Source organism: Cupriavidus alkaliphilus (assembly GCF_014191175.1).
GTDB classification, from domain to species: domain Bacteria; phylum Pseudomonadota; class Gammaproteobacteria; order Burkholderiales; family Burkholderiaceae; genus Cupriavidus; species Cupriavidus alkaliphilus.
Window position 1 is genome coordinate 337853 of sequence record NZ_JACHWE010000002.1, and the last position, 112666, is coordinate 450518.

Genomic DNA, 112666 nt, shown 5'->3' on the forward strand with positions numbered 1-112666 from the left:
CGACGGCATCAGCGTGACGGGTTTGACGTAGTGGATCTGCGCCAGGTACGACACCGGCACGTCGTTGCGCACCAGCGTGTAGTTGAACTGATACAGGCCCGTGGGCATGTCGAAGGCCTTGTCGGTGAAGGTCCGTACCTCGGGTCCCAGCGCGGCGATCTGCACGCCGTCACGCAGCACGCGCGTGACGCCGTAAGCCGGGCTCGGGTTCTGCCAGGTCAGCGTGATGGCGTCGTTGTACTGGCCGATGCTGGCGCCGATGGCGCGCACGCCGGCGGTGGCGGTGGTCAGCGCGGAGCCGTCCAGGCGCGTTGCCGCGGGGTCAAGCGCGACGCCGGCGTGGGCCAGCACGGTCGGGACGATATCGGCCTCGGTCGGCAGCGCGGACAGGTCCGCCGGAGTGTCGGGCGCCGCGGCGCCGGGCCGGGCCAGCGCGCCGTTCAGGGTCTTGTTGGTGGCGAGGAACGCGGTACGGTTCTCCACCGTCGGCACCGTGGTGGTGGCGCCGGTGGCATCCAGGCCGTGGCTGGTGGTGACCAGCACCAGCCAGTCCTCGCCCGGCTGCGCCTGGCGGCGCGCGGCCACGGCGGCCAGCAGTTCGCCCAGCGCCTGGTCGGTCTCGCCGAGCGCGGCGGCATAGGCGCCGTTGCCGAAGCCGCCGGCTTGCGCGGCCTGCGCCGGGGCGCTGTACTGCGCGAACACCACGCCATAGCCGGACTGCACCTGGCGCACGGCATTCTGCGTGACGCAGCGGTCGACGCCCGCGCAATCGACCAGCGTATCGAGCACGCCTGCATCCTGGTCCGTCTTGAGCAGCACCGGCAGTGCCGGCGCACTGACCACGGCACCTTGCTGCCCGCCGGGTTTGCCGGCTGCGCGCAGGTAGTGGAACACGGTCGGCGCGCGCAGCGCGGTGCTGCCGGTGTCGTCGTCGATGCCATGGCGGTTGGCCCAGGCGCCGGTCAGCACCGTGGCCCAGCTGGGTGTGTCGAGCGGGGGCTGGGCGGTGATGGTGCCGGGCATGCCGCCGGTGGCGGTCGGCACCAGGTTCAGGCTGGACAGGTTGGGCAGTTCGCGCCGCAGCACCGCGCCTTGCACCTGTGCATAGGTGGCGCCGTCGACGCCGACCAGCAGCACGCGCGGGCCGCTGGCGCGGTCAGGCTCCGGCGCGGGCTTGCTGGTGTCGGTATCGTTGGGCGCGCCGGATGGCGCGCCGTCGCCGCCGCCGCAGCCTGCCAGCGTCGCGGCCAGCATGATTGCGACGGTGCCGGCCAGCGCGCGCACGCGCCCCATCCCCGCCAGCCAGCCCGGTGCAAGGTTCCCTGCCATCGTTCATTCCCCTGTTCATCTGCGTTGTTGTGCGCCGGCGGCAAGGGCCGCGCGGCGGATTGCGTGTGCCGCAATGCGCTCGCAGAGTAAGAAGCGGGGTTGTCACCGTGGTGACAGCGGGGCAAAGAATGCTGATGGGGCTATTCGGATTCTTGAGGCGGACCTGGCGAGAGCGGGCTAGGCCTGCGGCGTGCCGCCGGCTTCGCCGCCAACGCCCGCCTGCATCAACAGCACGGCGTCGCGCTTGTCCAGCAGGTGCTGGCGCAGGATCTCGGCCATGCGCTTGCCGTCGCGGGCTTCGAGTGCCGCCAGCATCTCCTCATGGTCGTGGATGGCGCTGTCCCATTTGGGCTTGCGGTAGTTGGAGCGAAAGCGCAGCGCCTGCAGCCGCCGGTTCACCGCCAGGTAGGTCTGGCGCAGCGCGGCATTGCGGGCCGCCAGGTTGATGCGGTCATGGATCTGGTGGTTCAGGCGGTAGTAGCCCGGCAGGTCTTCGTGGGCGCGGCACGCCAGCATCGCGTAGTGCAGGGCCTTGAGCTCGGCCAGCTCCACGACGGTGATGCGCTCGCATGCCAGTTCGCCGGAAAACGCCTCCAGGTTGCTCAACAGCTCGAAGGTATCGCGGATTTCCGTCGCGGACAGGCGCGCGACGCTGGCGCCGCGGTTGGGCGAGATCTCGATCAGCCCTTCCGCCGCCAGCACCTTCAGCGCTTCGCGCAGCGGCGTGCGGGAGATGCCCAGGGTCTCGGACAGCTCGCGCTCGTTGAGCTTGCGCCCGGGCTCCAGCGCGCCCTCGATGATCAGGGTGCGCAGATGCGTGACCACGGTGTCGTGCAGGCGCTGACGTTCCACCGGAGGCAGCTGGCGCGGCAGGTCAGGGTTGGAATCGGTCTGGATTTGCATTCAATTCGTCCGGTGGACAGATTGAATGCAAGTTTAGCAGCCGCTTAACAGGAACGCCAGATTGATCGTAAACCCCGATGTGACGGTCGTTTGCCGGGTAAACGCTAGCTAAAAAGGCTCGAGTTGCCCCTGTTTTTTTGCCGCTCCTTTGATAGAGTATTTTGCATTCAAAACTCAAACGGAGGAGTTCCATGCTGAATCTCAACTTTCACCCCGCCGGCCGCCACTTCCTGCAAATCCCCGGTCCCAGCCCGGTGCCGGACCGCATCCTGCGCGCCATCAGCTATCCGACCATCGACCATCGCGGCCCGGAATTCGGCGCGCTGGGCCTGAAGGTGCTGGACGGGATCAAGAAAATCTTCAAGACCGAACACCCGGTGGTGATCTATCCGGCCTCGGGCACCGGCGCGTGGGAAGCCGCTCTGTCGAACACCCTGAGCCCCGGCGACACCGTGCTGATGTTTGAAACCGGCCACTTCGCCACGCTATGGAAGAAGATGGCCGAGAACCTGGGCATCCGCCCTGAGTTCCTCGGCCTGCCGGGCGTCGAAGGCTGGCGCAACGGGGTGCAGGCCGACATGATCGAGGCCCGCCTGCGCGCCGATGCCACGCATGCCATCAAGGCCGTATGCGTGGTGCATAACGAAACCTCGACCGGCGTGACCTCCGATATCGCCGCGGTGCGCCGGGCCATCGATGCGGCCGGGCACCCGGCGCTGCTGCTGGTCGACACCATCTCCGGGCTGGCCTCCGCCGACTATCGCCACGACGAGTGGGGCGTAGACGTGACCGTGTCGGGCTCGCAGAAGGGCCTGATGCTGCCGCCGGGCATCAGCTTCAACGCGGTGTCGCCCAAGGCCATCGAAGCCTCGCGTTCGGCCCGGCTGCCGCGCAGTTTCTGGGGCTGGAACGAGATCATCGAGATGAACCAGACTGGCTACTGGCCCTACACCCCCAGCACCAACCTGCTGTACGGGCTGTCGGAAGCGCTCGACATGATCCTGGAGGAAGGGCTGGACAACGTCTTTGCCCGCCACCAGCGCCTGGCCGAGGCCTGCCGCCGCGCGGTCAGGGCCTGGGGCCTGGAAATCCAGTGCGCGGATCCGGCGGTGTACAGCCCGGTGCTGACTGGCGTGATGATGCCCGACGGCGTGGACGCGGACGTGGTGCGCCGGCATATCTACGAGCGCTTCAACATGTCGCTGGGCGCCGGCCTGGGCAAGGTCAGGGGCCGCATGTTCCGCATCGGCCATCTGGGCGACTGCAACGATCTCACGCTGATGGCCACGCTGGCGGGCTGCGAGATGGGGCTGAAGATCTCGGGCGTGCCGGTCGCCGCCAGCGGCACCGTTGCCGCCATGGACTATCTCGCCGCGCATACCGTGCCGCTGTCGCTCAAGGCTGCCGCCTGACGCAGCCCTTTCCATCCGGCACCGGGGCAGACGCGTGCGCCGCCCCGGCCGGAAACTGATCGCAACGGATCAGCGCAGCACTGCCGTACCTGACAAAAATACAGAGGAGACGCTGTGGATACGACCCTGCAGGCGGGAACAAAGATCAGGACGTTCGAGGATGCGACCTATCGCAAGGTGAGCTGGAGGCTGGTGCCATTCCTGATGGTCTGCTTCCTGATCGCCTATCTCGACCGCGTCAACGTAGGTTTTGCCAAGCTACAGATGTCGCAGCAACTGGGCTTCAGCGAAACCGTCTATGGGCTGGGCGCCGGGATTTTCTTTATCGGCTACTTCCTGTTCGAAGTGCCGAGCAACCTGGCATTGCACAAGTTCGGCGCCAAGGTATGGATCGGCCGGATCATGATCACGTGGGGGATACTGTCCGCCTGCTTTGCCTTCGTGGAGACGCCAGCCCAGTTCTACACGCTGCGCTTCCTGCTGGGCCTGGCGGAGGCGGGCTTTACGCCCGGCATCGTGTATTACCTGTCGTGCTGGTATCCGTCGCACCGCCGCGCCAAGATCATGGCCATCTATTGCATGGGCTCGCCGCTGTCCGGCATCATCGGCAACCCGCTGTCCGGCTTCCTGATGGGCAGCATGGCCGGCGTCGGAGGGTGGGGCGGCTGGCAATGGATGTTCATCATCGAGGCGGTGCCGGCGGTGCTGCTGGGGGCCTTCTGCTTCTACTACCTCGACAACTCCATCGCCAAGGCCAAGTGGCTCACCAGCGACGAGAAGCGCGTGCTCGAGCAGGCCAAGGCGGAGGACGTCAAGGCGGCGGACCCGCAGGCCCGCGTCGGCAAGGTGTTCACCGATCCGCGCGTCTGGCTGATCAGCCTGATCTGCTTCTGCTATGTCACGGGCCAGTACGGCATCACGCTGTGGCTGCCGACCTTCATCAAGTCGACCGGCGTCAGCGACCCGCTCAATATCGGCCTGCTGAGCGCGATCCCATACATGGCCGCCATTGTCGCGATGTATTTCTTCGGACGTAGCGCCGACAAGCACCGCGAACGGCGCTGGCACCTGATCATCCCTTGCATGATGGGCGCGATCGGCTTCCTGGCGCTGCCATGGGTGATGCACAACACCGCGCTGTCGCTGGTGTTCCTGTCGATCGCCGCCGCCGGCATCCTGACCTGCACTCCGCTGTTCTGGTCCCTGCCGACGGCGTTCCTCAGCGGCGCGGCGGCGGCCACGGCCATCGCCATGAGCAATTCGATCGGCAACCTGGCCGGCTTCACCAGCGGCTACATGATCGGCTACCTGCGCGACGTGACCCAGAGCGGCAACAGCGCCTACTACATGATCGCCGGCATGCTGGTCCTCGGCGCCTTCGCGATCTGGACCATTCCCGCCAGGCTGGTCAACCGATAGCCGGGCAAGCCGGGGCCGCGGCCACTTGCCGCGGCCCCGCCGCACTCCCACCAACCCTACGCGCCCGTGCCGGCGCATGGAAATCCCGTCATGAAAACCTCGTACCAACCGGTGCCGCACGGCCCGGGCCAGCACGCGCCGTTCAGCGTGGTGGAAGCCACCGTTGCCGGCGCGCATGCCGCGATGCGCGACGGCTCGCTGACGGCGCGCCAGCTGGCCAGCCGCTGCCTGGACCGCATCGCCGCCTATGACCAGCGCGGCCCAGCGCTGCGCAGCATCCTTCAGGTCCATCCGCAGGCGCTGGAAGAAGCGGACCGCATCGACGCCATCGCTGCGCGCAATCCCTCGCAGGCGCTGGCGCCGCTGCAGGGCATCCCGGTGCTGGTCAAGGACAACATCGAATGCGCCGGCATGGCCACCACGGCGGGCGCCGAATGCCTGCGCGGCAACCAGTCCAGCAACGATGCCTTCGTCATCCGCAGGCTGCGCGAGGCGGGCGCGGTGGTGCTGGCCAAGACCAACCTGCACGAGCTTGCGTCCGGTGGCGAGACCGTCAGCACGCTGGGCGGCCAGACGCTGAATCCCTATGACCTGGCGCGCACGCCGGGCGGGTCCAGCGGCGGCACCGCCGTTGGCATCGCCGCGAGCTTCGGCGTGCTCGGCATGGGCACCGACGGCGTCAATTCGATCCGCTCTCCGGCCTCGGCCAACAGCCTGGTCGGACTGCGGCCGACCATGGGGCTGATCAGCCGGGCCGGACTGGTCCCGTGCGGGCTGACGCAGGACACCATCGGCCCGATCACGCGCACCGTTGCCGATACCGCGCTGATGCTCGATGTCATCGCCGGTTACGACCCGGCCGATCCGGTCACCAGCGAAGCCGCCGGCCAGGTCCCGGCGAGCTATGCGGCGAGCCTCGACCGCGACGGACTCAGGGGCGCGCGCATCGGCGTGCTGCGCAGTTTCTTCGGGGGCCAGGACGTGCATCGACCGGTCAACGCCGTGATGCAGCAGGCGCTGGCCGTCATCGCCGCGCAGGGCGCCGGGCTGGTCGACATCGAGGACGCGATCAGCCCCGACGAGCTGCTGGCTTCCACGCTGGTGCACCACTACGAGATGGCGCGCGATCTCGACGCCTACCTGTCGCAGTTGCCGCCCGGCGTGCCGGTGCGGTCGATGCAGGACATCATCGCCGCGGGCGGCGTGCATCCCAGCGTGGCCGGAACGCTGGCCACCGCGATCACGCTGAACGACCAGCAGGCCGACTACCGCGAGCGCATGCAGCGCCAGCACACCCTGCGCCAATGGCTGCGGGACCTGATGGCGCGGCATCGCCTTGACGCGCTGGTGTTTCCGCACCAGCGGCGGCTGGTGGTTCCGGTCGGCGAGACCCAGGCCGAGCGCAACGGCGTGCTCGCGTCGGCCACCGGCTTCCCCGCCATCGTCATCCCGGCCGGGTTTTCCGCGCCGGAGCGCAATGCGCCGCAAGGCGTGCCGGTGGGGCTGGAATTCTTCGGCCTGCCCTTCACGGAGCCGGTGCTGTTGCGCCTGGCGTTCGCGGCCGAGCAGGCCTTGCTCGCCCGCCGGCCGCCGCACTCGACGCCGGCCCTGGAGTAACGGCGCGCCGGAACGAAGTTTTATCGCTGCTCGACAAATGCCCGCCGCTCACGGCGGCACCCCGCTCGCGGACACACCGCGGCGACCTCTAGACGAGGAGGAGACAAAGATGGGCGCAGAAACTGTAGTTCAATCGCCGAATTCCCCCCAGCAGCAGGAGCTGGACCGGGCCATGGACGGCATCGGGGTGACCGCCTCGCACAAGAAGATCATCTTCATGATCATGCTGGGCGTGATGTTCGATGTGTTCGAGCAGAACGCCGTCGGCCTGATCGGTCCCATGCTGCGCGAGCAGTGGGGAATTTCGGTGGCGGAAATCGGCTTTCTCAACACGCTGACGTTCAGCGCCGCCGCGCTCGGGCGCATCGGCTCGGGCTATATCGCCGACCGCTACGGCCGGCGCGCGATGCTGAGCGCCAACCTGCTGCTGTTCACGCTGGGCGCCATCATCTGCGCGCTGGCGCCGAATTACTGGGTGCTGGCGGCGGGCCGCTTTATCGTCGGCATCGGCCTGGGCGGCGAGATCTCGATCGCCGTGACCATGCTGGCGGAACTGTGCTCGACCCGCTTCCGCGGCACGGCGGTGGGCCTGGTCAGCGTCGGCAGCGGCGGCCTCGGCAATATGCTGGCGCCGGCGTTCGGCCTGGCGGTCTTCGCCATGTTCCCGGGACCGGACAGCTGGCGCTGGCTCTTTGCCTGCCTGGTGCTGCCGGCGTTCTTCGTCATCTTCTATCGGCGCTTTATCCCGGAGACGCCGCGCTTCCTGCTGTCCAAGGGCCGCGTGGACGAGGCCAACCGCGTGCTGTCGGTGCTGGCATCGGGGCGGCTGGGCAAGCTCGAGGGCGAGCCCACGCCTTATATCAAGGGGGCGCTGCAGGACGAGGCACCGCGCGCCAAAGTGCGGCTGAGCGATATCTTCAAGGGCCGGCTGGGACGGCGCACCATCGCGCTGGGCATTGCGGTGTCGATGACGTACGGGGCGCAGATCTCGGTGCTGACGCTGATGCCGACCATCCTGATGGCGCAGGGCTATACCATCTCCAAGAGCTTTCTCTTCACCATGGTGATGCAGAGCGGCAGCCTGTTCGGCGCGCTGGCCGCGTCGTACTGCGGTTATCACATCCCGCGCAAGCGGGTGCTGACCGTCGGCGCGGGCCTGGCCTGCGCAGCGGGGCTGTGCTTCGGGTTCCTGACGTATAACGTTGCGCTGGTGCTGCTGTTCGGCGCGGCCTTTACGTTCTGCGTGGTGTTGCTGAATACCTCGATCTGGATCTTCGCGCCGGAACAGTATCCTACCCATGTACGCGCCTTCGGCACCTCGCTGATCCTGGCGCTTGGCACGCTGGCGGGGGCGCTGACGCCGCTGGTCAGCGGGCGCGTGTTCGAGACCTACGGCGTCGGCGGCATGTTCAGCATGCTGGCGGCCATGTATGGCGTCTTTGCGCTGGCCGTGCAGTTTGCGCCCGAGACCTTCGGCCGCGCCATGGGCGAGACCGACGATGACGCCGAAGGCGAGCGCGAGGTCCGCGGCGAAACGGCCAACGCCAGCGCTTCCTGAAGCCTGGGTGCGCCCGCCAGCGTGCGGGCGCGGCTTGCCAGGCAATATTCTTGATCCACAAGGAATCACCCGAGTCATGACAACCACCGATATCGACCGCGTCGCCCAGGCCCTGCTCAGCGCGCGGCGCGAACACCGCTGCGCCGATGCGCAAGCATTCGCCACGGCGCTCGACAACGCCGAGCAGGCCTACGCGGTGCAAGGCATCGTCGCGCAGTCACTGGGCTGGCAAGAGCCCGGCGCCGCGTACTGGAAATCCGGCGGTCCCTCGCGCGACGCCACGCTGACCCATGCGCGTCTGCCGGCGGCCGGGGTCTGGAACAGCCCTGCGCATGCCGGCGACTGGCCTTTTACGTGGCGCGGCATCGAGGCGGAGATCGCGCTGCGGCTGGGGCAGGGCGTGGACGCGGCGCAAGCGGCCAGCCTTGACTATGCCGACGCAGCGGCACTGGTCGAGGCGATGGCGGTGTCCATCGAGATCGTCGATTCGCGCTGGCAGCAGTACGTGCAGGCACCCGCCTTGCTGAAGCTGGCGGATCTGCAGGCGCATGGCGCATTGGTATTGGGGGCGTGGCGCGACTATGCTGCGCGCGACTGGGCCAGTCAACGCTGCGTGGTGCAGATCGGCGCGCAGACTTTCGAGCGCCGCGGCACCCACGCGCTGGGCGATCCGGCCTATGGACTGGTTGCGTGGCTGCGCCATGCCACGCGCGACGGGGTATGCGTCGAGGCCGGCACGGTGGTCACCACCGGCACCTGGGTCGGCATCCTCGATGCGTCAGCGGGCGACCTGGTGACGGTGGCATTCGATGGCATCGGCGAGGCCTCGGTCCAGCTCTGAGGCCCACGCACCGGTGCGCGGGGCGTCAGCTGTGGAAGCCCACGCCCCGCATGATCAGCCGCAGCACCCACGCGGCCACACCCAGTGCCGCCACGCTCGCGGCCCAGATCAGCACCAGCCAGCCGACGCGGCGCAGCCAGGTGCCGGTGCGGGAGCCGCTTTCCGTATGCGGCGCGCCCATCAGTGATAGCCCTCGCCGTGGCGGACCTTGCCGCGGAACACGTAGTAGGCCCACACCGTGTACATCAGGATGAAGGGGACGATGAAGAGCGCGCCCACCAGCGCAAAGCCCTGGCTTTGCGGCGGCCCCGCGGCTTCCCAGATGGAGATCCCGGGCGGGATGATATTGGGCCAGACGCTGATCGCCAGCCCGCTGTAGCCCAGGAACACCAGCCCCAGCGCATACAGGAAGGGCGAGATATCGGGCTCGCGGCGCAGCGCGCGCATCAGCATGAACATGCACAGCGCCACCAGGATAGGCACCGGCGAGAACCAGAACAGGTTGGGCAGGCTGAACCAGCGATCCGCGATCTCGGGATGGGTCAGCGGCGTCCACAGGCTGATCACGGCGATCACCGCCAGCAGCAGCCATGCCAGCGTGCCGGTCAGGCGGATCATGCGCTGCTGCAGGTCGCCCTCGGTCTTCATGATCAGCCAGGTGCTGCCCAGCACGGCGTAGGCCACGATCAGACCCACGCCGCAGAACAGCGGGAACGGCGCCAGCCAGTCGAGCGGGCCGCCGGCAAAACGGTGGCCTTCGAGCTTGATGCCGTCGATATAGGCGCCGAGCGCCACGCCCTGGAAGAAGGTGGCCGTGGCCGAGCCGAGGATGAAGGCGGCGTCCCACACCGGGCGTTCGCGGTCATTGGCCTTGAAGCGGAACTCGAACGCCACGCCGCGGAAGATCAGGCCCAGCAGCATCAGCATCAGCGGCAGGTAGAGCGCGCTCAGCACCACCGAATACGCCAGCGGGAATGCCGCCAGCAGCCCGGCGCCGCCCAGCACCAGCCAGGTCTCGTTGCCGTCCCAGACCGGTGCGACGGTATTCATCATCACGTCGCGGTCATGCCGGTCGGGCACGAACGGGTACAGCATGCCGATGCCCAGGTCGAAGCCGTCCATCACCACGTACATCATCACGCCGAAGAAGATGATGACGATCCAGAGAAGCGAGAGATCGATGCCCATGGTGTCAGCTCCGGGTGCGTGCGGTGGGGGTGGGGGCGAGCACTTCATCGTCGTCCACGGCCGACAGGGGCCGCGCCGGCGTGTGCTCGCGGCCCGGGCCGCCATGCGGCTTGGGCTCTTCCAGCAGCGGGCCCTTGCGCACCAGCCGCATCATGTAGGCGATGCCGACGCCGAACACGAAGCAATACGCCACCACGAAGATCGCCAGCGTCGTCGCCAGTTCCGGCACGCCGTGCGGCGACACCGCGTCCGCGGTGCGCTGCAGCCCGTACACCACCCACGGCTGGCGGCCGATCTCGGTGGTGTACCAGCCGGCCAGGATCGCAATCACGCCTGCGGGTCCCATCCACAAGGCCATATGCAGGAACGGACGGACGCGATAGATCCGGTCGCGGCGCCGCAATATCAGGCTCCACACGCCCAGCAGGATCATCAGCAGCCCCAGGCCCACCATCACCCGGAACGACCAGAACAGGATCGTCGCATTGGGCCGGTCCTCCGGCGCAAACTCCTTCAGGCCCTGGATCTGCCCGTCCCAGCTGTGGGTCAGGATCAGGCTGCCCAGGTGCGGCACTTCGACCGCGAAGCGGGTCTCCTCGCGCTCCATGTCGGGCCAGCCGAACAGCAGCAGCGGCAGGGCCTCGTTGCCCTTGTTTTCCCAATGCCCCTCCAGCGCGGCGATCTTGGCGGGCTGGTGCTTGAGTGTATTGAGGCCATGGAAGTCGCCGATCACCGCCTGGATCGGCGCGACGATCAACAGCATCCACATCGCCATCGACAGCATCTTGCGGATGGCGGGATTGTCCCGTCCGCGCAGCAGGTGCCAGGCCGCGGACGCGCCGACAAACAGCGCCGTAGCCAGGAACGCCGCCACGCTCATATGCGCCAGGCGGTACGGGAACGACGGATTGAAGATGACCTCGAACCAGTTGGTGGGCACCACGCGGCCATCGATGATCTCGAAGCCCGCCGGCGTCTGCATCCAGCTGTTCGAGGCCAGGATCCACGTCGCGGAGATCAACGTGCCCAGCGCGACCATCACCGTGGAAAAGAAATGCAGCCCCGGGCCGACGCGGTTCCAGCCGAACAGCATCACGCCCAGGAAGCCCGCTTCCAGGAAGAAGGCGGTCAGCACCTCGTAGGTCAGCAGCGGCCCGGTGATGCTGCCGGCAAACTCCGAGAAGAAGCTCCAGTTGGTGCCGAACTGGTAGGCCATCACCAGCCCCGACACCACCCCCATGCCGAAGTTGACGGCAAAGATCTTGGACCAGAAGTGGTAGAGGTCGCGGTACAGCGGCCGTTGCGTGCGCAGCCAGCAGCCTTCCAGCACCGCCAGGTAGGCGGCCAGGCCAATGGTGATGGCGGGAAAGACGATGTGGAAGGAAATGGTGAAGCCAAACTGGATGCGGGCGAGGTCGAGCGCGGTCAAACCAAACATGTCGTGTTCTCCGTGGCGCTGGCCTGGCGCGTGCCCTGGTCGGGTGCGGACTGCCCGGGAAGCCGGGACAGGTTCGACACACAGGCAGAAGCGCGCCGGGGGCGCGGGGGCGCAGGCGCGTGCGGTAAGCGTAGTGTACGCCGCGCGGGCCGCCAAGGGCAGCGTCGCCCCCGCTGGTGGCCCGGCGACAAATCGCCGCACCTGCAGGCGCGCGCAGCGCTGGTCGCGCCGCGCAGGCCATTGCTGATGGGCAAATCGTAGCGGAGCCTCGCGCGGCCGAACAGAATCAACGCCGCGGAAAAACACCGTATCAGCTTGGCGCATTGCAGCAGGGATGAAGGCTGACAACAGGGGCAGGGAAGTGCATAGTTATGCGCCCTGCATCGTCCGCCTCTCGCGTCCTTCCCGTGTCCTTCGATTCCACCTTGCTGATCGTCATTGCCGGTGCCGCCGTGGCCGGCTTCGTCCAGGGCCTGTCCGGATTTGCCTTCGGCATGGTGGCAATGTCGTTCTGGGCCTGGGCCATCGAACCGCGGCTGGCCGCGGCGATGACGGTGTTCGGCGCGCTCACCGGCCAGTTGCTGGCCGCCGCGTCGGTGCGTCGCGGGCTGTCGTGGCGGCGCCTGTGGCCCTTCGTCGCCGGCGGCGTGGCTGGCATCCCGCTGGGAGTGGCGGTGCTGCCGCTGCTCGATGCGCAGTGGTTCAAGGCGGTGCTGGGCGCGTTCCTGACGCTGTGGTGTCCGGTGATGCTGATGGTGCGCCGGCTGCCGCATATCGGCGTGGGCGGGCGCGTGGCTGACGGCGTGGCCGGCGCCGCCGGCGGCGTGATGGGCGGCATCGGCGGCTTTACCGGCGTGATCCCCACGCTGTGGTGCACGCTGCGCGGATTCGACAAGGAGGAGCAGCGCGCCGTGATCCAGAACTTCAACCTCGCCACCCTGGCCATGACCATGGCCGCCTATGTCGGCAAGGGCATTGTCACGCGCGAGATGCTGCCCATGTTCCTGGTGGTGGCGCCGGCGATGCTGGTGCCCACGCTGCTGGGCACCCGGCTTTACCTCGGCATCAGCGAGGCCGCCTTCCGCAAGATCGTGCTGACGCTGCTGACGGTGTCAGGGGTGGCGCTGCTCGCCACTTCCGTGCCGGTGCTGGTGGCGCGCGGCGCGGGCTAGGGCCGCGCCAGCGCTTCTTCCACGAACAAGAGACGGTCGTTGCCCCAGAACAGCTCGTCGCCGACGATAAAGCTGGGCGCACCGAACACGCCGCGCGTGACCGCGTGCTCGGTGTCGCGCTTGAGCGCCTGCTTGACTTCCGGGTCATCCACCAGCGTCAGCGCGGCCCGAGGATCGAAGCCCGCGGCCGCCAGCACCGCGCCGATCTCGGCAGGGTCGTTGAGGTTACGGCCCTGTTCCCACATAGCGCTGAACATGGCGTCGGCATAGCGCACGAAGGTGGCTTCGTCCTGGCGCAGGTAGCCGGTGGCGCCGCGCATCAGCATCAGCGTATTCACCGGGAAATGCGGGTTCTGCCGGAACGGCACGCCATAGCGCCCGGCCCAGCGCGCGGTGTCGGCGTGCAGCCAGCCCAGCTTGGCGGGCACCTCGGCGGGACTGTGGTTGCCGGTGGCCTTGAACACGCCACCGAGCAGAATCGGACGCCAGACGATGGTGGCGCCGGTGCGCTGGGCCACGCGCGGCAATTCCTTCCATGCCAGGTATGAGTACGGGCTGCCGAAATCAAAGAAGAATTCCACTTGCCTGGTCACGGCCGGTCTCCTGTCGTGGTGGTCTGTATGCGCTGCGTGTTGTGCGCTGGCGGCGCGCTTTGCCTACCAGCGTTCCATCCAGGGACGCAGGTCCAGCTCATGCGTCCACGCGTCGCGCGGCTGCTGGTGCAGCATCCAGTAGGTATCGGCGATATGGTCGGGATTGACGATGCCGTCCTCGGCCTTGGCCGCGTAGCGCTCCGGGAAGTTTTCGCGAATCCACTCGGTGTCGATGGCGGCATCGATCACCAGGTGCGCGACGTGGATGTTCTTTGGCCCCAGTTCGCGCGCCATGCTTTGCGCCAGCGCCCGCAGCGCGTGCTTGGCGCCGGCAAACGCGGCCATGTTCTCGCGCCCGCGCAGGCTGGCGGTGGCGCCGGTAAAGAAGATCGAGCCCCGCTGGCGCGGCAGCATCGCGCGCGCGGCCTCGCGGCCCATCAGGAAGCCGCCGAAGCACGCCATCTCCCAGACCTTGTAGTACACGCGCGCGCTGGTCTCGGTGATGGGAAACTGCACGTTGGCGCCGATATTGAAGACCGCCACCTCCAGCGGCGCGATCTCGCGCTCGATGCGCGCGATCAGCTCGACGGTCTGGTCTTCCTTGCGCGCATCGCAGCCAAAGGCATGGGCTTCGCCGCCATCGGCGCGGATCTGCTGCACCAGCGGCTGCAGCTTGTCGGCATGGCGGCGCGTCACGCAGGCAATGTAGCCCTCGCGGGCAAAGCGCCGTGCAATGGCGCCGCCGGTGGCGTCGCCAGCCCCGACGACGAGGACGGCCTTCTTTTCGGGCATGGGTGTCTCCTGGCTTGGTGCCCCGCCTGGCGGGCGCGGGGGTCCCGGAGCATGATCCTAACAGCGATGGCGCAAGCGCGCCGGACCCGGCCGCGCGACCTATTCCCGTGCCGCCGCTTCTTGCCGCAAGCACGCCACCAGCTGGTCGGTGCCGATCGACGGCGCGCGTTCCCGCAGCGTGATGATGCCTACCGGCGGCAGCTCGACCGGGACCTCCATCTTCAGCACTTGCAGGCGGCCTTCCTGCTGCAGCGACAGTGCGACCGATTCCGCCATGAAGGCCGCCGCCCCGCGCTGGCCGACGAAGGTGGCCTGCGCCAGGTACGAGGAGGTCTCGATCACGTCCTGCGGCGGGTGCAGGCCGTAGCGGAAGAAGGCCTGTTCGATCTTCACGCGCAGCGAAGCCCACGGCGGCGGCAGCACGCACGGCATCGCGGCCAGGTCGGCCCAGCCCGGCCGCGCCTTGCGCGCCAGCTTGTGGCCGCGCCGCACCACCACCACCATCGGCTCTTCATAGAGCGCTTCGGTCAGCAGGTCGGGGGCGGCATAGCCAGGCTCGAGCCGGCCCACGATCAGGTCGAGTTCGCGCAGGCGCAGCTTGGGCAGCAGGTGGGTCAGGTCGCCTTCCTCCACCAGTACGGTGGCGTGCGCGTGGCGCTGCTTGAGCGTGCCGACGGCCTGCGCCAGCAGCACCGGCAAGGCCGCGCCCATCGAGCCCACGCGGATGCGCCCGGACGCGCCGCTCTGCACCGCGGCAATCTCGTCGCGGGTCTGTTCGTACTGTGCCAGCACCGAGCGCGCAAAGCGCACCAGCGACTCGCCCGCGGGAGTCGGCTCGGTGCCGCGGGTAGAGCGCGTGAACAGCGTCAGTCCCATCATTTTCTCGACTTCGGTCAGCACCTTGGACACCGCCGGCTGGCTCACCGACAGGAACTCCGCGGTGCGGCCGAGATGGCGGAACTCGTCCAGCGCCACCAGCAGTTGCAGGTGGCGCAGCTTGATATTGGAGCGCAGGGCGCGGTCGATCTGTACCATGCTGGCAGTCTATCTAACCTGAAGGTTATGAAGCAATGCCAATTTTCGATTGGATTGTTATGGAGGGAGACAACAGAATGCGGTCATGACGAGGCTGGCAGCGCCGGTCCCGCCGATAATCAAAACATCGGAGACACCCGCAAATGACTCAATCGTTTCCCATCGATGCCAAGCGCCGCCGCCTGCTCATCGGAGCCGCGGCGGGTGCCGCCGGCGTGCTGTTGCCGGCTGCGCGGTCGCTGGCCGCCGACTATCCCGAGCGTCCCATCACCTTTATCTGCCCGTGGCCGGTCGGCGGCACCGCCGATCAGTCGATGCGCGCGCTGTGCCAGGTGGCCGGCGGCATCCTCAAGCAGTCGATCGTGGTGGAGAACCGTGCCGGCGCGTCCGGCATGATCGGCACCAAGGCGCTGGCGCGCGCCAATCCCGACGGCTACACCATCGGCCAGATCCCGATCTCGGTCACGCGCTTCGCGCAACTCGGCATGCTGCAGCTGGACCCGCGCACCGAGCTGACCTACCTGGCCCGCACCTCGGGGCAGACCTTCGGCATCGCGGTGCCGGCCAACTCGCGCTACAAGACGCTGCAGGACGTGGTCGCCGCCGCCAAGGCCAGCCCGGGCAAGGTCACCTATGCGCACGCCGGCATCGGCGGCGCCACCCATGTCGGCATGGAACAGTTCGCGCTTGCAGCGGGCATCCAGTTCAATGCCATCGCCTACAAGGGCGGTGCCGCCGCGCTGCAGGACGTGCTGGCCGGACAGGTGGAGCTGCTGGCCGATTCGAGCTCATGGGCGCCGCACGTCGAAGCCGGCAAGCTGCGGCTGCTGGCGACGTGGGGCGAACAGCGCGCGACCCGCTTCAAGGACACGCCCACGCTCAAGGAGGTGGGCTACAACGTGGTGGTGGAAGCGCCCAACGGCATCGGCGCGCCCAAGGGCCTGCCGCCTGCCGTGGAAAAGAAGCTGCGCGATGCTTTCCGCGCCGCGGTCGCCAGCAACGAGTTCAGGCAGGTCGCCGCGCGGCTGGACGCGCCGGTGATGTACCTGGACGGGCCCGACTACAAGAAGTACGTCGCCAGCGTCTATGACCAGGAAACCCAGCTGATCCAGCGCCTCAAGCTGAAAGAACTGCTGCAGCAAAGCTGATGGCACGCGAAGGCCAAGACCCAGTGAACTCCAATCCCGTCATCCGGCTGCACCCCAATGACAACGTGCTGGTCGCGCGCAGCGACCTCGGCCTGGGCCAGCAGCTGGCCGATCCCGCCATGCGCGTGCGCGCGCAGGTGCCGGCCGGCCACAAGATCGCGGCCTGCGCCATCGCGGCCGGCACGCCGGTGCGCAAGTTCGACACCGTCATCGGCGTGGCCGCGCGCGATATCGCGCCGGGCGACCACGTGCATTCGCACAACCTGACGCTGGTCGATTTTTACCGTGATCCGGCCTTCTGTCAGGACGTGCGTCCGGTCGACTACGTGCCGCAGGCGCAGCGCGCCACCTTCAACGGCTTTGTGCGCGCGGATGGGCGCGTGGGCACGCGCAACTTTATCGGCATCCTGTCGTCGGTCAATTGCTCGTCCACCGTGATCCGCCAGATTGCGGCGCATTTCACGCCGCAGCGGCTCGCCGGGTATCCGAATGTCGACGGCGTGGTCGCCTTTGCGCAGACCAGCGGCTGCGGCATGTCATCGCCGAGCGAGCATTTCGACGTGCTGCGGCGCACGCTGGCCGGCTATGCGCGCCATCCCAACCTGGCCGGCGTGCTGATCGTGGGGCTGGGCTGCGAGCGCAACCAGGTCGCGTCGCTGGTGGCATCGCAAGGCCTGGAGCCGGGGCCCGCGGTGCATACGCTGGTGATGCAGGATGCCGGGGGCACACGCGCCACCATTGCGGCCGGCATCCGAGCCATCGAGTCGATGCTGCCGGCGGCCAACGCCGCGGTGCGCCAGCCGGTGCCCGCCAGCCACCTGAAGATCGGCCTTGAGTGCGGCGGCTCTGACGGTTTTTCCGGGATCAGCGCCAACCCCGCGCTGGGTGCCGCGATGGATATCCTGGTGCGCCATGGCGGCACCGCGATCCTGTCCGAGACCCCGGAGATCCACGGCGTGGAGTTCATGCTGACGCGCCGCGCGGTAACGCCGGAAGTCGGGCAGAAGCTGCTGGACCGCCTCGCCTGGTGGGAGCGCTACACCGCGGGCCACAACGCGCAGTTCAACGGTGTGGTCGGCCACGGCAACCAGCAGGGCGGCCTTGCCAACATCTTCGAGAAGTCGCTGGGCTCGGCCATGAAGGGCGGCACTACGCCGCTGCAGGCGGTCTATGAGTATGCCGAGCCGATCGACCGGGCCGGCTTTGTGTTCATGGACTCGCCCGGCTATGACCCGGTGGCAGTCACCGGCCAGATTGCCAGCGGTGCCAACCTGATCTGCTTTACCACGGGGCGTGGCTCGATGTTCGGCTCGAAGCCGGCGCCGACGATCAAGCTGGCTTCAAATTCGGCGATGTACCACCGCCTGGAAGAAGACATGGATATCAACTGCGGCCTGGTGCTCGATGGCGAGCTGAGCGTGCCGCAGATGGGCCAGCGGATCTTCGAACACATCCTGCGCGCGGCCTCGGGCGAGCCCACCAAGAGCGAATTGCTTGGCCTGGGCGACAACGAGTTCGTGCCGTGGCACCTCGGCATTGTCAGCTGAGCCGCGTTCAACCAATCTCTCTCCCCACTCATCGATGCCGACGCTTTCCGAGCCAACACTGCTGCGCAGCCAGAACCTGATTGACGGCCAATGGCGCGATGCCGGACTGGGTGCGCGCTTCCCCGTCACCGATCCGGCCAACGCGGAGGCGTTCGCCAACGTGGCCGACAGCGATGCCGGCGATGCGCGCCTGGCCGTCGACGCCGCCGCCGCGGCATTCCCGGCATGGAGCCGCCGGCCCGCGCGCGAACGCGCGCAGCTGCTCAAGCGCTGGCATGCGCTGATCCTTGACCACCAGGAAGACCTGGCGCGCATCATCTCGACCGAACAGGGCAAGCCGCTGAAGGAAGCGCGCGGCGAGGTGCAGTACGGCGCGTCCTACGTAGAGTGGTTTGCCGAGGAAGCCACGCGCATCTGCGGCGACATCGTTGCGGAAGCGGTGCCGGGCCGCAAGCTGCTGGTGCTGAAGGAGCCGGCAGGCGTCGTCGCCGCCATTACGCCCTGGAATTTCCCGCTGGCGATGATCGCCCGCAAGATCGCACCCGCGCTGGCTGCCGGCTGCACGGTAGTGGCCAAGCCCGCCGAAGACACGCCGCTCACGGCGCTGGCACTGGCCTGGCTGGCGCAACAGGCCGGCATGCCGGCGGGCGTCGTCAACATCGTTACGGCCTCGCGCGAGCGCACGCCCGGCGTGGTCGATGCCTGGCTGGCAGACAGCCGCGTGCGCAAGGTCACGTTTACCGGCTCCACGCCGGTCGGCAAGCACCTGGCGCGCGAATCCGCTGCCACGCTGAAAAAGCTCTCGCTGGAGCTGGGCGGCAACGCGCCCTTCATCGTCTTCGACGATGCCGATCTCGATGCCGCGGTCGATGGCCTGATGGCATCCAAGTTCCGCAACGGCGGGCAGACCTGCGTGTGCCCGAACCGGGTTTATGTGCATGACGCTGTGCACGATGCGTTTGTCGAGCGCCTGGCGCAGCGCGTGGGCGCGCTCCATGTCGGCCCCGCAACCGAAGACGCCGCACAGATCGGCCCCATGATCAATGCCCGCGCCGTCGACAAGATCGCGCGCCATGTCGAAGACGCGGTCGCCAGGGGCGCGCGCGTGGTCACCGGCGGCAAGCGCGTGCGCAGCGCCGACGGCCCGCACTATTACGCGCCGACGGTGCTGGTCGATGCCACGCCGGCGATGGAACTGTCGTGCGAAGAGACCTTCGGCCCGGTCGCACCGATCTTCCGCTTCCGCGACGAAGCCGAGGTGATCCGCGACGCCAACGACACGCCGTTCGGCCTGGCCGCGTACTTCTACTCCAACGACATCCGCCGCATCTGGCGCGTGGCGCAGGCGCTGGAGACCGGCATGGTCGGCATCAACGAAGGCGCGATCGCGGCCGAGGCGGCGCCGTTCGGCGGCGTCAAGGAGTCCGGCTACGGGCGCGAAGGCTCGCGCCACGGGCTGGACGACTACATGCATACCAAGTACCTTTGCCAGGGCCAGCTCGGCTGAAGCGCCAGGCGCAGCCCGTTCGCACCAGGAATTCCCCATGCCCGCAAACAATCCCTTCAAGACCGCACTGGCCGCGCGCCAGGCGCAGATCGGCCTGTGGCTGTCGATGGCGACGCCGTACCTGGCCGAAGTCTCGGCCACCGCCGGCTTTGACTGGCTGCTGATCGACGGCGAGCACGCGCCCAACGACCTGCGCTCGACGCTGCACGCGCTGCAGGCCGTGGCGCCGTATCCGGTCCAGCCCGTGGTGCGCGCCGTGGCCGGCGAAGTGCCACTGATCAAGCAGCTGCTGGATATCGGCGCGCGCAGCCTGCTGGTGCCGATGGTGGATACCGCCGAGCAGGCGCGCGCGCTGGTCAGCGCCACGCGCTACCCGCCGAACGGCATCCGCGGCGTGGGCAGCGCCATTGCGCGCGCATCGCAGTGGAGCGCGCGCACCGATTACCTCGATGTGGCCGACGACGAGATCTGCCTGCTGGTGCAGGCCGAAACCGTCACCGCGCTGCAGAACCTGGAAGCGATCTGCGCGGTGGACGGCGTCGACGGCGTCTTCATCGGACCGGCCGACCTGGCCGCCTCGATGGGCTACCGCGGCCGCCCCGGCCATCCGGACGTCCAAGCCGCCATCGAAGGCGCAATGCGCACCATCATCGCCAGCGGCAAGGCCGCCGGCACGCTGACATCGGACCCCGCGCTCGCGCGACGCTACCTCGACCTGGGCTGCACCTTCGTCGCCACGGGTGTGGACGTGATGTTGTATGCCAATGCCGCACGCAAGCTTGCCGCCTCGTTCCGTGAGCCGCAGGCGGACGCCGCTGCCGGCAAGCCTTCCGCCGCGTACTGACCCGAGTTCTCTTCGCCTTATCGCCATGACCGTCGAGCTACCCACCCCGGAAACCACCTTGCGCGCGATGCAGGCCATTGTCGGCGCCAACGCCTGCCGCAGCGGCGAGGCCGACACGCAGGCCTACGTCACCGACTATCGCGGCATCTATCGCGGCCAGGCGCAAGTGGTGGTGCTGCCATCGTCGACGGAAGAAGTCAGCCGCGTGCTGGCGTGGTGCCATGCGCAACGGGTGCCGGTGGTGCCGCAGGGCGGCAATACCTCTTTGATGGGCGGCGCCGTGCCGGACGACAGCGGCACCGCTGTCGTCGTCAACCTGAGCCGCATGAACCGCGTGCTGGGCATCGACCCGGTCAACGACACCATGACCGTGCAGGCCGGCGTCACGCTGAGCGCGGCTCGCAGCGCCGCCGAAGCGGAGCAGCGCCTGTTTCCGCTGCGTATCGGCTCGGAAGGCTCATGCCAGATCGGCGGCAACCTGTCGACCAATGCCGGCGGCACCGCGGTGCTGCGCTACGGCAATATGCGCGACCTGGTGCTGGGCCTCGAAGTGGTGCTGCCCGACGGCCGCATCTATTCGTCTCTGCGCGGCCTGCGCAAGGACAATACCGGCTACGACCTCAAGCAGCTGTTCGTCGGTGCGGAAGGCACGCTGGGCATCATCACCGCCGCGGTGCTCAAGCTGATGCCCCAGCCGCGCAGCAGCGCCGTGGCGTTCGTCGCGGTGCGGGACCCAGCTGCGGCCGTAGCCCTGCTTGGCGAAGCCAAGCGACTGTCCGGCCAGGCCGTGACCGCGTTCGAGCTGATCTCGCGGCCGGCGCTGGAGCTCGTGCTGGAATACCTAGGCAATGTCGCATCGCCGCTACAGGAGCGGCACGACTGGATGGTGCTAATCGAGCTGACCTCCGGCACCGACGCCGAAAGCCTCAATGCCACGCTGATGGAGATCCTCGAATCCGGCTTCAGCCAGGGCCTGGTGCAGGACGCAGCCGTGGCCGCGAGCCTGGCGGGCGCGCAGACTTTCTGGCGCATCCGCGAAGAGATCTCCGACGCCCAGACCCGCACTGGCGGCAGCATCAAGTGCGATGTCTCGGTGCCGCTGTCGCGCATCGCAGCGTTCGTGGAAGAGGCGTCGGCCCGGGTGCTGGAACGGGTGCCAGACGCGCGCATGGTGATCTATGGCCATATGGGCGATGGCAATGTCCACTTCAACCCGCTGCGGCCCAGGGACCAGTCTGCCAGGGATTTCCTGGCGCAATGGTATGAGCCCGTCTCCGCGCTGGTTGACGGCATGGCGCACGCGGAGAATGGCTCGATCTCCGCCGAGCATGGCATCGGCGTGGCCAAGCGCGATGACCTGACGCGCTACAAGTCGCAGGTGGAACTGGAACTGATGTGGCAGGTGAAGCAGGCGCTGGATCCGCTGAACCTGCTCAATCCGGGCAAAGTCCTGCCGGCACCGACGCGCTAGCCGGCGATCGTTTCAGGGGCAGGAACGCGGGTGGGGCGCGCGTGGCACGAATCGCCCACCTGGGCTAAGGTATCAGCTATCCAAAACGCGCCGGACCGGGCCATCGCTGCCCCCGGGCCACGGCGCACAGCACGGCCGGCCCACCGGCCCAGACACCGATGACCGCCCAATCCCCCGACATCGCGCTTGCTGCTGCCCCCATCTCCCTCCAAAAGCCCGAACTCGACTACCCCTGCGGCGACGCCCCCGAACCCGGCCACGCCCGGGAAGTCGCACCCGGCGTCCTGTGGCTGCGCATGCCGATGCCGCTTGGCCTGAACCATATCAACCTGTGGGCCATCCGCGACGGCAGCGGCTGGGCCGCGGTCGATGCCGGCCTGCAGACCCCGGAAACCGCGCAGGCCTGGCGCGCGCTGTTCGCCGCGGGCGGCGCGCTCGACGGCGGGCTGACCCGGCTGTTCGTGACCCATATGCATCCCGACCACATCGGCATGGCTGGCTGGCTGACCGGCAAGTTCGACTGCCAGCTGTGGATGACGCGGCTTGAATACCTGATGTGCCGCGTGCTCGCCGCCGATACCGGACGCGCCGCGCCGGACGACGCCATCGCGTTCTATCGCAAGGCCGGGTGGGATGACGAAGCGATCGAGGTGTACCGCACCCGCTTCGGCGGCTTCGGCAAATATGTCCACGCCTTGCCCGAAAGCTTCCACCGGCTCTCCGACGGCGATACCGTCCGCATCGGCGCGCACGACTGGCAGGTCATCGTCGGCACCGGCCATTCCCCCGAACATGCCTGCCTGTACTGCCCGGCGCTGAAGCTGCTGGTATCGGGCGACCAGGTGCTGCCGCGCATCTCGTCCAACGTATCCGTGTTCCCGACCGAGCCCGACGCCGACCCGATGGCCGACTGGCTGGCCTCGCTCGACAAGGTCCGCGCCGCCGTGCCGGACGATGTGCTGGTGCTGCCGGCGCACAACGAACCGTTCCGCGGGCTGCACGCCCGGATCGATTATCTGCGGGCCAGCCAGATGCAGGCGCTGGACCGGCTGCGCGGCGCCCTGGCTGAACCCAGGCGCGCGGTCGACGTGTTCGGGGAATTGTTCTCGCGGCCGATTACGGGGAGTGGCGGGCTGCTGGGGATGGCAACGGGGGAGAGTATTGCGCATTTGAACTACTTGCTGGCGCGTGGGGAGGTGGTGCGGGAGGTTGGGATGGGGCAGTGCTACTGGTACCGCGTGACTTGACCGAGGGCGGTCTGGTTGATGCGGAGTGCCATCCGCGTGCCGTTCCTCTGCCCGCAGTGTTGGCGACGCGCAACGCGTCGCGACAATACATGGGGAGACGTCTTCGTTGCCGAGGGCCCAATTGCGCTGAAGCGGCGCCAACGTGTCGATGTGAATCGCATTGTAATGCCGTACCAGTTTCATTCCCGTCAACAATAGCGATGTTCTGCGGCATTGCTGGTGCGGTGCTGGCGCGTGGGCATAAGGAACCAACGGTGCCTCCACTTATGGGCACCCGCTCTACATCTCTTCCCCATCGAAGGACTCCTCCGTTCCGGCCACGCCGGTTTCGTTCCTGAGAAGAATCTTGATGATTTTATTTCTATGGAAACAAGTGCAGCCGAAGGATTCCTCTCCTGTCAACGCACATTTTCCAAATAGCGTAGCTTTGTAATATTTTGGATTATCTCTTTGAATAATGATTGTATTTTCTAAATGACATGAACAAATTTGCGTGGGCGAAATTTGATCTATCGCAAAGTTAATGCTTTCTCTGAAAAATAAGTGATTAACTAAGTTTTGTTACATTGTCCTTGGAACCCTTCTCCGTCGCGGGTTCCAGGGTGAACGATAGGCCGCACGTGGCGCTGAAAATAGTCGACCAAAGGCCACAAAATCATTGTTCAAGCGGCGTCATCCCCCTTGTGGGGGAGAAGTCGTATTTTGTTACCAGATGTTGCGTAACGCGCTTCGGACGCTTATTATTGCGCCCTGCAAAAAGTAAGTGGCCACAGAAAAGTGGCCAGGGTCAGCAAAAAAACAGAAGCGGATAATGAGCGCAGCGGTTCGGGAAAGCGTTGGGCGCGCAGCGGCAGGAGGCTTGGGGGGAGGCATGTGTCTACACCGGGCCGGCGCCATGGCGGGAATACTTCATCAGGTCATGCCGGGGGCGGTACAAGTCACCTTCAGGCAGCAAACGGTTGCCGTGGGCAGCCACGTCCACTTTTGCGTCGACATCTCAGATAGTCGCCACCGCCCGCAATGAGCCGGACTTCGGTCCGGTCGGACGTCTCCATCGCAGTTTCCGTATGGCGAGCACTGTTCCTGCGCGAGGCCAGTGCTCGCCTGGCCGGCGCGCGCGCGGCCTGGATCTGGATCCTGCTCGAGCCGGTCGCGCACCTTGTTTTCCTGATGGTGGTGTTCGGCGTGATCAGGCATCAGGTCAGGCAGGATGCCAACATCGAAGTGTTCATCCTCGTCGGGGTGTGGGGATTCTTCCTCGTGCGCAATATCGCGCAACGGGGCATGGAAGCTATCAACGCCAACCAGGCCTTGTTCTCGTACCGCCAGGTACAGCCGGTCGACACGGTGCTGGTGCGCGCCACGGTAGAGGCCTTCCTGTATGTCATCGTCGGCGCCGTGCTGCTAGCCGCGCTGGCGCTGCTCGACATCGATGTGCGGCCCGCTGATCCGCTGCTCGTCATGTGGTCGGCTTTTTTGCTGTGGGCGTTCGGGCTGGGCCTGGGCCTGATGTTCTCCGTCATCGGCACGCTGTTGCCCGGCCTGGGCAAGCTCATTCGCATCGTCTTCACGCCGCTCTACTTTCTTTCGGCGGTCATGTATTCGGTCTCGAGCATGCCGCGGGCCATGCGCGAGGTGGTGCTGGTCAACCCGATCACCCACGGCCTGGAAGCGATGCGCAGCGGCTGGTTTGCCGCTTACCACGGCGAAGCGCATATCAGCCTTGGCTATCTCGCTTTTTGCGCACTGGCCACGGTGTTCCTTGGCTTGGCCATGCACATGCGGTACGCAACCCGGCTGACCGCGCAATGATCGAGATCACCGACGTCCATAAGCGCTACCGCACCACGCATGGCTCGAAGTGGGTGCTGCAGGGCGTGACGCTCCAGATTCCGCAGAAAAGCCGGGTGGCGCTGATCGGGGCAAACGGCGCGGGCAAGTCGACCCTGCTGCGGCTGGTAGGCGGCATCGACCAGCCCAACCGCGGCAGCATCGTCCGCAATTGCCGCGTGTCGTGGCCCCTGGGCCTGAGCGGCGGGTTCCAGGGCTCGCTGAGCGGGCGCCAGAACACCAAGTTCGTCTGCCGCATCCACGGCATCCACGGTGCGCTGGCCGAGAAGCTCGAGTTTGTGCGCGAGTTCTCGGAGCTTCACGACGCCTTCGAGGATCCGGTCAAGACCTATTCGTCGGGCATGCGCTCGCGACTGGCGTTCGCCATGTCGCTTGCCTTCGATTTCGATACTTACCTGGTGGATGAGCTGACGGCCGTCGGCGACGCCGCGTTCAAGCGCAAGTCGCAGAAGGCCTTCGAAGACCTGGCCGGCCGTGCGGGCCTGGTGATGGTCTCCCACAGCGAATCCACCCTCAAAAATTTCTGCCAGTCGGCAGTCTGGCTGCATCAGGGCCAGGCGCACTGGTTCGATTCCGTTGAAGAGGCCCTGCGCGCGTACAGGGACAGCATTCCAGCATGATGAAGACGATTACGTCGGGCGCCGCAGGGCAGATCGGGCGACTGACACGAGTGAATACCCTGAACCGCATCTGGCAAGTGGCCGTGGCCGCGTGCGTGCTTGCCGTTGTGTACTGGAGCGTGATCGCGTCCGACCTGTATGTGTCGGAAGCACGCGTGGTGGTGGAGCGCAGCGACGGCGTGGGCGCCAGCGCGGCGGATTTCACTTCGTTGCTGGTCGGCAATACCGCCCCGCAGGACTTGCTGCTGCTGCGCGAGTACCTGCTGTCGGCGGACATGCTCAAAAAGCTCGACGCCAAGCTCGGGCTGCGCAAGCACTACGCCGACAGCGGCCGGGACCCGCTGTCGCGCTTGTGGTTCGAGGATGCTTCGCTCGAGCGTTTCCATGACTACTACCTGAAACGCGTCAACGTCGAGTACGACGACTTTGCACGCGTTCTCGTGATCCGGGTCCAGGGCTACACCTCGGAGATGGCGCATGCCATCGCGCAGGAACTGGTCGCCGACGGTGAACGCTTCATGAACGAGATGACGCACCGGATCGCCAGCGAGCAGGTCGTCTACATCGAGAAACAGGTACACGACCAGGGCGAACGCCTGAAGGCGGCGCGCCAGGCGCTGGTTGCCTACCAGAATGCCAATGGACTGGTGTCCCCGCGCGGCGAGGTAGAGAGCCTGTCCACCGTGGTCGCCAATGCCGAGGCCACGCTGGCCGAACTGCACGTCAAGCGCAACTCGCTCAAGGACGTGTTCACGCCGCAGTCGCCGGCGATCCAGCAGATCGACGCGCAGATTGCCGCGGTCGAGCGCCAGATGGCGGAGCAGCGCGGCCGCATGGTCTCGACCAAGGGCCGCGGCCTGAACCGCGTGGTGGAAGAACACGACCGCCTGCAGGCTGCCGCCGAGTTTGCCTTCGACATCTACAAGACCGCCATCGGCGCGCTGGAGAAGGCCCGCATCGAGGCCACGCGCAAGCTCAAGAACGTAGCGGTCGTGCAGAGTCCGACCCGGCCGGAGTACCCGCTCCAGCCCCGGCGAATCTACAACATCGTGGTGTTCGTCCTGATGACGCTGATGCTGGCAGGCGTCGTGCAACTGCTCAGCGCCATCATCCGCGACCACCGAGACTAGTCCATGCTTCAAAGAATCCTTGCTATCGCGGTCGCCGCGGCCAGCCTGGCCGGCGCCCACGGCGCGCATGCCCAGAGCGGCACGCGACTGCCGCAATCGGCCGCCGTCGGCCAGATGGAATACGCCGCGCTGGCGGCACAGGGCGCTACCACTCCCGGTGGCGCAGTGGTCGGCAATCCCGCTGCGATGGGCGCCGTTGCCACCATCCCTGCACGTGCCGACACGCCGCTGCCCGACAGCGCGCCGCAGAACAACGACTACACCGCCAACATGGCCAGCGACGCCTTCGGCGCGCAGCTGTTCACGGGCGCCTTCAGCCGCGACAGTGCTTCCGTCTTCAATCCCAGCCATGTCATCTCCGTCGGTGATCGCATCCAGCTGCGCATCTGGAACGGATACAACGTCGACACCGTGCTGACCGTTGACGCCGGAGGCAACATCGTTTTGCCGGAAGTAGGGCCGTTCCGCGTGCAGGGCATCACCAACGGCAATCTCCAGACCGCCGTCGGCAACGCACTGCGACGCGTATTTGCCAGCAAGGTGTCGATCTACGCCAGCCTGCTTGCGGCGCAGCCCGTGCGGGTCTACGTCACCGGCGCAGTGCGCCGCCCCGGCATGTACGACGGCACCTCCAGCGACAGCGTGCTGCGCTACCTCGACCAGGCCGGCGGCATCGACCCGGACCGCGGCTCCTTCCTGGATGTCGCGATCAAGCGTGGCAACCAGACGCTGGAAGTCGTCAATCTCTATGACTTCCTGCTCAAGGGTGACCTGACCTCGAAGCAGCTGAACAACGGCGACGTCATCTTCGTCCAATCCCGCAAAAAAACCGTCAAGGTCAGTGGCCTGGCCGAAAACGCCAAGCGCTTCGAGTTCCTCGGCGAACAGGCCCGGCTCGACCAGATCGTGCGCCTCGCCAAGCCGCTGCCCGAAGCCACCAACGTCCGCGTGGTGCGCAATACCGGCACGGTCCGCAACGTCGAATACTTCCCGATCTCGCAGGGCAATCAGATCGACCTGCGCAACGGCGACGAAATCGAATTCACCGCCGACAAGCGGCCGGGCACCATCACCGTACGCGTCGAAGGCGAGCACACCGGCCCGCAGGAATACGTGCTGCCGTATGGGAGCCGCATGGGTCAGCTGCTCAGCCAGGTGCATTACACGCAGGAGTCCGATACCGAAAGCATCCAGCTTTTCCGCCAGAGCGTGAAGACGCGCCAGAAGACGCTGCTGGGTACCACGCTCAAGAGCCTGGAATCGAGCGTGCTGACCGCGCGTTCAGGGACGGCGGAAGAGGCACAGTTGCGCAAGGAAGAAGCCGCGCTGGTGCTGCAGTGGGTGGAGCGCGCGAAGAAGATCGAGCCTTCAGGGCAGACGCTGATCGCGAAGTCGAGCACCCGTAATGACTTGCTGCTGGAGAACGGCGACATCTTGCGGGTGCCGGTCAAGGACGGGCTAGTGCTGGTCAGCGGCGAAGTGTTGTTCCCCAATGCCGTGGCGTATGACAAGAGCCTGGACTTGGATGACTTTATCCAGCAGGCGGGCGGTTTCTCGCAGAACGCGGATACATCGCGAATCATCATTGCGCACCGGGATGGGAGTTTCTCGGATGGCAAGAAGGATGATGCGGTGAAGGCGGGCGACGAGATCATGGTGTTGCCGAAGGTGGACTTCAAGACCCGTCAGTTTGCCAAGGATGTGTTTCAAATTCTTTACCAGATTGCGATTAGCGCGAAGGTGGTACTGGGACTCTGATATGGCAACGCTATCAAAGCACTCGCCAGATTCGAAGCTTGCCATCGTGATTCCCGTCGACCTACCGCGTCGGCCCGGGGATCTTATTAGCAAGCTCGAGCGATTTGTGCGTGCTCCTGGCATGGCAGGTATGGAAATTGTGATAGCCCACAACGACCGAGGCACCAAGCAAGATCTAGCACTTCGTCGAACGCTGGGGGTGCTGCCACATGTTCGATTGTTTTCCGCGCGCTTCTACACTGGATCTGTCAACAGCGGATTTCTGCGAAACCGCGCGGTTGAGTTTGCAGAGGCGCCGATAATTCTTTTACTCGATGCCGATATTGTTTCAAATCCGGAGCTGTTCTCAGAATGTTCTAACAGGGTAAGTTCGGGTGAGGCCCCATTCATCATGCTGCCTTGTCTTTACCTAACCAAATGGGCTAGTAAACGGCTGATAACGGACAAGATAAGCGCCGATGAAATTCTTGATGCATATTTTTCATTTCGTCGCCGGCATTTTCAACACATGGCTAGCCCCTCATCGATTCTGTTTCTCAGGAAGGATGAGTATTGGGAGATCGGTGGGTTCGATGAGGCTTTTGTTGGGCATGGCTACGAAGACTTCGATTTCGCGCTGCGTCTAGCATTGCATCACGGAATGATTCCGATATGTGAAGATCTCTTGGAAAATCGAAGCTACCGGGCGCCATTGCTGGCGGAAGGGTTTCGAAAGTACTTGGGGCATATCAGCTTGCCGTACATTCTGGAAAAGAAAATCGCGTTCCATCTTTTTCATAAGAAGCCAGTAGGCGACTCATACTATCAAGCAAGAGCGGCCAATGCGGAGCGTTTCGGACGTAAAGTCAGAGATATTATGTCGCGTTCTTCCTACGACGCAACCGCTCCCTCGTCGCTAATCGATGCATTTTTTTCGCTATGCCGAGAGGTTGGCGTAGAGGCGCGAGACTACTTCGTACTTTTCGATACGCGGCCCGGCTATATTGATCGTTTGTCCACGTGGACGGAGCGATTTCGATTTCTCATTGGGCAACATTAACAACGGCTTCAAAATTTTTCGGTCGATCCATAAAAATTGGAATTTCTTATGTTGGCCGGATAAAGAAAATTGTAGGGACAATTATGACAAAGGAAAATAAAAAGAAAGGCGACACTTCCGGCGGGGGCTCCTCCAGCACTAAACGAAAGTTACGCAAGTTGGTTCGCTCGCCCAGGCTCTTTTTTCGCGACTATGCAGCTAAGCGGGCTGCGAAGCTGCGCGGCATAATCAGCCGCCCGATGAATCGTCCAAGACCCGGTTCCATCAGTGCCGAGCGTCGCTACTCCGTTGTTTCGGCTGTATATAACGTTGAAGAGTATTTGGACGAATATTTCAAAAGCCTCATTAATCAGACGCTAGATTTTGTGAGTGGCATTGAGTTGATTATAGTCGACGACGGCTCAACAGATCGCTCATCGCAAATTATTCGTCGTTGGCAAAGCCGATATCCAAAAAATATTAAATACATTCGAAAGGATAATGGTGGTCAAGCTAGCGCGCGAAATCTCGGCATCGAACATGCGACCGGGGCATGGATTACTTTTATGGACCCGGATGATTTCGTCTCGCGGAACTATTTTGCGGAGGTTGATTCTTGGCTTTCAGCTTCAAAATTGAAGCCTGCAATGGTTTCGTGTAATTTCGTTTTCTATCATGAATCCAGAAGGGAAGCCTCTGATACGCATCCTTTAAAATACCGCTTTGCTAAAGGGAATGTCACGGTAGATTTCGATAAACCCACAAAGCACATGCAACTGTCAGCTGCATCTGCGTTCTTTGAGACGGCACTTCTCCATGCAGATCCAACGCTGCGGCTGGACGAACGGATTCGACCAAATTTTGAGGACGCTCATTTTGTAAATTGTTATCTGGCCGCAAGTAAAAACAAGTATGTGGCGTTTCTGTCATCCGCAACATATTTCTATAGAAAAAGGTCGGCAGGTACGTCGACATTAGATGGCGCATGGTCTGACTTCGGCACGTATGGGGATGTTCTCGAATATGGCGTGCTTGATATGTTGCGGCGTCATACCGAAGGTAACTGCACGGCTGTTTACGCGCAACGTGTCGCGCTGTATCACTTGATATGGTACTTCAAGAGAATTATACCGGCCCCCAATGCCGTTTCTTTTTTAGATATTCCTCAAAAAGAACGGTTTTGGGAATTGCTCGATCGCATCTTTTATCTCATTGATCGTCAGACTATCCTCGATTTCGAGCTTGGAGGTACGTGGCTTCTCCATAGAGTGGGCTTGCTTTCCTGCTTTGGTAAGGAGGCGGCCGAGTACCAGAACGTATACTTAGAAGAACTCGACATCGCACAGGGGATGCTTCAAATAAGATATTTTACGGCGAAGGTTGGCTTTGAAGCTTTCCTCGTTGGTGGCCGAGACGCGGTCCCGATTGCCACAACTATCCGCGAACATACCTTTGTAGATCGATCGTTTGTTTTGGAGCGAATCGTCTGGATTCCGCTGCCAAAGCGTGGTTCATTAAAGGTGGTTTTAGACAAACTTAAGGTACATCTCGTTCTTGGTGGGAAACGCCAAGAGAATGTTGATGCAGGGGATTTGTATCTTCATTTTCACCGCAAGAAGAATAAGGTGGCTGCACCATTTTCACTGGGTGTAAAGCTCATTCGGCAGCTTGCTCGCACTCACCTTGTCAAAAAGCATTATGATGGGGCGTGGGCATTAATGGATCGTGATGTTAATGCTGACGACAATGCCGAGCATCTTTATAGATATTTGCGTGCACGCACTGATGTTAAGGCCTATTTCATATTGCGTCGTGGTTCCCATGATTGGAAGAGGTTGAGAGAAAGTGGGTTTAAGTTGGTGCCGTTTGGCAGCATCCGGCATCGGCTACTAATGCTGAATTGCGCGAATTACGTTTCGTCTCATGTCGATGCATATGTGACAAACTTCATGGATCCTTGTTACTACGGGGATATGTTGAATTACCGTTACACATTTTTGCAGCATGGAGTTATTAAGGACGATCTTTCGAATTGGCTTAATTCAAAGCGGATAGACTGTTTTATCACCGCTGCACGTCGAGAGGCGGAGTCGATCTGCGGTTTTTCGCGTTATAAATTTTCCAGTCGCGAAGTTGCATTGACGGGCCTGCCTCGTCATGATGGTTTGCTCCAAAATGATGCATCCTCTGAGCCGGTGTTGCTTGTTATGCCAACGTGGCGGCAAAACCTCGCTGGTCCACCGGTGGGTAGAGGCAATCGGCGCAGGCTTAATCCGGATTTTTGCGCGACCGAATATTTCAAGCAGTGGAATGGCTTTCTGTCTAGCGATGAATTGGCGGAGCTTGTACTCGGCGCCGGATACCGCGTGGTTTTTATGCCTCATCCAAACATCGCGCCGTATCTCAATCTTTTCCGCTTGCCCGATCATGTTGAGGTTTATGAGCAAGAGTCGGGAGAAAGCATGCAAACACTATTTCGAAGGTCGCGAATTCTTATTACCGACTATTCGTCGGTGGCTTTTGAGATGGCATGGCTCAATAAGCCTGTCGTGTATTTCCAATTCGATGCTCAAAGCGTCTTTGGGGGTGGGCACATCTACGAACCTGGGTACTACAGTTACCTAGAAGACGGATTTGGCCCTGTCTGTGAAGATAGGGCTAGCGTGCTTACTGGCATCCGGGAGATCTTCAATAATGATGGTTGCATGGCGGATAAATATGCTATACGCGCGTCGAAGTTCTTCGCCTATCATGATGGCGACAACAGCAAGCGAGTATTTGAGGCGATTAATGACATTAATCGTCCAGCACATCAGCGCCCTTTTGACTTGCAAAACTTGGCCTCCCAAGCACGCCTCGCCACTGACGGCGGTCACTGGTCGATCGCCGAATCCAGATGGCAAAAGCTCGCAGGCTCGGAATCCGAGGCAACGCTTTTTCTTGCGCAAGCTAAACGAAAACTCGGCAAGTTGGAGGAAGCTCTTGCCTTAGTCGGTCAACAGGCGGCCTACGGTGGTGTCGCGTGGAAGGCTGAGCATGGCGAGATTCTTTTCGCCATGAAAGCTTGGTCGGAAGCTGCTTCAGTTTGGCTGAAATTGTCGATGAGCATGGAGGAAGAGCATTCCGTTGGCGTGCATGCGCTTTTGCGTTGCATCGCGTGCTACTTGCAGCTTGGTGAGGTCCGAGCCGCTGCAGGCCTATTGGCGCGTCTTCCAGAAAATGAGCAGAACCTCCCATTGTGTTTTGAGGCACGCGCATGTGCTGCAGCGGCCGTTTCCGACTGGAAAGCCGCAGCGGTTCATTGGGCGGCCATATCTGACGCTGATATTCAGCGCATGCCGGCGCACAGCAGGCTCTTGGCTGGCTGGACCTACTATCACACCGGGCACGCTCTCCTTGTACTAAAGCTAATTCCCGCATTGCTGGTTGAACACCACAGGCAGGAAGAGGTGAATTACTTGGCTGGACTAGCAGCACTAGATTTAAGCGATAACAAACGGTTGATGGCCTATTGGGAATTGCCGACCCACACAACCGTTGGCAATGTGGAATTCAGCCTGTACCCATGGCTTCAGGTGCAAGACTACATCGCATTGGCAGCGGCGTGGCGTAGCGTTAGCAATCATGATGTGGCCCTCGAGATTCTCGCTCTAGCGGAACGAAGCGGACGTTCGCCGGAAGTCTTCATGGCGAGGGCCGAATGCCTCAATGAAGCCGGACGTTGGATGGACCTTGTTGAGCTAAGCGAGAAGCTTTCCGATCAAAAACTTGAGCCCGCTGTTCTTATTGAATTCCTAAAGTTGAAGGGAAATGCAATGGCGCAGTTGGGCAATATTCAGAGCGCGATGGCCGCCTATGGATTGGCACTGGAGATTGAGCCCAACTCAGCGGCCCTGCATGGAAAGCTATCAGATCTGGCGTACCAGGAGATGGATTTTGAACGAGCGATCCAGCACGGGATGAAAGCGTACGATTTGCATCGTCTGGTGTTGTCAAAAGCGGGGATGGGCATGCGGTTACCGCCCGCGCTGCTGGTTAACACGATCAACGCACTCCAAGCTCGTGGTCGGACAGCAGAGGCGGCAGCACTTCTTTACCGAGAGGCGGCCCACCTAAAGTTAACGGAAACACTGGCTCAACCTGAAGTGGACGCCGAGGCGCTGTTTCAGTGTGCGCAATGGATGTCACGCGTGAGTATTGACTATATGTCGTTTGAGGCGCAGTCAGAGCACCTTACACAAACAACGGACATGCTGGGATCATCATTCTCCATGGCACAGGCTCACTAATGACACTCGGCATCTCATCCCGTGGAATTCTGCGCATCCCGCATCTCGAGGCGTTGGTTGGCGACAGCGTTCGCTACGTAAAGCGCTGGGACTTTGCATTGCCAGCCGAGATAAGTTCGATTGCGGGATGGGGTAGTAAAGCCAGCGCGCTAAGGGCGCGCCGGCTTGCTTTAAAGAATGGCAAGCCATATGTGGCGTTGGAGGACGGGTTCCTACGATCAATGGGTCTCGGTGTCGACGGCGCCGCGCCGATATCGTTGGTTCGCGACGAAGTCGGCATTTACTATGACGCGACAAGGCCTTCGGCGCTTGAGCGCCTTGTCGCGGCAGCAACAAGCAATGCGACGGAACTAGCGGATGCTCGTCGCGCTATTGAGTTGATCACCCGTTATCGGCTTTCAAAGTACAACCATGCACCAATCTTCAAACTCCCCCCGCGGAATCTGAGGCTCCGAGTATTAATTGTTGATCAGACCTGGGGCGATATGTCTCTGGTTCTTGGTGGGGCGAGCCCGAAGACTTTTGAGATCATGCTGGAATCGGCCAAGGCCGATTTCCCTGACGCAGAGCTTTGGATAAAAACGCATCCAGACGTACTCAGCGGAAAGAAGCGCGGTCACTTGGACCAACGACAAGCCAATGAGCGGACTCATTTTCTCGCTGAAGACTCTTGTCCGCTTTCCCTTATAGAGCAGTTCGACCACGTGTATGTAGCTACCTCGCAGATGGGTTTTGAGGCCCTGCTGCTAGGGAAATCTGTAACATGCTTTGGGCAGCCTTGGTACTCAGGCTGGGGCCTAACCGATGACCGGCACCCAGAAATGGCGGCACTTCAGGCTCGGCGACCGGGTCCGCGGACGTTAGAGCAGCTTTTCGGTGCTGCCTATTTTCAATATGCGCGTTATGTGAAACCTACTACGGGGAAGCCAGCGACGTTGTTTGACGTCATTGAATGGCTCGCTCGAAATAAGTCGATTAACGAAGAGAGTAGAGGAGTTCTCTATTGCGTCGGCATGAGTCGGTGGAAAAGGGCTGTAGCAACCCCGTTTCTTCGTACGCCCTCAAGCCGTATCCACTTTGTGCCCAGGTTGAATCCCAAAGAACTAAACATGCTCCCGGGCGGCGCTAGGCTAGTAGTGTGGGGTAGCCGTGAAGTGGCTTTGTGCGAGGCTGCCGTGGCGCGCGGCATATCGGTATTGCGCCTAGAGGACGGATTTGTCAGATCGGCAGGGCTGGGCTCGGACTTGCATGCACCGTTGTCGCTAGTCGTAGATGATGGAGGGATTTATTATGATCCGAAGTCGGACAGCAAACTGGAGCGCCTGTTAGCAAACTGCAACTTAGATGACAAGGATCGGAAGCGCGCTGCGCGAATTCGAGAGACCTTGATTCGTTTAAAGGTCAGTAAGTACAACGTTGGAATTTCTTTTACCCTTAGCAAGTCGGCGAATGGCCGTAAGATCCTGCTCGTGCCGGGGCAGGTCGAAGACGATGCGTCAATCCGTAAGGGCTCGCCATCAACTTTCAGAAACCTTGATCTACTCGCAGCGGTGAGGGTCGCGAACCCGAACGCTTGGATCCTATACAAGCCGCACCCTGACGTCGTGGCGGGAAATCGTCCCGGTCGCATTACGGAAGTTGATATGGACGCTCTCGCGGACGAGATCGTTGGGGAAGCTAGCATTGCTGACTGCATAGCTGCAGCGGACGAAGTTCATACAATGACTTCACAAGCAGGTTTTGAAGCTCTCCTTGCGGGCAAGACCGTACACTGTTACGGCGCGCCGTTCTATGCTGGTTGGGGATTGACGATTGACCATTTACCGATAATTCACCGAAACCGTCGTCTTTCGATCGACGAACTCGTTTTCGTTACGCTATGCCAATACCCTCGATACCGGTTACCGGGTATAGATGGGTTTTGTGCCGTCGAAGACGTTGTTCAATATCTGGTTTCAAGGAGGCAGTCCAGAGATCGGAAGGTAGGAAGTAACTGGTTTGGTCGCCAGTGGCGTAAGGCAAAACAACTGATTAGAGTCTTCGCGATGGGACGGTAGCGATTGAACGTTGTTATATTCAATCGCACAAAGGCATAAAACCACGGATTCTTCACTGCATGCCAGTCTACGTGCGCGTGGAACAGGGACGCCGCTTCGGCCTGTACGGCATTCCAAAAATAGAATTCGGATATTGGGGAGAGGAAAAACGGGTATGTTGCAATACAGGGTCGGCCATGTGCCCGTCAACGGTGCTGGCTTTGCATGGCCAGATCAGAATAATACGGCTCCAGAAGGAGCTGGGCTCCATGAGGCGGGCTTCGCTCAGCTATCAATGCACCGCCGCATTCTGCTTCTTCAAGGGCCCAATGGTCCCTTCTTCTCGCGCCTTCGCGACCTGCTGGTTGCCAACGGTAGTCAAGTCACTAAAGTAAATTTCAATGGCGGCGACGACCTGTTCCACCGTACGGGCGACGTCATTCAATTCACGCAGCCGATGGCTCTCTGGGAGGCGTTTCTTCGAGAAATTCTCACGCAACGCCGCATCGACGCCATCGTGGTATTCGGCTCCAGCCGTCGCCACCACCGCATTGCCGCGCGCGTGGCGGAAGCCTTGGGGATTGCGTTCTGGGCGTTCGAAGAGGGTTACGTGCGCCCGGACTACATCACGCTGGAGTGTGGCGGCGTGAATGCGGACTCGCCACTGGCCCCACTTGCCATCGCCGATATTCCGAAGGTCAGGGTGCCGGCGAAGCCCCGCAAGTTCCGGCATTCGTTCCGGAAGATGGCGCTGTATTCGTTCTGGTACTTCGCCGGCGGCATGGCCGGTGCGCGTCGCTATCCACACTACCAGCATCACAAGCCGTTCGGCATGCACGAGCTGGGGCAATGGATTCGGGCGGCATACCGCAAGCAGCTTTATCGCTGGCAGGAACGGCCGCTGCGCGAGCAACTGCTGGCGAACGACCATCCACACTTCTTCCTGGCGCCGCTACAGGTCTACAACGACAGCCAGATTCGCGTGCACAGCCCGTGGCGCCGGATCGAGGATTTCATCGAATGGACCGCGCATTCGTTCGCAGAGCATGCGCCCGCCGACAGCGTGCTGGTGTTCAAGCACCATCCGATGGATCGGGGCCATACCGATTACGCAGCGTTTATTGAGGCATGCGCCGCGCGCTTTGGTGCGAGCGGCCGCATCGTCTATATTCACGACGCCCATCTGCCGTCGCTGCTGCACCGATGCATGGGGTTGGTGACGGTGAACTCGACGACCGGTTTGCAGGCCTTGTTTCACCGTGTTCCCGTCATTGCGCTCGGCCGTTGCTTCTACGCCAAGCCGGGCCTGACTTACCAGGGATCGCTGGATGCGTTCTGGAATGATCCCGGCACTGTCGACATGCGGGTCTATTCGCGCTTTCGCAACTATCTGGTGCGGGTGTCGCAAATCAACTCGTCGTTCTATGCCGACGACATGCTGGTGCCCGTTCCGGAGCAGCGTCGCAAGGATCTGCAACGGCGAAAACTGGCGCGGCTGCTGTTTGTCGCCGGACTCGTGACCGCGGATGCGTATAGCGGCCGGGTCTGGGATATCACCGCAACGGTTAACCTGCTCGCGGCGCTGCTGGTCGGATAGGTGATACGGCCGTCCGGTCGGCTGAGGCCTTGCATGGCGATGTCATTGTCCTGCCTCCGTCATACGTGTTCGTCGCGCCAGTCTTGCGCAGCGGATGCCATCACGAAGGCGGCAAGGCCAACCATTGCAAGTAGAACAAGGCTGAGGATCAGCATGCAGTCCTTTCTCGAGCGTCCCGCTCTGTGTTCTATTCAACGGCTGGCGCATGCCGGTCACAAATTGGAGGAAACCCGTATGCCAGGCAAGCTTAGGCATAAGTGAATCCGAGCCTGTTCGTGCCGGGAACGTCAGCGTTGGCGTCTGCGTACGAGCCCCATCGGGATCTTGTTTCAAAACTACAACAGTCGAGACGGTGACGTTCCCGCGCTGGTGGGATCGGCCGGATAACCGGCTGTCCCTGGTTTGATCTGTCGCTATACTGTCGGGCGCCCTGGCGCCGCTAGCGCCGGCAGATAGCAGTTCCACCGCATTACCCGCTGCGCCCCCAGCCCCCATTCTTCGCCCCCGCTCATCGCCATGAGAGAACGCATCGCCGGCTTCCTGCTGATGGTCTTTATCGTCCCATTGGCAGTCCTCGGATACCTCCTGATTGTCTATATCGGCTTTTTCGGCAAGACCGAACGCGGCCGGGCAGGGGTGCGGGCGCTCGATCATTTCGTCAATGCGACGCTGTTTAATGGCTACGCCTGGGAGTCGGTGTCGTCGCATGCCTGGCGCGAACAGCATCGATGGTGGGCGCGGTCGATTATCTGGTTTACCGACAAGTTCCAGCAGGATCACTGCCGCCGCGCCAACAAGCGCGAGCAGCCGATCGTGGATCTGGTACTGAAGAAGAAGCTGCACCACCGGACGCAATGATGAGCACAGCGTTTCAGGAGAAACCTGCGCAGTCCGCTGCGGATCGCGTAGGGCGTCGCAAGGTCTATTACGTCAGCGGCTTCGATCCGCGTGGCGCGGCGTTTTATCACCGCCTGTATCGCGAGGAATCGGCAAAGCAGGCGATCCATCATGGTGGTTCGGTCACCGTAGGCGGGCGCTCGCGGCTGGGTGAGCATGTGAGCGCCTGGAACGTTGACGGGGACTGGGAAGGCCATACTGTTCGCACTGAATACCAGTTCCTGCATTGGGATGACCTGGTGCGCCGGCACTGGCAGCCCAGCTTGCCGCGGCTGGTGTTGGCGACGCTTGCCAGCTATGCGCGCTATATCGGTTGCGGTGCGTTCGGCCGCCTCAGCAAGACCTTCCGCGGGCCTTTCTTCAGTGCGTTGTATCCGCTGGCTTACCTGGCGCTGCTGCTGGTGCTTGCGGTGGGGGGCGGGGTTGGCGCCTGGGCGGCGCTGTCCGCCGTGGGTGCGCAGGGATGGCTGGCGGGAGCGGGCGGGCTTGCCGCCGGCGCCGTGCTATTAGGCGGCGGGGTGGCGTTGGCAAACCGTCTGGCGGTGTTCTGGCTGCTGCGGATCTACCGCTTCGTACAGGCGTGGGGCGAGCGTGAGCCCGAGGATGTCCGGCGGCGCATCGATGCGTTTGCCGACTGGATCCGCCGTGACCTGGAAGCATCTCCCTGCGACGAGGCGCTGGTGGTGGGCCATAGCGTGGGTTCGATCGTCGGCGTGTCGCTGGCGGCCCGGCTCGCGGATCTGCTGACGCCGGAGCAGCGGCGCGGCCTGACGCTGGTAACGCTTGGACAGTGCATTCCGCTGCTGAGCCTGATGCCGTCGGCCACCGCGTTCCGCAAAGACCTGCAGCGCTTGTCCGCAGAGCGGGACATGCAATGGCTCGACATGAACGCGCGTGCCGATTCGCTGTGTTTCTCGCAGGCCAATCCGCTCGATATTTCGGGCATTGCCGGCGCTGCCGCGGGCCGACCGACCGCTCAGGTAGTGCGGCCGTTCCGCATGTTCGGCCAGCAGGAATACGCGCGCATGAAGCGCAGCAAGCAGCGCCTGCATTTCCAGTACCTGATGGCAAGCGCCTTGCCTAACGAGTACGACTATTTCCGGATGACGGCGGGACCGCGCCGCATCCAGCCTTTCTGATATCCGCGCTTCGCCCCATGAATTTCCAGCCCCCGTATCCCAAGCCGCATGTGCGCAAGAGCTCGTTCCTGTTGCGCTTTTTGCGTGGCTGGAATTCCTGGATCGATGTCCTGTTCGAGCGCAGCTATTCGATGAAGATGGGCAAGATCTCCCAGCCCGGCATGGACATCTTCATGGTGAACGATGCCGACTGGGTGCGCCGGATCCTGGGGGACGCGCATGCGTATCCCAAGCACAAGCTGATGCACCGGATGCTGGAGCCGCTGCTGGGAACCAGCATCTTCACCACCAACGGAGAGCTGTGGGAGCGGCAGCGCCGCCTGGTGGAGCCGGCGTTCGCACAGGCGCGGCTCAAGCTGGTGTTCGCGCTGATGGCCGATTCGGTGGCGGGCATGACCGGGCGCATGGATGCCGTGGCGGATGGGCGCTCCTACGAGGTCGACGGTGAGATGACCTACGTGACGGCCGACATCATTTTCCGCACCATCCTGTCGGAAAACCTCGAGGAGTCGGCGGCCAAGGAGATCTACGACGCGTTCCTTGAATTCCAGCATCACGCGCAACGGGCGATGATCCTGATGATCTACCGGCTGCCGCCGGTGTTCTCGGCGTGGGCGAGCAAGCGCGCGGCGAAGAAGATCCGGACGATTCTATCCGGGATCATCGCGCGGCGGATGGCAGAGCGCGACAGCGGGCGGGGCAGCGCAAGACAGGACATCCTGGCCGCCATGATGGATGCTGTCGATCCGGTCAGCGGCGATCGTTTCACCTATGAAGAGTTGGTGGACCAGGTCTGCATGCTGTTCCTGGCTGGTCACGAGACTTCTGCCAGCGCGCTGACGTGGGCGCTTTACCTGATCTCGCAATGCCCGCACCTGCAGGACCAGATGCTGGCGGAGATCCAGGCCGCGGTGGGCGACCGGGATTTCGAACTGAGCGATATCAAGAGCCTCCCGACCGTGGGCAACGTGTTCCGTGAAACGCTGCGCCTGTACCCGCCCGTAGGGTTCTTCGTGCGCGAGGCCGCGCAGTCGCAGTGCATCCGCGACAAGTCCGTGAAGGAAGGCTCGCCGATCCTGATTTCGCCGTGGCTGCTGCATCGGCACCGCACGCTGTGGGAGCGGCCGGACGAGTTCGATCCGGATCGTTTCGACACGCCTGCGGGCAAGGAGTCGTCGAAGTGTGCGTATATCCCGTTCAGCAAGGGGCCGCGCGTTTGCATCGGCGCTGCCTATGCGACGCAGGAAGCGGTGCTCATCCTCGCCAGCATCGTGCGTCGATATCGCGTCGAAGCGGATCCGGGGCACGTGCCGAAAGTGGTGGGGCGCGTGACGATCCGTTCGGGCAACGGGGTACGCGTCAGGCTGCGGCGCCGCTGACCGGCGTGCCCGCTGCGGCTAGAACCCGCTGATCCGCAGCCCGAGCGAAAACAGCCCGTAGGTCCGGTCGAGCCGGCTTGCGGTAACGGGGTTGTACAGCAACGGCACATAGCCCATCAGGCTGTTCTGCGCGCCTTGTCCGCGCACGAAGACGTCGACATGCCGGTTGATCGCGTACGACGCCTGCAGCAGCACGGTCTGGTTGAACTGGGTCCTGGCCGAGCCATAGGCCATGTAGCGATTGTCCAGTTCGCGGAAGAAGTACTGGACGTGGTAGCCCGCGGTCAGGCTCCAGGCGCCATGGCCCCAGCGCCATGAGCCGCCCGCGCCGATGAACGCGCCGCTGTCATTGAAACTGTTGCCGGCGTCGACACCGAGATCGGCGGCATTGAGGCGAAAGCCGCCGCTCGGGACGGTAGCGCGCCCCATGCGGCAGGGCGCCGCAAGCGTACCGGTTGCCATGTTGTCGGCACTGACCCTGACGTTGTACAGGCAAGAGCCTTGCTTGAGCGTGCCCTGGATATCGCCGGCCCGGACCCAGCTATAGCCGCCGCTGATAAAGCCGGTCAGTGCCTGGCCGGGCCAGGCGCGGCCGGTGTAGATCAGGTCGGCCTGCACCTGCGTGTCGTTCGGGTGGGCGATGCTGTAGTCGGCAAGCTTGTTGCCCGGCATCGCGCCCGATTTGCGCAGGCTGCCGGTGTAATTGCCCCAGGCCGACAGGCGCAACGTCAGTTTGCGGCCGGCATCGGGCGTCGAGATCAGGCCGTAGCTGGTCGACGCCAGCCAGCTGTCGATCCCGGCGGAGTCGTCGCCGTGGCTGACATGGCGGCGCCAGTAGCCCGCCTCGAGCGACCAGGCCGGCGAGAGCTTGTAGCCAAGCCGCAGATGTCCGCCCTGGTAATGGCTGCCCACGTCATACGCCGGTTCAGCGTAATAGCCCTGCGCCGCCGGTCCTACCGGTTCCGCGCTGAGCAACGCGTCTTCCATCGCACCGAACGCTGCTCCCATTGGCGCCAGCATCATGGCGCCCATGCAGGCCCTCAGCCTGCGCTGAATCCTGGCGTCCATCGCGTCCCCCCGGTTGGCCTTGTTGTTGTTCACTGTCGTGCCGGCCGTGGCACCGTCTGTCGCGATGCTTGGCGTTAAATGAATGTTGGAAAGCGGCGCGGCGATAGACAACCCGGCTTGGTACGCCAGCGCACGGAGTGCATGGCGGGCGCCGCGGCGGCCACGGCGAGATGCAGACTTGACTTTAGATCGTACGATATATATCGTAAGATATGTCTGGCGATATATAGGAGAGGCTCATGCTGCACCACCACTCGCATCCCTTCGGCGCTGGCCCGCATCCGGACCTTTTTGGCCGGGCCCGCCATCTCATGACGCGCTTCGCCCCGCACCTGGTTCATCACGCCATGGGCCGTGGCCACGGCGGCGGCTTCTGGGGCGGCCGCGACGATGACGGTTTCGGACCCGGCGGCCCGGGCGGCTTCGACGAAGAAGGCTGGCGCCGCGGTCGCAAGTTCAGCGCCGACGACCTGCAATTGCTGCTGCTGTCGTTGCTGGAGGAAAAGCCCAGCCATGGCTACGAACTGATCAAGGCGCTGGAGACGCGCACCAACGGCTTCTACAAGCCGAGCCCCGGCGTGGTCTATCCCGCGCTGACGTATCTGGAAGAAGTCGGCTATGCCACCGTCGACACCGAAGGCAACAAGAAGCGCTACCAGTTGTCGGAGACCGGCAAGGCGCACCTGACGGCCAACCGCGAGCGGGTCGATGTCATGGTGGCGCGGCTGCGCCACGTGGCGCGCAAGATGGAGTGGATGCGCCGGGCCATGCGTGGCGAGCAGCAGCCTGAGCCGGAGCAGGGCGGCTGGCTGCCCGAGCTGATGCAGGCGCGGGCCGCGCTGAAGCAGGCGCTGGTAATGCGCAGCGAAGCGAGTGCCGACGAGCAGCGCCGCATTGCCGCGATCCTGGCGCGCGCGGCTGCAGAGATCGAAGCAGGCCCGCAGGCCTGAACCATGGCGCTGACCCTGGCATCGGCCTTCGGCAATCGTGCCGCGCAGGCGCAGCGCATGCATACAAGGAATCCCGATATGACCCAAGACACGACTGAGCCCGCACGCAACCTGACCGTCGAGCGCGTGCGCCATCCGCTGAAGATGCGCCTGCTGCAGGTGGTGCGCACCACGCAGGTTTCGCCGCAGCTGCTGCGCGTGACGCTGGGCGGCGCCGACCTGCAGGACTTCGTCTCGGCGTCGTTCGACGATCACGTGAAGGTGTTCTTCCCGCCTGGCGGCGATGACAAGCCGGTGTTGCCGCAGGTCACCGCAGACGGCATTGCATTCCCCGAGGGCCAGCCGCGGCCGGCCGCACGCGACTACACGCCGCGCCGCTTCGATGCGGCAAAGCAGGAGCTGGACCTCGAATTCGTGCTGCACGGTGACGGCCCCGCGTCCACATGGGCCGCGCAGGCCCGGACGGGCCAGTACCTCGGCGTGGGCGGGCCGCGCGGCTCGTTCGTGGTGCCGACGGGGTTCGACTGGCACCTGCTGGTCGGTGACGATACGGCGCTGCCGGCCATCGGGCGCAGGCTGGAAGAGCTTGGCGCCGGCACCCATGCCATCGTGGTGGCGGAGGTGGGCGATGCCGGCGCGCAGATCCCGCTGCCGAGCGCCGCGCAGGTGGACCTGCACTGGCTGCATCGCGGCGATGCGCCGGAAGGCAGCCTGCTGGAAGGCGCGCTGCGCCAGCTGGCGCTGCCGCGTGGCGAGGGCTATGTGTGGGCTGCTGGCGAGGGCGCCGCGATGAAGGCAGTGCGCCAGTACCTGGTCACGGAACGCGGCATCGACAAGAAGCGCATCCGGGCGTCCGCCTATTGGAAGCGCGGGGCGTCGGCGGTCCACGAGACCCTGGATGACTGAGCGCGGCAGCGCGGTGTACGCGCGCGCGCTCATGCCATAAGATGGCGGCATCGCCATTGCCAGGAGCAGCGCCGTGCCGTTTGCCATCAAGCCATTGCGCCTCGCCGCCGCGGCGGTATCCGCGGCCATGCTGGCCGCCTGCGCACCGGATTCCGTGCGCAATCTCGAGGCCAGGGGCTTCAACGCCTATCTCGATTCGTTGCAGGCCGCATGCCCCGATATGGTGGTCGGCTCCAGCAATATCAGCGAATGGCTGCGCACCAGTGGCAGCCGGGACGACGACAACTACGTCTACTGGCTGGACCAGACTTCGCGGCTGTATTACCGCCGCATATCGCCGGCCCAGTATCGCGCTTCGGTCAGCGCGGCGCTTGGCGGCAAGTCCGATGCGCGCGCGCTCGACTGCATCGTGCGCAACCTGCCGGCGGATCGGCCCACGCATCCGCCGGGCGGCAAGCTGCTCTGATCGGTCGCGGGCGGCCACATATGGCCGTTGTGCAATCGCCGCATCCCCGCTAACATGAGTCCCCGGCAGCCGAGACAAAAGCTGCCGACGTCGCTCGGACGGTTCCGGGCGCTTACGTAAAGGACCTCTTCATGACTGCCGCTTCCTCCGGCAAGCGCCGCTTCGCGCGCATCGATCGCCTTCCCCCGTACGTTTTCAATATCACCGCCGAGCTGAAGATGGCTGCCCGCCGCCGTGGCGAGGACATCATCGACATGAGCATGGGCAATCCCGATGGCGCCACGCCGGCGCATATCGTGGCCAAGCTCACCGAGGCGGCGCAGCGCCCCGATACGCACGGCTATTCGGCATCCAAGGGCATTCCGCGGCTGCGCCGCGCGATCTCTCACTGGTACCGCGAACGGTATGACGTCGAGATCGATCCGGATACCGAGGCCATCGTCACCATCGGTTCGAAAGAGGGCCTGGCGCACCTGATGCTGGCCACGCTGGATCGCGGCGACACCGTGCTGGTGCCCGATCCCAGCTATCCGATCCACATCTACGGCGCGGTCATTGCCGGGGCCGACATCCGTTCGGTGCCGCTGGTGCCGGGCATCGACTTCTTTGCCGAGCTGGAGCGCGCCATTCGCGGCAGCTATCCCAAGCCCAAGATGATCGTGCTGGGATTTCCGTCGAACCCGACCGCGCAATGCGTGGAGCTGGACTTCTTCGAGCGCGTGATCGCGCTGGCGCGCAAGCACGATATCTTCGTGGTGCACGACCTGGCTTACGCGGATATCGTCTTCGACGGCTGGAAGGCGCCGTCGATCATGCAGGTGCCGGGTGCCAAGGATATCGCGGTGGAATTTTTCACGCTGTCCAAGAGCTACAACATGGCGGGCTGGCGCGTGGGCTTTATGGTCGGCAACCCGGACCTGGTGGCGGCCCTGACGCGCATCAAGAGCTATCACGACTACGGCACCTTCACGCCGCTGCAGATCGCCGCCATTGCCGCGCTCGAAGGCGACCAGCAATGCGTCAGCGAGATCGCCGCGCAATACCAGTCGCGCCGCGACGTGCTGGCGCGCGGGCTGATCGAAGCGGGCTGGCCGGTGGAAATCCCCAAGGCCTCGATGTATATCTGGGCGCGGATTCCCGAACCCTACCGCGCGCTGGGCTCGCTGGAATTCTCAAAGCAATTGCTGGCCAAGGCCAAGGTCTCGGTTTCGCCGGGCATCGGCTTCGGCGACTATGGCGACGAGTACGTGCGCTTTGCGCTGATCGAGAACGAATCCCGCATCCGGCAGGCGGTGCGCGGCATCAAGGCGATGTTCCGGGCGGACGGGCTGGTAAAGCCGTCGTCATCGCCGGTGCAAGCGTGAACGTGCGCCGCATTCAGTAGCGGCGCAGCGCCTCCAGGTCGAGCACATGCACGGCGCCGTGCTCGACCGCCAGCAAGCCTTCGCTTTCCAGCACCTTGAGCGCCGCGTTGGCCCGCTGGCGCGAAATCCCCGCCAGCAGGCCAACTTCTTCCTGCGTCAGATGCAGTGCCGGACCCAGGCCAGGGCATAGCACCGGATTGAACAGCGTCGCCAGCGCCCGCGCCACGCGGCCCTCGATGCCATGCAGCCGCTCATGCTCGACGGTGGCGATGAACAGGCCGAGCCGTTCGTTGAGCTGGTCGAGCAGGTAGCGGTTGAAGGGCAGGCTGGTTTCCTGCAGCCAGCGGAAGGTGGCACCCGGCATGCAGGCGATGCGTGAGTCGCGCAGCGCCACCACGTCATAGCGCAGCGCCTCGCGCTTGAGCAGGGAACCTTCGCCGAGCCAGCCTCCGGCCGGCACGCCGGTAAGCGTGGCGCGCTTGCCGGAGGGCGAGGCGCAATGCACCTTGACCAGGCCCTCGGCAACGCCCAGCCAGCTGTCGGCCCGGTCGCCCTTGCGGATGACATAGGCGCCTTGCGGCACCGCGCGCTCGCGCAGTTCGGCGCGGACGCGGTCGCGTTGCGCCGGCGTCAGTGCCGCGGCCCAGGGGCTGCGCGCCAGCAGCGCGTCGAGGCTCACGGCCGTGCATCCGCTCAGCCGAGCGGGATCGGAGGCAGGGGCAGTGGCTGCTCGCCCGGCGCCCACCACGGCCGGAACAGCGCGTGGATGTCGGCTTCGTCCACCGCGTCGTAGCCGGTGACGCGCCAGCGCGGAGCGTTGTCCTTGTCGACGATCAGCGCGCGCACGCCCTCGACGAAATCGCCTTGCGCGAAGGTGTTGACCACCACCGCCAGTTCCATGCGGAAGCAGTCGGCCAGGTCCAACCTGCGCCCGCGCAGCAGCAGCTCGCGCGTGGCGCATGCGGACAGCGGCGAGCGGGTGCGCAGGACGTCGATGGTCCGGCTGGCCCACGCGGTGTAGGCGGGATCGCCCTCGCCAGCCAGGCTGGCCAGGATTTCCGGCAGCGTCGCATGCGCCGGGAAATGCTCCAGCAGGGCCGGCAGCACTTGCAGCAGCGGCGCTTCGGCGGCGCTGGCAACGGGCTCGCGCACCAGCGCGTGGCGCAAGTCCGCGAGCGTGTCGTGGCCCCAGTCGATGCCGGCGAGGGTTTGTTCCAGCCCGGCCAGCGTGGCGCTGTCCACCGCCGCATCGGCCAGTCCGCACAGCAGGGCGTCCGCCGCGCCGATGCTCACGCCGGTCAGCCCCAGGTAGAGCGCCAGCGGCACCGGCAGCTTCGACAGGAAGTGGCTGGCACCCACATCCGGCACCAGGCCGATGCCGGTCTCGGGCATGGCCACGCGCGAGCGTTCGGTGACCAGGCGCAGGTGCGCGGCCTGTGCCAGGCCCATGCCGCCGCCCATGACGATGCCGTCCATCAGCGCCACCAGCGGCTTGGGATAGCGGTGCAGGCAGTAGTCCAGCGTGTATTCGTCGATAAAGAAGCGCCGGTGCAGCGGCGTGCCGTCGCGGTAGCTGTCGGTCAGCGCGCGGATATCGCCGCCGGCGCAGAAGGCCTTGGGACCCGCGCCGCGCAGCACTACCGCGCGGATGGCATCGTCGCGCGCCCAGGCTTCCACCTGAGCGCCCAGCGCGACGATCATGGGATACGACAGGGCATTGAGCTGGCGCGGCCGGTTCAGCGTGGCAATGCCGACGCCGTTGACCACCTGGAACAGCACCTCCGGCTCGGCCACATCCAGGTTGGCGGCCTTGGTCGCTTCAGTCAGGCGCATGGCGGGCTCCTAGGCGTTGCGCCATTGCGGCGCGCGTTTCTCGAGGAAGGCGTTGACGCCCTCGCGCTGGTCGGCATCGTCGAACAGGTCGACAAAGCGCTCGCGCTCCAGCGCCAGCGCCGCCTGGCGCGGCACGCCCTGGCGCGCCAGGTGCACCAGCCGCTTGCTGTGCGCGGCGGCCCGCGGGCTGACCTTGCAGGCGCGTTCGGCCATCGCCATCGCCGTGGCAAGGGCCTGGCCGCGCGGCACCACGTCTTCCACCAGTCCGATGCGCAGCGCGGTGGCCGCATCGACGCGCTCGTTGGTCAGGATCATGCGCTTGGCCCAGCCTTCGCCCACCAGCCAGGGCAGCGTCTGCGTGCCGCAGCCGCAGGGCAGCAGGCCCACGGCGGCTTCGGGCAGCGCCATCTGCGCCTGTTCCTCGGCGATGCGGATATCGCAGGCCAGCGCGCATTCCAGCCCGCCGCCCATGGCATAGCCGTTGATCGCGGCAATCACCACCGGCCGCGCATTCTGCAGGGCCTCGAAGGCGCTGCCGAACTGCTGCGCCATCACGCGCGCATGCGCGCGGTCGCCCTCGGCAAAGCCGTTCAGGTCGGCACCGGCGCTGAAGAACTTCTCGCCGGCTCCGGTAACGACCACGGCGCGCACTTCCGGGTTGGCGTCGATCCTGGCAACCAGCTCGCGCAGCTGCTGCAGGCCTGCGGCGGTGAACGCGTTGGCGGGCGGGCGGCTCAGCGTCAGCGTGGCGACGTGGCCCTGCAGGGCGAATTCGATCATTGCTTGCTCCCCTTGTCCGCGGCGGGCAGGTACTGGCGGATGACGCCGGAGAAGTCGAGATGGCCATCGCCGGCATGGCTCACGGCCTGGTAGACCTGTTGCGCCAGCGCGCCCAGGAACAGCGGCTGCTTCACGCTGCGCGCGGCGTCCGCGGCCAGGCCCAGGTCCTTGAGCATCAGGTCGGCGCCGAAGCCGCCGCTGTAGCCACGGCCGGCCGGCGCGGTCTCGATCACGCCGGGCCACGGATTGCAGGTATCGGAAGCCCAGCAGCGGCCGGTGGAGGTATTGACGATGCCCGCCAGCACGTTGGCATCGATGCCGAGCTTGACGCCCAGCGCCATGGCCTCGGAGACGCCGATCATGGAGATGCCCAGGATCAGGTTGTTGCAGATCTTGGCGACCTGGCCGGTGCCCGTGCCGCCGCAGTGGACCAGGTTGCGGCCCATGCCGGCCAGCACCGGTCGCACCTGCGCGAACAGCGCCTCGCTGGCGCCGACCATGAAGGTCAGCGTGCCGGCCTGCGCGCCAACGGTGCCGCCCGACACCGGCGCATCGGCCAGCGCATTGCCGCGCGCCTCGGCCGCGGCGGCCAGTTCACGTACGGTGGCGGGATCGATGGTGCTGGAGTCGACCAGCGGCACGCCGGGCCGCACACCGGCCAGCACGCCATCGTCGCCGAGGTAGGCGCTGCGCACGTGGGCGGCCGCCGGCAGCATGGTGATGACGAAATCCGCTTCGGCCACGGCCTTGCGCGCCGAGTCGGCGCTGGCGGCGCCCTCGGCGCACAGCGATGCCACCGCGGCGGCGTTCAGGTCGAATACGGTCAGCGTGTGACCGGCCTTGAGCAGGTTGCGCGCCATGGGTGCGCCCATGTTGCCCAGGCCGATGAAGGCGATATGCATGGGGTGTCTCCTTCGATGAGGCGTTTCGCATCCCGCTGTTTTTCTCCCCTCTCCCGCTCGCGGGAGAGGGGCGGGGGAGAGGGCGGGAGTATCAATTGGCTACCGTGCAGTCCCATGGCACCTGGCATTTCCCATGCCGGTGGCTTGGGGTGCGATTGCAGTACTGCCAGCGCCGGCCCTCTCCCCCAACCCCTCTCCCGCAAGCGGGCGAGGGGAGCAAACCGGCGGGACGGGAAGCGCTGCGGCGATGAGTCTTTACTTCAGGCTGATCGTCGTATTCACCCCATCATTGACCGTCGCATCATCAAACCAGCGCGCCGTCACCGTCTTGGTCTGCGTGTAGAACTGCACCACCTGCTTGCCGTACGGCCCCAGGTCGCCCAGCTTGGAGCCGCGCGAGCCGGTGAAGCTGAAGTAGGGCACCGGTACCGGGATGGGGATGTTGATGCCGACCTGGCCGACATCGATCTCGCTCTGGAACTTGCGCGCCGCGGCGCCGCTCTGCGTGAACACGCCGGTGCCGTTGCCGAACGGGTTGCGGTTGACCAGCGCGATGGCGTCGTCCAGCGTGTCCACGCCGATCACCACCAGCACCGGTCCGAAGATCTCTTCGGTGTAGATCGACATGTCGGTCTTCACGTCGGTGAAGATGGTCGGGCCGATGAAGTTGCCCTGCGGATATCCCGGGACGTCCACGCCGCGCCCGTCCAGCACCAGCGTGGCGCCTTCGCGCTCGCCGGCGCCGATCAGGCCGAGGATGCGTTCCTTTGCCGCGACCGAAACCACCGGGCCGACATCGGTGCCGGGCTCGGCGCCGGCGCCGACCTTGAGCGTCTTGGCGCGCGCCACCAGGTCGGGCACCCAGTCACGCGCCGCGCCCACCAGCACCACCACCGAAGTGGCCATGCAGCGCTGCCCGGCCGCGCCGAAGCCGGCGCCCGCCAGCGCATTCAGGGTTTGCTCCTTGTGCGCGTCGGGCAGTACCACCGCGTGGTTCTTGGCGCCCATCATCGACTGCACGCGCTTGCCGTGCGCGCCGGCCAGGTTGTAGACATGGGTGCCGACGGCGGTCGAGCCCACGAACGACACCGCCTTGATGTCCGGGTGCGTGCACAGCGCATCGACCACGTCCTTGGCGCCGTGCACCACGTTCAGCACGCCCGGCGGCACGCCGGCTTCCAGCGCCAGCTTGACCAGTTCCATGGTCGACAGCGGATCCTGCTCGGACGGCTTGAGCACGAAGGTATTGCCGCAGACGATCGCCATCGGGAACATCCACAGCGGGATCATCGCCGGGAAGTTGAACGGGGTGATGCCGGCGCAGACGCCGATCGGCTGCTGCAGCGTGTAGGTGTCGACGGTGGCGGCCACGTTCTCGGCAAAGCCGCCTTGCTGCAGCGTGCCGATCGAGCAGGCGTGCTCGACCACCTCCAGCCCGCGGAAGATGTCGCCTTCGGCATCGGCCAGGGTCTTGCCCTGCTCGGCGGTCAGGATCGCGGCGATACGCTTGCTGTGCTCGCGGATCAGCGCCTGGAAGCGCAGCATGACGCGCAGCCGCGCGCCGATCGGCGTGTGGCGCCAGGTGGCAAAGGCGCGGTGCGCGGCGCCCACGGCTGCCGCCAATTCGCTGGCGGTGGCGAGCGGCACGCGCGCCAGCACTTCCTGCGTCGCGGGATTGACCACGTTGCGGAATTCGGTGGCGGACGAATCCACCCATTCGCCGTTGATCAGCAGCGGTACGGTGGGCACGGCAGTGGCGGTGTTGGGCACGGCAGTCATGGTTGTCTCCGGAGGGTGTTGTTCTGCAGGGGAAGCGGGGTCAGAGGCTGCGCGCGATCAGCATGCGCTGGATCTCGCTGGTGCCTTCGTAGATCTGGGTAATGCGGGCGTCGCGGTAATGGCGCTCGACCGGGTAGTCTTCGAGGTAGCCGTAGCCGCCGTGGATCTGCAGCGCCTTGGAGCACACGCGCTCGGCCAGCTCCGACGCATACAGCTTGGCCTGCGAGGCTTCGGACAGGCACGGCACGCCGTCGCTGCGCATGCGCGCGGCGCGATGCACCAGCAGCCGCGCGGCATTCAGTTCGGTGGCCATGTCGGCCAGCATGTTGGCGATGGGAGGATGCTCGCGCAGCGCGCGGCCGAACTGGATGCGCTCGGACGCGTAGCGGCATGCGGCCTCGAATGCCGAGCGGGCGATGCCGATCGCCTGCGCGGCGATGCCGATGCGTCCGCCCTCCAGGTTGGACAGCGCGATGCGCAGGCCTTCGCCGGGCTCGCCCAGCAACGCGTCGTGCGGGACCACGCAGTCTTCCAGCGTGATGGCGCAGGTGTCCGAGGCGCGGATGCCCAGCTTCTTTTCGGGGGCGTGGACGATAAAACCGGGCGTGTCGGTGGGCACCAGGAACGCCGAGATGCCCTTCTTGCCGCGTTCCGGTTCGGTGGCGGCAAACACCACCGCCACGCCCGCGCGCTGGCCGTTGGTGACGAACTGCTTGCTGCCGTTGAGCACCCAGCCGTTGTCGGTAAAGCGGGCGCGGGTGCGCAGGTTATGCGCCTCGGAGCCGGCCTGCGGTTCGGTCAGGCAGAACGCGCCGATCAGCTCGCCGCTGGCCAGCCGGGCGAGGTAGCGTTCTTTCTGCGCGTCGGTGCCGTAGTGCAGGATCGGCCCGCAGCCGACGGAGTTGTGCACGCTCATCATGGTCGCGCAGGCGGCGCAGCCGGCGGCGATCTCTTCGATGGCCAGCGCGTAGGCGACATAGTCGGTATAGGTGCCGCCCCATTCCTCGGGCACGATCATGCCCAGCAGCCCGAGCGCGCCCATTTCGGCGACGACCTCGTCGGGCAGGCGGCCGTCGCGGTCCCATTGGGCGGCGCCGCCGGCCAGCCGTTCGGTGGCAAAGGCGCGCGCGCTGTCGCGGATCATGGTTTGCTCTTCGGTGTAGTCGCTGTGCATGGCAGATTGGGGGGCGTTTGGAGCGGCGCTGCAACTCAGGCAGAATGCGCGCTCGGCGTTTGACCTGCGGGCAGTGTAGGAACGCCCGGGGCCGGCTCCTATGCCAAAATCCGCCAATCTTCGTGAACTCGTTTGCCACCATCGCTTGCCACCCTCAGCACCATGGAAAAAGGCAGTGTCGCCATCTGTTTCGTCCACCACGCCATCGCGGGGCTGCGCGCGCGCGGCATCGACCCGGAGCCGGTGCTGCGCGGCGCCGGCATTGCGCCGGCGCTGCTGGCGGTGCCGCAGGCGCGGGTCTCGACCGCCAGCTACAGCGAACTGTGGCTGGCAGTGGCCGCGGCGCTGGACGACGAGTTCTTTGGCCAGGATTCGCGCAGCATGAAGTGCGGCAGCTTTGCCATGCTGTGCCATGCGGTGGCGGGCAGCCGCACGCTGGCGCAGGCTCTGGAGCGCATCACGCGGTACTTCCGGCTGCTGCTCGACGATATCGGTGTGCGCTTGGAGCGCCATGGCGACGAGGCCGCGCTGGTGCTGACGGCGCCGAGCGCGCACCTCGGGCGGCAGCCTGGCGTGTTTGCGCAGGAAACCATGCTGATCATGCTGCATGGCCTGATGAGCTGGCTGCTGCGGCGGCGCGTGCCGGTGCGGCTGGCGGCATTCGCCTATGCCGAACCGCCGTACAGCGCTGAGTATCGCGTCATGTATTCGCGCCAGCTGGCGTTCGCGCAGCCGGCCACGGCGCTGGTGTTCGACGCGGCGCTGCTGGAGCAGCCGGTGCGCCACGATGAGCGCAGCCTGAAGGCGTTCCTGCGCGACGCGCCGCACAACGTGGTGGTCAAGTATTCGGACCGCAGCAGCATGGGTGCGCGCGTGCGCCGGCTGCTGCGCAACCAGAGGCCGGACCTGTGGCCAACGTTCGAAGACCTGGCCGTCGGACTGAACCTGTCGGCATCGTCATTGCGGCGCCGGCTGATGGAGGAGGGCGTGAGCTACCAGGATCTTAAGGATGCGCTGCGGCGCGACCTGGCGATCGAGGCGCTCAGCCATTCCGGGCGCCCGGTCGCCGATATCGCGGCCGAGCTCGGCTTTGCCGAGCCCGGTGCGTTCCACCGGGCGTTCCGGCGCTGGACCGGATCGCGCCCCGGGGCGTACCGCCGCCTGGCAGACGGCTGAGCGCGTGGCTACAGCTGCGTTGCGTGGTGCCGGATGTGGTCGGCGATAAAGCTGGTGATGAAGTAGTAGCCGTGGTCGTAGCCGCTGTGCCGGCGCAGCGTCAGCGGCTGGCCGACGGCCTGGCAGGCCGCGGCGAATGCGTCCGGATGCAGCTGGCTCTGCAGGAACTGGTCGTCCAGGCCCTGGTCGACCAGGATGCCGGCCGGGAACGGCGCCCCCTGCTGGCGCGCCATCAGCTCGCTCGCGTCATACTGCGCCCAGGCGGCGCGGTCGCTGCCGAGGTAGCCGGTAAAGGCTTTCTCGCCCCACGGGCAGCGCGACGGCGCGGCGATCGGCGCGAATGCCGATACCGAGCGGAAGCGCTGCGGATGGCGCTGCGCCAGCACCAGGGCACCATGCCCGCCCATCGAATGCCCGAAGATGCCGACGCGCGCGGCATCGCCCGGCAATGCGCTGGTCACGAGTTCGAACAGTTCTTCGGCGACGTAGCTTTCCATGCGCCAGTGCTTCTGCCACGGCGCTTCGGTGGCATCGACATAAAACCCCGCGCCCACGCCGAAGTCCCACGCATCCGCTTCGCCGGGCAGGCCCGCGCCGCGCGGGCTGGTGTCCGGTGCCACCAGCATCAGGCCGTGCTCGGCGGCAAAACGCTGCGCGCCGGCCTTGATCATGAAAGTCTCTTCGGTGCAGGTCAGGCCGGCCAGGTAGAACAGCACCGGCACCCGTGCGCCAGCCTGCGCCTGCGGCGGCAGGTAGACCGAGAAACGCATCGGCAGCCCGATCGCCACCGAGTCATGTCGATAGAAGCGCTGCACGCCGCCGTGGCAGCCATGTTGAGAGATCAGTTCCATGTCGGCGCCGTCCTCAGTACAACACCACGGAACGGATCGACTCGCCGCGCTTCATCAGGTCGAAGCCCTCGTTGATGCGCTCCAGCGGCAGCGTGTGCGTGATCAGGTCGTCGATATTGAGCTTGCCTTCCATGTACCAGTCGACGATCCTCGGCACGTCGGTGCGGCCGCGCGCGCCGCCGAAGGCGGAGCCTTTCCACTCGCGCCCGGTCACCAGCTGGAACGGACGCGTCGAGATCTCCGCGCCGGCCTCGGCCACGCCGATGATGATCGACTTGCCCCAGCCCTTGTGGCAGCACTCCAGCGCCTGGCGCATGACCTGCGTATTGCCGATGCATTCGAACGAGTAGTCCGCGCCGCCGTCGGTGAGCTGGATGATGTGGTCGACCACGTTGTCGACCTCCTTCGGGTTGATGAAGTGGGTCATGCCGAACTTGCGCGCCATCGCTTCGCGCGCCGGGTTCAGGTCGACGCCGATGATCTTGTCGGCGCCCACCATCTTCGCGGCCTGGATCACGTTCAGGCCGATGCCGCCCAGGCCGAACACGACCACATTGGCGCCGGCCTCGACCTTGGCGGTGAACAGCACCGCGCCCACGCCGGTGGTGACGCCGCAGCCGATGTAGCAGACCTTGTCGAACGGCGCATCCGGGCGGATCTTCGCCAGCGCGATCTCCGGCACCACGATGTGGTTGGCGAAGGTCGAGGTGCCCATGTAGTGGAAGATCGGCTTGCCGTCGAGCGAGAAGCGCGAGGTGCCGTCCGGCATCAGGCCCTTGCCCTGGGTGGCGCGGATGGCCTGGCACAGGTTGGTCTTGCGCGACAGGCAGAACTTGCACTGGCGGCATTCCGGCGTGTACAGCGGGATCACGTGGTCGCCGGGCTTCAGCGAGGTCACGCCCGGGCCGACGTCGGTAACGATGCCCGCGCCCTCATGGCCCAGGATCGCCGGGAAGATGCCTTCCGGGTCGGCGCCGGACAGCGTGTAGTAGTCGGTGTGGCAGATGCCGGTGGCCTTCACTTCCACCAGCACTTCGCCGGCGCGCGGGCCGTCGAGGTCGACGTCTTCGATCGTCAGCGGGGCGCCGGCTTTCCAGGCGATGGCGGCTTTGGTTTTCATGGGGTCCTCCGGGATCAGGAATATGGGGCGGCTTGCGGGGTGGCGCGGCGGCTAACGCCGCGCGAGCCGGCAAGCCCGGTCCGAGGACATGACTATACGATCTTCCAGTGGTGGCGGGCCAGCTTTGGCCGATCAGCGGTCAGCGAAACCCGCCGGGCGGTGCCCGGCGGCGGTTTCAAGGCTGGAGCGCCTTCGCATCCAGGCTCCACAGCTTGCGGTCGCTGGTCGACACCGCGACGGCGCCATGCGCCAGCGCGTCGCGGATATCGTCGCGGTTGCAGACAAAGCCCGAGGTCACGATCGGCGGCAGCGCCTTGCGGTCCGCTTCCGGCAGGTGCGACAGCATCGGTGCCGGCATCAGCTGCACCAGGTTCGGGTCGCTCTGCTCGAGCGCCTTGACGCTGCGCGGCCAGGTGGAGCGGTCGGTGACGAAGACCTTCTGCATCGTCACCATGCCGGCGCGATTGGCGCGCTGGATCGTTGCCACCCGCGTGGAAACCAGACTGGTCACCCCGATGTCGGCCAGGTACTCCACCCCGCCCTTGTCCTGCGACAAGCCCTCGCAGCTGTCGATATTGACGATGAGGTACTTGCCGGCGCTGGCCAGCGCGGCGATGACTGGCTGCAGCTTGCGCAGTTCCACGTTGGCGACAATGCAGACTTCGGCCACGCTTTCAACGATGGAGCCGATCTGGTCAACACCGTAGAGTGTGCCGATGACGGGGTGTCGCGTCAGGCGCGCACCGAGGGACCTGTCCATGCTGGTTACTTCGGTTCGTTGGTGAGCACGTCACTGAGACCCAGCTTGCCCGGGTTCAGGATATTCTGCGGGTCGAGTGCCTGCTTGACTGCAGCCAGCAGCGGGAATGCCGTGTCCAGCGACGAGGCCATGTATGGGGCGCGCAGCAGGCCGATTCCGTGGTGGTGGCTCAGTGCCGCATTGTATTGGATCAGCACCGCATTGGCAGCATCCCATGCCTGGCGATACCACTTCTGGCGGTCTTCCACCGCGACCTCGCCGCGCAGCGAAAAGTACAGGCAGGCGCCGTCCACATAGGCGTGCGACTGGTGCGCGGAGCCGGCGAGGGTGCCTGGCACGGCATTGATGGCCTTGACCACGTCCGCGTAGATGGCCGCCAGGTCGCGCCACGGTCCCGACATTTCGAGCGTGTCGGCGACAAAGCCGGGACTGCGCTTGAAGCCCTCGGCGCTCTTGCCGGTCAGGTAGCGCGTGTCGAGCCAGCGCTCGAAGATCGCGGCGCCGTCGAGTTCCTCGCCGAGTTCCCGGCACACGCGCTCGCTGATCGTCATCACCGCATCGACCATCTCGCGCGCGCCCTCGTCGGCAACCAGCAAGACGTTGGTGTCGGGCAGCCCGAACTGCACGCCGCTCTCGAGTTCGTCATAGAGCCGCAGCGCGGCCGGGTTGGCCCCGCGCTGCATGATCTCGCGGCAGGCCTCCAGGCCGATGGCAAAGGTCTTGAAGCCATAGGCGATGGCGCGCCCGTAGTCGGGCAGGCGGTGCAGCTTGAGGCGCACGCGCACGATGACGCCCAGCATGCCCTCGGACCCGATGAACAGTTGCTGCAGATCCGGGCCCAATGCCGCGCGCGAGTAGCCGCCCACAGTGACCAGGCTGCCGTCGGCCAGCACCACGTCCATGCCGAACACCATGTCTTCGATCTTGCCATAGCGCGTGGACAACTGGCCGGCGCCGCGGCAGGCTACCCATCCGCCGACCGTGCTGATCGCGTACGACGATGGCCAGTGGCCCATCGTCATGCCGAATTCCTTCTGCACGGTCTCCTCGAAGATGTCGCCGAACATGCCGGCTTCCACGTCGACGATCTGGCTGGCCTTGTCGAATCCGACCAGCTTGTTCAGGCCGCACACGTCCAGCACGATGCCGCCGCGCACGGGCAGGGCGGCGCCCGTCACGTTGCTGCGGCCGGCCGATACGGTGACCGGAATGGCACTGGCGCTGGCAATGCGCATGACTGCCTGCACCTGTGCCACGGTGGAAGCGCGTACGATGACCCCGCGCGGCGTGGCGGGCCTGCCGGCGGTCTCCGTGATCATCGATCCGGCCCACCAGTCGCGCGTCCATGCCACGACGTCGGCGGTATCGGTCAGGACCTCGTCGGCCACCTTGCGCAAGGCCGCGATATCGGCCGCGCAGACGGCAATGGTGTCACGTTGCAGGCCGGGCGCATCCGGGGTGCCCTGGATGTTCGCCGCATAGCCCGGCGGCGTGTGGGCGCCGACGACGTAGTTGCCGCGGTTGTAGCCGCGCTTGATGGCTTCCTTGCTGATCATGCTGAGTCTCCCATGAGGACGGATTTTTCGAGGGCGACGGCGGCCAGGTATTCGCTGACCTGCCGCGCTACGGCCGCTTCGGACAATCCGAGTTCGGCCTGGAGGATCTGGCCCACCCGCGCTGCGGCGCGGGCAGAGGCATCGCGCGCCATCAGGCGGGCGCGGATGCGTCGTGACAAGACATCGTCGACGGTGCCAGCCAGTTCATGACGCACCGCGTAGACGATCTCGGCTTCGGTATACGGCAGGCCTTCCACGATCGGCCTGGCCAGGGTGGCGTCTGCCTGCAGGATGTCGCTGACGAAGCGCGCCTCCGTGCCATAGCGCTCGCCCAGGTGCGCCGACATGCCGCCGGATGCGACGATGGCCTGTGCGTCATAGCCAGCCGCGCCCAGCAGATAGGCCGACCTGGTCAGGCACTTGCTGCGCTTGCCGATGACTTTCTGCGCCGCATCGACGGTTTGCTCTGCCATATGCCGCGAGGTCGTGAGCTTGCCGCCGACGATGGTCACAAGGCCGTCATCCGCGGTATGAATCTCGTGATTGCGCTTGATTTCCAGGGTCTTGCCGCCGGGCGGCGCCACCAGCGGACGGCACCCCGCGATGCTGCCCACCACGTCCTCCGGCGTCAGGTCGGTCTTTAGCGCCGAGCGCGCGCCCTCCAGCAGGAAGTCGAGCTCCTGCCGGGTGCACATGACATTGTCGAGGTCGCCCTCATAGTCTTCGTCAGTGGTGCCAAGGTAGGACACATTGCCCCACCGCGTGATGGTTGCCCGGCGGCTGCGCCCGGGCACCGGGATCGTCACCGTGCAGTCATTGCGGATCTTCAGCCACGGGATGGCAATGTGGACGCCCTTGGCGGGGCGAATGTGCAGGGTCCTGGCCTCGCCCTTGCGGCGGCCGGTCCAGTCGCGCAGCCAGACGCCGGTTGCCATGATGACCACGCCTGCCCGCACGCGGATCTCGCGCTCGCCGGCGTGGACAATGGCGCCATCCACCTTGCCGTGTCCGTCGCGCGTGATCTCGGCGACAGTCGCGTGATTGACCACGGCCGCGCCATGGAACGCTGCCGTGCGCGCGATGTTCAGTGTCAGGCGGGCATCGTCGACGCGCGCGTCGAAGTACAGGTAGCCGCCGGTCAGATGTTCCTCATTGAAGGTCGGGCAGTGGGACAGCACCTCGGCCTTGGTCAGCTTCTGGTGGAGGATTCCCTCGCGCCAGCCGCCGGCGAGGTCGTAGGTCCAGAGCAGGCTCTCGAAGGCCTTGGCCAGGCGCTTGTCGAACACGCCGTTGCGCTCCATCACCGGGAACAGGAACGGCAGCCGCTGTACCAGGTGGCGCGCGTTGCGGCGCAGGCGCTGGCGCTCCAGCAGTGAATGGCGAACCAGGCCGAGATTGCCCTGCTCGATATAGCGCAGGCCGCCGTGCACCATCTTTGATGACTTGGACGAGGTCCCCGCGGCGAAGTCGCTTTTTTCGACCAGCGCCACGCGATAGCCGCGCAGGCTGGCATCCAGCGCGGCGTAGGCGCCCGTCACGCCGCCGCCGACCACCAGGATGTCGAACGAATCCGCCTCGATGCGGTCGAGCATGTCCCGGCGCACCAGCCGCAACGGCTCGGTGCTGGTCATGGCGGCGCGCTCGCGGCTGGCGCTGCGGGATGGAAAAATCACCATGTCTTTGGTTGCTCCTGGTTAATGGACCGCAAGCGCGTCCGCATGGTTGAGCTCGGATGCCACCCGCGCATTCCAGAGCGCGCGCCGCTGGGCGCGCTCATCGGCGCTGATTGCCGGTTCGAATACCGCGTCCGGGATGGTGGTGGTGCGCGCCTGCTGCATGGAATCCCAAAGCAGGCCTGACGAGCCCGCAAGGTAAGCGATGCCGCGCAGACTGGCGCGGTCGGTCTCCTGCATGCGGTGGATGGAAATGCCGCTGAGATCCGCCTGCATCTGCAGCAGCGCATCGCTGCCAGACAAGCCGCCGCCAACCACGAGCTCCGACACCGGCACGCCCGCGATCTCCCGGTTGGCCTCGATGCAGGAAGTCACCGAATGCGCGATGCCTTCAAGGATGGCAAAGGCTATCTCGGCCTGCGTCGTTGCCATCGAGATACCGGTCAATGCTGCGCGCGCTTCAGGCTGCATGCGTGGGACCCGCAGCCCGGTCAGCGCGGGAATAAAGGTCACGCCTCGTGACGAGGCAACGGTGCTGGCCAGCGCACTGATTTGCCGGGCATTCTCGAACCAGCCGAGCTTGTTGCAGACCCAATTGAGGGCGGAGCCGGTGGTGGCGACAAAGGTTTCGACGGAGAAATGCGACACGCCCAACTGCCGGCGTGCGGTCATGGTCAGGGTGCTGTCCGACTTGCCGCTGCGCGCAGGAAGGTTCGGGCCGACTACCAGGTCGACAAAGCTGCCGGTGCCATGCAGGCACATCGCCTGGCCGGCATCGAGGCATCCCAGCCCGATCGCGCCGGCGAGCTGGTCCCCGGCACAAGCGAGGATCGGCACATCAATCCCCAGCACCTCCGGACGCGTGCGCCCGAAGTCGTCCGCATCCTGGCGCAACTCAGGCAGCAGTTCGCGCGGAAAGCCGAGCGCGTCGATCCACTCGAGCTGGTAGCGATGGCCGGTCAGCACGTAGGCGTTGCAGGAGGTGGCGTTGGTCGGCGTGGTGATGCACGTGCGTGCCGTCGACAGGTGCCAGAGCAGCCAGCTGTCGATGGTGCCGAAGGCGAGCCGGCGCGCGCGGAAGGCGTCAGCCACAGCCGGCGTGTCGCGCAGGTGACGCGCTGCCCACAGGTAAGGCGAGCGCACACCGGTGGGGCGGCCGACTGCTTCGCGCAGCGTCGCATCCCATGCCGGCGCAAGCTGGTCGAGATCGGCTGCGTAGCGCGTGTCCTGCCACACCATGGCGGGTACCAGCGCACGTCCGGTCTGCGTGTCCCACAGTACCGCGGTGGCGCGCTGGGTGGCGATGGCGAGGGCGGTGACGGTCAGGTTCTCGCGATCAGCCTGGGCCAGGGTGGCGCGGCAAACTGCCAGGGTCTTGTCGAGCAGGACGTCGGCGTCCTGTTCGACCACGCCAGGGCAGGGGGAACGGACCTCAAGCGTGGTGTACTCGAGGCACCTGACATGACCGTCGCCGGCGACCACCGCGGCCCGTGTGCCCGAGGTGCCCTCATCGATCGCAAGGATGACATTTCTGCGCTGGGTCATGGGCGGGCCTTCTCGATCGCGGGGTTCATGAAGCCCGGAGCGTCCGGCACATCGCCCTTGAACTGCGGGGCATCGGCTTCATTGTCGGGGTTGATGGTGGTGCGGGTAGGGTCCCAGCGGATCGCAAAGCAGATGATGCTGGCCAGCAGCGGCACTACGGACAGGATCAGGAAGGTGGTTTCAAGCCCATACTGTGCGCGGAACAGCGGGAAGACCAGCAGGCCCAGTGCAGCGCCGATGGCACCGAGCGCGCCGATGATGCCGTTGGCGCCCGCGCGCAGTTCACTGCGGAAAGACAGTGACGACAGGCTTTTGCCATTTGCGCCGGGCCCGCACGAGTGGAACAGGATGAACAGCGACGGAACGACCACTGCCATCCACATCGGCATCTTGCCGTTGAACAGGCCCAGGATCAGCAGCATGGCGAATACCGCTGCAAAGCCGAACGCCGAGGCGCGGCGCAGGCCCAGCTTGCGGCCAATCAAGGGCGAGAGGAAGCCGCCAAAGATGCCGAAGACGTTGAAGACCAGCGCACCGATCGTCGCGTAGGCAAAGTCCTTGCCGAACATGGCCGCACTGATCAGCGGCAGGTACCACCCGATCGCGAAGTACTGGATCGACTGCCCGATCTGCACAGTGGCCGCCAGCACGGTGCGCGGCAGGTAGACGCCGCGGAAGATCAGCAGCACGTTGGCGATGCCGCGGCGCGCCTGGTTGAGGACGGGAATGCGTTCCGCGGGTGATGCGGCAACGAACTCACGGCCGTAGATGCGCGTCATGGCATGTGCGGCGGCATCGAGCAATTCCTTGCGCGCCAGCCAGATCGGGCTTTCCACCAGAAACAAGCCCTGCAGCAGCAGGATGATCACGCCGAAGACCGCGGTAGCTGCCACCGAGTAGCGCCAGATCGCATCGCCAACGTCCCAGGAGTAGAACAGCAGTGCCAGCAGCAGGTTAGAGCAGACAGCCGTGTACCACATGCCTTGCCACGTGTTCAGCCGACTCTTGAGTTTCACCGGCGTGAACTCCGCCAGCACCGCCATGGCGATGGCAAAGTCGATGCCGTAGGCCGCACCGACAAAGAAGCGCCCGGCCAGAATCACCTCGAAGCCGGGGGCAAACACCACCAGCAATGCGCCGGCCACAGCCAGGACCTTGGCGAGAATCAGCGGACGGACGCGGCCCCAGCGGTCGGCCATCCAGCCGCCGATAGGGTTGAAGGCAATGGCCACCCAGGAAGCAAACGAGGTCAACAGGGCGACTTTTGCCGGCGCGAGTTGAAGGTTGCGCGTCATCGGCCCGAGGCCGGCGCTCAGTGCAGAATTGGAAAATGCGTCGAGGAATAGCCCGCCGAGTGCGAGCCACCAGATGACACCGGCTCTGCCGCGAATGCCCGGGCAGGAATCTATGTAGGCAATGACATCATCGATGCCACGAATTTTGATGGCAGAGTGTTGCACGGCGGTCTCCTCTTAATTGTTCTGTAAGAGGCCGCAGCAACAGCAAGGCGCGAAGAGACCATCTTACAGATGGTCTCTTATCTAGATCTGCGGGGCCAATGTATGGCTTCGCAGGCGCAGCGTCAACCGGGAAAACCCTGTCCCGGGCATTGGCGTGCAGCGGTATTTCCTACTGCGCGGCGCAGACTGGCATCCGAGCGGGCGAAGTTGTCCGTCATGCCGCCGCCCGGGCCGCCAACGCGATCCCGCCGACCTCGGTCTGGCATCTGGTGGTCCACCGCCAGTCAAAGTGCCGGGACCAATTACCCAAAAGGAGGTATTCGATCCTGTCAGCCTTTGCCGTAAGATCCGCCGGTTGCGCCGCGCGGCCGCGGGCAGTCGCCATGGGGTAGCAATTGCCGCCTGGTCCCGCGGCGCATTGCCTTAGCCTTGCCCCCGATCCCAGAACCAGAGCATGACAGACAATACGTCCCGTACCCGCTTGCTTGCCGGCATCATCGCCATCCAACTGTCTGTGTGCGCGTCCGCAGTACTGGCGAAGCCGGATCCCGCCCCAGCGCCGGGCTTTCTCGCCGACGCCGGCCCTGCGGTGGACCCGTCGTCGCAGAGTGTCATCGCGGAACTGCAGCAGCGCGTCGCGGACGGCTCGGTCAGGGAGTTGCGCGCCAGTGTCGACGGCGACTACGGCACGGCGCTGCTGCTGGCCGACGACAAAGTGCTCTGCTATGTAGCCCTGCTTTACCAGAACAAGATGTGGCGCGTTCTGCGGTTCGATAACCTTGGCGCAGCCGATGCAGCCTATCGCAACGCCAGCAAGCAGAATGGCGCCATTGCCGGCGACGCTATCCGGCGGCAAGTGCTGGCCACCCAGCTACGCCAGTATGAGCGTGCCATAGAGGACGCACAGGCGCGCGCCGAAGCGCTCAATAATGATATGCGCCTGGTGCAGGCGCAGCGCCTGCGCATGGCGGAAGACCAGAAGACGTCGCGCGCCGAAGTCCAGACTGCTGAGCTCGACAGCCGTGCCGCCCGCGCCCAGCTCGAAAAACTGCGCCGCGAGATCCGTCGCATCGAATCCTCGCTGGCGGATTCCAGAGAGATGCTGCCGGTGGCGAACAAGTCGGGACGCTGAACCGGCGGGGCGACTGGGCTCCCGCGCCGCTCACAGGCTGCACGCAGGGCTCAGCGCTGCTGTGCGGCAGCGGCCCGGCCCGGCGGGCTGGCGGACGGCTCCAACTGCCCCTCATGGCGCCGCCCCAGCCACCACCCCAGCCCCGCCCACACCAGCGCCAGCATCGCACCCGCCAGGGCCACGGTGGCAGGATGTCCCGACAGCGCGTCGATGCCCGTCTTGACCCACGCGCTGACCGCATCGCCGGCGCGGTAGACGGCGGTGTCGATGACGTTCTTGGCCTTGTACTTGGTCTCGGCATCGACAACGGTGAACAGCATCTCGCGGCCCGGGCGCAGCAGCGCATATTCCCCCACGCGCCGCAGGATCATGACGCCGGCCAGCACGCCGAAGGTGGGCAGCAGGGCCAGCACGACGAAGCCCGCGGCGACGGCCAGCGGCACCGCGGTCAGCAGCACGGTGACGCCGTAGCGGCGCGCCATGCGGCCGGTGAAGAACAGCTGTACCAAAATGGTCAGCGCCTGCACCACGGCATCCAGCGCGCTGAACACCTGGGTCTGGCGGGTGCGCTCGGGGAAGGTCTCGGCGACGAGACGGGCTTGCTCGAAGTAGAGGAAAGTGCTGGCCGTGGCCAGCAGGATCACGAACAGGGCGATGCCGAGCAGGTAGCGCGAGCGCAGCAGCAACGACAGCCCGGCCAGCAGCCCGCCGCCGATCGGATTGGCCGGATCCTGCGTCGCGCCGGCAACGGCCTGGCCCGGCGGCCCGACGCCGGCGCCGGCACGACGGCGCCAGCCGAACAGCCAGCCTACGCCCGGCAGCGTGGCGGCCAGCAGGGCGGCCGACAGCAGCATCAGGCCGGTCAGGCCGATGTGCGGCACCAGCCAGCCGCCCAGCACCGGCCCGGCCAGTCCGCCCGCGCTGGCGCCGGCGGCCAGCAGCGCGAACAAACGGCGCGCCTGCTCGGGCCGGAACACATCGGCCATCAGGCTCCAGGCCACCGACACCACGAACAGGTTGAACACGGACAGCCACACGTAGAACACGCGCGCCAGCCAGACGTTGTCGGGCAGGGCGCGCGTGGCCATCGCAAAGGCCAGCAGGTTGGCAATGAAGAAGCCATACACCCAGGGCACGAAGCGGCGGCGCGGCAGCCAGGCGCAGACCGCGCCGTAGAGCGGGATCGCCGCCAGCATCACGACAAAGGTGGCGGTGAACAGCCATTGCAGGTTTTTCACGCCGCCGGCGATGCCCATGGTCTCGCGCACCGGGCGCAGCATGAAGTAGCTGGCGAACAGGCAGAAGAAGAACAGGAAGCCGGCCACCACGGCGCCGGCTTCGCCGCTGCGCACGCCGAAGCCGCGCCACAGCCGGGCCAGGCCGCCGGTGGGTGCGTCGCGCGCGGGCTCGTCCATGGCGGGGCGGCTCAGCGCAGCAGCGCCGCGATGCGCTCGCGCTGGCCGGGATCGGGCATGCGGCCGAGCGCGGCGCCGAGATTGTCGGCCATGTTGCGCGGCTTGGAGGTGGCCGGGATCGCCGCGGTCACGGCCGGATGGCTGACGACGAATTTCAGAAACAGCTGGCCCCATGAGCCGCAGTCAATGTCGCCGGCCCATGGCGGCAGCGGGCGATCCTTGACCACGCGGAACAGGCGGCCGTCCTGGAACGGCCGGTTGACCAGAACCGCCACGCCGCGCGCCTCGCACAGCGGCAGCAGCGTGCGCTCGGCATTGCGCTCGCCCACGGAGTAGTTGATCTGCACAAAATCCACACGCTCGGCGCGCACGATCTTCTCCAGCGCCTCGTGGGCGTCGTCGCGGTAATGGGTGATGCCCAGGTAGCGGATGCGGCCCTGTTCCTTCAGCTGCCGCAGCCAGCGCAGGTTGCCCTGCCAGTCGATCAGGTTGTGTATCTGCAGCAGGTCGACCTTGTCGACGTGCAGGTCGGCCAGCGACCGTTCCCATTGCGCCTGCGCCGGCGTGCCGGAGCGAGCCGAGATCTTGGTGGCGAGGAAGACCCGGTTGCGCGCATTGGCCGCCCGCAGCAGGTCGCCGGTCACGGCCTCGGCGCTGCCGTAACTGGGGGCGGTATCGACCACCGAGCCTTCGGTCTGCAGCAACAGCCCCATGACCTCCGCCAGCGGTTTGCGTTCGTCGGGGCCGGTGCCGACGTCGAAGGTGTCGGCGGTGCCCATGCCGATCACGGGCAGGGCTTCGGTGGTGCCGGGAATGGTGCGGCGCAGGGGCGCGGCAACGGTGGCGGAATGGGCCGGCGGCGCTGGCCCGATCCCGGTGGCGGCCAGTCCGGCGGCCAGGGCGAGGAATGAGCGACGGTCGATCGACATGGGAGGGTTTCCCGGCGAGTCACTGACTGGTTGACCTTAGGCGGTGGGCCCGGCCATGTAAACCGTTGCGTGCGCGGCGGAACCCTAGTGCAGGCGAGGACGATATCCCACGCCAAACCGGACGGACAAGGCGCCCAGGCGCTGGTCCAGCGTCCAGAGGCGGGCACCGGGGGTGATCAGGGTCGAAGCCAGCAATGTGACATCCACCAGTCCGCAGCCCAGCCCATACAGTTGCTCGCGCTCCACCAGTGCGATGACTTCTCCCAGCGTTGCCTGCCGGACAGCCTGCAGCAGCGCGATGTCGCCGAGCGTCTGTGCCCGGGGTGCCGGGGGCGTGCCGCAGGCCAGTTCGGCCACGACCAGGGGGTGGGTCAACACCTGGTCCCCCTCCATCAGGCGGACCAGGGCGTCATTGCGCTGCCGGAAATGGCCCACCCACACCGAGGTGTCGACGAGCACGTTCATTTGATGTCGGGTTCGGGATTGCGGCGCGGGACGTCTTGCATGCCGGGCGCTGCGCCGCCCAGGGCCGCGAGGCGCTTGGCGGCCTGCACCCGAACGAAAGTCTTGATTGCCTCGCGAAACAGGTCTGCCTTGTCCATACCGGGGTCCGCCATCTCCAGGGCTTGTTCATACAGGGCGTCATCGATCGTGACCGTCGTGCGCATCGCAGGCTCCTTGAATCAGATTTGATGTCAATATGCATCAAAAAAGGAATCAAGGCAAGGCCGCAATCGCTTGCGGAGCCGAGTGCCGCCGACACGCTTGCGGTATTGGCTGCCGGCACCAGGGCGTCGATGAGAGATGTCGCATTCCGGGCCGGCCATGGCAGGCATGGTGCCGGAGCCGCCGCGGTGCGGCCCCGTCGGCCCCGGTTGGCCGTCAGACCAGCGTGGCCAGGCCCAGCGTCAGAAGCAGTGCCACCACCGAAATGATGGTTTCGCAGACCGACCAGGTCTTGAAGGTCTGGGCCACGGTCATGTTGAAGTACTCCTTGACCAGCCAGAAGCCGCCGTCGTTCACGTGCGACAGGATCAGCGAACCGGCGCCGGTGGTCAGTACCAGCAGTTCCGGGCGAGTGCCGGGCACGCTGGCGGCAATCGGCGCGACGATGCCCGCGGCGGTGGTCATGGCAACCGTTGCCGAGCCCGTGGCGATGCGGATCATGACCGCGACCAGCCAGCCCAGCACCAGCACCGACACATTAGCGCCGGTGGCAACGTCGACGATGGCGGTGGAGATGCCCGAGTCACGCAGGATGCGGCCGAAGCCGCCGCCGGCACCGACCACCAGCGTGATGATGGCGGTGGGCGCCACGCACTCGTTGGTGAACTTGAGGATGGTTTCGCGATTGAAGCCGCGCGCCTTGCCGAAGGTGTAGAAGCTCACCAGCGCGGCGATCAGCAGCGCCATCACCGAGTTGCCGATCAGCTTCAGGAAATCGTTGGCGAAGGTCTTGGGCGTGGTGAACAGGTCGGCCCAGCTGCCGATCAGCATCAGCACCACCGGCAGCAGGATGGTAAACACTGTGATGCCAAAGCCCGGCAACTCGTGCGATTCCTTGACGCGCTCATCCTCTTCGGTGAACTGCTCGGCCAGCGGGTTGTATTCGGGCAGCTTGACGTAGCGGTCCATCAGCCGGGCGAACAGCGGGCCCGCCAGCGCCGCGGTCGGGATGCCCACGATCAGCGCGTACATGATGGTCTTGCCGATATCGGCGCCGTATGCGGTCACCGCCAGCAGCGCCGCCGGATGCGGCGGGATCAGGCCGTGCACCACCGACAGGCCAGCCACCATCGGGATGCCGACCAGCACCATCGACGTGCCGGTGCGCTTGGCGACGTTGAAGGCGATCGGCACCAGCAGCACGAAGCCCACTTCGAAGAACACCGGCAGGCCGACGATAAACGCGATGGTGGCCATGGCCCAATGCACGTTCTTCGCCCCGAAGAAATCGATCAGCGTGTTGGCGATGCGCTCGGCGCCGCCGGACTCGGCCATCATCTTGCCCAGCATGGTGCCCAGTCCCACCACCAGCGCGATATGCCCGAGGGTGCCGCCGACACCGGCTTCGAAGGACTTGACGATCTCGCTCATCGGCATGCCCACGGCAAAGCCGAGCAGAACCGAGACGACGACCAGGGTAATGAACGGGTTGAGCTTGTAGCGCGCAATCAGCACCACCAGTGCGATCACTGCGATCAGCGCATACACCAAGAGCGTGGTTCCGGTGACGGCACCCATATTGTCTCCTTGCGTGGAAAAAGAGCCGCTTGTGGCGGCAGCAGAGGTTTGGCTTTCTTGTTTCTCTCCCGTTGGGGGAGAGGCGGTGGGGAAGAGGGCATGCGTGGGCAAGCGCCCTGGCGGCTCACTTTGTGGTGACGCCGGCCCTATCCCCAGGCCCTTCTCCCTCGTGCGGGAGAGGGGGGCAAACAGTGCGGAAGCAGAGAATCAAGCAGGCAGCAGGCTCAGGCCGCCGGCTTCTTGTAGGCGATGCAGTCGACCTCGACCTTGCAATCGACCACCATGCTCGACTGCACGCAGGCGCGCGCGGGCGGGTTGGCGCCGAAGTACTCCTTGAAGATCTTGTTGAAGGAGGCAAAGTCGCGCGTGTCGTCCAGCCACACGCCGCAGCGCACGACATGCTCGGGGCCGTAGCCGGCCTCGGCCAGGATCGCCAGCACGTTCTTGATGGCCTGGTGGGTCTGGGGCACGATGCCGCCGTCGATGACCTCGCCATTGACCATCGGCACCTGGCCGGAGACGTAGAGCCAGCCATCGGCCGCGACCGCGCGGGCAAAGGGCATGTGCTGGCCGCCGGTACCGGTGCCGCCTTCGACGCCGAATCGTTTGATGTCCATGGGTACTCCTGGAATGAGTTGGATAGGGTAGGGAAGCGGCGGTGCGTGCGGGTCAGTCCGCACCGCGGGGCAGGAACCGGCCGGCGCGCACGCCGGTGCTCTGGCGCTGCTGCCATGACAGTTCACCGTTGACCCAGACCGAGGCAATGCCCTCGGCCGGCTGCATCGGATCGGTAAAGCTGGCGGCGTCGCGGATGGTGGCGGCGTCGAACAGCACCAGGTCGGCCCAGTAGCCCTCGCGCACGAAGCCGCGCTGGTGCAGGCCGAAGCGCTCGGCCGACATGCCGGTCATCTTGTTGACGGCCACGGTCAGCGGAAACAGCTCGCGGTCGCGCGCGTAGTGGCCGAGCACGCGCGGGAACGCGCCCCACAGGCGCGGGTGCGGCAGCGGGTCGTTGGGCAGCCCGTCCGAGCCGACCACCGTGGCCGGATGGCTCAGGATGCGGTCGACATCGGCGTCTTCCATGCAGTGGTAGACCGCGCCGGCGGGCATGAGCCGGCGCGCGGCCTCGAGCAGATCGACCTGCCATTCGGCGGCGATGTCGGCCAGCAGGCGGCCGCCCATCTCGGGCGCGCCTTCGGACCAGGTCACCATGATGTCGAAGTCGCCGGTGACCTGCTTCAGGTCCAGCGTGGACGAGCTGGCGGTGTAGGGATAGCAGTCGCAGCCGACCGGCTGCCAGCGCTGCGCGCCGTCGAGCGCGTCCAGCACTTCGGTGCTGCGGCCCCAGTTGGCCACGCCCGCGCATTTCAGGTGCGAGATCACCACCGGCACGCGCGCATGGCGGCCGATGCGGAAGGCCTCGTCCATGGCATCGAGGATCTCGGCGAATTCACTGCGCAAGTGGGTGGCGTAGAGCGCGCCGGCCTTGGCCAGCGGCTCGGCCAGCGCCAGCACTTCCTCGGTCGGCGCGCTGAAGGCGTTGGCATAGGCCAGGCCCGTCGACAGGCCCAGCGCGCCGTGCCGCAGCGCTTCTTCCAGTTGCGCGCGCATCGCCTCGATTTCCTGCGGCGTGGCGGCGCGGTCGAAGCGGTCCATATGGTTGCTGCGCAGCGCGGTATGGCCCACCAGCGCGGCGACATTGACCGCGGGTTGCGCGGCCTCGACCGCATCGACATAGGCCTTGAAATCCGGATAGCGGAAGGCGTCGGCATGGCCGAGCAGGTTCATCGGGTCGGGCGGATCGCCCGCCAGCGTGACCGGCGCGGCGCTGATGCCGCAGTTGCCGACCACCACCGTGGTCACGCCCTGCGACAGCTTGGGCGTCATCTCCGGCTGGCGCACGACATTGGTATCGTCATGCGTATGCACGTCGATAAAGCCGGGGGCGAGCACCAGGCCATCGCCCTCGACCACGTGCGCGGCGGCATCGGGGTCGATCGCGCCAGGGGCATCGATGCGGGCGATGCGGCCATCGCGCAAGGCCACGTCGGCCAGGCGCGCGGCCGCGCCGGAACCGTCGATCAGCGTGACGCAGCGGATCAGGGTGTCGAACAGGTGTGGCATGGTCAGTCTCCCAGCGGCTGGCGGCTGTCGGGGCCCTTGCCGGGGCCGCTGTCGCCGCGGTGGCTGTCGAGCACGTACTTGAGCCGGCGCAGGCGCTCCTTGCTCTGGTCCGGCTGCAACAGTGCGCACTGCGTGGCGAGCACGTCCAGCACCATCAGCATGGCGTAGCGCGAGGCCGATGGCTTGAAAATGAAATCCGTCTCCAGCGTGCGCACCGGCAGCAGCACGTCGGCGCGCGCCGCCAGCGGCGATCCCAGCGCGGTCACGGCCACCAGGCGGGCGCCGTACTCGCGCGCGATATCGCAGCTGGCCAGCATCTCCGGCACGCGGCCGCTGGCCGAGAAGGCCAGCACCACGTCGTCTCGGCCGAGCGTGGCCGCCACCATCTTCTGCAGCAGCGCGTCCTGGTAGCTGGCCACCGGCAGGCCCAATCGCGCCAGGCGGTGTCGCGCTTCATCGGCCATGAACGACGAGCCGCCGCCCATGCCAAAAGCGTAGACCATGCGTGCGCCCAGCAACAGGCGCGCGGCCTGCTCGATGCGCTGGGTATCCATCAGCCCGCGGTTGGCTTCCAGCGCGGTGAGGATGTCGGCGTGGATGCTGTCGGCAAGCGTGGCCGGCGCGGCTTCAGCGGCGGGAACGTTGCCGGGCTGCAGGAAGCGCGCGCCAACCGCCGCGGCCTGGGCCAGGCGCAGCTTCAGGTCGCGCACGTCGCGGCAGCCGATCGCCTTGGCAAAGCGCGTCACGCTGGCCTCGCTCACGCCGGCCTGGCGGGCCAGTTCGTTGATGCTCGCCGCCGCCGCGCCGGCCAGGTCTTCCAGCACCACCTGCGCCACCTTCTGCTCGGCCAGCCGCAGCGCGGGGCCGCGCTCGGCGATGCGGGTCAGGATGTCGAAGGGCGCGGTCATGTTCGGTGATGGGGGCCAGGTGGCGAAGTGGCTTTGTGGCTAATGTGACGAAATCTGCAGCCGGGGCAGGCAGGGGCTATAACAGTGACTGGCGCCGGATGGTGAGCACCGTTTCCGGTACCGCCCGGTCGGCTGCCGCAGCGTTGGTTGTTACTTTATAACAAGGATGAAATATCTTATTTTCAGGGCTATCATTACGTCAATCAGATTTTTTCAGGGTGATGACAGGCATGCGTGAAATAAAGTATCAGGCTGGCGTGATCGATCCGCTCAACAAGGCGCTGGGCCGCATGGAGGCGCCGATCGCTCCGGCTGAAGCTGGCCGGACCGGCTGGAACCTGTTGCAGGAAGAACTGAGCCTGCCCGCCGCGGTGCTCTATGAGGACCGGCTTGCGCACAACCTGGAGTGGATGCGCCGCTTCATGAACGAATACGGCGTGCAGCTGGCGCCGCATGGCAAGACCACCATGGCGCCCAAGCTGTTTGCCCGGCAGCTCGACGCCGGCGCGTGGGGCATCACCCTGGCTACCGCGCACCAGACCGCGGCCGCGCATGCGCACGGCGTCAAGCGCGTGCTGATGGCCAACCAGCTGGTCGGCCGCCGCAATATGGAAATCATCGCGGACCTGCTGCGCGATCCGGAGTTTGAATTCTTCGCGCTGGTCGATTCGGCCGAGCTGGTCGATCAGCTTGGCAAGTTCTTCAAGCCGCGTGGACAGACGCTGCAGGTGCTGCTCGAGCTGGGCGTCGAAGGCGGACGCACCGGCGTGCGCGACGACGCGCAGCAGCAGGCCGTGCTCGACGCGCTGGCGCGCTGGCCCGACGCGCTGTCGCTGGCCGGCGTGGAAATCTACGAGGGCGTGCTGAAGGAAGAGGCCGATATCCGCAAGTTCCTGCAGCGCACCGTGGCGGTGACCAAGCAACTGGCCGCGCAAGGCCGCTTTGGCCGCAGCCCGGTGGTGATGTCGGGCGCGGGCTCGGCCTGGTACGACGTGGTGGCCGAGGAATTCGCGCGCACCGACATCGGCGCGCCGATCGACATCGTGCTGCGTCCCGGCTGCTACCTGACGCACGATGTGGGCATCTACCGCGCGGCCCAGCAGCGCATCCTGGCGAGCAACCCGGTCGCGCAGAAAATGCGCGAGGGTTTGCTGCCGGCGCTGCAGCTGTGGGCCTATGTCCAGTCGATTCCGGAGCCCGACCGCGTCATCATCGGCATGGGCAAGCGCGATGCCGCGTTCGACGCCGGCATGCCGATCCCGGCGCGCCGCTACCGTCCGGGTGAAGCGGCGCCGGTGGACGTGCCCGCGCATTGGGAGGTCACCGGCATGATGGACCAGCACGCCTACCTGCAGATCCGGCCGGGCGACGACATCCGGGTCGGCGACATGATCGCCTTCGATATCTCGCACCCGTGCCTGACCTTCGACAAGTGGCGCCATATCCCGGTGCTGGATCGCGACCTGCGCGTGATCGACATCGTCCAAACCTTCTTCTGAGGCAAGCCTCCCCATGAGCATCGACATCCTGGCCTATGGCGAGCCGCTGGTTGAATTCAACCAGCAGCCGGACGATCCGTCGCGCTACCTGCAGGGCTTTGGCGGCGATACCTCCAACTTCTGCATTGCCGCTGCGCGCCAGGGCGCGAGCACCGGCTATATCTGCGCGGTCGGTGCCGATACCTTCGGCGAGCGCCTGCGCGCACTGTGGACACAGGAGCGGGTCGACACGCGGCATGTGCACGTCGACGCCAGCGCCCCCACCGGCGTCTACTTTGTCTCGCACGACAGCCACGGCCACCGCTTCGACTACCTGCGCGAAGGCTCCGCTGCCAGCCGCTTCCAGCACGACCAGCTGCCGCTCGGTGCGATCGCCGCGGCGCGCTACCTGCACCTCTCTGGCATCAGCCTGGCCATCAGCACGAGCGCGTGCGATGCCGGCCTGGATGCGATGGAGCACGCGCGCAAGGCCGGCACCAGGGTCACGCTGGACACCAACCTGCGGCTGCGCCTGTGGTCGCTGGCGCGCGCGCGCGGCATCATGCGCGAAGCGTTCCGCATGACCGACGTATGCCTGCCCAGCTGGGACGACATCACCGTGCTGACGGGGCTGGATGACCGCGATGCCATCGCAGACTACCTGCTTGGCTGCGGCATCGGCCTGGTCGCGCTGAAGCTCGGGGAGGAGGGCTCGTATATCGCAACGCCCGAGTCCCGCAGCCTGGTGCCGGCCTATCCGGTCAAGCCGGTCGATGCCACGGGCGCGGGCGACTGCTTCGGCGGCAGCTTCGTTGCGCGGCTGGCCGCGGGCGCCGATCCGTTCGAGGCCGCGCGCTATGCCAACGTGGCGGCAGCGCTGTCGACCACCGGCTATGGCGCGGTGGCGCCGATTCCCGATGCGCAGACCGTGCTGGCGCGGCTGGCGCAGTCGGTATCGGTGATCGCCTGAGCCGCTGCCCGAACCTGATGTTTTCCTGAACCCACATACCGCGAGATCGCCATGTCAAACCAGACTTCCCCGCTGCTTCAACGCCTTGCCGATGTGCCAGTGATCCCGGTGCTGGAATTCCACTCGGTCGACGAGGCCCTGCACGTCAGCGAGGCGCTGGTAACCGGTGGCTTGCCGCTGCTGGAAATCACCCTGCGCACCCCCGTGGCACTGGAAGCGATCCGTGCCGTCGCGGCGGCGCTGCCGCAAGCCTGCGTCGGCGCCGGCACGGTGCTGAACGTGGAGCAACTGCACGCGGTGCGCGACGCGGGCGCCCAGTTTGCGGTCTCGCCCGGCCTGACGCCGGCGCTGGCCGAAGGCGCGCAGGGCGCGGGGATCTCGCTGCTGCCCGGCGTCGCCACCGCCAGCGAGGCCATGGCGGCGCTGGAAGCCGGCTTCACCTTCCTGAAGTTCTTCCCGGCGCAGGCCGCGGGCGGGGTGCCGATGCTGAAGTCGCTGGGCGGACCGCTGCCGCAACTGCGCTTCTGCCCGACCGGCGGCATCGATGCCGCGCTGGCGCCGTCGTACCTGGCGTTGCCCAACGTGGTGTGCGTGGGCGGGTCATGGGTGGTGCCCAAGGATGCCGTCGCCGCTGGCGACTGGGGCCGCATCCGCGCGCTGGCCGAACAGGCCAGGGCCCTGCGCGCCAAGCCCTGAGCCGGCGCGGGACAAAGCAAAACGGCACGCCATCGGGCGTGCCGTTTTGCTGTCGATGCAGCCCTGGCCGGCTTACTTGTGGCGGTCTGCCGAGCTTTCCAGCTTCTGGCCGCCGCGCTGAATGTCCTGGCCGAGCCCCGCCATCGTGTTGCAACCGGCCAACAGAGTGGCAAACAAAACGCACCAGATCCAACCTTTCTTCACGCCGGGCTCCTTTCAATAGGGTTGAGAATCGGGAGATTCTCCGAGTTTGGGATTGACGCAGATTTTACCGCTGCTGCGCGCGGCTTTGATAGCCGGTATGTCGCAATTTGTAAATCGTGCACCCACCCGCCGATGCCTGCTGCTCAGGCTGGCGGCGCGAGCAAGACCCGGGCGCGCTGCTGGATCGCCGCATGGGTCTGCAGCAGCCAGACGGCGGGGAATGGCTGTGCCAGCAGGTAGCCCTGCACGCTGTGGCAGCCCCAGGCGCGCACCGCTTCCAGCTGCTGGCGGGTTTCGATGCCCTTGGCGCAGACCCGGGCGCCGGCGCGGCGCGCCGCGCGGCAGGCTTCGCGCAGGCTGTCGGCACGGCAGCGGTCCTCGCGCGCATGGCCCAGGCCCCTCGCGTCCAGCGTGACGGCGTCCGGATGCAGCGCCGCCAGAGCCTCGCGGCAGGCCGGGCTGTCGTCGAAATCGCCCAGCGCCAGCTGCAGGCCGCGCCGGCGCAGCGCGGCAAAGCGGTCGATCAGGTCGGCGTCGGTCGGCACCGTGCTGGCCGGCAGTTCGATGCACAGGTGCTCCGGTGCGATGCCGCCCGCATCGAGCGCCTGCGCCAGAGCCTCGACCATTTGCGGGCGATGCAGTTGCGCGCTCGTGGCGAGCAGGGTGAACTGCAGCGGGGCGATGGTCTCGGCGGCGCGGATCAGCGGCAGCACGCTTTCCAGCAGCCAGTTGCCGATGCGGCCGAACAGCCCGAGCGCCTCGACGCCGGGCAGAAAGTCCTGCGGCGCCACCCGGCCAAGTACGGGATGCTGCCAGCGCAGCCGCACCGTATAGCCGCTGACGGCGGCGCCGGCAAAATCGGCGCGCGGCTGTAGTTGCAGGCTCAGCTCGCCGCGCTCGAGTGCGTCGGGCAGCGCCGCCAGCAACGGGGCCGCGGGCGGGGATAGCGGCTTGTCGGCGCGCGCCAGCCCGGCGCCGCCCTGGCGGTTGACCCGCAGCATGGCGTCGAACGCCTGCTGCAGGCTGCGCTCGGCCGGAACGTCGGCATGGTTGTTGGCCACGCCGATGCTGCAGGACAGGTGCAGCTCGAAGCCGTCCAAGGCGAACGGCCTGGACAGGTCGTCGGCCACGCGGCTGGCAACCTGGCCGGGATCCGGCACGCCCGCGGGCAGCGCGGTGATGACCACCAGGTCGGCCGCGGCCATCCAGTACATGGACGCGCCCGGCGGCAGCAGGCAGGCAATGCGCGCCTGCACGATGCCGCGCAGCCGGGCAGCGCGGCCAGTCCCGAGGGTTTCACAAGCGTTGGCAAAGCGGTCCAGGCGGATCGCCAGGATCGTCGCCGGCGGACCGGCCTGGGCGCGGCGTGCGGTCAGCGCGCGTACCAGCACGGACGGTTGCATCGCGCTACTGCCGCCGCTGGCAGTGCTGTCGACGAGATCGTCGGCATCAGGATCCATGCATGATCTTGCGGGCCGCCACGCAATGGCTTGCGGCGCACGCGTCTCCCCGTGTCTGAAAGGGTTCTTCGGCAGGCCGCCGGCGCGCTGCATTCACAGTCGTCGCCCGGGTGCAGCCATGCGTGCCGCGGCCGCTTGCGGGCCGCGAAGCACGATCATAAGCGAAGGGAACGGGGAGGGGCGTTGCCGATTGCGCCAAAGTGATTTGGGCGCAACTGCATTTGATTTGGATCAACGCGGCACCTTCGATCCAGGGAGGATGCGATTGACGCCGCGGTGTAACGGGGATGCCGGCACCCCGGCGCTCAGCCGGTGGTTTCTTCCTCGGGCCCGTCCTGCGGTGGCAGGCGTTCGGCCAGCACCTTGTCGATGCGCTTGCCGTCCATGTCGACGATCTCGAAGCGCCAGTCGCCCCATTGCACCGTGTCGGCAATCTGGGGCAGGCGCCCCAGCAGCAACAGCAGCATGCCGGACAGCGTGTGGTAGCGCTCCTTTTCTTCCTCGGGCACCTGGCGCAGGCCGATGCGGTCTTTCAGTTCGGGGATCGGGATCAGGCCGTCGAGCAGCCACGAGCCGTCGTCGCGCTGGACCGCCCATTGCTCGCCGGCGGCCTCGGCCTTGAATTCGCCGGTGATGGCCTCGATCAGGTCCTGCAGCGTCACCAGGCCAAGCACCTCGCCGTATTCGTCGATGACAAAGGCGATCTGCCCGCCCGAGGCGCGGAAGTTCTCCAGCAGCTCCATGCCGGTCACGCTTTCGGGCACGAACACGGCGGGCTGCACCGCGGCCTGCAGGTCCGCTTCCTCGCCGCGCAGCCGGCGCGCCAGCAACTGGCGCGCGCTGACCACGCCGATAATGTCGTGCATGCCGCCACGCACCACCGGGAAGCGCGAGTGGTCGGATTCTTCGATGCGGCGCAGATTCTCGTCCATCGAGGCTTCGACATCGAGGTAGACCACGTCCCCGCGGGGCACCATCAGTGATGCCAGTTGCCGGTCATCCAGCCTGAACACATTGCGCACCATGGTGTGCTCATGCTGCTCGATCACGCCGGCTTCGGAGCCTTCCACCAGCAGCGCATGGATTTCTTCCTCGGTCACGCCGGGGCCGCGGTCGACCTTGGTGCCGAGCAGCCGCAGCACCAGCCGCGTGGAGCTCGACAGGAGCTTGACGAAGGGGGTCGAGGCCACGGCCAGCCAGCCGATCGGGCGCGCCACCAGGCGCGCGATCGCCTCGGGCGCCATCTGGCCCAGGCGCTTGGGCACCAGTTCGCCCAGCACGATGGAAAAATAGGTCAGGCCGGCCACCACGATCGCGGTGGCCACATAGCCGGCGGTAGTCTCCGAGATGCCGAAACCCTGCAGCCACAGGCCCAGCGGCTGCGCCAGCGTTGCTTCGCCGACCACGCCGTTGAGCACGCCGATCGAGGTGATGCCGATCTGCACGGTCGAGAGGAAGCGGGTCGGGTCCTCGCCCAGCTTCGCCGCGGCAATGGCGCCGCGGTCGCCGTTCTCGATCTGGCGTTGCAGGCGTGCCTTGCGGGCTGTAACGAGTGCAATCTCGGACATCGCAAACAGGCCGTTCAGCAGGATCAGCGCCAGTAATATGGCAATTTCCATCAGGGTGCGCGCCCTCTGCGCGCCGGGTGTCTGAAAAGATCAAGCATACCATTCGCCTGTTACACGACATCGCGACTGTGATGCGCCCGCCGCAAACGGTGGCGCTTTTGCGGCCATCGGCCAAGCCTATGGATGGCTGCGATTACCTGTCAGGTATTCGCGGCGAGGCCGCCGCCATGCTGTAATACCCCGCATGGAAACGCTCACCCCTGCCTCCGAGGCCACTCTCGACTTCCCCGGACTGTTGCGCTACTGGCGCGGCAAGCGCGGCTACAGCCAACTGGCGCTGTCGCTGGCCGCCGGAGTCTCGCAGCGCCACATCTCCTTTCTCGAATCCGGACGCGCCCGCCCCAGCCGCGAGATGGTGCTGGCCCTGGCGGAGCGCCTGGGCGTGCCGCTGCGCCAGCGCAACCGGCTGCTGCTCGCCAGCGGCTTCGCCCCGGCCTACAGCGAACACGCGCTGACCGCGCCGCCGTTGCAAATGGTGCAGCAGGCAATCGCCCTGATCCTGGCCAAGCAGGAGCCGTACCCGGCCGTGGTGCTGGACCGTTTCTGGAACCTGGTCGACGCCAATGCCGCCTACCGGCGCATGTTCGACACCTTGCTCGGCGGTCGCCCGCCGGCATCGCTTGCCGACGCTCCGCACCGGATCAACCTGATGCTGACTGTATTCGACCCCGATGGCCTGTGGCCGGTGATCGAGAACGCGCGCCAGGTCGGCCGTTACCTGTTGCGGCGCGTCTGGCAGGAGCTGCAGGTGCAGGCGCACGACCAGACTGCGCGTGCGCTGTTCGCGCGCATCGCCGACTGGCATCCGGACATGGTGGGGCCGGGCGGCGTGCTGCTGCCCGAGGACGACGGCAGCGACGGGCCGCCGCCGCCGCTGTTGCCGGTGGTGCTGCATGCGGGAGCATTCCGCGCGTCGTTGTTCTCGACGCTGACCACGCTTGGCATTCCGCAGGACGTCACGCTGCAGGAGCTGCGCATCGAATGCTTCTTTCCGGCCGACGACGCCACCCGCGTCCTGTTTGAAACGCAGGGCACGGCGCACGACGGGCCCGTCAGAAGCGGTAGCGCAGGTAGATGACGTGGAAGGTGGTGCCAGGATTGGGCTCCTTGATGCCGCCATTGGACAGGTGCTGGATGCGGTAGCCCGCGGCAAAGTTGCGGTCCTTGCCTAGCATCACGCCAAGCCCGGCGTATTCCGAGAACTGGAACGCGCTGGAGATAACGTGATCGTAGGAGGTGCGCGTGCCGCTCAGCAGCCGCGCGCCCACCGACAGCTCCAGGAACGGCACCCAGGTGTGGCGCCACCATGCGATCCGCACCACCGGTGACGCGCCGAACTCCCACAGATCGTTCGGACTGTTGTTGCTGTCGCTGAGCCAGCGCGCAACATTGACCTCCCATTGCAGGTCGACCTGCCAGCCCTGCGGATTGCCCCACGCCAGGCCCGAATCCCACAGCATGGCGATCTCCGCCTTTTGCACGTGATGACTGTCGTCGAAGCCGTAGCCAAGCTGGATCGCAGGCGCCGCGCGTGCGGCTGTGCTCAGGCAACCGGCCAGCGCAAGCAGCGCCGCCATGGCGGCGCGGCGCGGCCGTCGCCACCGCTGCGCGGAGACGGTTGGAAGGAGGGGGATGCAACTCGCATGGCTGTCTTGTCTGGCTTCTTGGTCTGGTCGGCGCATGGGAAGCACGCTGAAAAGATGCTGCGTTGTTGTCAGGCAAGCCATGGGTAAACCGGCGCTTGCAGCCCCCCGGCGCTGCCTCCTTACCTTATTTGTAGTACACGGGAAGGCACGTTGGCGAGGCCGATCGTGGCCGGCACCACGACGCGGACCCAGCAGGATAAGGCCTTGGCGCGCGGCGCGCAGTGACAAAGAACAATCGTGCTAACATGCGCGGGCCGGTGCCGGCCGTCTGGCCGGCCCGGTTACGTTACGTCTTCAGGGCGGGGTGGAAGTCCCCACCGGCGGTATGCCGCGATGCGCAGCGCGTGTCCGGCGAGCCCGCGAGCGCTCGCATTCCCGTGCGAGGTCAGCAGACCTGGTGAGAAGCCAGGGCCGACGGTCATAGTCCGGATGAAAGAAGATGGACGGAGCTTGCCCGCGTGGCCTGGCGCCTGCCCGGCCCGTGGTTTGCCGAGCCCTGCGCGCGCAGGGCTCGGCGGTTCGTGCGCGTGCGGTCAGCATGGCGTGCGGGCCTTGCAGTTCCGTCGACCCTTCCCCTGGAACGCCCATTGATGCTGAACCAGGAGCGTTTCATGTCTAGCTTTTCCACCGAAGCCATTGCCCCCACGGTGTCCGCGGATGCCAACCCCAGTGCCGCCGTCGCTACGATGGCAGGCGCCGACCCGCGCGCGCTGGCGTTGCGCATCGACCAGGCCCTCGAGGCCATGCGCGAAGGCCGGCCAGTAGTCCTGCTCGATGACGACGACCGTGAGAACGAGGCCGACCTGATCCTTGCCGCCGAGCGCCTGACCCAGGCCAATATGGCCATGATGATCCGCGAATGCAGCGGCATCGTGTGCCTGTGCCTGCCGGCGGACAAGGTGCGCAGCCTGGGCCTGCGGCCGATGGTCGAGCACAACCGCAGCCAGTACGGCACCGCCTTCACGGTGTCGATCGAGGCCCGCGAGGGCGTCAGCACGGGTGTCAGCGCGGCTGACCGGATCACTACCATCCGTGCGGCGATTGCCGAGGACGCCGGCGCCGATGCCGTGGTCAGTCCCGGCCATGTGTTCCCGCTGGTGGCGCGCGACGGCGGCGTGCTCGAGCGCCGCGGGCATACCGAAGGTTCAGTCGACCTGGCGCGCATGGCGGGGCTGTCTCCCGCCGCGGTGCTGTGCGAGCTGATGAATCCGGATGGCACCATGGCGCGGCGCGCGCAAGCGCAGGCCTTTGCCGAGATGTACCGCTTGCCGGTGCTGACCATCGAGGACCTCGTCGCCTGGCGGCGCCTGCACGGCTGAAGGCTGCCGGGATGCATGGATCGGGGTGCGCCGGCGCGCCGCAATGCATGCATCCTGTGCGACAATGCGGATCGTTTTTTCCCGTCTACATGAGGGCAATTCCATGATGTTCCGCATGTTTCGACACGCAGCCGCGCTGGCTGGCTGCGTGTTCGGCCTGGCCCTGCCGCAGGCGCACGCCGATGACGGCGCTGTGCCGGCCACCGACGTGGCGCCGGCCTCTGCATCCCGGCCGGCCGCTGCCGCCGGCCTCTACGAGTGCCAGGTACCTGGCTCCGGCACCGTGTTCCGCTCCACCCCCAAGGAAGGTTGCCGCCTGGTGGCCGCGCCCGATCCCGGCGCGCCCGACCCGCAGCGCTGGCTGCCGCTGATGGGCGCCAATGGCGTGATTTCCTATTTCGATCAGTCGACGGTGCGCCGCCAGGGCACGCAGGTTGGCGTGGTGGTGATGCGCAATTCGCCGTCGGGCGTGATCCGCACCGCCAGCGGCGAACCGATCCGTTCCTCGCTCAAGCGCATGGTGCTGAACTGTGCCACGTCGATGTTTGCCGTGGTCGAGCAGACCCTCTACAGCAAGCGCTTTGCGCGCGGCGAATCGCTCTACACCATCCGCGCGCCACAGTCCGGCACCTTCCAGGTGGCCGGTCCCGGCACCATCGCCGGGGAGCTGCTGCGCAAGCTGTGCCGCTAAGCCGCCGGCCGCGCGGTACAGCCTGTTGCGACCTGGCTTATTCGTCCACGTGGCGCGATTTCCATTGGCCGTTGGACTGCTTGCAGAACCAGCCGCTCCAGTGCTCTTCGGCACTGCCGCGCTTGAGGTCTGACTTCAGGCGCCGGCACGGCTGGCCCTTGTCGGTCTTGCTCTCGACCGGGGTGATGGTGCCATCGATCTGCTGGCGCCGGCCCGCTGCCGGGTAGGTCCATGCCACGGACTGGCCGTCGGCGGTGTCGTTCAGCGCGGCACGCACTGACTTGGCCAGCGACGCGCCTTCCTTGTCGTTGAGCGTGCCGATGATGGTGCCGCTCAGGTAGTTGTCGAAGTACGCATGCGCCGGCGCGGCGCAGAGCAGCACGGCCCCCAGCGCGCCTGCAAGTGCGGCACGCAGGGCGGGGCGGGCGAGGCTGGCAGAGGATGAGTTTTGCCGGGTCAGCATGGCGGTTCCTTGTGGCTACATGGTGGCGTTCGAGTGGCATTGTAAGCGCAATGCGGGGCGGTGGACGACGATTGCAGACGCGCCTCGCCCACTGCGGCCACCGGGCCGCGGTTGACACGTGCCTGCCCCTGACCTAGCGTTGATTTCTGCCCCGTCGCGCCGTCGGCACGACGGGCGCTCATTCCTGCGAGAGGAGATCCCATGACGCTGCGCTATCTCACAATCGGCCTGGCCGTCGCCTGCGCCTTTGGCACGGTGCACGCCCAGACCGCGGGCAAGGCCGATCAGTTCAGTCCGTACACCGACGGTGCCAAGCAGGACAAGTTCAGCACCTACACCGATGGGGCCAGGCAGGACAAGTTCAGCCCGTACACCGACGGCGCAAAAAGCGACAACGTGACCGCACTGAACCCGGGCGCCAGGCCCGACCAGATGGAGCCGATCCAGGGCGGGGCGCAGAAGTCGTTCGACTCGTTCAGCCAGGGCGGCATGAACAGCGGCAAGTTCGATCCCTATTCCGAAGGCGCCAAGAGCGGCAAGTTCGATCCCTACAGCGAAGGCGCCAAAAAGTAACAGTGTATTAAGCGGGCCGGACGCGTTCCGGCCCGCGCCGGTGCGCGACCGGGGTGGCCGATCGAGGCTGACCGCGCCGAGGCTCGCGGCGATGTGACCTCATCGCCCGCAAAGCCATGCGTGGAGCGGCTTTCGGGCAACTTGGCCAACATTTTGTTTCAAACCTTGCGTGATCGAAACGTGACTTCTGCGTCTCGAATTGCTATGGTTTATTGCGCATCGCAACAACCCGGACACGGTGCCCCGCGGGCAGACTGCCCCGCGCCAGGGCCTCGCCACTCGGCGCCGGCCTCATCTCTTGCCGTGTCCTTCATCGTTCAGGCCGCCGATGCCGGCCACTCCGATTCAACCGCTCACCCTGGCATACATGTCACAGATCGCCACGCCACGAATAGCCGTACCGTTTACCTTGCCCGCTGCCGGGCCGGGGGCGCGCCGCCGCGCCGGAGCGCGGATCGCGGCCTGGCTCGGCGGCGGGGCGCTGGCACTGTGCGCGATCGCGGCCCATGCGTTCGACTTCGACACCGTCGCCGCGCGCGCGCGCCAGCTGGCGGCGTCGCCTTACAAGGCGCCGGCACAGAACCTGCCGCGCGAGCTGCGCGAGCTGACCTACGAGCGCTACCGCGAGATCGAGTACAAGCCCGAGCGCTTCGCCTGGCGCGGCACGCGTTCGCCGTTCGAGCTGTCGTTCTTCCACGAGGGCATGGTGTTCGACCAGCCCGTGCGCATCCATGAAGTGGTGGGCAACAACGTGCGGGAATTCCGCTTCGACCCCTCCGCGTTCAACTACGGCCCGCACAAGGTCGATGCCGCCAAGCTGAAAGGGCTGGGCTACGCCGGCTTCCGCATCCTGTATCCGCTGAACCAGGGCAAGCGCAAGGACGAACTTGCGTCGTTCCTCGGCGCCAGCTACTTCCGCGCGCTCGGCAGGGACCAGTGGTACGGGCTCTCGGCACGCGGCCTGGCGGTGGATACCGCGCTCAACTCGGGCGAGGAATTCCCGCGTTTCGTCGAATACTGGATCGAGCGCCCCGGCGTCAATGCCAAGGAAATCACCATCTATGCGCTGATGGATTCGCGCCGCATGAGCGGAGCGTATCGCTTCACCATCAAGCCCGGCGCGGAGACCGCGATGGAGGTCAAGTCGCGCCTCTACCTGCGCGAGAACGTGACCAAGCTTGGCCTCGCGCCGCTGACCAGCATGTACCTGTTCGGCGAGAACCAGCCGGCGCCGGCGCAGGATTTCCGCCCCGAGGTGCACGACTCGGACGGCCTGTCGATCCACCTGGGCACCGGCGAGTGGGTCTGGCGTCCGCTGGTCAATCCCAAGCGGCTGCTGGTGACGTCGTTCGCCGCGACCAATCCGCAGGGCTTCGGGCTGATGCAGCGCGACCGCAGCTTCAACAGCTACCAGGAGATCGGCGCGTGGTATGAGCGCCGGCCCAGCGGCTGGGTGCAGCCTCGCGGCAACTGGGGCTCGGGCCGGGTGGAGCTGGTGCAGATCCCGACGCCGGACGAGACCAATGACAACATCGTCGCGTACTGGGTGCCCGACAACCCGCCCAAGCCGAAGCAAGCCTTCGACTACGAATACCGCCTGCTGTGGCAGAAGGACGGCGAGCAAGAGCCGCCGCTGTCGTGGGTGACCCAGACCCGCCTGGGCCAGGGCCAGAGCCGCAGCAAGGAGGACACGAGCTTTTCGCTGGTGGTGGACTTCGAAGGCCCGGCCTTCCGCAGGCTGCCGGCGGACGTGCGCATCGACCCGGTGGTTTCGGCCGATGCCAACGGCGAGCTGTTGAAGACGTCGGTGCAGCGCAATGACGCGACCGGCGGCTGGCGCATGACGATGCTGATGCGCCGCAAGGACGAAACCAAGCCGGTAGAGTTGCGCGGCTATCTTCGCAACGGCAATACAACCCTGTCCGAGACGTGGAGCTACATCTTACCCCCCGCCTAAAGCAGCGACCGGCCCAGGCGGCGGCATGCGAGCGCTATCTCGACCGCCTGCCCGTATCGCCTGAAGTGCGCAGCGAACTGCTGGCCGACAGCGCCGGCATGGCCGCCGCGGCGGCTCCCGCCACGCCGCTGGCTTCGGTGACGCCGGTGATCCCGGTCACCGCCGACGGCCGCGACGCGCAGGAGGCGATCACGCGCCTGCAGTCGCGCCTGGCCGGCAAGGAAGCGCCGCCGGCGCACGGCAGCAGCGCCTACGCCTCGGTGCAGCGGCGTTTCGCCATGGCCTACGGCAATCCGCAGGTCGGCGGCGCGCCGCTGCTGCACCGGCGCGAAGACGGCACCGTGAAGGCCGACACCGGCCCCGCGCCCGAGCGCAGCTCGATGGTGCCGCGCCAGTGGCCGCCGCATATCGTCACCGGCTGGCTGCGCAACACGTGGCGCCGCATGCTTGGGCGCCCCCCGGTGCCCGAGACCTGGGACACGCTGCACGACGGCCCCGACGCCGAAGGCAAATGGCATCCCGCCGGCTCGCACCGGCGCTGGGTGCTGCTGGCACTGGTCGCCGTCCAGACCGTGCTGGCCACGTACTTCATGACCAACGTGCTGCCGTACCACGGCACCGATCCGCTCGAGATTGCCATCCTGGTGCTGTTCGCCATCCTGTTCTCCTGGGTGTCGGCCGGCTTCTGGACCGCGATGATGGGCTTCCTGGTGCTGGCCAAGGGCGGCGACAAGCATCTGATCTCGCGCTCGGCGGTGCCAGACCGGCCCGACGCGCCGATAGCGGCCGAGGCCCGCACCGCGATCATCATGCCGATCTGCAATGAAGACGTCACGCGCGTCTTCGCGGGCTTGCGCGCCACCTATGAATCGCTGTCGCGCACCCCGCACCTGTCCAACTTCGATTTCATCGTGCTGTCGGACAGCGGCAATCCGGACCTGCGCACCGCCGAGCACGATGCCTGGATGGAACTGTGCCGCGCGGTCGGCGGCTTCGGCCGCATCTTCTATCGCTGGCGCCGCCATCGCGTCAAGCGCAAGACCGGCAACGTGGCCGATTTCTGCCGCCGCTGGGGCAGCAAGTACCGCTACATGGTGGTGCTCGACGCCGACAGCGTGATGAGCGGCGACTGCCTGGCCACGCTGGTGCGGCTGATGGAAGCCAACCCGGGTGCCGGCATCATCCAGACCGCGCCGCTGGCGGTGGGCCGCGAAACGCTGTATGCACGCGTGCAGCAGTTCGCCACGCGCGTGTACGGGCCGCTGTTCACCGCCGGGCTGCACTACTGGCAACTGGGCGAGTCGCACTACTGGGGCCACAACGCCATCATCCGCGTCAAGCCGTTCATCGAGCACTGCGCGCTGGCGCCGCTGCCGGGCCGCGGCCCGCTGTCGGGCGAGATCCTGTCGCACGACTTTGTCGAGGCCGCACTGATGCGCCGTGCCGGCTGGGGCGTGTGGATTGCCTACGACCTCGAGGGCTCGTACGAAGAACTGCCGCCCAACCTGCTCGACGAGGTCAAGCGCGACCGCCGCTGGTGCCAGGGCAACCTGATGAACTTCCGGCTGTGGCTCAAGCAGGGCTTCCACGTGGTGCACCGCGCGGTGTTCCTGACCGGGATCATGGCGTACCTGTCGGCGCCGCTGTGGCTGCTGTTCCTGCTGCTGTCGACGGCGATGCTGGCCAAGCACGCGCTGGTGCCGCCGGAATACTTCACGCAGCAATACCAGTTGTTCCCGACCTGGCCCGAGTGGCATCCGGAAAAGGCGCTGGCGCTGTTCTCGGCCACGGCGACGCTGCTGTTCCTGCCCAAGCTTGCCAGCGTGGCGCTGCTGATGAAGCAGGCGCGGCGCTACGGCGGCGCGGTGCAGCTCTTTGCCAGCATGCTGATCGAGGTGCTGCTGTCCGCGCTGCTGGCGCCCACGCGCATGCTGTTCCATACCAAGTTCGTGATCGCGGCGTACAGCGGCTGGGGCATCTCGTGGAAATCGCCGCCGCGTGAAGATGCCGAGACCACCTGGGGCGAAGCCTTCCGCCGCCACGGCTGGCATACCGCGCTGGGGCTGGCGTGGGGCGGGCTGGTGTACTGGCTGAACCCGTCCTATGTGCTGTGGCTGCTGCCGATCGTCGGCTCGCTGGCGCTGTCGATCCCGCTGTCGGTGATGCTGTCGCGGGTTTCGCTGGGCCGCGCTTCGCGCAACGCCGGGCTGTTCATGATCCCGGAAGAAACGCTGGTTCCGCGCGAGATCGTCGAAACCCAGCAGCATGTCGAAAATGCCGCCGAAACCCCGAACTTCGTCGACGCCGTGGTGGACCCGGTCACCAACGCGCTAATGTGCGCCACCGCGACGCCGCGCGTGGTGCAGCCGGAATCGGCACGCAAGCGCCACGAGAGCCTGGTCGAGCATGCGCTGACGCACGGGCCGCGCGCGCTTACGCCGGCGCAGAAGCACGTGCTGCTGGGCAACCCGTTCGCGCTGGCGCGCCTGCATGAACTGGTATGGGGCTCGCCGCTGGCCGACGCGGGCTGGAAGGACACGCGCATGCTGGTGCGGCGCGCCGCCAACGTGGTGCCGCTGCGCCCCCGCGCCGCTTAAGGCGTGTTGCCTGAAACAAAAAAACGGCCCGCATCAGCGGGCCGTTTTTGTTGGCACCGGCGCGCAGGTCAGCGCAACGCAGCGCTGCAGATCGGGCCGTTGATATAGACGTCGCCGATGCGGCGCTCGCCGCGGTCCTTGCGCGTCATGTAGCGGAACAACATGCTGACGCCCAGCTTGGTCAGGATCTCGACATCGCGGTTCGCGCAGATATTGCGCTGCAGCGGCGCGGCGTAGTTGACCTCGAAGCTGGCCAGGTCCAGCATCGGCCCGCGGTAGTTGGTCAGTTCCAGTTGGAACAAGACGTGTTTGCCCGGAACCGACTGGCAGCGGCGCAGGCGGGTTTCGCCGTCGATCTCGATCGGCAGGGCATCGTTGAGCTGGCGGCAGGCGCGCGCCAGCACGTTGTCAGGGCGGGTGGCGTTGCGCAGCAGTTCGGGCACGCCGGCGGCGCCGGTATTCTGGCCGGTGGCCGCGCCCTTGAGCATGCGCGCCACGGGGTCGGCTTCATCGGCCGCGGGAACCAGCAACGGGACGCTGGCATTGCGCAACTGCGCCGGCGCCGCCTTGGCCGTCTGGGGCAGCGGCAGCAGCAGCACGACCGCGAAAGCGGCGGTGCCCAGCGAAGCGGAAAGCGGCGTTTGTCGTATTCTCATGCAGGCTAATGTTGCGGGGACCTGTACTGTCGTCCCTCTCTGCGAGGCCGACGGCGAGTCTTACGCCGACAGGCTGGCATTGTACCCTCCACGCCGGCACGCATGAAAGTCGCACCCTGCAAGCGTCGTAGCGTTGCCGCCATGCCATGCCCATGAACAACGGGGCCTGACACCACTATTCACCAAACCTGCCAGCTTTGCCAGCTTTGCCGGACCCGACTTCGGCGACGCAATGCAGCAGGGCGGTCATGCTGCGCCAACGGCCGCGTGCCAACGTCGCCGGGTCCGCGGCTGCGTTGGTTATGTTGTGCAACAATTGCGTCTTTCCCCGGGGGCTGCCCCGGCCGCTCGGTCGCGCAGGGCAGCGCCATCGCCCCCGCCATTGCCCTCGGATACTGTCCTCCATGCCTCATCCCCCAAGCGCCGCGTCGACGCCGCGTTTCCCTGCCTGGCTGCTGATCTGCGGCTCGCTGATGGCGATCGCGCCGCTGTCGATCGACATGTACCTGCCGAGTTTCCCGACACTGGCCGGCGACCTGGGCGTCGACATCGGCCAGGTCCAGCTGACCCTCGGCACCTTCCTGGTCGGGCTGGCGCTCGGACAGGCCTTCTATGGTCCCTTCAGCGACCGCTTCGGGCGCAAGCCGCCGCTCTATGTCGGGCTATGTCTTTACATCATCGCCGCGGTGGGCTGCGCGCTGGCGCGCAACGTGGAATCGCTGATGCTTTGGCGCTTCCTGCAGGCGCTGGGGGGCTGTGCCGGCATGGTCATGGCCCGGGCGGTGATCCGCGACCGGCTCGAGGCGCATGAATCGGCGCGGGCGTTTTCCTCGCTGATGCTGGTGATGGGGGTTGCGCCGATCCTGGCACCGATCATCGGCGGCGCGGTGCTGACCGTATCGGGCTGGCGCGCCATCTTCTGGGTGCTGGCGGGGGCCGGCCTGCTGATCCTGCTGCTGGTCCACCTGCGCATGGAGGAATCGCTGGACCGCGGCCAGGCGGCGCCGCTGCGGCTCGGCACCGTGGCCCGCAGCTACGCGGAACTGCTGCGCGACCGCGAGTTCCTGGGTTATTCGCTGTCGGCCGGCTTCGGCTCGGCGGGCATGTTTGCGTATATCTCGGGCTCGCCCTTCGTGCTGATCGAACTGCACGGCATCGCGCCGTCGCACTATGGCTTTGTGTTCGGCGCCAATGCGCTCGGGCTGATCACGATGTCGCAGCTCAATGCCCGGCTGGTGCGCGGGCGCTCGCTCGACCAGGTGCTGGGGGCCACGCTGCTGGCGGCGCTGGCCGCGGGGCTGGTGCTGGCACTGGCCGCGCTGGCGGGCATGGCGGTGCTGCCGGTGCTGCTGGGCGGGTTCTTCGTGTTTATCGGTGCGCTGGGCTGCGTCTCGCCGAACGCCTCGGCGCTGGCGCTGGCGCACCAGGGGCATCGCGCCGGCACGGCTTCGGCGCTGATGGGGACGTTGCAGTTTTCGCTCGGCACGCTCGGCGGCGCCGCGGTCAGCGTATGGCGCGACGGCAGCGCGCTGCCGCTGGGCGTGGTGATGGCGGCCTGCGGCGCCGGCGCGGTGCTGATGCGACATTACGGGCGTTCAGGCGCACACGCGCGCCCGAGCGCCCGCTGAAGCCGCGCCGCGCCAGTTCAGGCGGCCTGCTGTGCCGCGGCTTGCTCCGCGGCGGCGTGCGGTACCCCGGCCTGCTGCACCACCACCATGTGCGCCGGCATCGGCGCGGCGTAGCCGGCCTGGCCAAAGCATTCGCGGATGACGCGGTTGGTGTCGAAATAGACTTGCCAGTAATGGTCGTTATGGCAATAGGGCCGCACCGCCAGCACCGGGCCGACCAGCGTGAACTCGAGGATTTCGACGTCGACCGGCGGCTCGGCCAGCACGTTGGGGATCGCCGCGATGCGGCTCTTCAGCAGCGCCACGGCGTCGGCCACGTCGGTGCTGCCGGCCAGCTGCGCTTTCAGTTCCACGCGCCGGAACGCATTGGCGGTGAAATTCTGGATGGTGTCGCTGAAGATCTTGTTGTTGCCGATCACGGTCTGGACATTGTCCGGCGTATCCAGCGTGGTGGCGAACAGGCCGATTTCGCGCACCGTTCCGGTCACGCCGCCGATGGTGACGAAGTCCCCCACCTTGAACGGGCGCAGTACCACCAGGAAGGCGCCGGCGGCGAAGTTTGCCATCAGCCCCGACCAGGCCATGCCGATGGCCACGCCGGCGGCGGCGATCAGCGCGGCAAAGGTGGTGGTCTGGATGCCGAAGAAGCCGAGGATGCCGATCACCAGCACCACGTTCAGCGTCACGGTGACGATGGAGCCGACATAGCGCAGCAGCGTGGGGTCGACCTTCTGCTTGCCGAGCGCATTCTGCACCATGCGCACGACAAAATGGATCAGCCAGCGGCCAATGACCCAGAAGGCGAGGGCCGCCAGGATCTTGACGCCGAATTCGGTGGCGTAGGAGACCACCAGGGTCTTGAGGTTGTCGAAGGTAGAGGCGTCCATCGGCGTATTCCTTTCGTGTTGGTGTAACCGGCCAGCCGCCGGCCCAACATCCCCCGAACCAGCCGGCTGCGGCGTGCGAGCCCCTGCGCGTTGCGCGCAATTCCCGGGCACGGCAATTATTGAGAGGCCGTGCGTGGAAGTGCAAGCAAATAATTGTTAAGACAAGCCGCCTTGCACGGCCCGTCTGTTTAGATCGGAAAGGCGCTGGCGGGTATTACCAGTTGGTTTCGCGCTCGGGGGTGGCGGAAATCCGGTGCAGCGTCAGGTCGGCGCCGTTGAACTCGCCCTCGGCGTCGAGGCGGATGCCCACCAGCCGCTTCAGCGTGCCATAGACCAGCGTGCCGCCGGCCAGCGCCACCACGATGCCCAGCAAGGTGCCGAGCAACTGCGCGCCGAGCGACACCCCGCCAAGGCCTCCCAGCGCCTTCGCGCCGAAGATGCCCGCGGCGATGCCGCCCCAGGCGCCGCACAGCCCGTGCAGCGGCCACACGCCCAGCACGTCGTCGATATGCCATTTGTTTTGCGCCAGCGTGAACATATAGACGAACAGCGCGCCCGCCACGGCGCCGGTGACCAGCGCGCCCAACGGATGCATCAGGTCCGAGCCCGCGCATACCGCCACCAGGCCGGCCAGCGGCCCGTTGTAGACGAAGCCCGGATCGTTGCGTCCGGCCAGCCAGGCGGCCAGCGTGCCGCCGGCCATCGCCATCAGCGAATTGATCGCCACCAGGCCGCTGATCTTGTCGACGGTCTGCGCGCTCATCACGTTGAAGCCGAACCAGCCCACCGCCAGAATCCAGGCGCCCAGCGCCAGGAACGGGATGTTCGAGGGCGGATGCGCGCTGATGCGGCCATCCTTCTGGTAGCGGCCGCGGCGCGCGCCCAGCAGCAGCACCGCCGGCAGGGCAATCCAGCCGCCCAGCGCATGCACCACCACCGAACCGGCAAAGTCGTGGAACGGCGCGCCGGTCACGCGCGCGATCCAGTCCTGCACGCCGAAGCGCTGGTTCCATACCATGCCCTCGAAAAACGGGTAGACAAAACCCACCAGCACGAAGGTGGCGACCAGCTGGGGATTAAAGCGGGAGCGTTCGGCAATACCGCCGGAGATAATCGCCGGAATCGCCGCGGCAAAGGTCGCCAGGAAAAAGAACTTGACCAGTTCATAACCGTTCTTCTGGGCCAGCGTTTCGGCGCCGGAAAAGAACTGCACCCCATAGGCAATGGTGTAGCCGATAAAGAAATAAGCGATGGTGGAGACCGCGAAATCCACCAGGATCTTTACCAGCGCATTGACCTGGTTCTTCTTGCGCACCGTGCCGAGTTCGAGGAACGCAAAGCCGGCGTGCATGGCCAGCACCATGATGGCGCCGAGCAGGATAAACAGCGCGTCGGTGCCGGTCTTCCAGTTGTCCATAGTGACCTCATGCTCAAAATGGGCGCACCAGTATGCAAAAAGCGTTCCACAAACGGCTGCATCCTGGTGCCGCTTGCACCGTGCCGGGTAAAACCCCGCACCGGCATGCCGCACGTGGCCCGATTCCGTGGGAGCCGCCGCCGTCGGGACGCTGCCGCCAGCGGGGCGCCCCGCGCCAGAATGGCGCCGGCAAGGTGCGGCGGGCGATCCGTTATGGTGCGTCGCCCCATTTGAGGGAATCTGTCCTATGCTGTTTAGCTTTGAGGGCGCGATTTCGGGCGCCCGGTCCCGGCGCGGCTGCGGCCCGGTAAAATGCGGCGCCTGGCAAGCGCGAACAGCAGTGGAAATTGCCCGCTAACCGGCCTCAAGCAAGGATTTGCGGGTTTTTTTGTCGCATTGGTGCCACTGGGGATTGCTCAACGCGCGACGGGCAGATTAGACTGCGCCGATCGATGGCCTGCCGCGAGGCACGCACATCGGTGACGACGACCAACAAGGGAAATCAGCCATGAATAAAGGTGAACTGGTATCGGCCATCGCCGCGGAAGCAGAATTGAGCAATGCCGCCGCCGAGCGTGCGCTCAACGCAGCGCTGGACAGTATCAAGAAGGCAGTGGCAAAGGGCGATTCTGTAACGCTGGTGGGTTTTGGCAGCTTCAGCGCCGGCAAGCGCGCTGCCCGTACCGGCCGCAATCCGCGCACCGGCGAAACCATCAAGATTCCGGCCGCCAAGACGGTCAAGTTCTCGGCAGGCCAGGGTTTCAAGGACGCCGTGAACAAGAAAAAGTAAGCAGTTTGCGTCCATAGCGAAAGAAGCGGCCTGGCAGGCCGCTTTTTTTATGCGCCGCGCCCGCCGGCAACGGCGCGGCGATCCGGGTTAAACTGCCGGCGCCCGCAGCCGGCAATCCCGCCCCCGCAATCTTCGTATCCCGCATCATGAATGACCTGTCCCACCAGCTTTCCATGACCGTGCTGATGACGCCGGACATGGCCAACTTCTCCGGCAACGTCCACGGCGGCACCATCCTCAAGTACCTGGACATGGTGGCGTATGCCTGCGCCAGCCGCTACGCCGGCCGCTACGTGGTCACGCTGTCGGTGGACCAGGTGGTGTTCCGCCAGCCCATCCACGTTGGCGAGCTGGTGACCTTCCTGGCATCGGTCAACTACACCGGCCGCAGTTCGATGGAGATCGGCATCAAGGTGGTGACCGAGAACATCCGCAGCAAGCTGGTGCGCCATACCAACAGCTGCTACTTCACCATGGTGGCGGTGGACGACAACGGCACCCCCGCCGAGGTGCCGCCGCTGGAGCCGCGCGACGAGGTCGAGCGCCAGCGCTTTGCCGCCGCGCAGCAGCGCCGCGCGCTGCGCCAGGAAATGGAAAAGCGCCACGGCGACATCAAGTCGTCGGTGAACTGACTGCCGATGCCCAGCGATACCATGAAGTGCTACCACCGAATCGTTCGCACCCTGCTGGCCGCCAGCTGCGTGGCCGCCGCCGCGGGTGCCAGTGCCGAGGAGATCGGCAGCGTCAGCACCAATTTCCGCATGACCGGCTCCGACAAGGTCGTGATCGAAGCCTATGACGACCCGCAGGTGGACGGCATTACCTGCTACGTGTCGCGCGCCCGCACCGGCGGCATCAAGGGCCAGCTTGGCATGGCGGAAGACCCGCCCGAGGCCTCGATCGCGTGCCGGCAGGTGGGGCCGATCGGCTTCAAGGCGCCGATCAAGCAGCAGGACAATGTCTTTTCCGAGCGCATGTCGATCCTGTTCAAGGCGCTGCACGTGGTGCGCGCGGTCGACCGCAAGCGCAATACGCTGGTCTACCTGACGTATTCGGACCGCATCGTCAGCGGCAGCCCGCAGAACAGCGTGACCGCCGTGCCGGTGCCGGCCGGCACGGTGATTCCGGTGAAGTAACCCGGGTCGGCCTTACACCTCGGAATCAGGGCGCCAGCGCCGCGGTCTCCGCCTGGCAATCGCGCGATGGCCGCGCACCCGCGGCGCGCGCGGCAGCCACTTCACTGCGGGCCCGTTCCAGGTCGGCACGGAAGGTGGGATCGGCATGCAGCCGTGCCACCGTGGCCGCCGCCATGGTGCGGCCAGCGTTGACATCGCTCTGCCAGTGCACGTTGCACACCACGCGGCTTTGCCCGAAGGCCTGGCCGCGCGCCAGCAGTTCATTGGTGCGCGCCGGCTCGATCTCGGTCAGGATCAGCGCCCAGGCCCAGCCGATGGCGCTGTGGCCGGACGGGTAGGAGCCATCCTTCTCCAGCTTGGCGGCCTCGGCCTGCGTGCACATCGCGGTCTTGGTGGCCACGAACGGGCGGGTGCGCTTGTAATGGTCCTTGGCCTTGTACGTGGACAGGCCGGCATCGACCAGGCTGCGGCGCAGCAGCATGTTCAGGTATGGCGTGTCTTTCTCGCTGACGGGCACCCCCAGCGCGCAGGAGAAGGTGCTGGCGGCCTGCGGGAACGTCAGCACGGCATCGTCGGACGCCAGTTGCCAGCGTGGCGAACCGCGCAGCGGACCGGCCTGGCGCGCGGAGTCCTCGTCCAGCGCCAGCGCGGCCGAGCCCGGCGCCGGCGGCGCGGGCAGCAGCTTCAGGCTGTCGGGACGCGCATCGGCGGCGAGGTAGCCGGCCGGCACCCCGGGACGCAGCTCCGGCACCGCGGCCAGGTTGGTGCCACCGGCGGCGCAGCCGGCCAGCAGCGCGGCCAGCGCTGCCGCGCCAAGCATCCGCACGGGGTGGGAAAGGGAGGAATCCGGCTTGGCTTGGTCCGTCAATTTGTTTTCCTGGTGAGGGATCGGATCGAGGCGGTCGCGCCGCACTGGCTTACGCGGCGGCGTCGAACAGCTTGCGCAGGTTCGATTTCATGATCTTGCCATTGGCATTGCGCGGCAGCATCTCGTGGTAAATCAGGATACGCACCGGCACCTTGAATGCTGCCAGTCGCTCGCGCACGAAATCCTGCAGCTCGGCTTCGCTCGCGTGCATGCCCGGCTTGAGGCTGACCACGGCGGCCGGCTCCTCGCCCAGGGTCCGGTGCGGCAGCCCTACCACCGAGGCGTCCATGACCGCGGGATGCTCGTACAGCGCGCTTTCCACTTCGATGCAGTAAATGTTCTCGCCGCCGCGGATCAGCATGTCCTTCATCCGGTCGACGATGTAGACGTAGCCCTCGTCATCCAGCCGCGCAATGTCGCCGGTGCGCAGCCAGCCATCGACAAAGGTCTGGGCGGTGGCCTCGGGCTTGTTCCAGTAGCCGCGCACGACATTGGCGCCGCGCGCCATCAGTTCGCCGGTTTCCCCCGGCGGCAGCGCCTGCCCGCGGCCGTCGACTACCTTCATTTCGCCGATCGGCAGCGCCGGGCCGCTGCTGTCCGGGCGCATCACGTACTCTTCGGCGCTGTGGCTGGTGAAGGTGGACGAGGTTTCGGTCATGCCCCAGCCTATGCCCGGCGCGGCCATGGGGAAGACTTCGCGGATGCGCCGGACCAGCTCGGGCGAGGCCGGCGCGCCGCCGTAGTTGATGTTCTCGAGCGACGACAGGTCGAAGCGGGCGCGCTCTGGATGCTCGAGGATCTGCCACGCGATGGTCGGCACGCCGCCGGCCGCGGTGCAGCGCTCGCGTTCGATCAGCTCCATGCCGCGCAGCGCATCCCAGCGGTGCAGCAGCACGATCTTGCCGCCGGTGGCGATGGCGCCGTTGAGCACCGCCATGCAGCCGGTGACGTGGAAGAACGGCACCGCCAGCAGCATCGATTTCTGCGGCGCGGCCGGATCGGGTGCAGGGATCGGCTCGCCGCGGCGCAGCAGGTTGCGCAGCGGACTGAAGCCGCCGGCCACCGCCACCGAGGTGGAGTTGCGGTGCGTGCCGAGCGCGCCCTTGGGCTTGCCGGTGGTGCCGGAGGTGTAGAAGATGGTGGCGTCGTCGTCGGGGTCGATGTCGACCGCAGGCGGCGCCTGCTCCGGCAGCGCCGCCCAGTTCGCCGAAGGGCCGATCACGCTTTCCAGCGCCGTCACGCGCGGGCCGGCCGGTGCGGCGCCAGCGCGCGCGACGTAGATGCGTTCCAGCGCCGGACAGCCGGGCAGGTGTTCGAGGATGCGGTCGAGTCGCTCCGCATCGACGATGGCGACTCGGCTGCCGGAATCGGCGAGGCCATATTCCAGCTCCTGGCCGGTCCACCACGCATTGAGCGGGGTCACGATGGCGCCGGTCAGCAGCGCGCCGTAGAACGCCACCGGCCATTCGGGCAGGTTGCGCATGGCCAGCGCCACGCGGTCGCCCTTGCGCACGCCGTCGCGCACCAACGTGTGGGCCATGGCGATGGCGGCGCGCAGGAACGCATCGTAGGAGACGCGCTCGTCTTCGTACACCACGAAGGTGCGTTCGGCAAACGCGCGCGTGGCCAGCAGCAGCTCACGCAGTGTGGGCGGCGCGTTCTTCCAGACGGTGGTGGGGATGCCGCGGATCACGCGCGTCTCGGTTTCGAACGGCGCGCCCGGCGCGGTCAGGCGGGCGTGAGCCTCGGCCAGCGACATGACCGGCCAGGTGCCGGCCGACTGCGGATTGCTCGACATGGACTGCCTCCCGGAACTGCACTGCAGGTTGAGGGAAATGCAGGAAGGCGGCCGGCGCAATCAGCGCCGGCCGCCTGGCAACGCTTGCGTCAAAGGCTCAGATGGTCACGCCGCCGTCCACCACCATGGCCTGGCCGGTCATGAAGGTGCTGGCCGCGGAGGCCAGGAACACGGCCGCGCCGGCGATCTCGATGGGTTCGCCGATGCGGCGCAGCGGGGCGCCCTGGGTGGACTGCTTGTAGCGCTCGGGATCTTCCCACAGCGCGCGCGCGAAGTCGGTCTTGATCAGTCCCGGCGCGATGCAGTTCACGCGCACATTGTGCGGCCCGAACTCGACCGCGAGGTTGCGCGCCAACTGGAAGTCGGCGGCCTTGGAAATGTTGTAGACGCCGATGGTGGGCGAGCCGCGCAGGCCGCCGATCGACGACACGATGATGATCGAGCCATCCTTGCGGTCGATCATCTGCGGCGCCACCATCTGGATCAGCCAATGGTTGGAGATGACGTTGTTGTCCAGCACCTTGCGGAACTGGTCGTCCGACACGCCGCTCATCGGCCCGTAGTAGGGGTTGGACGCGGCATTGCAGACCAGCACGTCGATCTTGCCGAAGGCGCGGTTGGTCTCGTCGACCAGGCGCTGCAGGTCGTCCTTCGAAGAGATGTTGGCCGGGACGGCGATCGCGGTGCCGGCGCCGTGGCGGGCGTTGATCGCATCCACCACTTCCTGGCAGGCCTCGGCCTTGCGCGAGGAAATCACGACCTTGGCGCCCTGTACGGCCATCTGCTCGGCGATGGCGCGGCCGATGCCGCGCGAAGAGCCCGTGACGATGGCAACCTTGCCCGTCAGATCGAACAATGACATGGAGTCTCCTGTATGGCTGCGCCGGCGTCAGCGATGCTGGCCGGCTTGTGCTGGCGGCGGGGTGCCGCGCTGTTGTCCTGCAGACGCGCCCGCAGGCGGCATCGCCGGGACATTATGTGGCGCGGCCATGGCCGCGTCCACAGCGCCGGGTGGCGGTTACAGGCCTTATCAGCAATCTTTCTGCCGGCAATGCGCGCGGTGCATGGAGCCGATGCTGCAGGGCGAAGCCGCTGCGATTCAGCTGCCGGCGGATGCCGTCGCAGGCGCCAGCAAGTCAGGCAGCGCAGCCATCAGGCCCTGGCGCAACTCGTCGTCCAGCACGATGCCGAAGCGCGCCGACAGGGCCTGCACCACGGCGTCGGCATGCTGCAGGTGCGTGCGGCGCACGCTGCCGTCCGGGGCGCGCTCGGCCAGTTCCCCATTGGCCAGCGTCACACGCGTACCGGCATCGGTGCGCGCGGCCATCAAGCGCTGCAGGAAGACGCTCTCCGGGTGCGTCGAGACATACCAGTTGCGCGCGACGAAATCGATCGGCGGCTGCGGCGTCAGGTCGAACCGGTAGACCGGGATCCAGCCTGCATCGCCGCGTGCCTGCAGGTCGTAGCTGTGGAATGCGCTGGCGGCGGCTTGCGCCGGGGAGGACGCAAGCCGGTAGGGAAAGCCATCGTCGGCCGGTTCGGACAGCGGCATCGCGCGGAACGGCGTGGGGCCGCCGAAGCCCACATCGACCACATAGCTGCGGTGCGCCACTTCCACGCGCAGCAGCATGTGCGAGGTCATGGTCGGCACGTCGTCCGGCACGCCCCAGCGCACGCGCGCGGCCAGCGGCGTCACCTCGTAGCCCAGCGCACCCAGCCCGGCGCTGAGCAGCGTATTGAGTTCAAAGCAGTAGCCGCCGCGCCGGCGCGTGACCAGCTTGTCGAACACGGCATCGAGGTCGATGCGCACCGGGCGCCGCAGCAGCGGGTCCACGTTCTCGAACGGAATGCTGGCCAGGTGCGCGGCCAGCACCGCGTCCAGCGCCTGCAGCGTCGGCGAGGGTGGCGCGGCGATGCCGAGGCGCGCCAGCCAGGCGTCAAGTTGGGCGGCGTCCAGGATAGTCATGGTGTATGGGGCTCCGGTACGGTGCGGTCAGTTGAGCGTTTCCAGCGCGGGCAGGTCGAGCAGTTCGATGCCGCCATATTGGAGACGCAGCAGGCCGTGCGCTTCCAGCTCGCGCAGCGCGTGGTTCACGGTCTGGCGCGACAGGCCCAGCATCTGCGCCAGCTGCTCTTGCGCAATGCGCACCCGCCGCGTGGCACTGCCGTCCGGCAGGTTGCCGTAGCCATGCGCGATCGCCGCCAGCCGGCGCGCGACGCGTGCCGGCGGCGGCAGCAGCTGCGCTTCCTCGACGTAGTGGAAGGCCTCGCGGGTCTTGGCCGCCAGCAGTTGCCCGAACGCCTGCCACCATGCCGGCTGCTGCGCGAGGCGCTGCGCCAGCGCGGTGCGCGGCACATGCCACAGCGTGGCGGCGCTGGCCGCACGCGCGTCATGGGTGCGCGGCAGGCCGTCGAACAGGCAGATCTCGCCGAACCAGGTGCCGGGTTCGAGCAGGCCCAGCACCGCGGCCTTGCCGGATTCGCCGCTGGCGTGGATCTGCATGGTGCCGCTGGCGACACAATACAGGCCATCGAAGCGGTCGCCGCGCGCAAACAGGGTCTCGCCGGCGACCAGCCGGCGCAAGCTGCCGTCGTCCAGCAACGCCTGCCGCAGCGCCGGCGGCAACTGGCTGAACCACGCACCCGCGCGTACCGCGGCGAGCGGATCGCTGCATGGCAACATCTGGCTGGACATTGGGTCTGGGAGGTGCGTTTTGGCGTCGTGTGGGGCGAGGAGAGCGGGGTGTGGCGGGCTCGCCAGCCGCATGCCGCTCTCCATTCCGGGCACCTGGCGGAATGTCAAAAACCTGACAGACCGGCCGGTGCGCGCCCACTACTATAAATCCACCTCGCGCCCGCCGCGCGCGCACCATAGCGCAGTCCAGGAGACGCCCCCGTGAAAACCCTGATCGAACATCTCGCCAACTACGCCGCCTACCATCGCGATCCGCGCAACGTCTTCACGCATTTCATCGGCATCCCGATGATCGTGCTGGCCGTGACCACGCTGCTGGCGCGGCCGGCGCTGGCACTGGGCGACGGCAACGCCGTGCTGACGCCGGCCATGCTGCTGTATATCCTGTCGTGCCTGTTCTACCTGCGCCTGTCGCTGGGCTTCGGCGTGGCCATGGCGCTGATCCTCGCGGTGTTCCTCTACGCTGGCGCGCATATCGCTGCGATGCCGACGGCCTGGTGGCTCGCGATCGGCATAGGCCTGTTCGTGGTGGGATGGGTGATCCAGTTCATCGGCCACTATTACGAGGGGCGCAAGCCCGCCTTCGTCGACGACCTGGTCGGGCTGCTGATCGGCCCGCTGTTCCTGGTCGCCGAAACGGCCTTTGCACTGGGCCTGGCGCGCGATACGCGCGACGCCATGGCCGCCCGCGCGCACTGATCAGGGCTGCCCCGCCGGCAGCCGCAAACGGGCCGCCAGACCGCCCAGCTGGCTCGATGCCAGCGCCAGGCTGCCGTCATACAAGGCGGCGATTTCCGTGACGATGGCCAGGCCCAGGCCGCTGCCGGTGGCGGCCTCGTCGAGCCGGCCAAAGCGCGCGGTCGCCAGCGCCTGCGCTTCGGGCGGCATGCCCGCGCCATCGTCCTCGACCAGGATTTCCAGCACGCCAGCGTCCTCGCGCAGCGTGACGCGCACGCGCATGCGCGCCCACTGGCACGCGTTGTCGAGCAGGTTGCCCAGCATCTCGACCAGGTCCTGGCGGTCGCCGGCGAAATGCCCGCCACCGCGGACCGTCAGCTCCAGGGCCCGCTCACGATGCAGCCGCGCCAGCGCGCGCGTCAGCTCGCGCACGGCGGGGGCGGCGTCGATGCGCTCGCCGCGGGCCGCGGCCGCGCCGGCGGCACGGGCGCGCGCGAGGTGCCGGTCCACCTGGCGCCGCATCGCTTCGACCTGGCCCGAGACGGCCTGCGCCGCGGTGCCGGGCAACGCCGCTGCCTCGTTAGCCAGCACCGCCAGCGGGGTCTTGACCGCATGGGCCAGGTCGGCGGCCTGGCGGCGCGAGCGTTCCAGCGCTTGCGCATTGCGTGCCAGCAGGGCATTGATTTCGGTCACCAGCGGTTCGACCTCGGCGGGCCACGCGCCGCCCAGGCTCGCCTCGCGCCGCGCCTGCATGGTGCCGAGCGCGCGCCGCAGCCGTGCCAGCGGCGCCAGCCCGAACCGCACCTGCGCCGCCACCGCGAGCATCAGCCCTAGTCCCAGCGCCGTCAGTGACCACGCCAGCGTCTGGTTGAAGCTGCGGCGCGCGGCGCGCAGTTCGGTGCGGTCCAGCGCCACCGAGATTTCCACCGGGGTATCGGCCGACGCCAGCACCAGTTGCCGCGACACCACCAGCAGCGACTGCTGGTTGGGACCGGAGCGCACCTCGGCGATTCCATCCGATGCGTCCGCGGCAGCGGGCAGACGGCGCAGCGCCTTCGCCGGCATCTCCGTATCCCACAGCGAGCGCGAGCGCAGCAGCGCGCCGGGGGCCCGCGCCTGCCAGTAGGCGCCGGAATAGGGCAGTTCGTAGCGGGGATCGGCGGGACTGCGGTGGAGGACCAGCCTGCCCTCGGCGTTCCAGTCCAGCGCCGCGGCCAGGCTGGCGAGCTGGTGCTCGAGCTGGCGCACATAGGTCTGGTTGACGTGCCGCTCGAACAGGGCCGACAGCAGCCAGCCGCTGACCCCCAGCGCCGCGGCGAGCCAGATCGCCGCCACCGCCAGCAGGCGCAGCGCAAGCGAGCGACGCAGGCGCACCGGCATCTAGGCGCGAGCCTGCGCCGGCGGGCGCAGCCGATAGCCCTGGCCGCGCACGGTTTCGATGACATCGACGCCGAGCTTGCGCCGCAGGCGGCCGACAAAGACCTCGATGGTATTGCTGTCGCGGTCGAAGTCCTGCGCGTAGATGTGCTCGGTCAGCGCGGTCTTGCTGACGATCGCGCCGGGGTGGTGCATCAGGTAGTCAAGCACGCGGAATTCATGGGCGGTCAGCACCACCGGCGCGCCGTCCACGCTGACCGTGCCGGCGCGGGGATTCATCCGCACCGGGCCGCACTGCAGTTCCGGCGCGGGCATGCCGTGGGCGCGCCGGATCAGCGCCCGGATGCGCGCCAGCAGCTCTTCCATGCGGAAGGGCTTGGCCAGGTAGTCGTCGGCGCCGGCATCGATGCCTTCGACCTTCTCGGTCCAGCTGTCGCGCGCGGTCAGGATCAGCACCGGCGCGTTGACCTGCGCGGCGCGCCAGCGGCGCAGCACCGAGAGTCCGTCCAGCCGCGGCAGGCCCAGATCGAGGATGACCGCGTCGTAAGGTTCTTCGGCGCCCAGGTGCCAGGCGTCCAGGCCATCGGCGGCCGTGTCGACGGCATAGCCGGCGTCGGCCAGGCTTGCACGGACCTGCGCGGCAAGGGCGGTTTCATCTTCGACCAGCAGGATGCGCATGGTTGTCTCTGCCGGGTCAGGGTTTGCGGCGCGCGCCTTCCAGCCCCCGCCCCTTGGCCTTGAGCAGGACGGCGGTGCGCGCATCGTATTCGAGCTTGGCCACCGAGCCGCCGGGCAGCAGCAGCTTGACCTCGTACTGCCAGATGCCGTCGTCGTGATCGAGTTCGACGCCGATGACGTCGCCGGCGTACTGGCGCGAGACGGTCTCGAGAATGCGCGACAACGGCAGGATTTCGCCGGACTGCACCGCGGCGCGCGCGCGATCGGCATCCTTGTCGGCGTGCGCGGCGGGGACCGCCGCCAGTGCCAGCAGCGCGGCGGCCACCAGCGCGCGCGGGCGCAGAAGGGCCTGGAAACAAGGGGTCATGGCTCGTAGTTTGCATCAAAACAGCTGAATGCAGGCTGAACGGAGCGCTCCGCGCGAGCGCGAACGGTAGCGTGCGGAGGCGCGCGCAGCGTTGCTCGCGAGGCTTGGCGCTGCGGCCGCGCACGCCAAAACGGGGGGACGTAGGCCGTTTTCGCGCTTGCACTGAGGCAAAGCCGCGACAAAACCCGGGGTTTTCACCGGGTTTTGCGTGTCGCATGCATGAAAACCCCTTGACTTACGGCACTTTCCGCTATGATTCAGTGGGCGTCGATCAGGCGATTGCGCAACGCTCAGCAGCAATGCATAACACCTGCCGGCATCCATCTGTTCAACTTACGAATATCGATATGGCGACCAAAGCGAAACCGACCGCGAAGACTGCAACCAAGCCCGCCGCCAAGAAGGCTGCGGCAACCAAGGCACCCGTGAAGGCTGCCGCCAAGAAGGCCACGCCGGCCAAGAAGGCTGCTCCCGCCGCTGCGCCCGTTGCGCGCCCGCTGAAGGACACCTTCAACAAGTCGAGCCTGGTCGCTCACCTGGTAGCCCAGACGGAACTGGAAGCCAAGACCGTGAAGACGGTGCTGGCCCACCTGGAAAACACCATCGTCAGCGCGCTGAACAAGAAGGGCGCGGGCGAGTTCACGCTGCCCGGCCTGCTGAAGGTCACGGCGCAGCAAGTGCCGGCCAAGAAGAAGCGCTTCGGCAAGGACCCGTTCACCGGTGAAGAGCGTTGGTTCCCGGCCAAGCCGGCCAGCGTCAAGGTCAAGGTCCGTCCGCTGAAGAAGCTGAAGGACGCCGCAGCCTGATCTGCGCCAGTTGTCCAGAAAGAAAAGGAGCCGCTTGCCGGCTCCTTTTTTTATGGCCGCCGGCACCAATCCGGCAGCGTTTAATCCAGGTCAAGTCGGTGGCCACGCAGCCCACCTAGAATCGACTACGTCATGGGTGCGGGGGCGCTCCCCATGACAGAGCTTCCGGAGTCTTCCTGAAGCTTCCGCCCGCGGCCGCAACGGCCGCGGGTTTTTTATTGGGCGGCCGCCCGACGGCGCGGCGGATCAGGCCACCAATTGCTTGGCGTAGGTAGCGCGCGCCATCTCGCAGACTTCCACTGACACCTGCACGTTCTGGCCGCTGCCGCCGCCCGAGCGCACGGCTTCGGCAATCACATCGCAGACCGCCTGCGCCAGCGCCTGGCGCACGGCGGTATCGCGCCCGTCCAGGATCGACAGGCGCGCATGGACAAAGGCCCGCTCGACGGCATCGATGCCCTGGCGGTAGGTCGACAGCGTGATGCAGCGCGACTTGATATCCGCCTCCTGGAACTGGCCGGAAGCCAGCAGGGCGGCATTGGCCTCATCCAGCAGTTCTTCCTGCGAGCAGTTCAGGCGTGTGTTTTCCGTGAGTTCGATGACGAGGTGAGGCATGGCGGGTCCTGGCACAAAGCTCCGGCATGGGGCCGGCGACAGCGAGCATGATACGGGATCGCCGCGACAGGCATACGCCGGAGCGAGAAGGCCGGGCCCTTTGTATCGCGCGTTCAGGATCGCCGGATGCAAAACGGGGCGCCCGTGGGCGCCCCGTCGGGAACTGCATGGCAGCGGCGTCTCAGGCGTGGACGGCGGTCACTTCGCGTGCCGGTGCCAGCGCGCTGCCGAAGCGGGCAGGGTTGTCCCGTGCCAGTTGCTGCAGTTGCGCCAGCTTGGCCTTGAGCCCCGCATCCAGCTTCGGCGCCGGCATGACCGTCGACGGACAGGCCACGCCCAGGATATCCAGCGCCTGCTGGAAATTCTCCAGGGTCAGGCCCACGGCCGGGTCGACCGTGACCAGATGCTCGCGCAGTGCCTCGGGCATCGACTCGGCCGCGGCGCAGGACAGGATCACGTAATGGACTGGCCGCGCGCCCTGGGCGAAGAACGCTTCGATCTCGGCGCCGTGGCCGCCCGCGACCGGCGGCGTCATGGCTTCGACCTGCAGGTCCAGCTGTTGCAGGATGGCGGCGGGCGTGCCCCGGCGCCAGGCATCAGATACCACCACACGGGCGCCGGCCACGCCGAACAGCCTGCGGACGAACCCCAGCGCGACCGGGTCGAAGAACCTGACGTCGCGTGGCGTGCCCGAATCCGGAATGCCGCCGAGGCGGGCGCGGGAGCGGTCGGAGTACAGGACGCCGGGTACGTCCAGCATGATGAGTCGTTCAGCCATGGTTTCCTGTGCGGGTGCCAGTTCAGTTGGTGTGAAGCAAGGTTACTCGCCGCAACCGGGCTGTCACGTTACCGGGGCTGGTTCAGTTGAAACATATCTGTAACTTCGTCGCGGAAGACGTAAATGCCGGTTACGTCGTCATGACAAATGTTTCGACCCGACACATCTTTGCCGCGACTGCCCGGTCACGGCTGCTGGAAGCGAAAGCGCGCCACGTCGCTGGCCAGCGCCGCGGCCTGCTGGTCGAGCCGCGCCGCCTGGCCGGCCAGTTCATCGACCAGCGCAGCATTCTGCTGTGCCGTCTGGCGCAGTTGCGCCGCCGCCTGCCTGGCGCCCTGCACGCTGTCGGCCTGATCGTCCGCGAGCGTGCGCAGCCCCTCGGCCAGCGCGTGGCTGTGGCCCACCGTGGCGGCGATGCGATCCATCGCCGCCACCACGCTGCCGCTCAGGCTGGCGCCTTGCTGGATCTCATGCGTGGCATTGCCGACAATGCCGCCGATCTCCCGCGCCGCATCGGCGCTGCGCTGTGCCAGCGCGCGCACTTCCTGCGCCACCACGGCAAAGCCGCGGCCCGCCGGGCCCGCACGCGCCGCTTCCACGGCGGCGTTCAGCGCCAGGATATTGGTCTGGAACGCGATGCCCTCGATCACGCCGACAATCTCGGCGATATGGCGCGAATGGCCGTGCAGGGCGTCCATGGCGCCGCGCATGCGTTGCACTACGGCGGCGCCGTCGTCGGTGGCGGCGCGGGCCGCGCTGGCCATCTCGCTCGATTCGGTGGCCTGCGCATGCGCGGCGGCGACGTGCGCCGCCAGCGCCTGCATGCTGTCGGTGGTGGCGTCGAGCGCGCTGGCCTGCTGCTCGGTGCGTGCCGACAGGGCCTGGTTGCCCGCCGCGATCTGCTGGCTGGCCGCGGTGATCTCGTGGGCGCTGGCCTGGATCCGCGCCAGCACGCCGGCCAGTTGGTCGCGCATGCTGGCCACATGGTGCAGCATGCTGCTGTGGTCGGAAGGGCGCAGCGCGATCGGCGCGGTCAGGTCGCCGGCGGCAATGCGGCGGGCGATGTCGGCGGCGTCGCGCGGCTCGCCGCCCAGTTCGGCGCGCAGGCTGCGCGCGGCAATCCACGCCAGCGCGACGGCAGCGAGCAGGCTGGCGCCGAGCAGGGCCGCCATCCAGGCCTGCGCGCGCAGCTGGCTGGCGGCGACGCTGGCAACGGTGGCGGCGGCCTGCTGCTCCTGCTGGCGGCGTATGGCTTCAACCTGGCTGCTGAGCCGCTGCAGCTGCTCGGTGACGAAATGGCCGTCGACCGAGACCGCGCTGTCGAATTGCAGCGGATCCAGCGGCTGCTTGCGCAGCAACGCCACGTAGGCCTGGACGAGCTCGCTGGCGCGCTGGCGTTCGCGCAGCAGTGGCGCCGCCTGGGCCGGGGCGGCCCGCTGCACGCCGGCCAGTGCCGCATCGAGTTGCGACAGCGCCGCCGCGATCTCGTCGGCGGCGCCGTCGCGCTCGGTGCTGCTGGTGGCCATGGTCAGCGCCAGCTGGGCGCGCCCGAGCGCAGCCAGTGCTGATTGCGCCCGCTCCGCCGAGATGGCGCCGTGCATGTCGTGCTGGTACAGGGTATCGGTGCGCGCCTTGATCGAGACCAGGTTGGCGATGCCCGTCAGGCCGACCGCGGCGCCGAACAGGTAGACCAGGGCGAAGGCGGCGCACAGGCGCGCCACCAGCGGCAGGCGGCCCAGCCGCACCAGCCAGCGCGCGGGGGCAACTGCCCGACGGTGGCCGGGCAGGGATGTCTTGAAAACTTGCAGCACGGAGATGACTCCAGACGGGCGCACCGGAGTGAGCGGCCTGCGCAGCCCGGGCTTGACTCGATTCGCCGCCGGCGCCGTCCTCTGTACGGGACGGTCGCCGCGGCGCAGGGATCGTCGTCGATCAACGTGACGCCAACGTGACATGCTTCCAATATGGACTGTCATCGTGCTGTCATGTGGATGTCATGCAATGTGGGCCGCGCTGCGCCCTGACCGCTTCTGCACCATCCCCCGCTTGCTTCCTATGAATGGCCTGACTGTCGCCACGTCCCAGCACGATCCCGCGCCCCACGCTGCCAGCGTTGTCCCGGGCGGGGCCGTGCTTGCGCCGGCGCGTCTGCCGCCGCTGCATGCCGTGTTCCAGCCCATCGTGCAGGCGGACAGCGGCGCCATCCTCGGCTACGAAGCCCTGATCCGCGGGCCCGTGGGTTCGCCGTGGGCGGCACCGGACGCGCTGTTCCGGCTGGCGCAGGGCGTTCCCGCCACCATCGCGCTGGAGGTCGAGGCGGCGCGCACCGCGCTGGTTGCCTGGCGCGGCTTCGACCTGCCCGGCAAGCTCTTCCTCAATTTCAGCCCGCAGACCTTGCGGCACCTGCTGGCGGACCGGGGGCGGCTGATGGCGGCCCTGCTGGAAGCCGGCATTGCACCGTCGCGACTGGTGATCGAGATCACCGAACAGACCCCGATCGGCGACGCCGCGAGCTTTGGCGTGGCCATGGCGGTGTTGCGCGAGCTCGGCATGCAGTACGCGCTGGACGATTTCGGCACCGGGCACGCCAACCTGGACTTGCTCGCGCACCTGTCGCCCCACTTCGTCAAGATCGACAAGTCGCTGGTGCGCGGCATCGCGTCCTGCTCGCGCCGGCTGGAGATCCTGCGCGCGCTGCTGCGCATGATGAGTGCCTTTGGCGGGCGCGTGATCGCCGAAGGCATTGAAGACGAAGATGAACTGGCCGTGGTGCGCGACCTGGGTGTGACCGGCGCCCAGGGCTATTACGTGGGACGGCCGGTGGCGCAACCGGCGGCGCAGGCCGCGCTGCATGTACGGCAGGCGCTGGCGTCGCGCCGCATTGCCGTGTTTCCGCAGATGGTGCGTTCGGGCTGGTCCGGCATCACCGCGGGACGGCTGCTGCGGCCGGCGCCGCCGGTATCGCCCTCGGCCAGCAACGATGCGGTGCTGCGCACCTTCCAGGACCAGCCCGAGCTTCAGGCCGTGGCGGTGGTCAATGACGAAGGGCGGCCGCTGGCCATCATCGGCCGCCAGGCGTTTATCGACCGCTACGCGGCGCCGTTCCATCGCGAGCTCTATGGCAAGAAGGCCTGCATCGCCATGGCCAGCCGCGACCCGGCCTGCTTCGACCAGCGCGCCAGCCTGGAGGACATGGCGCAGATCCTGTCGGGCGAGAACACGCGCTCGCTCGCCGACGGCTTCGTGATCACCGACCAGGGCCGCTATATCGGGCTGGGCACCGGCGCCGACCTGATCCGGGCGATCACCGAGGTGCGCATGGAAGCGGCGCGCTACGCCAATCCGCTGACCTTCCTGCCGGGCAATATCCCGCTGAACCAGCATATCGAGCGGCTGATCGAGGCCGCCAGCGAGTTCCATGCCTGCTATGTCGACCTGAACCACTTCAAGCCGTTCAACGACAAATACGGCTACTGGAAAGGCGACGAGATGCTCAAGGGCGCAGCGGCGATCCTGGCCGAGGCGTGCGACCCGGCCCGGGACTTTCTGGGCCATGTGGGCGGCGACGATTTCCTGGTGCTGTACCAGAGCGCCGACTGGGCCGAGCGCATGCGTGCCGCGATCCTGCGCTTCAACGATGCGGCACGCGCCATGTATGCGCCGCCCGACCGCGCCGCTGGCGGCATGCATGGCGAAGACCGGCACGGGCGGCCGGTGTTCTTTCCTCCGGTATCGATGGCGGTGGGCGTGGTGTGCGTCAGCGGCGAGGGCGTCGCCGGCCTGCAACGCGTGGGCAGCCAGCAGATCGGCGCCGCGGCGGCAGCGGCCAAGCGCGAGGCCAAGCGCTCGGCCGACGGCATGGCCGTGCTCGATTTCCTGGCGCTGTCGGCGACGCTGCCGGCGTAGCGCGCTCAGTTGCCCGAGGGCCTGGGCACGGTGGTCCGGCTCGCCGCCTTCGGCAGCCGGGGCGCGATGCTCTCTTCCAGCACGTCAAGCCGGTAGCCATGCGCGTAGACCACCGTGATCACGATGCCGTTGGCCACGCCGATGCGCAGGGTCTTGCGCAGCCGCGAGATCAGGCCCGCCAGCGCCCGCGACAGCGGTGGCAGTTCATGCCGCCAGATTGCCTGCTGGATGCGCTCGGCGGCCAGCACGCGGCCGACGTTGGAGAACAGCATCATGGCCAGGTCGAATTCCTTCGGCGTCATGGCGATGCGCTCGCCGTGCAACGTGGCGAAGCGCCCCATGCTGTTGAGCTGGTAGGGGCCGGCCTGCACCACCAGGCCCTGGCGCATGCGTTCGCCGGTCACGCGCCGGCGCAATGCCGTGATGCGCGCCATCAGCACGCGCCCATTGAGCGGGCGGCACACGTAGTCGTCGGCGCCAGCATCGAGCGCATCGACCAGCTTGTCTTCGCTGTTGTCGGCAGCCAGCAGGATGATCGGCACCTCGCGCGAGCGCGCGCTGCGCACTGCGCGCACCACTTCCAGCGCCGGCAGGTCGGGCAGGGCATCGTCGATCAGCAGCATGTCATACAGGTCCTGGCTGACGCGGTGGATCAGCTCGCGGCCGGTCTCGAACACGCGGCAACGGAAGCCGGCGCCCTCCAGCAGCTCGGCCACGGTACGTAGTTGGGGCGAAAAGCCCATGAGCAGCGCAATATTCATCGGAGGCGGACCACAGGGCAGGATACGAACCGTAAGGCGAAAGCCGGCAATGAACGCCCGGGCCGCGGTCGGACAGCCCCGGCCACGGGACCGTGATGGCACCGCGTTGCCTAGCCAGAAAGCGTATAAAAAGTGCGGTCCGAAAAACAATCAGACATTTCTGAAATCTCTGTCGATTTTTGCGGTTCGCCGTGATCGAAGCGGAGTCGCTCGTGAAGCTGCGGCAGCTGCCGGTCGCTACGGAAAGTTGTCCACAGCTCCTGTGGACAAACGGGGGCATGCTGCCCTGACAGCGGCCTGGCACCGTCATGCCATCGGCGTGCCAAAAAAGGAGGCAGCTCTGGCTGGCGGCGCACAGCCGGGCGCCAACATCGGCAACGTGCTGTGCCAAAATAGCGCGCATCGCGACCCGGTCAGCGGACACAAGCCCACCGATGCTGCAGAGCCCGAGTGTCATCGCCATCATCGTGCTGGCCTTTCACGCCGTAGGCGTGGTGGCCGCGCTGCATGCCGTCATGACGGTGCGCACTGCGCCGGGCGCGATTGCCTGGGCCGGCTCGCTGCTGATGATGCCGTACTTCACCCTGGTTCCTTACCTGATCTTCGGGCGCAGCACCTTCGCCGGCTATGTCGACGCGCGCCGCTTCAACGACGACCGGCTGCGCGAAATCCGCCACGGCATGACCCCGCGCGAACGCGAGGCCCGCAGCGCCTGCGTGGTCCACACGCCGGTGCAGGCCTGCATGCGCGCGCTGCCGCGCCTGACCGGCATGCCGTGCCTGGCCAACAACGATGTGCGCCTGCTCATCGACGGCGAGCAGACTTTCGAGGCGATCTTCGCGGCGATGGCGCGCGCCAGGCAGGTGTTGATCGTGCAGTTCTTCATCGTCCACGACGATGCACTGGGCCAGCGCCTGCAGGCGCTCATGTGCGAGCGCGCGCAGGCCGGCGTCAAGGTGTACTTCCTGTTCGACCGCATCGGCTGCCACGCCATGTCGCGCCGCTACGTGCGCACGCTGCTCGATGCGGGGGTCGAGGCGCGGGCGTTTTCCACGCATCGCGGCTTCGTCAATCGGTTCCAGCTCAATTTCCGCAACCACCGCAAGCTGGTGGTCGTCGACGGCTGCGAAGCGTTCATCGGCGGCCACAATGTCGGTGTCGAATACCTGGGCCAGCGTCCGCCGCTGGCGCCCTGGCGCGACACCCATATCGCGCTGCGTGGCAGCGCCGTGCTGGACTTGCAGATGGCCTTTGCCGAAGACTGGTACTGGGCCGCGCGCGAGGTGCCGCATCTGCTGATGCCGCCGCCGGAGGCGGGCGGCAGCATGACCTGCCAGGTGGTGCCGTCGGGGCCGGCCGATGCGCAGGAAACCTGCTCGCTGTTCTTTGTCGAGGCGATCCAGTCGGCGCGCCACCGGCTGTGGATCACGTCGCCGTATTTCGTCCCGGACGAGGCCGTATTCGCGGTGCTGCGACTGGCGGTGCTGCGCGGGGTGGATGTGCGCATCCTGATCCCGGCGCGGCCGGACCACCTGGTGGTCTATGCCGCCTCCACGCTGTACGCCCACAAGGCCATTGCCGCGGGCATCAAGATCTACCGCTACCAGCCCGGCTTCCTGCACCAGAAGGTGATCCTGATCGACGACGAGGCCGCCGCCATCGGCACCGCGAACCTCGACAACCGCTCGTTCCGGCTTAATTTCGAGCTGATGGTGATGACTGCCGACGAGGGCTTTGCGGCGCAGGTGGCGGCAATGCTCGAGGCCGATTTCGCACAGGCCCGTCGGGTCGGGCTGGACGAGTTCCTCGCCGCGCCGGCTCCTCTGCGCGTGGCAATGCACGTCGCCACGCTGTTCGCGCCGATCCTCTGAGCCTGCCGGCGCCCCCCGTCATCGTAGGCGCTACAAGCTTGTGACAGTTTGATTGTGTACACTGTTCACTATAAGACTCTGCACATCATGAACTGTCATTCGTTTTCCGGGAGGCCCGCATGAACCGGGAAGCCTCCGCACCGCCCGCACGGGCGACCTACCGCCATGGCGACCTGCGCCGCGCGCTGCTCGACGCCGGCATCGACCTGGCACGCGAGGGTGGCCCCGACGCCATCGTGCTGCGCGAAGCGACGCGGCGCGCCGGCGTGGTGCCCAATGCCGCGTACCGCCATTTCGCCAGCCGGCAAGACCTGCTGCAGGCGGTGCGCGCCTCGGCCCTGTCTTCGCTGGCGATCGCCATGGAGGCCGAAATCGGCGGGCTGCGCCCGGGCCGTGGCGCCGCCGCGCATGCGCGCGCCTGCCTGCGCGCGGTCGGCACGGGCTACCTCCGTTTTGCCCTCACGGAAACCGGCCTGTTCCGCACGGCATTCTCGGTGCCGGACGAAGTCGAGGACGACGCCGACCCGGCCAAGGCGGGCAACAGCGGCCTGAATCCGTTCCAGTTGCTGGGCGCGGCGCTGGACCAGTTGGTGGAGGCGGGGGTGCTGCCGGCCGAGCGCCGCCCGGGCGCCGAATACCTGGCGTGGTCGGCCGTGCACGGGCTGGCGATCCTGCTGATCGACGGTCCCCTGCGCAGCCGCGCCAGCGAGCAGGCGGAGATCCTGGGGCAGCGCGTGCTCGAGATGGTCGAAAAGGGCCTTTAGCCGGTAACCGCGGCGAAAAAAATGCCACGATGGCGGGGACCATCGTGGCAAGGTAAGGAGCCAGGAAGGGGGGCAACCTGGCTCTATCGGGCACCCAGGGTCGGGTGCAAGAACAATGTATTCCGTTGATTCTCATCTGAATATCGGACACTTCTTAAATATGTCTTTGTTTTGTCCCGATATAGGCACCCGCATGCCCATGGCTTGGCCGGGCGCATCGGGCGGGCGCGGTTCACCGGAATGCCGGGCCGGCCGCGCGGTCTAACTTGCGTGCCTGCCAGGTCCGGCAGGCTGAGCGCTGACGGTGGGGAGGGGCATCATGCAATACGGAATCGGAGTGATCCTCGTCGCGACCGCGCTGGCAGGGTGTGTGGCTTACCCGTACGCCGGCGACCCGTATCCGGCATATCCCGCCTACACGGTGTCGACGCCGTACTACCAGACCTACCCGGCCTATCCCGCCTATCCGGCATACGGGTACCCGTACTACCGTCCGTGGCCGGCCTATGGCAGCTTCGCCTTCATTTATGGCGGCGGCGGACGCGGTGGCCATCACTGGCACGGCAATGGCCACCGTGGGCGGGGTGGCTGGCATGGCGGTGGGCGCGGGGGTGGCAGAGGAGGTGGCGGCAGAGGCCACTGAGCGGCAAGCGTCCGCATGGCAATGCCGGGCCGCCAGGGTTACCATCGGTTCACGGCCGCCAAGGAGCCTTATCGACATGAGCAAGCCCGCACAGAAGCACCCGCCCCAACCGACGAAGCCAGCGCAGCAGCCATCCAGAGACGAACAGATCGAGCGCGAACTGGATGAGGCGCTGAAGGAAACCTTCCCCGCCAGCGACCCGGTCGCGGTCGACACCGACGTGCTGCGCCGGCCCGGCAAGTCGAAGCCGGGCAAGCAAAGCACGGGGAAGTAAAGCGCAGGGAAATAAGGCGTCCGGACTCACGCGTCCGGAAGCGCGGGCGCGCTAGGGCAGCTGGCGCAGTTGCCCGATGACGGACATCAGCCGCCCGTGCGCGACGATCACGCCGGACTCGTCCTGCAGCGCTTCCTGGTAGCGCTTGCGGAACGCGGGGTCGGCCCCGTCGCTGAAGAGTTTTTCGGCGGCGCGCCCGACGGCACGGCAGGTGTCGTCGTGATGTTCCTGGGCCTCCAGCTCTTCGTCGATCTCGATGATCAGGCGCGACAGCGGGTCGAGCCAGCGGAAGTAGTTGTCTTCAGTCACCAGCTGGACAAACAGGCCAGCCGGAATCGGGCCGTTCAGGCGTTCATACTGCGCCCGGTCATAGCCGATGACTTCCTTGTGAACCTGCAGCAGGGCCGCGCGCAGGGCCTTCAGCCCTGAGCGGCGCGTTTCCTGCGTGGCGAGGAATTGTTCGTTGGGCATGCCCATCTCCGCGTTTCCACTTGATCGGGTCCGGGCAGCGGCGCGTCGTCTCGCGCCTGTACCGCCAGCGCTTGCGCGGCGGTGACTGTCTGCCGGATGTTCCGTGCGCGGCGTCCGGCCTGTGCCGGCACTGTCCCGCGCGCCTGCCAGTATAGGCAGGCCCTGCAAGGCGAGCCAGAGGCGCCGGCTAGCGAAATACCCGTATTTGCGCCGGCCCCGGCGCATGGTTG

Annotated in this window: 101 protein-coding genes and 1 riboswitch (1 of these 102 only partly in view); of the genes, 50 read left to right on the forward strand and 51 right to left on the reverse strand. The window is 66.4% G+C overall.

Annotated features, from left to right (window positions below; genetic code table 11):
- Together FHX60_RS08135 and FHX60_RS08140 are read right to left on the reverse strand one after the other, a co-directional pair.
- On the reverse strand, positions 1 to 1329 hold the 5' portion of the coding sequence (locus tag FHX60_RS08135) for a LamG-like jellyroll fold domain-containing protein (protein ID WP_183283031.1). Its footprint begins 726 nt before the window's first position; 1329 of the gene's 2055 nt are visible here — the first part of the coding sequence; it begins with the start codon at positions 1327 to 1329; its stop codon lies off the left edge, out of view.
- Positions 1330 to 1506: 177 nt separating this feature from the next.
- Positions 1507 to 2232 carry a GntR family transcriptional regulator gene (locus FHX60_RS08140; RefSeq protein WP_183283032.1) on the reverse strand — a complete coding sequence of 242 codons (726 nt, stop codon included), beginning with the start codon at positions 2230 to 2232 and terminating at the stop codon, positions 1507 to 1509.
- A gap of 191 nt (positions 2233 to 2423) precedes the next feature.
- Here FHX60_RS08140 and FHX60_RS08145 point away from each other — a divergent pair, with 191 nt between their 5' ends.
- From FHX60_RS08145 to FHX60_RS08165, 5 genes are all read left to right on the forward strand, one after another.
- Positions 2424 to 3644 (forward strand): pyridoxal-phosphate-dependent aminotransferase family protein, encoded by a 1221-nt coding sequence (locus FHX60_RS08145; RefSeq protein ID WP_183283033.1) that lies wholly within the window; start codon positions 2424 to 2426, stop codon positions 3642 to 3644.
- A gap of 114 nt (positions 3645 to 3758) precedes the next feature.
- Entirely contained in the window at positions 3759 to 5063 is a 1305-nt protein-coding gene (locus FHX60_RS08150) for an MFS transporter (RefSeq protein WP_112775208.1), read from the forward strand.
- Between the two features lie 90 nt (positions 5064 to 5153).
- Positions 5154 to 6680, forward strand: a complete 1527-nt coding sequence (locus FHX60_RS08155) for an amidase family protein (RefSeq protein ID WP_183283034.1) — start codon at positions 5154 to 5156, stop codon at positions 6678 to 6680.
- Between the two features lie 109 nt (positions 6681 to 6789).
- Positions 6790 to 8238, forward strand: a complete 1449-nt coding sequence (locus FHX60_RS08160) for an MFS transporter (RefSeq protein WP_112775210.1) — start codon at positions 6790 to 6792, stop codon at positions 8236 to 8238.
- A 76-nt stretch (positions 8239 to 8314) separates the two neighbouring features.
- Positions 8315 to 9079, forward strand: coding sequence for a fumarylacetoacetate hydrolase family protein (locus FHX60_RS08165; RefSeq protein WP_183283035.1), 765 nt, complete (start codon positions 8315 to 8317; stop codon positions 9077 to 9079).
- A gap of 25 nt (positions 9080 to 9104) precedes the next feature.
- Here FHX60_RS08165 and FHX60_RS08170 read toward each other — a convergent pair whose 3' ends face one another.
- The 3 genes from FHX60_RS08170 to FHX60_RS08180 are packed head-to-tail and all read right to left on the reverse strand — an operon-like array spanning position 9105 to position 11705.
- Positions 9105 to 9260 (reverse strand): DUF2474 domain-containing protein, encoded by a 156-nt coding sequence (locus tag FHX60_RS08170; protein ID WP_112775212.1) that lies wholly within the window; start codon positions 9258 to 9260, stop codon positions 9105 to 9107.
- On the reverse strand, positions 9260 to 10267 hold the full coding sequence (gene cydB / locus FHX60_RS08175; RefSeq protein WP_092312452.1) for a cytochrome d ubiquinol oxidase subunit II: 1008 nt from the start codon (positions 10265 to 10267) through the stop codon (positions 9260 to 9262). Before cydB ends, FHX60_RS08170 begins: the two co-directional genes overlap by 1 nt.
- A 4-nt stretch (positions 10268 to 10271) precedes the next feature.
- Positions 10272 to 11705 (reverse strand): cytochrome ubiquinol oxidase subunit I, encoded by a 1434-nt coding sequence (locus tag FHX60_RS08180; protein ID WP_092312449.1) that lies wholly within the window; start codon positions 11703 to 11705, stop codon positions 10272 to 10274.
- A gap of 371 nt (positions 11706 to 12076) precedes the next feature.
- On the opposite strand from FHX60_RS08180, the gene FHX60_RS08185 reads away from it, so the two are divergent.
- Positions 12077 to 12877 carry a sulfite exporter TauE/SafE family protein gene (locus FHX60_RS08185; RefSeq protein ID WP_183283036.1) on the forward strand — a complete coding sequence of 267 codons (801 nt, stop codon included), beginning with the start codon at positions 12077 to 12079 and terminating at the stop codon, positions 12875 to 12877.
- Here FHX60_RS08185 and FHX60_RS08190 read toward each other — a convergent pair.
- The 3 genes from FHX60_RS08190 to FHX60_RS08200 all read right to left on the reverse strand — a co-directional run bounded on the left by FHX60_RS08190 (position 12874) and on the right by FHX60_RS08200 (position 15297).
- The gene (locus tag FHX60_RS08190; protein ID WP_183283037.1) at positions 12874 to 13470 is read right to left on the reverse strand and encodes a 2-hydroxychromene-2-carboxylate isomerase; all 597 of its coding nucleotides are present in this window, start codon (positions 13468 to 13470) and stop codon (positions 12874 to 12876) included. The genes FHX60_RS08185 and FHX60_RS08190 overlap by 4 nt on opposite strands.
- A 63-nt stretch (positions 13471 to 13533) precedes the next feature.
- Entirely contained in the window at positions 13534 to 14262 is a 729-nt protein-coding gene (locus FHX60_RS08195) for an SDR family oxidoreductase (protein WP_112775215.1), read from the reverse strand.
- A 99-nt stretch (positions 14263 to 14361) separates the two neighbouring features.
- Entirely contained in the window at positions 14362 to 15297 is a 936-nt protein-coding gene (locus tag FHX60_RS08200; RefSeq protein WP_112775216.1) for a LysR substrate-binding domain-containing protein, read from the reverse strand.
- 143 nt (positions 15298 to 15440) lie between these two features.
- Between FHX60_RS08200 and FHX60_RS08205 the strand changes: the two genes are divergently transcribed.
- The 17 genes from FHX60_RS08205 to FHX60_RS08285 all read left to right on the forward strand — a co-directional run bounded on the left by FHX60_RS08205 (position 15441) and on the right by FHX60_RS08285 (position 40775).
- Positions 15441 to 16445, forward strand: coding sequence for a tripartite tricarboxylate transporter substrate binding protein (locus FHX60_RS08205; protein WP_183283038.1), 1005 nt, complete (start codon positions 15441 to 15443; stop codon positions 16443 to 16445).
- 23 nt (positions 16446 to 16468) lie between these two features.
- Entirely contained in the window at positions 16469 to 17992 is a 1524-nt protein-coding gene (locus FHX60_RS08210; RefSeq protein WP_183283039.1) for a D-arabinonate dehydratase, read from the forward strand.
- 34 nt (positions 17993 to 18026) lie between these two features.
- Complete coding sequence (locus FHX60_RS08215; protein ID WP_112775218.1) at positions 18027 to 19499, forward strand: NAD-dependent succinate-semialdehyde dehydrogenase; 1473 nt, start codon at positions 18027 to 18029, stop codon at positions 19497 to 19499.
- Positions 19500 to 19536: 37 nt separating this feature from the next.
- Positions 19537 to 20343, forward strand: coding sequence for a 4-hydroxy-2-oxoheptanedioate aldolase (gene hpaI, locus FHX60_RS08220; RefSeq protein WP_092312428.1), 807 nt, complete (start codon positions 19537 to 19539; stop codon positions 20341 to 20343).
- A gap of 25 nt (positions 20344 to 20368) precedes the next feature.
- A complete protein-coding gene (locus tag FHX60_RS08225) occupies positions 20369 to 21814 on the forward strand; it encodes an FAD-binding oxidoreductase (RefSeq protein ID WP_183283040.1) in 1446 nt (481 codons plus the stop codon).
- A 158-nt stretch (positions 21815 to 21972) separates the two neighbouring features.
- A complete protein-coding gene (locus FHX60_RS08230) occupies positions 21973 to 23061 on the forward strand; it encodes an MBL fold metallo-hydrolase (RefSeq protein WP_183283041.1) in 1089 nt (362 codons plus the stop codon).
- Between the two features lie 1020 nt (positions 23062 to 24081).
- Positions 24082 to 24873: an ABC transporter permease gene (locus FHX60_RS08235; protein ID WP_183283042.1), complete on the forward strand. Its 792-nt coding sequence runs from the start codon at positions 24082 to 24084 to the stop codon at positions 24871 to 24873.
- The gene (locus FHX60_RS08240; RefSeq protein ID WP_092312417.1) at positions 24870 to 25532 is read left to right on the forward strand and encodes an ABC transporter ATP-binding protein; all 663 of its coding nucleotides are present in this window, start codon (positions 24870 to 24872) and stop codon (positions 25530 to 25532) included. The genes FHX60_RS08235 and FHX60_RS08240 overlap by 4 nt, the downstream gene beginning before the upstream one ends.
- Complete coding sequence (locus FHX60_RS08245) at positions 25529 to 26662, forward strand: KpsE/RkpR family capsule polysaccharide export protein (RefSeq protein ID WP_183283043.1); 1134 nt, start codon at positions 25529 to 25531, stop codon at positions 26660 to 26662. Before FHX60_RS08240 ends, FHX60_RS08245 begins: the two co-directional genes overlap by 4 nt.
- Positions 26663 to 26665: 3 nt before the next feature.
- Positions 26666 to 28420 carry a polysaccharide biosynthesis/export family protein gene (locus FHX60_RS08250; RefSeq protein WP_183283044.1) on the forward strand — a complete coding sequence of 585 codons (1755 nt, stop codon included), beginning with the start codon at positions 26666 to 26668 and terminating at the stop codon, positions 28418 to 28420.
- 1 nt (position 28421) lies between these two features.
- On the forward strand, positions 28422 to 29459 hold the full coding sequence (locus FHX60_RS08255; protein WP_183283045.1) for a galactosyltransferase-related protein: 1038 nt from the start codon (positions 28422 to 28424) through the stop codon (positions 29457 to 29459).
- On the forward strand, positions 29420 to 33727 hold the full coding sequence (locus FHX60_RS08260; protein ID WP_183283046.1) for a CDP-glycerol glycerophosphotransferase family protein: 4308 nt from the start codon (positions 29420 to 29422) through the stop codon (positions 33725 to 33727). Before FHX60_RS08255 ends, FHX60_RS08260 begins: the two co-directional genes overlap by 40 nt.
- Positions 33727 to 35784, forward strand: a complete 2058-nt coding sequence (locus tag FHX60_RS08265; RefSeq protein WP_183283047.1) for a capsule polysaccharide biogenesis protein — start codon at positions 33727 to 33729, stop codon at positions 35782 to 35784. The genes FHX60_RS08260 and FHX60_RS08265 overlap by 1 nt, the downstream gene beginning before the upstream one ends.
- A 154-nt stretch (positions 35785 to 35938) precedes the next feature.
- Positions 35939 to 37360, forward strand: coding sequence for a capsule polysaccharide biogenesis protein (locus tag FHX60_RS08270; protein ID WP_183283048.1), 1422 nt, complete (start codon positions 35939 to 35941; stop codon positions 37358 to 37360).
- A 516-nt stretch (positions 37361 to 37876) separates the two neighbouring features.
- On the forward strand, positions 37877 to 38218 hold the full coding sequence (locus tag FHX60_RS08275; protein ID WP_116340084.1) for a hypothetical protein: 342 nt from the start codon (positions 37877 to 37879) through the stop codon (positions 38216 to 38218).
- Entirely contained in the window at positions 38218 to 39396 is a 1179-nt protein-coding gene (locus tag FHX60_RS08280; RefSeq protein WP_183283049.1) for an alpha/beta fold hydrolase, read from the forward strand. Before FHX60_RS08275 ends, FHX60_RS08280 begins: the two co-directional genes overlap by 1 nt.
- 17 nt (positions 39397 to 39413) lie before the next feature.
- Positions 39414 to 40775 carry a cytochrome P450 gene (locus tag FHX60_RS08285; protein ID WP_183283050.1) on the forward strand — a complete coding sequence of 454 codons (1362 nt, stop codon included), beginning with the start codon at positions 39414 to 39416 and terminating at the stop codon, positions 40773 to 40775.
- An 18-nt stretch (positions 40776 to 40793) separates the two neighbouring features.
- Here the strand turns inward: FHX60_RS08285 and FHX60_RS08290 are convergent, their stop codons facing one another.
- Complete coding sequence (locus FHX60_RS08290) at positions 40794 to 41807, reverse strand: hypothetical protein (RefSeq protein WP_183283051.1); 1014 nt, start codon at positions 41805 to 41807, stop codon at positions 40794 to 40796.
- Positions 41808 to 42082: 275 nt separating this feature from the next.
- On the opposite strand from FHX60_RS08290, the gene FHX60_RS08295 reads away from it, so the two are divergent.
- The 4 genes from FHX60_RS08295 to alaC all read left to right on the forward strand — a co-directional run bounded on the left by FHX60_RS08295 (position 42083) and on the right by alaC (position 45529).
- A complete protein-coding gene (locus FHX60_RS08295; RefSeq protein ID WP_183283052.1) occupies positions 42083 to 42793 on the forward strand; it encodes a PadR family transcriptional regulator in 711 nt (236 codons plus the stop codon).
- A 78-nt stretch (positions 42794 to 42871) separates the two neighbouring features.
- Positions 42872 to 43699, forward strand: a complete 828-nt coding sequence (locus FHX60_RS08300; RefSeq protein ID WP_181487001.1) for a siderophore-interacting protein — start codon at positions 42872 to 42874, stop codon at positions 43697 to 43699.
- 127 nt (positions 43700 to 43826) lie between these two features.
- Positions 43827 to 44165, forward strand: a complete 339-nt coding sequence (locus tag FHX60_RS08305) for a hypothetical protein (RefSeq protein ID WP_221209968.1) — start codon at positions 43827 to 43829, stop codon at positions 44163 to 44165.
- Positions 44166 to 44296: 131 nt separating this feature from the next.
- Positions 44297 to 45529: an alanine transaminase gene (gene alaC, locus FHX60_RS08310; RefSeq protein WP_183283053.1), complete on the forward strand. Its 1233-nt coding sequence runs from the start codon at positions 44297 to 44299 to the stop codon at positions 45527 to 45529.
- Positions 45530 to 45542: 13 nt separating this feature from the next.
- Here alaC and FHX60_RS08315 read toward each other — a convergent pair whose 3' ends face one another.
- From FHX60_RS08315 to FHX60_RS08340, 6 genes are all read right to left on the reverse strand, one after another.
- Positions 45543 to 46208: a Crp/Fnr family transcriptional regulator gene (locus tag FHX60_RS08315; protein ID WP_092312363.1), complete on the reverse strand. Its 666-nt coding sequence runs from the start codon at positions 46206 to 46208 to the stop codon at positions 45543 to 45545.
- Positions 46209 to 46222: 14 nt separating this feature from the next.
- Positions 46223 to 47362 carry an enoyl-CoA hydratase/isomerase family protein gene (locus FHX60_RS08320; RefSeq protein ID WP_183283054.1) on the reverse strand — a complete coding sequence of 380 codons (1140 nt, stop codon included), beginning with the start codon at positions 47360 to 47362 and terminating at the stop codon, positions 46223 to 46225.
- Positions 47363 to 47371: 9 nt separating this feature from the next.
- Positions 47372 to 48142 carry an enoyl-CoA hydratase gene (locus FHX60_RS08325; protein WP_092312357.1) on the reverse strand — a complete coding sequence of 257 codons (771 nt, stop codon included), beginning with the start codon at positions 48140 to 48142 and terminating at the stop codon, positions 47372 to 47374.
- The gene (mmsB, locus tag FHX60_RS08330; RefSeq protein ID WP_183283055.1) at positions 48139 to 49044 is read right to left on the reverse strand and encodes a 3-hydroxyisobutyrate dehydrogenase; all 906 of its coding nucleotides are present in this window, start codon (positions 49042 to 49044) and stop codon (positions 48139 to 48141) included. The genes FHX60_RS08325 and mmsB overlap by 4 nt, the downstream gene beginning before the upstream one ends.
- Positions 49045 to 49299: 255 nt before the next feature.
- Positions 49300 to 50823 (reverse strand): CoA-acylating methylmalonate-semialdehyde dehydrogenase, encoded by a 1524-nt coding sequence (locus tag FHX60_RS08335; RefSeq protein ID WP_183283056.1) that lies wholly within the window; start codon positions 50821 to 50823, stop codon positions 49300 to 49302.
- Positions 50824 to 50863: 40 nt separating this feature from the next.
- The gene (locus FHX60_RS08340) at positions 50864 to 51997 is read right to left on the reverse strand and encodes an acyl-CoA dehydrogenase family protein (protein ID WP_025581521.1); all 1134 of its coding nucleotides are present in this window, start codon (positions 51995 to 51997) and stop codon (positions 50864 to 50866) included.
- A 162-nt stretch (positions 51998 to 52159) separates the two neighbouring features.
- Here FHX60_RS08340 and FHX60_RS08345 point away from each other — a divergent pair, with 162 nt between their 5' ends.
- Entirely contained in the window at positions 52160 to 53173 is a 1014-nt protein-coding gene (locus tag FHX60_RS08345) for an AraC family transcriptional regulator (RefSeq protein WP_183283422.1), read from the forward strand.
- An 8-nt stretch (positions 53174 to 53181) separates the two neighbouring features.
- Here the strand turns inward: FHX60_RS08345 and fghA are convergent, their stop codons facing one another.
- The 7 genes from fghA to FHX60_RS08380 form a co-directional block, all read right to left on the reverse strand.
- Positions 53182 to 54024 (reverse strand): S-formylglutathione hydrolase, encoded by an 843-nt coding sequence (gene fghA, locus FHX60_RS08350; RefSeq protein ID WP_092312342.1) that lies wholly within the window; start codon positions 54022 to 54024, stop codon positions 53182 to 53184.
- A 13-nt stretch (positions 54025 to 54037) separates the two neighbouring features.
- Positions 54038 to 55144, reverse strand: coding sequence for an S-(hydroxymethyl)glutathione dehydrogenase/class III alcohol dehydrogenase (locus FHX60_RS08355; RefSeq protein WP_183283057.1), 1107 nt, complete (start codon positions 55142 to 55144; stop codon positions 54038 to 54040).
- A 175-nt stretch (positions 55145 to 55319) separates the two neighbouring features.
- Positions 55320 to 55904: a glycerol-3-phosphate responsive antiterminator gene (locus FHX60_RS08360; protein WP_112777116.1), complete on the reverse strand. Its 585-nt coding sequence runs from the start codon at positions 55902 to 55904 to the stop codon at positions 55320 to 55322.
- Positions 55905 to 55909: 5 nt separating this feature from the next.
- Entirely contained in the window at positions 55910 to 57460 is a 1551-nt protein-coding gene (locus FHX60_RS08365; protein WP_183283058.1) for an FAD-binding oxidoreductase, read from the reverse strand.
- Positions 57457 to 59136, reverse strand: coding sequence for a glycerol-3-phosphate dehydrogenase/oxidase (locus tag FHX60_RS08370; RefSeq protein ID WP_183283059.1), 1680 nt, complete (start codon positions 59134 to 59136; stop codon positions 57457 to 57459). Before FHX60_RS08370 ends, FHX60_RS08365 begins: the two co-directional genes overlap by 4 nt.
- 18 nt (positions 59137 to 59154) lie before the next feature.
- Positions 59155 to 60678 (reverse strand): FGGY family carbohydrate kinase, encoded by a 1524-nt coding sequence (locus FHX60_RS08375; RefSeq protein ID WP_183283060.1) that lies wholly within the window; start codon positions 60676 to 60678, stop codon positions 59155 to 59157.
- Positions 60675 to 62138 carry an MFS transporter gene (locus FHX60_RS08380; RefSeq protein ID WP_183283061.1) on the reverse strand — a complete coding sequence of 488 codons (1464 nt, stop codon included), beginning with the start codon at positions 62136 to 62138 and terminating at the stop codon, positions 60675 to 60677. Before FHX60_RS08380 ends, FHX60_RS08375 begins: the two co-directional genes overlap by 4 nt.
- Positions 62139 to 62592: 454 nt before the next feature.
- On the opposite strand from FHX60_RS08380, the gene FHX60_RS08385 reads away from it, so the two are divergent.
- Entirely contained in the window at positions 62593 to 63270 is a 678-nt protein-coding gene (locus FHX60_RS08385; protein WP_183283062.1) for a DUF2968 domain-containing protein, read from the forward strand.
- Between the two features lie 50 nt (positions 63271 to 63320).
- On the opposite strand, the gene FHX60_RS08390 is transcribed toward FHX60_RS08385, so the two are convergent.
- The 8 genes from FHX60_RS08390 to FHX60_RS08425 all read right to left on the reverse strand — a co-directional run bounded on the left by FHX60_RS08390 (position 63321) and on the right by FHX60_RS08425 (position 70890).
- A complete protein-coding gene (locus FHX60_RS08390; protein ID WP_183283063.1) occupies positions 63321 to 64685 on the reverse strand; it encodes an NTP/NDP exchange transporter in 1365 nt (454 codons plus the stop codon).
- 11 nt (positions 64686 to 64696) lie between these two features.
- Positions 64697 to 65614, reverse strand: a complete 918-nt coding sequence (locus FHX60_RS08395; protein ID WP_092317115.1) for an aldo/keto reductase — start codon at positions 65612 to 65614, stop codon at positions 64697 to 64699.
- Positions 65615 to 65698: 84 nt separating this feature from the next.
- Positions 65699 to 66079, reverse strand: a complete 381-nt coding sequence (locus FHX60_RS08400) for a type II toxin-antitoxin system VapC family toxin (RefSeq protein WP_183283064.1) — start codon at positions 66077 to 66079, stop codon at positions 65699 to 65701.
- Positions 66076 to 66282 (reverse strand): type II toxin-antitoxin system VapB family antitoxin, encoded by a 207-nt coding sequence (locus FHX60_RS08405; RefSeq protein ID WP_092317109.1) that lies wholly within the window; start codon positions 66280 to 66282, stop codon positions 66076 to 66078. Before FHX60_RS08405 ends, FHX60_RS08400 begins: the two co-directional genes overlap by 4 nt.
- 214 nt (positions 66283 to 66496) lie before the next feature.
- Positions 66497 to 67858, reverse strand: a complete 1362-nt coding sequence (locus tag FHX60_RS08410) for a GntP family permease (protein WP_041232539.1) — start codon at positions 67856 to 67858, stop codon at positions 66497 to 66499.
- A gap of 224 nt (positions 67859 to 68082) precedes the next feature.
- Positions 68083 to 68475: a RidA family protein gene (locus tag FHX60_RS08415; protein WP_012355941.1), complete on the reverse strand. Its 393-nt coding sequence runs from the start codon at positions 68473 to 68475 to the stop codon at positions 68083 to 68085.
- Positions 68476 to 68527: 52 nt separating this feature from the next.
- Positions 68528 to 69982, reverse strand: a complete 1455-nt coding sequence (locus tag FHX60_RS08420) for an N-acyl-D-amino-acid deacylase family protein (protein ID WP_092317103.1) — start codon at positions 69980 to 69982, stop codon at positions 68528 to 68530.
- Positions 69983 to 69984: 2 nt separating this feature from the next.
- Positions 69985 to 70890, reverse strand: coding sequence for a MurR/RpiR family transcriptional regulator (locus FHX60_RS08425; protein WP_092317100.1), 906 nt, complete (start codon positions 70888 to 70890; stop codon positions 69985 to 69987).
- 230 nt (positions 70891 to 71120) lie between these two features.
- On the opposite strand from FHX60_RS08425, the gene FHX60_RS08430 reads away from it, so the two are divergent.
- The 3 genes from FHX60_RS08430 to FHX60_RS08440 are packed head-to-tail and all read left to right on the forward strand — an operon-like array spanning position 71121 to position 74034.
- Positions 71121 to 72389 (forward strand): amino acid deaminase, encoded by a 1269-nt coding sequence (locus FHX60_RS08430; protein WP_183283065.1) that lies wholly within the window; start codon positions 71121 to 71123, stop codon positions 72387 to 72389.
- Between the two features lie 13 nt (positions 72390 to 72402).
- The gene (locus FHX60_RS08435; RefSeq protein WP_112777126.1) at positions 72403 to 73338 is read left to right on the forward strand and encodes a sugar kinase; all 936 of its coding nucleotides are present in this window, start codon (positions 72403 to 72405) and stop codon (positions 73336 to 73338) included.
- A 51-nt stretch (positions 73339 to 73389) separates the two neighbouring features.
- A complete protein-coding gene (locus FHX60_RS08440) occupies positions 73390 to 74034 on the forward strand; it encodes a bifunctional 4-hydroxy-2-oxoglutarate aldolase/2-dehydro-3-deoxy-phosphogluconate aldolase (protein ID WP_183283066.1) in 645 nt (214 codons plus the stop codon).
- Between the two features lie 72 nt (positions 74035 to 74106).
- On the opposite strand, the gene FHX60_RS27585 is transcribed toward FHX60_RS08440, so the two are convergent.
- The 3 genes from FHX60_RS27585 to FHX60_RS08455 all read right to left on the reverse strand — a co-directional run bounded on the left by FHX60_RS27585 (position 74107) and on the right by FHX60_RS08455 (position 77317).
- Positions 74107 to 74238 carry an entericidin A/B family lipoprotein gene (locus tag FHX60_RS27585; protein ID WP_010814145.1) on the reverse strand — a complete coding sequence of 44 codons (132 nt, stop codon included), beginning with the start codon at positions 74236 to 74238 and terminating at the stop codon, positions 74107 to 74109.
- Positions 74239 to 74381: 143 nt separating this feature from the next.
- Entirely contained in the window at positions 74382 to 75698 is a 1317-nt protein-coding gene (locus FHX60_RS08450; protein WP_183283067.1) for a GGDEF domain-containing protein, read from the reverse strand.
- Between the two features lie 305 nt (positions 75699 to 76003).
- Complete coding sequence (locus tag FHX60_RS08455) at positions 76004 to 77317, reverse strand: hemolysin family protein (protein ID WP_092317084.1); 1314 nt, start codon at positions 77315 to 77317, stop codon at positions 76004 to 76006.
- Between the two features lie 26 nt (positions 77318 to 77343).
- Here FHX60_RS08455 and FHX60_RS08460 point away from each other — a divergent pair, with 26 nt between their 5' ends.
- Together FHX60_RS08460 and FHX60_RS08465 are read left to right on the forward strand one after the other, a co-directional pair.
- Complete coding sequence (locus FHX60_RS08460) at positions 77344 to 77502, forward strand: hypothetical protein (RefSeq protein ID WP_183283068.1); 159 nt, start codon at positions 77344 to 77346, stop codon at positions 77500 to 77502.
- Between the two features lie 8 nt (positions 77503 to 77510).
- The gene (locus FHX60_RS08465; protein WP_183283069.1) at positions 77511 to 78404 is read left to right on the forward strand and encodes a helix-turn-helix domain-containing protein; all 894 of its coding nucleotides are present in this window, start codon (positions 77511 to 77513) and stop codon (positions 78402 to 78404) included.
- Here the strand turns inward: FHX60_RS08465 and FHX60_RS08470 are convergent.
- Positions 78379 to 78903 carry an acyloxyacyl hydrolase gene (locus FHX60_RS08470; protein ID WP_183283070.1) on the reverse strand — a complete coding sequence of 175 codons (525 nt, stop codon included), beginning with the start codon at positions 78901 to 78903 and terminating at the stop codon, positions 78379 to 78381. The two genes, FHX60_RS08465 and FHX60_RS08470, sit on opposite strands and share 26 nt — an antisense overlap.
- A gap of 355 nt (positions 78904 to 79258) precedes the next feature.
- Positions 79259 to 79417, forward strand: a riboswitch (FMN riboswitch).
- Positions 79418 to 79583: 166 nt separating this feature from the next.
- Here FHX60_RS08470 and ribB point away from each other — a divergent pair.
- Entirely contained in the window at positions 79584 to 80291 is a 708-nt protein-coding gene (gene ribB / locus FHX60_RS08475) for a 3,4-dihydroxy-2-butanone-4-phosphate synthase (RefSeq protein ID WP_183283071.1), read from the forward strand.
- A gap of 103 nt (positions 80292 to 80394) precedes the next feature.
- Positions 80395 to 80982, forward strand: coding sequence for a surface-adhesin E family protein (locus tag FHX60_RS08480; RefSeq protein ID WP_112777131.1), 588 nt, complete (start codon positions 80395 to 80397; stop codon positions 80980 to 80982).
- 37 nt (positions 80983 to 81019) lie between these two features.
- On the opposite strand, the gene FHX60_RS08485 is transcribed toward FHX60_RS08480, so the two are convergent.
- Positions 81020 to 81445: an RT0821/Lpp0805 family surface protein gene (locus tag FHX60_RS08485; RefSeq protein WP_112777132.1), complete on the reverse strand. Its 426-nt coding sequence runs from the start codon at positions 81443 to 81445 to the stop codon at positions 81020 to 81022.
- 201 nt (positions 81446 to 81646) lie between these two features.
- On the opposite strand from FHX60_RS08485, the gene FHX60_RS08490 reads away from it, so the two are divergent.
- The 3 genes from FHX60_RS08490 (at position 81647) to mdoH (ending at position 86572) form a co-directional block, all read left to right on the forward strand.
- Positions 81647 to 82018: a hypothetical protein gene (locus FHX60_RS08490; RefSeq protein WP_092317066.1), complete on the forward strand. Its 372-nt coding sequence runs from the start codon at positions 81647 to 81649 to the stop codon at positions 82016 to 82018.
- Positions 82019 to 82385: 367 nt separating this feature from the next.
- Positions 82386 to 83975, forward strand: coding sequence for a glucan biosynthesis protein G (locus FHX60_RS08495; RefSeq protein ID WP_260163772.1), 1590 nt, complete (start codon positions 82386 to 82388; stop codon positions 83973 to 83975).
- The gene (gene mdoH, locus FHX60_RS08500; protein ID WP_112777134.1) at positions 83948 to 86572 is read left to right on the forward strand and encodes a glucans biosynthesis glucosyltransferase MdoH; all 2625 of its coding nucleotides are present in this window, start codon (positions 83948 to 83950) and stop codon (positions 86570 to 86572) included. The genes FHX60_RS08495 and mdoH overlap by 28 nt, the downstream gene beginning before the upstream one ends.
- A 68-nt stretch (positions 86573 to 86640) precedes the next feature.
- On the opposite strand, the gene FHX60_RS08505 is transcribed toward mdoH, so the two are convergent.
- Positions 86641 to 87228: a hypothetical protein gene (locus FHX60_RS08505; RefSeq protein ID WP_092317057.1), complete on the reverse strand. Its 588-nt coding sequence runs from the start codon at positions 87226 to 87228 to the stop codon at positions 86641 to 86643.
- 404 nt (positions 87229 to 87632) lie between these two features.
- On the opposite strand from FHX60_RS08505, the gene FHX60_RS08510 reads away from it, so the two are divergent.
- Complete coding sequence (locus FHX60_RS08510) at positions 87633 to 88856, forward strand: Bcr/CflA family multidrug efflux MFS transporter (RefSeq protein WP_183283072.1); 1224 nt, start codon at positions 87633 to 87635, stop codon at positions 88854 to 88856.
- A 17-nt stretch (positions 88857 to 88873) separates the two neighbouring features.
- Here FHX60_RS08510 and FHX60_RS08515 read toward each other — a convergent pair whose 3' ends face one another.
- Both FHX60_RS08515 and FHX60_RS08520 read right to left on the reverse strand, forming a co-directional pair.
- A complete protein-coding gene (locus tag FHX60_RS08515; protein ID WP_092317051.1) occupies positions 88874 to 89743 on the reverse strand; it encodes a mechanosensitive ion channel family protein in 870 nt (289 codons plus the stop codon).
- A 214-nt stretch (positions 89744 to 89957) separates the two neighbouring features.
- The gene (locus FHX60_RS08520; RefSeq protein WP_183283073.1) at positions 89958 to 91160 is read right to left on the reverse strand and encodes an ammonium transporter; all 1203 of its coding nucleotides are present in this window, start codon (positions 91158 to 91160) and stop codon (positions 89958 to 89960) included.
- 508 nt (positions 91161 to 91668) lie between these two features.
- On the opposite strand from FHX60_RS08520, the gene FHX60_RS08525 reads away from it, so the two are divergent.
- From FHX60_RS08525 to FHX60_RS08535, 3 genes are all read left to right on the forward strand, one after another.
- Positions 91669 to 91950 carry an HU family DNA-binding protein gene (locus FHX60_RS08525; protein ID WP_010814166.1) on the forward strand — a complete coding sequence of 94 codons (282 nt, stop codon included), beginning with the start codon at positions 91669 to 91671 and terminating at the stop codon, positions 91948 to 91950.
- A gap of 146 nt (positions 91951 to 92096) precedes the next feature.
- The gene (locus FHX60_RS08530) at positions 92097 to 92582 is read left to right on the forward strand and encodes an acyl-CoA thioesterase (protein ID WP_012355963.1); all 486 of its coding nucleotides are present in this window, start codon (positions 92097 to 92099) and stop codon (positions 92580 to 92582) included.
- A gap of 21 nt (positions 92583 to 92603) precedes the next feature.
- Positions 92604 to 93086, forward strand: a complete 483-nt coding sequence (locus FHX60_RS08535) for a CreA family protein (protein ID WP_116298332.1) — start codon at positions 92604 to 92606, stop codon at positions 93084 to 93086.
- A 25-nt stretch (positions 93087 to 93111) separates the two neighbouring features.
- Here FHX60_RS08535 and FHX60_RS08540 read toward each other — a convergent pair whose 3' ends face one another.
- The 5 genes from FHX60_RS08540 to FHX60_RS08560 all read right to left on the reverse strand — a co-directional run bounded on the left by FHX60_RS08540 (position 93112) and on the right by FHX60_RS08560 (position 98435).
- Positions 93112 to 93954, reverse strand: coding sequence for an acid phosphatase (locus FHX60_RS08540; RefSeq protein WP_375790530.1), 843 nt, complete (start codon positions 93952 to 93954; stop codon positions 93112 to 93114).
- Between the two features lie 49 nt (positions 93955 to 94003).
- The gene (locus tag FHX60_RS08545; protein ID WP_183283074.1) at positions 94004 to 95752 is read right to left on the reverse strand and encodes a class I adenylate-forming enzyme family protein; all 1749 of its coding nucleotides are present in this window, start codon (positions 95750 to 95752) and stop codon (positions 94004 to 94006) included.
- A gap of 97 nt (positions 95753 to 95849) precedes the next feature.
- The gene (locus FHX60_RS08550) at positions 95850 to 96614 is read right to left on the reverse strand and encodes an SDR family oxidoreductase (protein WP_018004600.1); all 765 of its coding nucleotides are present in this window, start codon (positions 96612 to 96614) and stop codon (positions 95850 to 95852) included.
- Positions 96615 to 96851: 237 nt separating this feature from the next.
- Positions 96852 to 97718, reverse strand: coding sequence for an arylamine N-acetyltransferase family protein (locus FHX60_RS08555; protein ID WP_183283075.1), 867 nt, complete (start codon positions 97716 to 97718; stop codon positions 96852 to 96854).
- Positions 97719 to 97745: 27 nt separating this feature from the next.
- The gene (locus FHX60_RS08560) at positions 97746 to 98435 is read right to left on the reverse strand and encodes a Crp/Fnr family transcriptional regulator (RefSeq protein ID WP_112777210.1); all 690 of its coding nucleotides are present in this window, start codon (positions 98433 to 98435) and stop codon (positions 97746 to 97748) included.
- Between the two features lie 213 nt (positions 98436 to 98648).
- Between FHX60_RS08560 and FHX60_RS08565 the strand changes: the two genes are divergently transcribed.
- Positions 98649 to 99146: an Mpo1 family 2-hydroxy fatty acid dioxygenase gene (locus FHX60_RS08565; protein ID WP_092317033.1), complete on the forward strand. Its 498-nt coding sequence runs from the start codon at positions 98649 to 98651 to the stop codon at positions 99144 to 99146.
- Here FHX60_RS08565 and FHX60_RS08570 read toward each other — a convergent pair whose 3' ends face one another.
- From FHX60_RS08570 to FHX60_RS08580, 3 genes are read right to left on the reverse strand one after another with little or no spacing between them, the layout of a single operon-like run.
- Positions 99147 to 100505 (reverse strand): sensor histidine kinase, encoded by a 1359-nt coding sequence (locus FHX60_RS08570; RefSeq protein ID WP_183283076.1) that lies wholly within the window; start codon positions 100503 to 100505, stop codon positions 99147 to 99149.
- Positions 100506 to 101180 carry a response regulator transcription factor gene (locus tag FHX60_RS08575; RefSeq protein WP_112777142.1) on the reverse strand — a complete coding sequence of 225 codons (675 nt, stop codon included), beginning with the start codon at positions 101178 to 101180 and terminating at the stop codon, positions 100506 to 100508.
- Positions 101181 to 101196: 16 nt separating this feature from the next.
- The gene (locus FHX60_RS08580) at positions 101197 to 101547 is read right to left on the reverse strand and encodes a PepSY domain-containing protein (protein WP_092317024.1); all 351 of its coding nucleotides are present in this window, start codon (positions 101545 to 101547) and stop codon (positions 101197 to 101199) included.
- A 347-nt stretch (positions 101548 to 101894) separates the two neighbouring features.
- Between FHX60_RS08580 and FHX60_RS08585 the strand changes: the two genes are divergently transcribed.
- Positions 101895 to 102353 (forward strand): HU family DNA-binding protein, encoded by a 459-nt coding sequence (locus FHX60_RS08585; protein WP_092317021.1) that lies wholly within the window; start codon positions 101895 to 101897, stop codon positions 102351 to 102353.
- 246 nt (positions 102354 to 102599) lie between these two features.
- Here the strand turns inward: FHX60_RS08585 and FHX60_RS08590 are convergent, their stop codons facing one another.
- The 3 genes from FHX60_RS08590 to FHX60_RS08600 all read right to left on the reverse strand — a co-directional run bounded on the left by FHX60_RS08590 (position 102600) and on the right by FHX60_RS08600 (position 105557).
- The gene (locus FHX60_RS08590; RefSeq protein ID WP_111521586.1) at positions 102600 to 102968 is read right to left on the reverse strand and encodes a 5-carboxymethyl-2-hydroxymuconate Delta-isomerase; all 369 of its coding nucleotides are present in this window, start codon (positions 102966 to 102968) and stop codon (positions 102600 to 102602) included.
- A gap of 181 nt (positions 102969 to 103149) precedes the next feature.
- A complete protein-coding gene (locus FHX60_RS08595) occupies positions 103150 to 103746 on the reverse strand; it encodes an HAD domain-containing protein (protein ID WP_183283077.1) in 597 nt (198 codons plus the stop codon).
- A 185-nt stretch (positions 103747 to 103931) separates the two neighbouring features.
- On the reverse strand, positions 103932 to 105557 hold the full coding sequence (locus FHX60_RS08600) for a methyl-accepting chemotaxis protein (protein ID WP_183283078.1): 1626 nt from the start codon (positions 105555 to 105557) through the stop codon (positions 103932 to 103934).
- A gap of 244 nt (positions 105558 to 105801) precedes the next feature.
- On the opposite strand from FHX60_RS08600, the gene FHX60_RS08605 reads away from it, so the two are divergent.
- Positions 105802 to 107652, forward strand: coding sequence for an EAL domain-containing protein (locus FHX60_RS08605; protein ID WP_112777145.1), 1851 nt, complete (start codon positions 105802 to 105804; stop codon positions 107650 to 107652).
- A 5-nt stretch (positions 107653 to 107657) separates the two neighbouring features.
- On the opposite strand, the gene FHX60_RS08610 is transcribed toward FHX60_RS08605, so the two are convergent.
- Entirely contained in the window at positions 107658 to 108413 is a 756-nt protein-coding gene (locus tag FHX60_RS08610; RefSeq protein ID WP_183283079.1) for a response regulator transcription factor, read from the reverse strand.
- A 434-nt stretch (positions 108414 to 108847) separates the two neighbouring features.
- Here FHX60_RS08610 and cls point away from each other — a divergent pair, with 434 nt between their 5' ends.
- The 4 genes from cls (at position 108848) to FHX60_RS08630 (ending at position 111965) form a co-directional block, all read left to right on the forward strand.
- Positions 108848 to 110284 (forward strand): cardiolipin synthase, encoded by a 1437-nt coding sequence (cls, locus tag FHX60_RS08615; protein WP_116602890.1) that lies wholly within the window; start codon positions 108848 to 108850, stop codon positions 110282 to 110284.
- A 119-nt stretch (positions 110285 to 110403) separates the two neighbouring features.
- A complete protein-coding gene (locus FHX60_RS08620) occupies positions 110404 to 111048 on the forward strand; it encodes a TetR/AcrR family transcriptional regulator (protein WP_062803149.1) in 645 nt (214 codons plus the stop codon).
- 319 nt (positions 111049 to 111367) lie between these two features.
- On the forward strand, positions 111368 to 111691 hold the full coding sequence (locus tag FHX60_RS08625; RefSeq protein WP_112777211.1) for a hypothetical protein: 324 nt from the start codon (positions 111368 to 111370) through the stop codon (positions 111689 to 111691).
- 76 nt (positions 111692 to 111767) lie between these two features.
- Positions 111768 to 111965: a hypothetical protein gene (locus tag FHX60_RS08630; protein WP_112777148.1), complete on the forward strand. Its 198-nt coding sequence runs from the start codon at positions 111768 to 111770 to the stop codon at positions 111963 to 111965.
- 51 nt (positions 111966 to 112016) lie between these two features.
- On the opposite strand, the gene FHX60_RS08635 is transcribed toward FHX60_RS08630, so the two are convergent.
- Complete coding sequence (locus tag FHX60_RS08635) at positions 112017 to 112442, reverse strand: hypothetical protein (protein WP_112777149.1); 426 nt, start codon at positions 112440 to 112442, stop codon at positions 112017 to 112019.
- Between the last annotated feature and the right edge of the window lie 224 nt (positions 112443 to 112666).

What these genes read in the sequence shown, in the direction of transcription:
- FHX60_RS08320 (WP_183283054.1), bottom strand. Translation starts at nt 47,362, where the DNA reads ATGCGCCTGACTGAAGCGACCAAGGCCGCCAACCTGGATGTGGCCGAG.
- FHX60_RS08605 (WP_112777145.1), top strand. Translation starts at nt 105,802, where the DNA reads ATGAATGGCCTGACTGTCGCCACGTCCCAGCACGATCCCGCGCCCCAC.
- FHX60_RS08395 (WP_092317115.1), bottom strand. Translation starts at nt 65,614, where the DNA reads ATGTCGATCGACCGTCGCTCATTCCTCGCCCTGGCCGCCGGACTGGCC.
- FHX60_RS08550 (WP_018004600.1), bottom strand. Translation starts at nt 96,614, where the DNA reads ATGTCATTGTTCGATCTGACGGGCAAGGTTGCCATCGTCACGGGCTCT.
- FHX60_RS08360 (WP_112777116.1), bottom strand. Translation starts at nt 55,904, where the DNA reads ATGGACAGGTCCCTCGGTGCGCGCCTGACGCGACACCCCGTCATCGGC.
- FHX60_RS08620 (WP_062803149.1), top strand. Translation starts at nt 110,404, where the DNA reads ATGAACCGGGAAGCCTCCGCACCGCCCGCACGGGCGACCTACCGCCAT.
- FHX60_RS08385 (WP_183283062.1), top strand. Translation starts at nt 62,593, where the DNA reads ATGACAGACAATACGTCCCGTACCCGCTTGCTTGCCGGCATCATCGCC.
- FHX60_RS08165 (WP_183283035.1), top strand. Translation starts at nt 8,315, where the DNA reads ATGACAACCACCGATATCGACCGCGTCGCCCAGGCCCTGCTCAGCGCG.
- mmsB (WP_183283055.1), bottom strand. Translation starts at nt 49,044, where the DNA reads ATGCATATCGCCTTCATCGGCCTGGGCAACATGGGCGCACCCATGGCG.
- cydB (WP_092312452.1), bottom strand. Translation starts at nt 10,267, where the DNA reads ATGGGCATCGATCTCTCGCTTCTCTGGATCGTCATCATCTTCTTCGGC.
- FHX60_RS08225 (WP_183283040.1), top strand. Translation starts at nt 20,369, where the DNA reads ATGACCGTCGAGCTACCCACCCCGGAAACCACCTTGCGCGCGATGCAG.
- FHX60_RS08400 (WP_183283064.1), bottom strand. Translation starts at nt 66,079, where the DNA reads ATGAACGTGCTCGTCGACACCTCGGTGTGGGTGGGCCATTTCCGGCAG.
- FHX60_RS08495 (WP_260163772.1), top strand. Translation starts at nt 82,386, where the DNA reads ATGTCACAGATCGCCACGCCACGAATAGCCGTACCGTTTACCTTGCCC.
- FHX60_RS08610 (WP_183283079.1), bottom strand. Translation starts at nt 108,413, where the DNA reads ATGAATATTGCGCTGCTCATGGGCTTTTCGCCCCAACTACGTACCGTG.
- FHX60_RS08160 (WP_112775210.1), top strand. Translation starts at nt 6,790, where the DNA reads ATGGGCGCAGAAACTGTAGTTCAATCGCCGAATTCCCCCCAGCAGCAG.
- FHX60_RS08295 (WP_183283052.1), top strand. Translation starts at nt 42,083, where the DNA reads ATGCTGCACCACCACTCGCATCCCTTCGGCGCTGGCCCGCATCCGGAC.
- FHX60_RS08585 (WP_092317021.1), top strand. Translation starts at nt 101,895, where the DNA reads ATGGCGACCAAAGCGAAACCGACCGCGAAGACTGCAACCAAGCCCGCC.
- FHX60_RS08595 (WP_183283077.1), bottom strand. Translation starts at nt 103,746, where the DNA reads ATGGCTGAACGACTCATCATGCTGGACGTACCCGGCGTCCTGTACTCC.
- FHX60_RS08300 (WP_181487001.1), top strand. Translation starts at nt 42,872, where the DNA reads ATGACCCAAGACACGACTGAGCCCGCACGCAACCTGACCGTCGAGCGC.
- FHX60_RS08255 (WP_183283045.1), top strand. Translation starts at nt 28,422, where the DNA reads ATGGCAACGCTATCAAAGCACTCGCCAGATTCGAAGCTTGCCATCGTG.
- FHX60_RS08250 (WP_183283044.1), top strand. Translation starts at nt 26,666, where the DNA reads ATGCTTCAAAGAATCCTTGCTATCGCGGTCGCCGCGGCCAGCCTGGCC.
- FHX60_RS08520 (WP_183283073.1), bottom strand. Translation starts at nt 91,160, where the DNA reads ATGGACAACTGGAAGACCGGCACCGACGCGCTGTTTATCCTGCTCGGC.
- FHX60_RS08180 (WP_092312449.1), bottom strand. Translation starts at nt 11,705, where the DNA reads ATGTTTGGTTTGACCGCGCTCGACCTCGCCCGCATCCAGTTTGGCTTC.
- FHX60_RS08545 (WP_183283074.1), bottom strand. Translation starts at nt 95,752, where the DNA reads ATGTCGAGCAATCCGCAGTCGGCCGGCACCTGGCCGGTCATGTCGCTG.
- ribB (WP_183283071.1), top strand. Translation starts at nt 79,584, where the DNA reads ATGTCTAGCTTTTCCACCGAAGCCATTGCCCCCACGGTGTCCGCGGAT.
- FHX60_RS08345 (WP_183283422.1), top strand. Translation starts at nt 52,160, where the DNA reads ATGGAAAAAGGCAGTGTCGCCATCTGTTTCGTCCACCACGCCATCGCG.
- FHX60_RS08375 (WP_183283060.1), bottom strand. Translation starts at nt 60,678, where the DNA reads ATGACCCAGCGCAGAAATGTCATCCTTGCGATCGATGAGGGCACCTCG.
- FHX60_RS08365 (WP_183283058.1), bottom strand. Translation starts at nt 57,460, where the DNA reads ATGATCAGCAAGGAAGCCATCAAGCGCGGCTACAACCGCGGCAACTAC.
- FHX60_RS08635 (WP_112777149.1), bottom strand. Translation starts at nt 112,442, where the DNA reads ATGGGCATGCCCAACGAACAATTCCTCGCCACGCAGGAAACGCGCCGC.
- FHX60_RS08580 (WP_092317024.1), bottom strand. Translation starts at nt 101,547, where the DNA reads ATGACCCCTTGTTTCCAGGCCCTTCTGCGCCCGCGCGCGCTGGTGGCC.
- FHX60_RS08415 (WP_012355941.1), bottom strand. Translation starts at nt 68,475, where the DNA reads ATGGACATCAAACGATTCGGCGTCGAAGGCGGCACCGGTACCGGCGGC.
- FHX60_RS08145 (WP_183283033.1), top strand. Translation starts at nt 2,424, where the DNA reads ATGCTGAATCTCAACTTTCACCCCGCCGGCCGCCACTTCCTGCAAATC.
- FHX60_RS08490 (WP_092317066.1), top strand. Translation starts at nt 81,647, where the DNA reads ATGACGCTGCGCTATCTCACAATCGGCCTGGCCGTCGCCTGCGCCTTT.
- FHX60_RS08335 (WP_183283056.1), bottom strand. Translation starts at nt 50,823, where the DNA reads ATGACTGCCGTGCCCAACACCGCCACTGCCGTGCCCACCGTACCGCTG.
- FHX60_RS08285 (WP_183283050.1), top strand. Translation starts at nt 39,414, where the DNA reads ATGAATTTCCAGCCCCCGTATCCCAAGCCGCATGTGCGCAAGAGCTCG.
- FHX60_RS08630 (WP_112777148.1), top strand. Translation starts at nt 111,768, where the DNA reads ATGAGCAAGCCCGCACAGAAGCACCCGCCCCAACCGACGAAGCCAGCG.
- FHX60_RS08240 (WP_092312417.1), top strand. Translation starts at nt 24,870, where the DNA reads ATGATCGAGATCACCGACGTCCATAAGCGCTACCGCACCACGCATGGC.
- FHX60_RS08555 (WP_183283075.1), bottom strand. Translation starts at nt 97,718, where the DNA reads ATGACTATCCTGGACGCCGCCCAACTTGACGCCTGGCTGGCGCGCCTC.
- FHX60_RS08435 (WP_112777126.1), top strand. Translation starts at nt 72,403, where the DNA reads ATGAGCATCGACATCCTGGCCTATGGCGAGCCGCTGGTTGAATTCAAC.
- FHX60_RS08535 (WP_116298332.1), top strand. Translation starts at nt 92,604, where the DNA reads ATGAAGTGCTACCACCGAATCGTTCGCACCCTGCTGGCCGCCAGCTGC.
- FHX60_RS08560 (WP_112777210.1), bottom strand. Translation starts at nt 98,435, where the DNA reads ATGTTGCCATGCAGCGATCCGCTCGCCGCGGTACGCGCGGGTGCGTGG.
- FHX60_RS08470 (WP_183283070.1), bottom strand. Translation starts at nt 78,903, where the DNA reads ATGGCGGCGCTGCTTGCGCTGGCCGGTTGCCTGAGCACAGCCGCACGC.
- FHX60_RS08370 (WP_183283059.1), bottom strand. Translation starts at nt 59,136, where the DNA reads ATGGTGATTTTTCCATCCCGCAGCGCCAGCCGCGAGCGCGCCGCCATG.
- FHX60_RS08325 (WP_092312357.1), bottom strand. Translation starts at nt 48,142, where the DNA reads ATGATCGAATTCGCCCTGCAGGGCCACGTCGCCACGCTGACGCTGAGC.
- FHX60_RS08140 (WP_183283032.1), bottom strand. Translation starts at nt 2,232, where the DNA reads ATGCAAATCCAGACCGATTCCAACCCTGACCTGCCGCGCCAGCTGCCT.
- FHX60_RS08590 (WP_111521586.1), bottom strand. Translation starts at nt 102,968, where the DNA reads ATGCCTCACCTCGTCATCGAACTCACGGAAAACACACGCCTGAACTGC.
- FHX60_RS08195 (WP_112775215.1), bottom strand. Translation starts at nt 14,262, where the DNA reads ATGCCCGAAAAGAAGGCCGTCCTCGTCGTCGGGGCTGGCGACGCCACC.
- FHX60_RS08430 (WP_183283065.1), top strand. Translation starts at nt 71,121, where the DNA reads ATGCGTGAAATAAAGTATCAGGCTGGCGTGATCGATCCGCTCAACAAG.
- FHX60_RS08290 (WP_183283051.1), bottom strand. Translation starts at nt 41,807, where the DNA reads ATGGGCGCCATGATGCTGGCGCCAATGGGAGCAGCGTTCGGTGCGATG.
- FHX60_RS08440 (WP_183283066.1), top strand. Translation starts at nt 73,390, where the DNA reads ATGTCAAACCAGACTTCCCCGCTGCTTCAACGCCTTGCCGATGTGCCA.
- FHX60_RS08230 (WP_183283041.1), top strand. Translation starts at nt 21,973, where the DNA reads ATGACCGCCCAATCCCCCGACATCGCGCTTGCTGCTGCCCCCATCTCC.
- fghA (WP_092312342.1), bottom strand. Translation starts at nt 54,024, where the DNA reads ATGGAACTGATCTCTCAACATGGCTGCCACGGCGGCGTGCAGCGCTTC.
- FHX60_RS08340 (WP_025581521.1), bottom strand. Translation starts at nt 51,997, where the DNA reads ATGCACAGCGACTACACCGAAGAGCAAACCATGATCCGCGACAGCGCG.
- FHX60_RS08420 (WP_092317103.1), bottom strand. Translation starts at nt 69,982, where the DNA reads ATGCCACACCTGTTCGACACCCTGATCCGCTGCGTCACGCTGATCGAC.
- FHX60_RS08505 (WP_092317057.1), bottom strand. Translation starts at nt 87,228, where the DNA reads ATGAGAATACGACAAACGCCGCTTTCCGCTTCGCTGGGCACCGCCGCT.
- FHX60_RS08465 (WP_183283069.1), top strand. Translation starts at nt 77,511, where the DNA reads ATGGAAACGCTCACCCCTGCCTCCGAGGCCACTCTCGACTTCCCCGGA.
- FHX60_RS08455 (WP_092317084.1), bottom strand. Translation starts at nt 77,317, where the DNA reads ATGGAAATTGCCATATTACTGGCGCTGATCCTGCTGAACGGCCTGTTT.
- FHX60_RS08155 (WP_183283034.1), top strand. Translation starts at nt 5,154, where the DNA reads ATGAAAACCTCGTACCAACCGGTGCCGCACGGCCCGGGCCAGCACGCG.
- FHX60_RS08575 (WP_112777142.1), bottom strand. Translation starts at nt 101,180, where the DNA reads ATGCGCATCCTGCTGGTCGAAGATGAAACCGCCCTTGCCGCGCAGGTC.
- FHX60_RS08405 (WP_092317109.1), bottom strand. Translation starts at nt 66,282, where the DNA reads ATGCGCACGACGGTCACGATCGATGACGCCCTGTATGAACAAGCCCTG.
- FHX60_RS08200 (WP_112775216.1), bottom strand. Translation starts at nt 15,297, where the DNA reads ATGGTACAGATCGACCGCGCCCTGCGCTCCAATATCAAGCTGCGCCAC.
- FHX60_RS08185 (WP_183283036.1), top strand. Translation starts at nt 12,077, where the DNA reads ATGCGCCCTGCATCGTCCGCCTCTCGCGTCCTTCCCGTGTCCTTCGAT.
- FHX60_RS08355 (WP_183283057.1), bottom strand. Translation starts at nt 55,144, where the DNA reads ATGAAAACCAAAGCCGCCATCGCCTGGAAAGCCGGCGCCCCGCTGACG.
- FHX60_RS08390 (WP_183283063.1), bottom strand. Translation starts at nt 64,685, where the DNA reads ATGGACGAGCCCGCGCGCGACGCACCCACCGGCGGCCTGGCCCGGCTG.
- FHX60_RS08235 (WP_183283042.1), top strand. Translation starts at nt 24,082, where the DNA reads ATGAGCCGGACTTCGGTCCGGTCGGACGTCTCCATCGCAGTTTCCGTA.
- FHX60_RS08450 (WP_183283067.1), bottom strand. Translation starts at nt 75,698, where the DNA reads ATGGATCCTGATGCCGACGATCTCGTCGACAGCACTGCCAGCGGCGGC.
- FHX60_RS08265 (WP_183283047.1), top strand. Translation starts at nt 33,727, where the DNA reads ATGACACTCGGCATCTCATCCCGTGGAATTCTGCGCATCCCGCATCTC.
- FHX60_RS08525 (WP_010814166.1), top strand. Translation starts at nt 91,669, where the DNA reads ATGAATAAAGGTGAACTGGTATCGGCCATCGCCGCGGAAGCAGAATTG.
- FHX60_RS08515 (WP_092317051.1), bottom strand. Translation starts at nt 89,743, where the DNA reads ATGGACGCCTCTACCTTCGACAACCTCAAGACCCTGGTGGTCTCCTAC.
- FHX60_RS08215 (WP_112775218.1), top strand. Translation starts at nt 18,027, where the DNA reads ATGCCGACGCTTTCCGAGCCAACACTGCTGCGCAGCCAGAACCTGATT.
- FHX60_RS08205 (WP_183283038.1), top strand. Translation starts at nt 15,441, where the DNA reads ATGACTCAATCGTTTCCCATCGATGCCAAGCGCCGCCGCCTGCTCATC.
- FHX60_RS08170 (WP_112775212.1), bottom strand. Translation starts at nt 9,260, where the DNA reads ATGGGCGCGCCGCATACGGAAAGCGGCTCCCGCACCGGCACCTGGCTG.
- FHX60_RS08425 (WP_092317100.1), bottom strand. Translation starts at nt 70,890, where the DNA reads ATGACCGCGCCCTTCGACATCCTGACCCGCATCGCCGAGCGCGGCCCC.
- FHX60_RS08480 (WP_112777131.1), top strand. Translation starts at nt 80,395, where the DNA reads ATGATGTTCCGCATGTTTCGACACGCAGCCGCGCTGGCTGGCTGCGTG.
- FHX60_RS08485 (WP_112777132.1), bottom strand. Translation starts at nt 81,445, where the DNA reads ATGCTGACCCGGCAAAACTCATCCTCTGCCAGCCTCGCCCGCCCCGCC.
- FHX60_RS08280 (WP_183283049.1), top strand. Translation starts at nt 38,218, where the DNA reads ATGAGCACAGCGTTTCAGGAGAAACCTGCGCAGTCCGCTGCGGATCGC.
- FHX60_RS08245 (WP_183283043.1), top strand. Translation starts at nt 25,529, where the DNA reads ATGATGAAGACGATTACGTCGGGCGCCGCAGGGCAGATCGGGCGACTG.
- FHX60_RS08570 (WP_183283076.1), bottom strand. Translation starts at nt 100,505, where the DNA reads ATGCCGGTGCGCCTGCGTCGCTCGCTTGCGCTGCGCCTGCTGGCGGTG.
- FHX60_RS08510 (WP_183283072.1), top strand. Translation starts at nt 87,633, where the DNA reads ATGCCTCATCCCCCAAGCGCCGCGTCGACGCCGCGTTTCCCTGCCTGG.
- FHX60_RS08530 (WP_012355963.1), top strand. Translation starts at nt 92,097, where the DNA reads ATGAATGACCTGTCCCACCAGCTTTCCATGACCGTGCTGATGACGCCG.
- FHX60_RS08270 (WP_183283048.1), top strand. Translation starts at nt 35,939, where the DNA reads ATGTTGCAATACAGGGTCGGCCATGTGCCCGTCAACGGTGCTGGCTTT.
- hpaI (WP_092312428.1), top strand. Translation starts at nt 19,537, where the DNA reads ATGCCCGCAAACAATCCCTTCAAGACCGCACTGGCCGCGCGCCAGGCG.
- FHX60_RS08305 (WP_221209968.1), top strand. Translation starts at nt 43,827, where the DNA reads ATGCTGGCCGCCTGCGCACCGGATTCCGTGCGCAATCTCGAGGCCAGG.
- FHX60_RS08275 (WP_116340084.1), top strand. Translation starts at nt 37,877, where the DNA reads ATGAGAGAACGCATCGCCGGCTTCCTGCTGATGGTCTTTATCGTCCCA.
- alaC (WP_183283053.1), top strand. Translation starts at nt 44,297, where the DNA reads ATGACTGCCGCTTCCTCCGGCAAGCGCCGCTTCGCGCGCATCGATCGC.
- cls (WP_116602890.1), top strand. Translation starts at nt 108,848, where the DNA reads ATGCTGCAGAGCCCGAGTGTCATCGCCATCATCGTGCTGGCCTTTCAC.
- FHX60_RS08625 (WP_112777211.1), top strand. Translation starts at nt 111,368, where the DNA reads ATGCAATACGGAATCGGAGTGATCCTCGTCGCGACCGCGCTGGCAGGG.
- FHX60_RS08410 (WP_041232539.1), bottom strand. Translation starts at nt 67,858, where the DNA reads ATGGGTGCCGTCACCGGAACCACGCTCTTGGTGTATGCGCTGATCGCA.